This window comes from Mycolicibacterium duvalii (assembly GCF_010726645.1).
GTDB lineage: Bacteria > Actinomycetota > Actinomycetes > Mycobacteriales > Mycobacteriaceae > Mycobacterium > Mycobacterium duvalii.
Genome location: NZ_AP022563.1, coordinates 4,551,854 through 4,660,467, shown reverse-complemented (window position 1 = coordinate 4,660,467; position 108,614 = coordinate 4,551,854). Strand labels below are relative to the sequence as shown.

The following is a 108,614-nucleotide window of genomic DNA, read 5'->3' as shown; positions in this document are numbered from 1 at the left end:
CAGAGTGGGCGCTCTGCTCGTCGCCGCGCTGGCGCCGCCGGTGGCTGGTGTCACACAGCGGGTAGGTCTTCGACCGGCGGCACGCGCAGATCGCGACCATGAAGCGATCGGATTCGACGACGCCGCCGTCGGGCAGCTCGATGCACACCGGTCCCTCGACGAGCACCGGCCCGCCCGGCACGACGCGTACCAGGCGGGCGGGTTGGTCGGTCATGGCGCGTCCGCGCGGATCACGACGATCCGCTCGCACCGGGCACCAGGGGCCAGCAGCCCGGACTGCATCAGCCACTGCGCCCGGGCAGTCATCACCGGGCCGAACGGAATGACCTGCTGGGCAACGACTTCCGCGCGCATACCGTGCACGCGCAACCCGCGCAGGGTCTGCTGCACATTGGAGCACTCCGAGTGCACGATCAGCATCGTGCCGCCCTCGTCGAGAAGCAGCGGGGCTGCCGCGCACAGCGGATCGAGTACCAGGCGCCCGTCGGTGCCGGCGTTCCACGCCTGCGCAGGTCCTGCCGTCGACGGGATCACCGACGTGTCGTCCAGCGGCGGGTGCGGTACATATGGCGGATTGGCCAGCACCAGGTCGTAAGGACCGAATTCGACTGCGCGGGCCCAAGATCCCCGATGCACCGACACATCCATGCCCGCGGCCGACGCACTGGCCCTGGCGTACTGCACCGCGTTGGAGCAGATGTCGAAGGCGGTCACCTCCGCGGCACCGGCCGCGGCCGCAGCGACCGCGACGACACCGCTGCCGGTGCACAGATCGGCGACCCGCGAGCCGGGGGCCAGACCCGCCTGTTCCATCGCCTCGACAAGAAGATAGGAGTCCTGCTGCGGTGGATACACCCCGACAGGCGTCGCGACAGTGTCGAAGTCGGTGTATGCGGTCGTCACGTGGGCTCCTTGCTGCAAATCTGCGCGACGCGGATACGACGTCGCCTCTCCTTCATGCCCCATTCGCCGCTGGTCAAACCCATCGGTAGGACGTTTGCCGTGTCGGCAGGCGGGAAACCGAGGTCCAGACAGCAACCGAAAGGACTCCCTGATGGCCATCTGCGACACCTGCGGCAACGACTACGACAAGGCGTTCACCGTGAACTGGCCGGACGGCCGGTCGGCGACGTTCGACAGCGTGGAGTGCGCCGCAGTGCAACTGGCGCCGGACTGCCGGCACTGCGGGTGTCGCATCCTCGGCCACGGCATCGAGACCGACGACGGCATCTTCTGCTGCGCGCACTGCGCTCGCAAGGACACCAACGCCGATGTCAACGACCGCTACCCGGTGCCGGCGGGGGGCTGAACGCCCCACCGGCACCGAGGGCGGGTCAGAGTCGCTCGATTGCGTACCGGGCCCCGTCGTTGACCTGCCCGTTCACCGGGTACAACGCGTGCGCCAGCGACGGACCACCGCCGGGGACGCCTGAGCAGATGCCGTCGCCGGGGGCGCACAGCCGCAGCGTCTTGTCCGCGTAGAGCGGGCCGATGGTGAGTGCCGGGGCCTGGTACTTGCTGAGGAACTCACCCGAGGGCGTGCCGAACAACACGACCGCTGCGACGTGGTCGGCGACATCGGCAGGCATCGGGGCAGGTGCGACCGCGGCGGGCACACCTGCCGGCACCACGTCGGAGGTGACGAAGCCGGAAACCACCGCGCCCTGGGAGTAGCCGCCGAGGATCAACCGGGTGTCCGGGCAGTTGGCGGCCATCGTCTGCACGCGATCGGCGCCGTCGCGGACACCGTCGATGACGGTACGGGCGAACTCCTCGCGGGCCGAGAAGTTGTCGCCCGCGGGGTAATTCACCGCATACACGCCCACGCTGCGCGGGGCGGCCTGCGCGCGCACCGCGTCGACGAACGCCTGACCCACCCCGCCGACGCCGGGAGCCTCGTTGGTGCCGCGCGCGAAGATCACCTCCACGTCCGGACACGGCTGCGCGGAGGCGACCGGCGTCGCCGCCACACTGGTCAACGCTGTCCACGCTCCGAACGCCACCGCGATGGCGCACCGCGCCACCCTTCGACCTGCCATCGCCGTCTCCTTCGACCGAATACGTCACACCAGCATTACCCGGCGGAGATACCGCCAAACGAGACGTCATACTTCTGCAGCGGCGCTGCTGCCGCGCCAAGCCGTCCACTGCATGGCCTGATCACGCTGCATGCCAGCAGGATTCGACGGCGGAGGCTGCAGCAGCCCGACTCCCCGGGTTCGCCGACGTCGGATACGGTCGAACGATGTCCAACGTTTCGTCCAATGACCGTATCGAAGACGTCGCCCCCGGCGACCTCGTCGTCGTCGACCGCGGCGCCGGTGAGCGGCCGTGCAAGGTGGTCCACGTCGATCGGGGTGATGCAGGGGGGTCCGACGTCTCCGCGTTCCGCATCACCTTCGAAGACGAGAACGCCGAGACGTTCCAGCTCGAGATGGCGGCCGGCACCCGCGTGACGCGCGCCCTCGAGTCGAAGTGGGAGTCGACCCAGAGCCCCACGCCGCACACGGAACACCCGTAACGGCGCGACCGATTCGATCGGCCCGCAGCGGGTAACCGGCAGCAGAGCCGATGAGAGGATCTGACATGCCGAACGAACTGCAAGGCCGAAAGATCGCCTTTCTCGCCGCGGACGGTGTCGAGAAGGTGGAGTTCGAACAGCCCCGCGACGCCGTGCTACAGGCCGGCGGCCAGATGGAGCTTCTGTCGGTGAAATCCGGTGAGATCGACGCACGCAACAGTGATCTGGAACCTGCGGGGACCATCCCGGTCGACCGTGAGGTCGCCGGCGCCCAGGTGGACGAGTTCGACGCGCTGGTGCTGCCCGGCGGCACCGTCAACGCGGACAAGCTACGCCTCGACGAGTCGGCGGTGTCCTTCGTCCGCGACTTCATGCGCTCCGGCAAGCCGGTGGCCGCGATCTGCCACGGTCCCTGGGCGCTGGTGGAAGCCGACGTGGTCAGGGACCGCACGCTGACGTCCTACCCGAGCCTGCGCACCGATCTGCGCAACGCCGGCGCCACGGTCGTCGACCAAGAGGTCTGCATCGACGGGAACCTGATCACCAGCAGGTCACCGAAGGACCTGCCGGCGTTCTGCCAGGCCATCACCGACCAGTTCGCCAACACCCCGGCCCACACCTGAGCGCTCATTTCGTGAGTTTGCCCTGACATTTATGTGTGCTATGCATATTTGGTGCCGCCGTCCTCCTATTCCCCCTTCGATGCGCTCGACGACCTGCTGACCCGGATCCACATCGCGCGCCTGCGGCCGAACTGGCGCCGACGGCTGCTCGACCCGGCCGGCCCGGTGGGCAGCGTCTCCACGCTGCGGGTGCTGCGGGCGGTGGAACAGTGCGAGCTCACCGGGGGTGGCGCGAGTGTGCGGGATGTCGCCGACTACCTGGCCGTCGAACAGTCGACCGCCAGCCGCACGGTGGCTGCGGTCGTCGCCGCCGGCCTGCTGACCAAGACGATGTCCGCCGACGATCAACGGCGATGTGAGCTGCTGCTGACCGAGGACGGGCGCGCGGCCCTGTCGGCGGTGACCGACCGGCGCCGGGAACTGGTCGCCGAGGCGGTGGCCGACTGGCCGCGCGCCGACGTCGAGACGTTGGTGTCGTTGCTCGACCGGCTGGCCGACCGTTTCGAATCGGCGGGGAGCCGATGACCGCGCAGACCACGCCGCCCGCCGCCGAGTTGCGCAGCCGCGGCGCGCTGGGCCTGATGTTCGACCCGGTCTTCGGCGCCCTGTTCTGGGGCAAGATGTTCTCGGTCGCCGCGGTGTGGACACACGGCATCGTCGCCGCGATCGTGATGTACGACGCGACCCGCTCGGCGCTGATGGTCGGCCTGGTGGGCGTCGTCCAATTCGCACCGCAGCTGATCCTGAGCCCCACCAGCGGCAAGTGGGCCGACACCGGAAACCCCGCCCGGCAGATCCTGCTCGGCCGGGTGCTGTGTGTGGCCGGGTCGGGGTCGATCGCCGTCTGGTTCTTCGCCTCCCCCGAGAGCGCCGGAATGTCGGCCGCGGCGCCGGTGCTGCTGGGCACGACGCTGGTGGGTTTCGGATTCGTCGTGGGCGGCCCGGCGATGCAGTCGATCGTGCCGAATCTGATCCGCGGCGGGGAGCTACCCACCGCGATGGCGCTCAACAGCATGCCGATGACGGTCGGGCGGGTGGTCGGTCCGGCCACCGGCGCCTACCTGGCGGCGCACCTCGGTCCGGCCTCGGCCTTCGCGGTCAGCGCGGCGCTGCACCTGGTCTTCGCGTTGGTGCTGATCACCGTGCGGTTCCCGGCGCCGCCGCAGCGGCGCGCGGGCGCCGATTACCGGGTCCGCGTGGCGGTGCGCTACGTGTTCCGCGATCGGCCGCTGCTGCTCGCGCTGATCGCGGTGACCACGATCGGCGTGGCCTCGGACTCGTCGATCACCCTGGCTCCATCGCTGGCCGACCGGCTCGGTGGCGGCGCCACGCTGGTCGGGACGTTGTCGGCGGTGTTCGGCGTGGGGGCCGCAGTCGGGATGGGCGCGCTGGCTCTGCTGCGCGGACGCATCGTGTCGGCCACGGTCTCGTCGATCGGCCTGGTCAGCCTCGGTGTCGGGTGCGCGGTGCTGGCGTTCAACTCGACCGTCGCGGTGGCCATGGTGGGACTCGGGGTCGCCGGTTTCGGTTTCGGGTGCGCCATGACAGGACTGAGCACGCTGGTGCAGGAGCGCGCCCCGGCTGAACTGCGGGGCCGCATCATGGCGCTGTGGCTGGTCGGGTTCCTCGGCTCGCGCCCGATCGCCGCGGCCGTGCTGGGCGGTTCCGCCGACCTGCTGGGGGTCTCGGCCGGGTTCGCGCTCGCGGCCGCGCTGACGGCGGCGGTGGCACTGTGGTGCCGGCCCCACCGGCTCACCGGGCCGCTGCCGGCGGACTAACCCAGCCGTCGTCGTCCGGTCAGTTTCTGGATCGTGCGTACCTCGTCGGGCCGATACGGCTTTCCGCCGGGCTGCAGCAGGTCGTGGAACCACAGGCCCGGCGGCCCGGTCACCGGCCGCTGCCACGAGTCCCACGGCAGGTAGGTCTGCGTCTTGCCCGCGACCAACCCCCAGGTGTACGCGCCGACGCGCTGACGCTTCGTGATCGGCAGGATCGCCTGGACCGTGCTGTCCAGGGACCGCGCCATGTACTCGGTGCACATCATGGGGCGGCCCAGTGGCGCCAACTCGGCGATGCGGGCTTCGAACTCGCCGGGACCGGCATAGCTGTGGAACGTGATGACGTCGGAGTTGTCCAACTGGATCGCGTTGATCTCGCCGCGCCGGGCCGGATCCGCCCAGACACCGTCCCAGACCCCGCTGGTCAACGGTTGACTCGGGTCGGCCGACCGGGCCCAGCCGAAGACCTGCGGCAACACCTCGGCAACGAGTTCCGCCTTGTCGGGACGCTCGATGCCGGAATACGCGTCGGCGGGGTTGTCGGGCTCGTTCCACAGGTCCCAGCCGAGCACCCGGTCGTCGGTGCGGAACCGCCGCACCACACCGACCACGTAATCGCGCATCAGGGTGCGGTATCGCCGGTCTGCCAGGTGTTCGGCGCCGGGACTCTGCACCCAGCCCGAGTTGTGCACGCCCGGGCGGGGCGCGCGTTGCCGGCCCAGCCGCGGGTGCGGATCCCAGCACGAGTCGAAGAGCACGAACAGCGGTTTGACGTGATGGCGCGCGGTGATGTCGAGGAACTGGCCCAGCCGGCGAAGGAATCCGTCGGGGTCCTGCAACCACAGCTGGTCGTGCAGAAACACGCGCACCGTGTTGAACCCGAGCCACCTGGCCATGTGCAGCTCGGTGTCGATCCGTCGGGGATCGAAAGTCCCGGGCTGGAACATCTCGAGCTGGTTGACCGCGTTGGAGGTGACGAAGTTGGCGCCAACGAGCCACCCCTGGGCCTGATACCAGCGGTGCGCGCGATCCGCCGGCCACCGCTGCGCCGCGGCCGACGACGGCGCCGCCAGGGCCACCCCGGCGCCCGCGAGGATCGGGAGTTTGAGCGCGGTTCGACGCGGCATCGGCATGAAAACGAAAACCCTTTACCTGGACAGGATTGCGTGCGACGGCGCGGTGCCGACCGAGACCTGCGTCGGCCCAGCGCGACGGGCGGGCCCGTGTGCCACAGGTCTTCTGGCAGTGTATCGACGCCGGCGCGGGTCGCGTTACGCCGACGGACGGGCCGGCTTCGGACGGCAAAGCGCCACTGCCCGAATCACTTTCGCTGACAGCTGGAGCAGCTCACGTGGAGCGTCCTCTGCGACTTTGCCTGTCGGAGAGCAAGGAATTTCTGCCTGCCGGTGATTCGTTCAGTCGTCGGCGTCGGGAATGCCTTCCGGGGGCGGGGTGGAGTAGGCCGGGTTGGCCGGTGGTACGTCGGTCTGACCGTCGGCGGTTTGCTCGGCGTCGATGCGATCCTCGGGAGACATGACCGTGGCGTACCCGTTCCACGGGGGCCTATTCGCCGGCCTGGTCCGAATCGCCGTCCACTGCGACCGCGCGACTTCGTCTGCGGGGTCGGCAGCAGGCGATCCACCCGTACGCCGCGGGCGCCCGGAAGTATGACGGTTCGCGGTCGCGCAATTGTGACGTTTGCGCTGGCCGCGCACATTTCCCGGAGACGAAATGACGGGCGGCCAATAGGGTAGCCGTAGGGCGATTTCCGCTGAGCGGATCGGGCTGCGATGCTCGAGTGATGGAGCGGGTGGGTTTCTGCGCGCTGCCGCACTCGTGAGCGGCGCAGCGTCATCCGCGTGAGGAGGTGGCATGAGGGACAACGCACCCTCGGGCACCGGGCTTGAAGATCTGTGGGCTGACGTGCCCCATCCCGTCGTGGTGGTCGATTCCGCCGGAGTGATCCGGGCCGTCAGCGGCCCGGCGGTGTTGGTGTTGCCCGACGTGGCCGCTGGGCGTGCGCTTGCCGACTGTGCGCCCGCCTGGCTGGTCGAGGCGCACCGGCCCGATGCGCGCCCGGTGTCGGGGCTTATAGACGGCCTGGAGTATGCAGCGCAGCCCAGCGCCCTGGCCGACGGCGACGTCGCCTGGTGGCTGATCGAGGACACCGCGCCCGCGGTTCGCGAGATGCGGACCGCGCTGGCCCGCGAGCAGGAGCGCGCAGCGTTCCTCGACGAGGCGTCGGCCGTGCTGATGGCGTCGTTGAACGTGGACCGCTGCATGGAGGCCACGGTGCGCATGGCCGCACGCCACATCGCCGACGCCGCCGTGGTGGTCACGCCGGCCACCGGCGGCCGGCTGCCGGTGGTGTGCTGCGACGACCAGGGCACCGTCGAGCACCGGCAGGTCAGCGCCGACCCGGCGCAGGTGGCCGGGCTCGGTGAGGCGCTGCGCGGGTTCCCGCCGGTACCGTCCCGGTGGATCGATGCGGCCTCGGTGCCGGACTGGCTGGTGCCCCGCGGCTTCGCCGGGTCCATCGGTTCGGTGGTCATCACCCCGCTGCCCGGGCACGGGGTGTCTGCAGGGGCGCTGGTCCTGCTCCGACGCGAGTCGGAGACCGTGTTCACCGCCGGGGAGGAATTGTTCGCCCGGTTGTTCGCAGCACGTGCCGGGGCGGCGCTCTCGGCGGCCCGGCTCTACGCCGAACAGTCCGCGATCACCCGGACCCTGATGCGCGACCTGCTGCCCCCGCAACTGCACCGGCTCGAGGGCGTCGAACTGGCCGGCGGCTACCGCGCATCGGAGGACCACGAAGCCGTCGGCGGTGACTTCTACGACGTCCACCCCGCCGTCGGTGACGACGGCGAGACGCTGATCGTGCTCGGCGATGTCTGCGGCAAGGGCCTCGAGGCCGCGGTGATGTCGGGAAAGATCCGCAACACGCTGCAGGCCCTGGCCCCGCTGGCGGGTGATCACGCGTCGGTGCTGGGGCTGCTCAACAGTGCCCTGCTGTCCCCGGTGGACACCCGCTTCGTGACGCTGGTGCTGGCCTCGGTGTCGTGCCGGGAGGGGTTGGTCACCCTGCGGCTGACCAGCGCCGGTCATCTGGCCCCGCTGATCGTGCGCAACGACGGCACCGTGGAGGAGGCCGACACCCGCGGCACCCTGGTCGGGGTGCTGCCCCAGGTCAACGCCCGCTCGTTCGAGACATCGCTGGCGCCGGGCGAGACCTGCCTGCTCTACACCGATGGCGTGACCGAGGCGCACGGCGGACCGCTGGGCACCGACATGTTCGGCGAGGAGCGACTCGCCACCGCGCTGACCCGCTGCGCCGGCCTGCCCGCCGAGGCTGTGGTCGAGCACGTGATGATGCTGACCTCGCAGTGGGTCAGTGAGCGCAGCCACGACGACATCGCCGTGGTGGCCATCACCGCTCCGCGTCGCACCCATCTCAGCGCGGTAGACGGGCACACAGCGGGTAGATACATCGCATGACCGTCGTCGGTGACAGCCCGGACCCCCACGAGGACCTCCGCGAGGCGCTGTGGGCCGCCGCCGTCGACGGCGACGAATACACCGCCGTCGGGTTGGTGTACACCGCCCTCGACAACGGGACGCCCGCCGAGGAGGTACTGCTCGAGGTGCTCGCCCGGGTCCAGCGGCGCGTCGGCATGGAATGGGCGGCCAACCGCATCACCGTGGCCCAGGAACATGCCGCCACCGCGATCAACGACCGGGTGATCGCCGCGCTGGCCCATCACCCCAGCGTCCGACGGCCCGCCTCGGCCGGCCGCGTGACCGTCGCGTGCGTCGACGGCGAATGGCACGCGATGCCGGCCCGGCTGCTCGCCGAGGTCCTGCGACTGCACGGCTGGCAGGTCGACTTCCTCGGGGCGCAGGTGCCCACCCCTCATCTGATCTCACATATCAACCAGCACGGACCCGACGTGGTCGCGCTGTCGTGCTCGATTGCGACCCGGCTGCCCACCGCACACGCCGCGATCACCGCGTGCCACGTCGCCGGGGCGCCGGTTCTGGTCGGCGGTGCCGCGTTCGGTGCCGACGGCCGGCTCGCCGAACGCCTGGGTGCCGACGCCTGGGCTCCCGACGCGCGCTCGGCAGTGGCCCGGCTGGCGCAGGGCTTCGGGCCGGTGCGGGTCGCGCCCACCCACCAGGCCGTCGACGATCTGCCGCACCTCGCCGACCAGGAGTACACGATGGTCCGCACCTCGGCGGGCCGGCTGGTGCAGACCACGGTGAGCGACCTCGAGCAGAGCATCCCGGCGATGCGTGACTACACCGCCCAGCAACGCCAGCACACCACCGAAGACGTCGCGCACATCGTCGACTTCCTGGCCACCGCGCTCTACACCGACGACGACGAGTTGTTCACCCAGTTCATCGGTTGGACCGCCGACATCCTCGACGCCCGCGGCGTACCGGCCGCGTCGTTGCTGCCCTCGCTGGACTCGCTGGCGACCCAGCTCGCCGAGTTCCCCCGCGCCCAACGGCTGCTCGGCCATGCCCGCGCCAGCCTGCCCGTTCCCTTGTCCGCCGACCCCAAGCTTCCCGCATGAATCTCACCGTCACCGTTACCCACTCGGCCCCCGCCGCCCGCGTCCAGGTCGCCGGCGACCTGGCCTACGGCTCGACCGCGGCGCTGACCGACACCGTCACCGAACTGTGCAGGGACACCGCCGACCTCGATCGCCTGCACCTGGACTTCGCCGACCTGACCTTCTGCGACTCGGCGGGACTGTCGGCGCTGCTGCAGATCCACCGCCGGCTCTGCCTGGCCGGCATCGGATTGCAATTGGACCACCGCCCGGCGCACCTCGAGCGCATCCTCGACGTCACCGGGCTGCTCGACTACCTGACCACGACTCCGGTCCCGGTCCCGGTCACGACCCCGGACGAGACCGAGCTCGGCTGAGCAGCGCCGCCGTTTTCGGTCGCGGCAGACGGGGAACAGCACGGTTATGTCTGTGCGCGTCGCCGTCACCGGCCCCACCGGGGAAATCGGACTGTCCACCATCAGCGCACTCGAAGGCCACCCCGAGGTGTCCGAGATCGTGGGCATGGCCCGGCGCCCGTTCGACCCCGCCGAGCACGGCTGGACCAAGACCACCTACCGCCAGGGCGACATTCTCGACCGCGACGCCGTCGACGCCCTGGTCGCCGACGCCGACGTGGTGGTCCATCTGGCGTTCATCATCATGGGCTCGCGGGAGGAGAGTGCGCGGGTCAACCTCGCCGGCACCCGCAACGTGTTCGAAGCCACGGTGGCCGCCGCCCGGCCGCGCCGGCTCGTCTACACCTCGTCGGTGGCCGCCTACGGCTACCACTCCGACAATCCGGTGCCGATCACCGAGGAGGTGGCGCCGCGCGGCTCACCCGAGCACTACTACTCCGAGCAGAAGGCGGCCTGCGAGGCCACCCTGGCCGAGGTCACCGCGGGCTCGCCGCTCGAGGTCTTCATCCTGCGGCCATGCATCGTCGCCGGACCGAAGGCGACCGCGCTGGCCGACGCCATGCCGTGGAACCAGTTGCCGGGTCCGGTGCGACGAATCTCGCAGGCGCTGCCGCTGCTCAAGCCACCGTTCCCCGACCCGGGCACACCGCTGCAGCTGGTGCACCACGACGACGTCGCCGCCGCCATCGCACTGGCGGTCACCACCCGCACCGCACCGCCGGGTGCCTACAACATCGCCGGCGACGGAGTGCTGTCGATGTCCGAGGTCGGTGACGCGCTGGGGGCACGTCCGTTGAAGGTGCCGCGGGCCGCCGCGGTGGCGACGTCAGAGCTGATGACGCGGTTGCCGTTCGTCCCGTCCAGCCTCGAATGGCTGCATGCAGGCCGCACCTCGGTGGTGATGGACACCGCCAAGGCCCGCGACCTGCTCGGCTGGCAGCCGAAATTCACCGCAGCAGAGACTCTTTCCGCCCTGTCGAGCGCCGTGGGCGCGTGACGACCGAATCAGGAGGATGCGATCGATGACGTCTGTCGTGATCGTCGGCAGCGGGTTCACCGGCTTCGAGTGCGCCCGCCGGCTGGTCCGGATTCTGCGCAAACAGGACGCGCAGGCTGAGGTGACGCTGGTGTCGCCGGTCGACTACATGCTCTACACGCCGCTGTTACCCGACGTCGCCGGCGGCGTGGTCGACGGCCGCTTCGTCACCATCCCGCTGGCCAACGCGTTGCGCGGGGTCCGGTTGGTGCGGGGCCGGGCCACCGACGTCGACTTCGACGGCAAGACCCTGACCTACACCGACCCCGAGGACCGCGCCCGCGAGCTGCGCTGGGACCGGCTGGTTTTGGCTCCGGGTTCGGTGACCCGGCTCTTCGACATCCCCGGGCTGGCCACCCACGCACGTGGGCTCAAGTCCACCGCCGAGGCGCTCTATCTGCGCGACCACGTACTCGAGCAGCTCGAACTCGCCCATGTCGACGACGACCCGGACCGGATCCGGGCCCGCCGCACCATCGTGATCGTCGGCGCGTCCTATTCGGGCACCGAGCTGGCAGTGCAGTTGCGTGCGCTGGCCGATTCCGCGGCCCGGCAATTGGGTTTCGACCCCGCCGAGGTCCGATTCCTGCTGCTGGACATGGCCGAGCAAGTGATGCCCGAGGTCGGTGAGAAGCTCGGTGCCGCCGCGCTGGAGGTGTTGCGGCAGCGTGGAATCGACGTCCGACTCGGCATGACCCTCAACGCCGTCGAGGACGACCACGTCATCCTCAGCGACGACACGCGCGTCGACACCCACACCGTCGCGTGGGTCACCGGTGTCACCGGCGCCCCGCTGATCGAATCCCTGGGCCTGGACACCGAGCGCGGACGGCTCAAGGTCAACGCCGACCTGCAGGTGCCCGGTCACCCCGACGTGTTCGCCGCCGGTGACGCCGCAGCGGTCCCCGACCTCACCAAGCCGGGCAAAATCACCCCGCCCACCGCCCAGCATGCCACTCGGCAGGGAAAGGTGCTGGCGCGCAACGTCGCAGCCAGCTTGGGCTACGGGACCCGCAAGCAGTACAAGCATCGGGACATGGGTTTGGTGGTCGATCTCGGTCCGCGCTACGCGGTGGCCAATCCGCTCAACGTGCAACTGTCCGGCCGTCCGGCGAAGTTCGTCACCCGCGCCTATCACCTACTGGCGATTCCGCGGCTCGTCAACAGGTGGGCGGTGTCGCTGGCGTACCTGACCGATGCGGTGTTCGATCGGTCGGTGGTGTCGATGGGGCTGTCCACCACTGCGGACGCGAACTTCGCTGCCAGCGAGGGCATTCCGCTGCCGAAGGCGAACTGAGGCAGGCCGGGAGTGGCCGACCCGCCGCCACTGCTGCTGGCGTTGGACCTGACCGGCACATTCGCGTTCGGTCTCAATGGCGCGCTGACCGCGGTCCGCGCCACTCACCTCGATGTCGTCGGCGTGGTGACGTTGGGGATGATGACCGCGCTGGGCGGCGGGGTGATCCGCGACGTGCTGATCGGCGCGATACCGCCGGCGACGTTCGTCGACTGGCGGTACTTCAGCCTGGCGCTCGCGGGTGGTCTGATCGCGTTCCTGCTGAGCCGGCGGCTCGACCGGCTGGAGATGCCGATCACCGTGCTCGACGCGATCGGGTTGAGCGTGTTCGCCGTGATCGGCGCCGCGAAGGCCGTCGACTACGGGCTGGGTTTCGGTCCGGCGGTGCTGCTCGGCGTGGTCACCGCGGTGGGCGGCGGCACCATTCGCGACACCATGATCGGGCAGGTCCCCACCGTGCTGCGCAGTGAGCTCTACGCGATCCCCGCACTGGTCGCCGCCGTCGCCACGGTGGCCGCCATCTACCTCGACGTCTACAGCCTGCCGGTGGCGCTGGCGGCCGCGGCGGCGTGTTTCGTCATCCGGATGGTCGGGGTCCGGTTCCAGCTCAACGCCCCCCGCCCGCCCGGACACCGGTTCGACCGCTAGCCCGGCGCGGCGATGCGCGCCAGCGCGTCGCGCAGCGACTCCGGAATCGGGACGGCCCGCCGCGTGTCGCGGTCGACGAAGACATGCACGAAATGTCCATGGGCGACGGCGCGCTCCTCGGTACTGTCCGCGCGGAAGATGGCCACCCCGTAGGTGACCGAGCGGTTGCCGAGTTTGTCGACCCGCAGGCCGGCACGCAGCTCATCGGGGTAGGCGACCGGGGCGAGGTAGGTGCAGGCCGATTCCACGACCAGCCCGATGACGGGTCCGGCATGAATGTCCAGTCCCCCGACGGTGATCAGGAAATGGTTGGCGACGGAGTCGAAGTAGCTGTAGTAGGTGACGTTGTTGACGTGGCCGTAGACGTCGTTGTCCATCCAGCGGGTGGTGACGGGCACGAAGTAGCGGTAGTCCGCTGCGGAGGGCTGCGCGGTCATCACCAGTACCGCATGGCGTGGCGGAACGTGTCGGTCAGCAGCGTGTGGTCGACCTGCAGCGGAGCGTTGGACAGCAACCTCTGTTGTGGCAGGGCCCCGTCAGCCAGCGTGGCGGCGTCGGCGCTGCTGTAGCCGACCCCGGACAGTCCGTTGGGCATCGTCACCGCACGCATGATGTCGACCAGGTGGTCGGAGAGGATGTCGCCGGCATCGTCGGCGGCGACGGCGTCGAGCACGTCGGCACCGAGGATGCGCGCGGCCTCGAGGTGGCGCACCGGGTCGCTGGCGGCGGTGACGGAAAACGCGGCGGGCGCGTTGAGGATCACCGCCATACCATGCGGCACAAGGGGTTCGGTGCCGGGATAGCCGTCCGGATGGTATCGGCGGACCTGCCCGGCCACCGCGTAGGACATCGCGTGCGGAAGGTGCACCCCGGCGTTGCCGAACGCGATGCCGGCCAATGTCGCGGCCCACATCACCCGCTCGCGGGCCTCGCGGTCCGAGGCGTCGGCGACCGCCCGGGTCAGGTACTTCCCGAGCAACCGCAACGCTTCCCGGCTGCCGAGATCGCTCCACGGGTTGGCGCCCTGACTCATGGGGCGCTGGGTGGGACGCGGGGGCGCTGCGCGTCGGCGGTAGGGCCGCGCGGTGTAGGACTCCAGTGCGTGGGACAGCACGTCGAGTCCGCTGCACGCCACCACCGGCCCGGGCAGGGTGTCGGTGCTGTCGGGGTCGACCAGCGCCTCGGTGGGGCGCAACGCGGGTGCGGCGATGCCGGTCTTGGCGTGCATCTCCAGCAGGTCGAAGATCGCGATACCGGTGACCTCGCTGCCGGTGCCCGAGGTGGTGGGGCAGGCGATGTGCGGGCGCAGCGGTCCCGGCACGGCGACCCCCGCACCGATCGGCGCGTTGACGTAGTCGAGGAACCCGGCCGGGTGGGTGGCGTAGAGGTTGGCCGCCTTGGCGGTGTCGATCACCGAGCCGCCGCCGACCGACACGTACCCGTCGGCCTTGGTCCCCGTCGCGAAATCGATGGCCTGCCGGAAGGATTGATCGGTCGGCTCGACGTGGACGTCGGTGTAGGGCACCACGTCCAGACCGGCTGCGCGCAGTGCGCCCAGCGCGGTGGCGAACACTTCGAGCTGTGCGACGACGGGATCGGAGAACAGCGCCACCCGGGTGACGCCCAGCGCCGCGGCGCGATCCCCCACCTCCCGCAGGCACCCGCGGCCGAACGTCACGCGCGACGCGTCGACGGTGAATGCGGTGTCGTAGGAGTCGCCGGCGAGGTCGTGGTGGCAGGCCATCCCCCGATTCTGCCCCGTGGCGCCCGCCGGTCCGGTTCGGCACCCTGGAGCCATGGACACTGTGGAATACGCCCCCCGCCGGTTCGCCGATGTGTTCGGCGAACCGGGCGACCCCACCCTGCTGGTGTGGCACGGGACCCAGACCGACGCCCGCGGCACGGTCGGCCCGCTGTGCGAGCTGCTCGCCGAGCGTGGGTTCGCGGTGGTCGCCGCGGACTGGGACTCCCACGCCGAGGACCACGGCCGCGCCGATCTGCTGGCCTCGGCTGAGTTCGCGCAGGGCCGGTCGGGCGGGGCCTCAGGTCTGGCGGTGGTCGGCTGGTCGCTCGGGGCGGCCGCCGCCGCGGGTCTGACGCTGCGGGCGGCGAACTACAGCGTCTCGGTCAGCCACACCGTGTGTCTGGCCGGGGCGTTCATGGCACCGGACCCGATCTCCGGTGAGCCGTTGTCGGCGCTGCTGGCCACCGCACCCGTCGGTGCCGGGTTCACGCTGCTGCACGGTGTCGACGACGACGTGGTCCCGGCCGCGGCCAGCCGCGCGTTCGGCGACGATCTGCAGCAGGCCGGGTGGCCGGTCCGCGTGCTCGAGTTGCCCACCGACCACGGCGCGATCGCCGGGGCCCGGTACGACGCCGCCGTGGACCGCTATTTTCCCGCCACCGACGAGCACACCCACACCGTCGCCGCCGATGTCGCCGACCACATCGCCGCCGCGCTGTCCCCTGACGCGGCCTAGCCCTTCGCCGGGTACTTTCGGTGGAGTGGACCATCCGCCGAACAAAGTCGACGCCGGCTCGCTGACCGGTGTCTCGGAGACCGCGCTGCTGACGCTCAACGGTCGCGCGTTCCAGGCGCGGCATCCACGCGCCATCATCGACGACCCGATGGCGATCCGGCTGGTCGACTCAATCGACTTCGACTTCGACAAGTTCGGCCGCAAGGGTCAGGAGATGGCGCTGCGGTCGCTGGCCTTCGACCGGGCGGCGCGCGCCTACCTGTCCCGGTATCCGAAAGCCACCGTCGTCGCGCTCGCCGAAGGCCTGCAGACCAGTTTCTGGCGGCTCAGCGCCACCATCGCCGAGCCGCGATTCCGTTGGCTGACCGTCGACTTCGCGCCTGTCGTCAGGTTGCGCGAACAGCTGTTGCCGCCGTCGGACCGGATCACCGCCCTGGCCCAGTCGGCGCTGGACTACAGCTGGATGGACCACGTCGACACCAGTGACGGCGTGTTCATCACCGCCGAGGGACTGCTGATGTATCTCCAGCCCTACGAGGCGATGGGCCTGATCCGCGCCTGTGCCGGCCGCTTCCCGGGCGGGCAGATGGTTTTCGATCTGCCCCCGGTGCTGGTCAAGAAGGTCGCGCCCAAGGGCATGCGCTCGTCGCTGCGCTACCGGGTGCCGCCCATGCCGTTCAGCCTCAGCCCGGCGCAACTGGCCGACCTGGCGGATACGGTGCCCGGGGTCACCGCCGTGCACGACCTGCCGATGCCCCGCGGCCGCGGGATGTTCTTCGAAAAGGTCTTCCCCGCGTTCTGGCAGTTCAGACCTACCAAGCAGGTTCGGGGCGCCTACACGCTCCTCGAGTTCGGTGCCGACAGGAAGCGGGCGCGGTAGGCCGACAACCGCTCGGCCACCTCGTCGGGGTCCAGGCCGATGTCGCTCATGCGGTACTCGACACCGCCGTGCCGGCCGCGCGGATGGTCGCGGCGGAACCGCGCCATCGCGTCGCGCGTGTGCGCTCCGAAGGGTTGGCCGGCGACCTCGTAGATGTGCGCCAGCGTGGCCTGCTCGTCGGCCATGAAATCGTCGAAGCGGACGTCGACCGACTGTCCGGCCGGCAGCACCTCGCGGTCCCGGACGCAGCCGTTGAAAAGGTCTGCGACCCGATCGAGCCAGTATCGGCCCACCGCGGCCGGGTCCGGCCGCAGCGACGCCATCCGCGCCGCGTAGGCGATCATGGTGACCATGGACCGCGTCACCTCAGCCGGATCACGATGGGTGACAACGAATGTCGCATCGGGGAAGGTCTCGGCCAGTACCGGGAACTGTTCGAGATGTTGCGGTGACTTCAGGATCCACCGGGTCCCGCCGCGCAACCACTGCAACGCCTGCAGGCTGCGTTTGAGGTAGGCATAGGACGGCCGCTGGTCGTGGGTTTTGTAGTGCGCCGCGAAACTCGGTACGCGGTAGGTGGTTTCGAACAGCATGCCGGAGATGTCGTTGGCCAGCAGCTGAATCTCCTCGTGCGCGTGGTCGACGGTCATCTCGTGCATGCGCTTGAAGTGCGGCATCGTGGTGTCGATCAGGTCGAGGCCCGCTGCGCAGCGGTCACGCCGCGGCTGGTCATCGGTCTCGTCGGGCGCCGGGAACGGTTCCAGACTCTCCCAGTACGGCAGGTAACGCAGGCCGGGATCGGCGGCGATCAGATTGTGCAGATGCGTGGTTCCGGTCCGCGGCAGGCCGCAGATGATGATCGGGCGATCGACGGGCACGTCGAGGATCTCCGGTCGCGCGCTGATCAACGCTTCCAAACGCAGCCGGTTGACCAGATTGCCCACCAGCTGCTCGAACACCACCGCGGTTCCGGCGTCGGAGAGCCCGGCCTCGTCGCGCAACGCGGCGCACAGCACGTCGAGACGTTCGCGGAAGCCGTCGTCACCCCAGTCGCTGAGGCCGGTGCGCTCACCGGCAGCGGTCAGCAGGGCCGCGGGGCTGAGCTCGAGGGTCTGTCCGTAGGCTGCCAGCGCCTCGCGTATGGGTTGCGCCGCAGGCGGATACACCGGGTCAGCCAGATCCGTGAATCGGATCGCCGCCGGACGGGTCACCGCGACAACTCGCTCGCCGCGACCACCCGGCAACGGGGCCGGTCCGGTGTCCGTTCGGGGAGGAACCAGCGCAGCCAGATCAGGCCCTGCGACCGGCCGGCGGTCGAGACCCAGTTCGGGTGCCCGGGGTCTCGGTCGCTGACGACGATCTGCCAGGAACCGTCGGGCTGGTAAGTGATCTGCGCCCCGTTGATCGTGACCCGCTCGTAGGTGTAGTCGTAGGTGTGCAGGAACGGATTCCACAGGCACAGGTTCCAGAAGACGCATTCCGGTGAGGTGCCTTCGACGATCAGCGCCTGATCCGGCGCCAGCTCATAGGCGCCCATCGCGTAGGCGGCGTCGGCGGCCGACCAGCCGTAGGCGTGTTCGGGAACCGGAAAGGGCTCGTGGATCGAGTTGGGCGGGCCGATCCGGGTGGGCAGGAACGACACCTGTTCCCGCAGCCAGGTTTTCGCGAAGCGCAGCCGACGGGTCAGGTCCGCGGCACTGTCCCGGCGGCGGGCGGGCGGGTCGACGGCCTCGATCTTCCACTCCGGCCGGCGGCCGGTGACCGGCTCGGTCAGGTAGTCGCGGGTGAGGGCGAACTCCGCGTCGGCGTCGAGTTGAAGCCACGTGCCGTTCTGGGGATCGGGGCTGAGCATGAACTCGAAGTTCCCGTCGGCATCGAACTCGAGGCCGTGATCGTTCATCGTGCCGACGATTCGGTTGCTGTACTGCCCCTCGCCGGGGCCGCCATAGACGGTCATCGACAGATACACGGCGTCACCGCGGTTGCCGCGGACGCGGTAGGTGCGGGTCGGATCCAGCGGCGCGAGTTGGTAATACGCGTCGGAGTTGTCGCCTCCCCACTTCAGATACGGGCCGATCAGGTCGGTCAGGATGGGTTTGTCCCGGTCCCCCCAAACGTAGGCGTCGACGGCGACGCGCAGCAGGCTGAACGTCAGGCGGTAGCCGTCGAGCAGATCGGGCTCGCTCAGCGCCGGTTCGGTGGTGAGCATCTTGGTCTCGAAGGCGCGCAGTTCGTCGAGCAGCTCGCCGAACGCGCGGGAGAGCTCGGTTCGCTCGGTGTCGTTCACACGTCCTCCTCGACTCTGGGGGCTGCGCCCTGCAGCACCACCGAACAGATCCTGTCGACGAAATCGTCGTCGGCGCGGTGACCGAGCACCTGCACGCCGTAGAAAGTGCTGCCGATCAGCACGTCGTACAGCGCGTCACCGTCGACGTCGGGCCGGGCGGTGCCCGCCGCGATGCCGGCATCGACCAACGCGCGGAACTGCGCACGGGTGCTGTCGTCGAGCAGCTGTTGCGCCCGGATCGACAGGTCCGGGTCGCGGTGCCGCTCGGTGAGGATGCCCATCACCGCCGCCTCGACCACCGGGTCGGTCCAGAACCGGATCACCCGCTCGGTGAAACCCCGCACGTCCTGCGCGAAGTCGCCGCTGCCGACGACCTCTGCGCCGGCGGCGGCGTCGCCGAACGCGGCGTCGAACACGACGTGCACCTTCGAGGGCCAGCGCCGGTAGACGGTGGGCCGGCTGGTGTTCGCGGCCCGCGCCAGGGACTCCATCGACAGCTTGTCGTAGCCGTCGGTCACCAGCAGGCGCCGGGCCGCGGTCAGGATGGCCGCGTCGGTCCCGGGATCACGACGCCGGCCGCGCGCCGGCTCCGGGTCAGGCACCGCGGGTCCCGCTCACATCGCGTTACGCTACGTAACGTAATGCAACGCTGTCAATGTCTGTTCCGGGCCTAACCTGCTTGCGCGGCGACGCGGGCGCGTTCCCGCATCGAGGCGACCACGCCACCGTCGTTGAGGATGTCGGTCCCGGTGAGATAGCCGGCGCGGGAGCTCGCGCAGAAAGCCAGCAGCTCGGCCATCTCCTGCGGGGTCCCCCACCGCGGGACCGCCGCGTCGGTGACCATCGCAGCGGCACCGGCCTGCTCCTCGAGCCGGCCCATCTCGGTGTCGATCGAACCGGGCGACACCGACACGATCCGCTGCCCCCGGGTGTTGAAGCGTTCGGCCTGGGCGCTGCTGTACCACCGCACGAACGCCTTGCTCACCGCGTAGGCGACGCCGGAGCGCATGTCCTCGGGCACCACCTCGCACGCGGTCAGCATCTCGGTCAGGAAGGTGGACTCGTCGGTCAGGGCGAGCGCGTACTGCGCGATAGGCAACAGCTCTTCGGGCACCAGATACGCGGCCATCGACGCGACGTTGACCACGGCGCTGCCTGCACCGGCCGTGTCGTGGAAGACCTCGTCGACATAGAGCGTGCCCAGCGCGTTGGTGCGCATCACGTACTCCGCGTCACCCATGCTCGGACTCACTCCCGCGGTGTGGATCACCGCGCTCAGCGTGCCCAGACCGGCGGCGCGGTCGAACAGGTCGGCGACGGCCGCCCGGTCGGTGACGTCGCAGTGCACCGCTGTGACGTCGACGCCGAGGCCGGCGAGTTCGGCGGCGGCGGCGTCGAGCCGGTCTGTGCGGACGTCGGCGAGCACCACCTTGTGGTCGGTGCCGACGACTTTGGCTGTCGCGGTACCCATCCCGCCCGCGCCTCCGGTGATCACGATCACGTTCTGCATGATGCAGACGCTATACCGATGGCATTACCGGATGGACACTCAGGTCCGCACGTCGGCTAACCGCCCTCGACCAAGCGCTTCAGCCGCTCCAGTGTCTGTTTCATCAGGTGCGACACCTGCCGGGCGGCTACCCGGTCGGCGATCAGGCCCAGCAGACCGCCCGGGGCCTCGTAGGCCAGCCGGAAGGTGACCTTGGTCTTGCCGCCGTCGGCGTCGCGCAACCGGAATCGACCGCGCAGGGTCACCCCGGTCAGGCCGACCCAGGCCAGGTCGCGCCCGTCGTCGAACTCGACCACCTCGACGACGCCGCCGATCGGTACCGACCCCACCTTCCAGTGCACCGTGTAGCGCGAGCCGACCCCGACGACGTCCTCGGTGACGATCTCCCAGCGTTCCAGGCTGGCCATGAACTCCGGGTAGCACCCGGGATCGCTGACGTGCTTCCAGACGGCGTTCCGGTCGGCATCGACGACCACGCTGCGCGACAGCCTCATCCGAGCACCGGGAAACGACGTTCGGCGGAGAGTCGATCGACGGCGGCCTGCAGGACACCCTCGACCTTCTCGTGGACGACCTCGTCGTCGGCGGCTTCGATCTCGTCGGCCGCGATCGGGTCCTGAGCCTCGACGACGATCTTCGACGGCAGCGGGATGTGGCCGTAGAGATCACTGACCACCAGCCCCCACGGCGGAGCCAGCGCGATCGGCACGCTCTTGAGCCGGAAGAGTCTGTCCACGCCGAGGAGTCGGGCCAGCCACTGTCCTCGACTGAGGAAGAAGACGCTCTCCTGTCCGCCGACGGCGGCAATCGGAACGATCGGCACGCCGGCCTCTCGCGCCAACCGCACGTAGCCCATGCGCCCACCGAAGTCGACCTTGTTGCGCTCCCAGAACGGGCGGAACACCTCGTAGTCGCCGCCGGGGTAGACCAACAGCGCGGCGCCGGACTCCAGCGCGAGTCGGGCGTTGTCGGGGTTGGCGGCGACGGTGCCGAACTTGCGCAGCGACGCCAGCGGCGGCGCGGACACGACGAGGTTGTGGGCGAGTTGGTAGAACGGGCGCTCGACACCGAAGTAGGAGCAGAACGCCAGCGTGAACACGAACGTGTCGGGCGGGACGTTGCCGCCGCTGTGGTTGCCGACCATCAGCACCGGCCCCTCGGACGGAATGCGATCGAGGCCGCGCACGTCAGCGCGGAAGTACAGCGAGGCCAGCAGCCACAGGCCGGGCAATTGCTCACGGATGTAGTCGGCGTCGCGCTGGTCCAGGTCGGCCTTGGGCACGCGCGCGGCGACCTGCTCCTTGACCCATCCGAGTGCGTCTTCAAACCCCGCCATGGGTGGAAATATTGACCACGCTCGCTTCGGGCAAACCTGGCCGTGCCGAGCCGCCGCGACGCGGGGAACCGACGGCACCCCGGTCGACCGTTTTCTGCCGGCTCCGACGGCACCGCCTGTACCGTGAGCAAACACGCGTACGAGCCTCACGCCCGCGCGCGCAACGTCTCTTGGGGGAAGCGGCGAATGCATTGGTTAGCCCGGTGGTGGCACCAGCCCGACCACTTCGACTGGCTCAGTGGCTACCTGCAGGCTCGCGGTTTGGCCCGCCCGACGCGCCGGATGATGGTGCTGGTCGCCGCGTCGCTGGCGCTGGTGCCCTTGAACGCGGTGTGGGGCCCGGGGGCGGTCGACGACCGGATCACCATGGCGCTGGCCGTGTGCGCCGCGGTCGCCGGGCTGACGCTGGCGGTGTTGTGGTCCACGCGCTGGCCCAATCGCTGGGAGTCGATCCTGTTCGCCGCGGTGGGCAGTCTCACGATCGCCGGCGGCTGCCTGTCACAGTCCGAACCACTGATCGGGCTGATGTTCTGCACCGCCCTCGCGGTCTCCGGCGGGTACATCGCGTTCTTCCACACCGCCCGGTACATGCTGTTGAACTTCCTGCTGGCCGTGAGCGTCGGGGCCTGGCAGGCCTACCGGGTCGCCGAGGCCGGCGCGCCGATGATCGCGGTCACCGGATACTTCCTGGTGCTCGAGCTCAACATCGGGGTGCCGTTCGCGATTCAGGTGGTGGTCCGGACGCTGGGCGCCGACCTGTTGCGCACCGACCGCGATCCGCTCACCGGGCTGCTGAACCGGCGGCCGTTCACCGACTTGGTCGTCGGCCGGCTGGTCGCCCGTCGCGGCGATGCGTACCTCGCCCTGGCGCTGCTGGATCTCGACCGGTTCAAGTCGATCAACGACATCTACGGCCACGCCAGCGGGGACGAGGCCTTGGTGCAGGTCGCCCGGGCGCTGACGAAGGCCTGTCCCGGCACCGCCCTGCTCTGCCGGATGGGCGGTGAGGAGTTCCTGGTCGCCGACATCGTGGAATCTCCGGTGCCCACCGACTGGGCCCAATGCCTGTGCAGCGCTGTGGAATCGGTGTCCTACACCGTGACCGCCAGCGTCGGGACCGCGACGACGGCGTTGCATGATGTCGGCGCCGACCAGGCCGAGGCGATGTTCCACCGTCTGGTGCGCGCCGCGGACGCCGCCATGTATCGGGCCAAGCGCGAAGGCGGGAACCGGGTGCAGCACGCCGGCGCGGCATAGTCCGCCCGGCCGTCCGCCGAGTGTGCAATCAGGGCGGGATTGTCCCCCTATGCCGGAACCGACCGCCGAGGCTCTCGAGCCCGGCGAGCACCAAACCCGTCGTAGTGCATTCGTTACGAAGGTTTGTCCCATTTGCCACATGGGTAACTTTTGTCACAGGGCCGGGAAACGTCCGACCGGCTTCACACCGAGAAAAGAGTCGAATGGATCACCACGATGAACACAATCCTTTACTTCAGCACCAACGGCGCCGTTTATGAGACCCGGGCCTACAGTAAGGCCGACATCGACGCGCTGGTCTCCGACCAGGCGTTGCAGTCGCTGACCAGCAGCGATCACCAGTTCGACTTCTGGTTCAGCCCCACTACCCACCGGTGCCAGCGCCGCGTGAACCGCCGCGCCACCGAACTCCTGCTCGCGACCACCGGTTTCACCGCCAAGAACGTCCCGCTGCTGCACGGCTGCGTGGTCCTCGCCACGCATGACGAGGACGGCGACCTCGACGGGCTGAGCTGGCAGCAGCTAGACCTGCTCATCGAGCGCAGCCGGTCTCTGACCAAACGCGACGAGCGGGTGCTCAACCGCCGGATCAGCCGTGAGGACGCGCGCCGCCAGAGCACGGTGGCGGCGGTGGCCCCCGCCCCGGTCAGCTGCGCCCGACCGCGCACCCCGGTCCGCCACTGAGCTTCGCGTCACCCGCGCCGGTTCTCCCCTGCCGCGCTCCGCCGCAAGGGCACGATGGGAGCCATGCGCGATGCGGTCGCCGGACCCACCGGCTCGTCCCCCGCGAGACGACGTCCGCCCATCGTGCGGTGGTGCGCCGCAGGCATCCTCCTGATCGCCGTCGGCACCTCGTGTGGGCGGCCCCCGGCACCGGTGCCGTCGCCCACACCGACGGCAGCACTCACGACGACGCCCCCCACCACAGCGCCCGCGACGACGGCCGCCCCGCCGCCCGTACAGGCGATCCCCGGGGCGGATTTCACGGCGGTTTTCCAGCTGCTGCGCGAGGCCATCGCCGCTCACCGGCTACCCGGCGCGGTCGTCCAGATCGGGCACTCCGGCGCGGTCGTGTTCCGGGAAGCGTTCGGCGCGCGCAAACTGCCCGGTCAGCCCGGGCTGGACGGTTCGCCCGGGCCCGCAGAACCGATGACCGAGGACACGCTCTTCGATCTGGCGTCGCTCACCAAGGGCGTCGCGACCGCGACCGCCTTTCTGCAGCTCTACGAGCAGGGCCTGGTCCGGCTCGACGATCCGGTGCAGACGTATCTCCCCGGTTTCAACCCGGCGGCCGACCCGCGGCGCGCTCGGGTGACGGTCCGGATGCTGCTCACCCACACCTCGGGCCTGGCCGGTGATCTGAGCCTGGACGGCCCGTGGGGGCTGGACCGGCCGGCCAAAGCCGAAGGCCTCCAACGGGCCATGGCCGCGTGGGTGGTGTTCGAGCCGGGCGATTTCCATTACTCCGACATCAACTTCATCCTCGTGGGCGCGATCGTCGAGAAGCTCACCGGCGAGCCGTTGGACGTCTACGTCACCGACCACGTCTTCGCGCCACTCGGCATGACCGACACCCACTACCTGCCGGTGACGAAAGTCTGTGGACCCCATCGGGTCCGGGGGACGGCGGTGACCCTCGGAGACCACCTCCCCTGGCTCGCCGGCTGCCCGGCCGGGACGTGGAGCACCGGGCTGCTCCCGCGTGTCGCTCCGACGGCACGAGACGGCGACACCCCGGGCCTCAACCCCGACTTCGGGTTCCTGCTGCGCGGGACCGTGCACGATCCGACCGCGCGCCGGATGGGCGGGGTGACCGGAAGCGCCGGGGTGTTCTCCACGGCCGGTGACCTCGGACGCTTCGCCCAGGCGCTGCTCGACCGCCTTGCCGGCCGGCCGAGCACCTTTCCGCTGACCCGCTCCACCGCGCAGTTGATGACGACGCCGCAACAGCCGGGCGAGACGAACCTGCGCGGCCTCGGCTGGGACATCGACACCGCACATTCCCGACCGCGCGGCACGCGCTTTCCGGTCGGCAGCTTCGGCCATGCCGGCTTCACCGGTGTCACGCTGTGGGTCGATCCCGGGTCGGAGACCTACGTGATCGTCCTGGCGAACGTGATCCATCAACCGGGAGGTCCGCCGATCGTGAAGCTCAGCGGCGACGTGGCCACCGCGGCCGCCCATGCGCTGGGCCTCTACCCCGACTAGGTCAAGCGGCGGGCACGATGAGAGGCATGGACGTGGTGGTGGTCGGGGCCGGGCCCGCGGGGCTGGCGTTGGCAGGGGCGTGCGCGCGGCGGGGTCTGGTCACCGGGCTGCTCGATCCGGCCCCGGAACGGCCGTGGACGGCGACCTACGGCACGTGGAGCCGCGAACTGCCCGCCGACCTGCCGGCCTCGGTGATCGCTGCCCGTGCCGCCGGCCGGGTGATCGCGCGGACCGAACACCACCTCGGCTGGGAGTACGCCGTGCTCGACGTACCCGCGCTGCAGGCGCACCTGACCGACCGGCTCGCCGGGGTGCGCCGGTACACCGGTCGCGCCGTCGGGTCACCGCAGCCCGGCGTGGTCGCCCTGGCCGACGGGACGACTCTGCGCGCCCGGGTCGTCGTGGACGCCGGCGGACGGTGGCGCCCGTTGGATCGCACCGCGTCCCGGGGCAGACCGGCCGAGCAGACCGCCTACGGGCTGATCCTCGACAGCGCCGCGGCCGCGCCGTGGACGCGCCCGGGAGACGCGCTGTTCATGGACTGGCGCGCCGATCACGGCGAAACCGGGTGGCCGACCTTCCTCTACGCCGTCCCGTTGGGCGGGGATCAGGTGCTGGTCGAGGAAACCTCCCTGGCGCGGCGGCCCGGGCTGCCGCTGTCGACGTTGCGGCGGCGGTTGCACGCCCGCTTGGCACGGCACGGCATCGCGGCGCCGAAAGACGCACGCAGCGAGAAGGTCTCGTTCCGCGTCGACCATCCCCGCCACCGCGGGCCCGGGGTGCTCGGGTTCGGCGCGGCCGCGCCGCTGATGCACCCGGCCACCGGGTTCAGTGTGGCCGCTTCGCTCACGCTGGCCCCGCGGGTCGCCGGCGCACTGGCCGACCGGCTGCCGCAGGGTCCGGACCAGGCGCTGGCGGCGGCACAGGCGGTGCTGTGGCCGCCAGCGGCACAGGTGGTGCACCGCTTCCGGCGGATCGGGCTGGAGGCGCTGCTGCGGATGCCGCCGGAGGAGATCCCCGACTTCTTCGAGCAGTTCTTCACCCTGCCGGACTCGCACCGCTGGGCTTACCTGACCGGCCGCGACGATCTCCGCGGCCATGTCGCCGCCCTGGGTCGTCTCTTCCGGATGGCCAGTCCGCGGCTGCGCCGCCGCCTCGTCCTGCCCGCGGTGCTGCCTCCGGTGCGCACCAACGACGCGCGCGTCACGACGTAACGCGTCGCCGGTTCCGTACGGTCGAACCGTGGACTTCGACGAATACCGCACCTACGACGCGACCGGTCTGGCCGAGCTGGTCGCCGACAAGCAGGTGACCGCCGACGAACTGCTGGACCTCGCCCGGCAGCGGGCGGCCGCGGTCAACCCACGCCTGAACGCCATCGTCCGCGATGTCCCCACGGCGTCCCAGCCGCGGCGCGACGGGCAGTTCACCGGGGTGCCGTTCCTGATCAAGGATCTCGCGCAGGACTATGCCGGTCTGCCCACCTCGGCGGGGTCGCGGGCGCTGGCGTCGGCCCCGGCCGCCGAACACGCCACCGTGGTGTCGCGCTGGCTCGACGCCGGACTGGTGATCTTCGGCAAGACCAACACCCCCGAATTCGGCGCCAAGGGCATCACCGAGCCCGACCTGTGGGGTCCGGCCCGCAATCCGTGGGACCTCTCCCGCTCTCCGGGCGGCTCGTCGGGCGGGTCGGCCGCCGCGGTGGCGGCCGGCATCGTGCCGTGCGCCGGCGCCAACGACGGCGGCGGTTCGATCCGGATTCCCGCCGCCTGTTGCGGTCTGGTCGGCCTCAAGCCGGGACGCGGGCTGACTCCGTCGGGACCGGCCGTCGGAGAGTCGATGCACGGCGCCGCCGTCCAGGGTGTGGTCTCCCGCACCGTCCGCGACACCGCGGCGATGCTCGACGTGATCGGCGGCGGCGAGCCGTGGGGACCGTACGCGCCCGCGATGCCGACGTCGTCCTTCGCCGACTGCGTCGGCGCGCCTCCGGGGCGGTTGCGCATCGGCGTGCGGGTACCGTCGGCGATCAATCCCCAACCGCATCCCGAGGCGCGGGCCGCCGTGGAGGCGACCGTGGCCGCGCTGACCGAGCTGGGCCACGAGGTCGAGGAGCTGGCCGCCGCGCCGTTCGACGACGCGGCGCTGGCCCGGGATTTCCTGTGCACCTGGTTCGTTCACGCCGCGTGGGAGGTCGCCGAGGCCAAACGGCTGACCGGGGCCGGTGACGAAGGCTTCGAACGCGACACCCTGCTGCTGGCCTCGCTGGGCCGGGCCACCAGCAGCGTCGACTACGTCGACGCCGTGGAGCGGCGCCACGCCCACACGCGCCGGCTGACCGAGTTCTTCGAGTCCCACGATCTGTTGCTGACGCCGACGCTGGCCACTCCCCCACCCAAGATCGGCGAGTTCGACCTGCCGGTGCTGCTGCAGCGCGCCTCCGAGTTGCTGATCAGGACGCGCACCGCCCCGCTGCTTCGCTTCACCGCGATCGTCGACGACATCGTCGACAAGAACCTGAACTGGGTGCCCTACACGCAATTGGCGAATCTGACGGGCCGGCCGGCGATTTCGGTCCCGCTGCACTGGACCGCCGACAGGCTGCCGCTCGGGGTGCAGTTCGTCGCCCCGCTGGCCGGGGAGTCGCTGCTGATCCAGCTGGCCGCCCAGCTGGAGGAGGCGAGGCCGTGGGCCGACCGGACGGCTCCGGTCTGAGCGCTCTGCGTCATCGGTAGCCTGGCGGCAGCGCCCCTGACCCGGGGACGTGCGGACGAGGGAGCAGTACCCGCCCAAGCCAAGACTGCCTTTTCGGGAGGTGGTGTTGTCATGGCCTGGTTGATCCTCGTCGGAGCGGGTCTGCTGGAAGCGGTGTGGGCGGTCGCGCTCGGCGCGTCGAGGAACTTCCGGCGCCGGCGTCCCACCGTGGTCTTCGCCATCGCGATGCCGGCGAGCCTGGTGGGCCTCGCCGTGGCCATGGACTCTCTTCCCACCGGGACGGCCTACGCGGTGTGGGTCGGTATCGGCGCGTCGATGACGGTGCTGTGGGCGATGCTGACCCGCCAGGAGGCCGCGTCGGCCGCGCGCATCGCGCTGCTAATGCTGTTGGTGGCCTCGGTGATCGGCCTCAAGGTGGTGAGCTAGCGATGCCGTGGATCGTGCTGACAATCAGCGCGGTACTGGAAGCGATCTGGGCCACCGCGCTGGGGCAGAGCGAACAGTTCACCCGGCCGATGCCCACGGTCGTCTTTCTGCTCGCTCTCGCGCTCAGCATGGCCGGCCTGGGCTGGGCCGCCCGGTCGATCCCGATCGGCACCGCGTACGCGGTCTGGACCGGGCTGGGGGCGGCCCTGACGGTCGGCTACGCGATGGCGACCGGCGAGGAGCCGGTGTCGACGGCCAAGGTGCTGTTTCTGGCACTGATCATCGCCGCGGTGACCGGCCTGCGCGTGCTGCCCGCGCGATCTCCGGCGCGAGCACCCTGACCCGGGGCAGCTGAGGCGTGGTTACCGTCGGCCGCGTGCGGGTACGGGACCGACCATGACAGCTTCGAACGACAATGTAACGCCCGAGTACGCCATCAAGGACGAGGACGAGTTGGCCCCGGCCACCCCTGGCGCGGAGGGTCTGCCGCTGCCCGACGATGCGGTGGAGAAGCCTTCCGAAAGCTGATCGCGCACGGCGGCCGGTCAGAGCCGGCCCTTGAGGATCTGGTGCCAGTACAGCTGCGGTAGGACGTAGCGATCGAAGACCCATGCGGAGCGCCGGGGCTTGGTGGCGTCGAGGAATGACGGCAGCGACGACGCCGGCGCCCCGGCGCGGTCGAACTCCCCGGCGATCAGATGATGCCCGTCGGTGGTGACCGGAGCGACGGTGTAGCCGTCGTATCCGGTCAGTGTCTGCCCGTGGCGGGCGGCCAGCAGGTTGTCGGCCAGCGTGGCGACCTGGCGGCGCAGCGCACCCCCGGAGGGGTCGGTGTCGACCGCGGCGCCGTCGCCGGCCGCCCAGATGTTGGGGTGGGTGCGATGCCGCAGGGTGGTCGCGTCGATGTCGACGAGGCCGTGCGGCGCCGAACCCGTCAGCCCCGACTCCTGCAGCCACGCCGGGCCCCGGAACGGCGGCACGAGGTGCAGCAGGTCGAAGTCGAGTGTCTCTGCTGTCGCGCCTGCGACGGTGATCGTCTGCCGGTCGGGGTCGACGGCCTCGACACGGGTTTCCGACAGCACCCGCACCCCGGCGCGCTGCAGCGCGTCGGACAGCCTGCTGTCGAGGTCGGGCACCCCGAGCAGATGCGGTCGGTCCACCACCAGGGTGAGGTCCAGTCCGGCGAGCCGTCCGGTACGACGCCAGTGATCAGCGGCCAGCAGCAGCGGCTTGATCGTCGTGCCGGTGCAGCTGACCGGTGGTCGCGGAACCGTGAACACCGCACGGCCACCGGGCCGTAACGCCGTGACGAGCCGCCAGGTCTTGTCGGCCCGATCGAGATAGTTGCTCGTCACCGCCGGGGCATCGACGACGGTGTCGATGCCGGGCAGGACGTCGACGTCGGGTACCAGCCCGGTGCCGATGACCAGGTCGGTGTAGCGGTAGCGCCGTCCGGACGCACACCGCACCGTCGCCGTGCCGGCGTCCACGCCCGTGGCGCGATCCTGGATCCACGTGCACTCGGGCGGTGTCACCGAGCGCTGCGTGCGCTCGGCGGTGCGCAACTCGGCTTGCCCGCCACCGACATAGGACAACAGCGGCCGGTAGGTGTGCACATGCTGGGGTTCGACGACCGCGACATCGCCGACACCTTTGCGGATCAGCCGGGCCGCGGTGCTGATGCCGGCGTTGCCGCCGCCCAGGATGAGAACGTCGAAATGGCGGTCGGCGTGAGACATCTCTAGGCGTTACCCCGGTCCCCGACCGGGTAACCGGAGGTGGCTCTGACGATCACGTGACGGGACGGGTATGACGAACGGCGAGGAGACGGGCCGGGTGGCGGTGCTGCGCCGGTATCCGGTGAAGTCGATGCTGGGTGAGCGGTGCACGTCGCTCGACGTCGGCGCAACGGGGGTGATCGGCGACCGCCGGTACGCCTTGATCGACGACGAATCGGGGCGGGTGGTCACGGCCAAGAACCCGCGACTGTGGCGCCGGTTGCTGGAGTGCACCGCCGCCACCGCTGATGACGGCGTGGTCGTGACACTGCCCGACGGCGCCACGATGCCGGTCAGCGACGCCGGGGCAGCGCTCTCGGAGCTGGTCGGGCGCAGCGTGCATGTGGCCGACGAGCGCTCGGCCGGAGCGGTGCTCGAACGGCCGGATCCCGAGGACGTCCTCGCCCGCGGTCTCGACGCCGAAACCGAGATCGTGCTTCTCGAACTGGCGCAGGGTGCGCCCGGTGGCGCGTTCGTCGACCATTCGCCGGTGCATCTGGTCGCGACGTCGACCCTGGACGCGATCGGCTTCGACCTCGATGAGTCGGTGCGCTACCGGCCCAACCTCGTCATCGAAACCCGCGACGGCACACCACCGTTCGTGGAGAACGACTGGGTCGGCGCCACGCTGCGTCTCGGTGAGGTGGTGTTGCGGGGCACATTGCCCACCCCGCGGTGCTCGGTGCCGACGCTCGAACACGGCACGTTGCCGCGGTCGCCGCATTCGGTGCGGTATCCGCAGGAGCACAACCGCGTGGAAGCAGGGGAGTTCGGCGTCCTGCCCTGCGCCGGCCTCTACGCCGAGGTCGTCACCGGCGGTACCGTCCGCGAGGGCGACCGGATGCGCGTCGGCTGACGAGCCCGGCTCAACCGACGAATTCGCGCAGGGCCCGCGCCATCGCCTCCGGTTGATCCTCGGGGATCAGTGTCCAGGAGTCGTCGACGAGCACGGTCCGGGCGTCCGGGAACAGCGCGGCCAGGCGGTCGGCGTGCTCGACGGGCATCATTCGGTCCTCCCGCGCCCACAGGACCAGCACCGGACGGTCGAACGCGGACAATCCGCGTGACATCTCGAGCAACCGGCGGCGCGACGGGGACCCGGTGCCGAACTTCACCAGGTCGCGGCGGATCTGGGCGCTGTCGACAGCAGGCCGGAACCACTCGTCGAACAGCGCGTCGGGCAGGCCGGACTTGGCCAGGCCGCCGTAGGCCTGTCGACTGTGTCGGAAGAACCGGGTGCCGAGCATCCGGCTGAGGACCCATCCGCCACCGGGCAGGCGGCACAGTGCCATTGCCGGACGGGCCGGCTTCGGCGGGAAGTTGTCGAAGGCCTCGCACGACGCGAGCACCAGACGCGCGACGCGCTTGTCACGGCCTTCGGTGATCACGAATTGCCCGCCGCCCCAGTCATTGAGCACCAGGGTCACGTCCTGCAGGTCGAGGGCATCGAGGAAGTCGGCGACGATGTTCGCCATGCCGGTCTGGGTCAGATCGGCGTCGGCGTTCATCGGTGTGCGGTGGGCGCCCATCGGCAGAGTCGGGGTGATGCACCGGTAACCCGTCAGCAGCGGGATGACCTTGCGCCACTGCCGGCCGTCCATGAGCAGGCCGTGCCCGAAGACGAGAACCGGCCCGTCGCCGCCCGTGTCGTCGTAGGCGATCGGACCGCAGGGAAGCTCGACCGAAAGCATGGCCACACTCCTAGATAGATCGTTCTACTGAACGTGACGATACGATGTCGTCGCACGGTGCGCAAGGAGGAGATGCCATGCCAGAACCTTCCACCCGCGACCGGATCCTGGACGCGACCGCGGAGCTTTATCGGCGACAGGGCATGCCTGCCACCGGGCTCAAGCAGATCTCGCAGGCGGCGCAGGCGCCGTTCGGCTCGATCTATCACCACTTCCCCGGCGGCAAGGAAGCCATCACCGTCGAGGTCATTCGGCGCGAGGGCATCCGCTACGGCGAGTTCGTCGGCGCGCAACTCGCCGATATCCATCCGCTCACCGGCATTCCGCATCTGTTCGAGAACGCCGGCAGGAACCTCCAAGCTCAGGACTACAGCGAAGCCTGTTCGATCGAGACCATCGCCCTGGAGGTGGCCAGCACCAACGAGAAGCTACGCGTGGAGGCCGCGGAGGTGTTCGACAGCTGGCTGTCCGGGCTGGCCACGTGGTTCGCTCCGCTCGGCCTCACCGACGCCGAGTGCCGGCGGCTGGCCACCATCACGCTCACCGCGCTCGAAGGAGCCTTCGTGCTGTGTCGCACGCTGCGCTCGGTCGAGCCGATGGTGTGTGCCGGGCACGGCGTGCAGGCCGCGGTGCAGGCCGCCGTCGGCGCGGTGTGAGGTCAGGACGCGACCGCAGTGCCGCAGATGCCGCAGACCTCGAACCGGCGCCGGTTCCAGCGCGCCACCGGGATGAAGAACAGCGTGAACTGTTTGAACTCCCGGACCCGCGACCACTGGGTGGTGTTGTGGCAGCGCGGACAGGTGCGAACCTCCCCGGGCCCCAGGTGCTTCTGCTTGGCCCCGTAACCGAAGAGGAAGAACAACACCCCGCCAGCGTAGGCGGGTTACCAGCCGGCGTTGCGGGCCAGATCGATGGCGTTCTGGCTCATGAAGGTGCCGGCGCTCGGGTAGCCGCGGCAGGCGCCGTCGGATTCGCCGGGGCGCTTGACCCACAGGAACGCGTCGATGCGGGGGTTGCCCGTGTCGGTGGTGGGCCGTGCACCGAGGGCCCGGCCGCTGGGGTTGCACCAGTACAGCGGGTCGCCCTCGACCGGTCCCGCGCCGTTGCGCGAGGTGTCGATCACGAAGGGCTTCCCGCCGGTCATGTTCGAGATGGCGTCGCCGTAGCCGGTCGACTCCGCGGTGGTGAAGAAGTTCGCGGTGTTGAGGCTGAAGCCGCGCGCTTTGGCGACGCCGACCCGGTTCAGCCGGTCGGCCATCACATCGGCGGCCACCCAGCGAGAGTGCCCGGCGTCGACATACACCGCCGTACCCGGGTTGCGGGTCAGGGTGTCGACGGCGTAGCCGATCAGGTCGAGGCGTTCCTCCTGCTGGCCGGGTGACAGACAGTCGATCATGGCCAGCGCGTCCGGCTCCAGGATGACCGCGGCGCGGCCCGGGCCGATGGCGGCGGCGACGCCATCGATCCACGCCCGGTAGGAGCCGGCCGATCCGAAGCCACCGGCGGCATAGCTGCCGCAGTCCCGGTTCGGGATGCCGTAGAGCGCCAGCACCGGAATGGTGCCGGCGGCCTGCGCGGTCTGGATGTACTTCGCGTCCACCGCCGGGGTGGAGATGTGATCCATCCAGTACGCCGTGGGGGTGTTGACGACCGCCTCCAGCAGTGGGTCGGGGGCGCCGGCCAGCGCGCGCATGCCCTTGGACTGGGGGTTCACGTAGAACGGCTGGCCCAACAGCGGGTTCGCCTCGCTGGTCAGGCGGATCTGCGGGGCCGGGGCGGGCAGCGGCGCGGTCACCGCACCGGTGGCCGCGACGGCCGCGACGGTCAGGACGGGGGCGATCCAGCGGGCGACCGTGTGGGCGGCAGAGGTCATCACCCCAGGGAATGTAGCGCCGCGTGCCGGGGGGCGGCCAATCCGGGGCCGACAGTGCGGGTTGACGGTGGTACGACGATGGAAGCCATGGCGGGAGTCCAGGTGGTCACCAGCCGGGCGGTGCCGCTCGGTGGGCCGCGGGCGATGACGGTCCGGCGCACGTTGCCCCAGCGGGCCCGCTCCCTGATCGGCGCGTGGTGTTTCGTCGACCATTACGGTCCCGACGACGTGGCACGCACCGGCGGCATGGACGTGCCGCCGCATCCGCACACGGGTCTGCAGACGGTGAGCTGGCTGTTCGACGGCGAGATCGAGCACCGTGACAGCACCGGGGCGCACGCGCTGGTGCGGCCCGGCGAGCTCAACCTGATGACGGGCGGCTCCGGAGTGGCGCACTCGGAGGTGTCCACCCCGACGACCACCACGCTGCACGGGGTGCAGTTGTGGGTGGTGCTGCCCGAGCAGGCCCGCCACGGTCCCCGCCGATTCGAGCACGCGGTTCCGCCGCCGGTCCCGCTGGGCGCCGCGACGGCCCGGGTGCTGCTCGGCACGCTCGCCGGTCACCGTTCGCCGGTCACCGCGCACAGTCCGCTCGTCGGCGCAGAACTGGTTCTCGCGCCGGGCTCGCAGCTCACTCTCGACGTGGACGCGCACTTCGAACACGGCGTGCTGGTCGACACCGGGCCGGTGACGCTCGACGGCACGACCCTGGCCCGCGGCGATCTCGGCTACCGCGCTCCCGGACCCGACCGGCTGGCCTTGACCAATCCCGAATCGCGGCCGGCCCGGGTGATGCTGCTCGGGGGTGTTCCGTTCACCGAGCCCGTGGTGATGTGGTGGAACTTCATCGGTCGCACCCACGACGAGATCGCGCACTTCCGGGCGGCATGGGAAGCGCAATCGGGCCTCTTCGGAACGGTCGACGGTTACCGGGGCCGGGTGCAGCGCCTGCCCGCACCGCCGCTGCCGTCGGTGCGTCTCAAGCCCCGGATGTCCCCGCCGGAGCACGGGGATCCCAGCGCCTGGGGTTAGCCGCCGGCGATGACGGGATGCCGCGCGGTCCGAAACCCTGCGACGCGCCCGGCCCGGGGTTCAAGATCGACTCAGCGGGCATCCACGGAAGGCACGCATCCGTTGGCCGTCGACAGGAGGAACGCACATGGCAACTCCCACCGGACAGGGCGCGCCCGGTTCGCGGCCGTCGGTGCTGCTGGCGGTGGCCGTCGCGGTGGCCACAGCGGCCACCCTGGTGGTCAACTACCTGGCCAACAGCCTACCGATCAACGGGCAGACCACCGGTGATGTGACCCGGCGCATCGAGGTCTTCTTCGTCCCCGCCGGGTACGTGTTCTCGATCTGGAGCGTGATCTACCTCGGGCTGATCGCTTACAGCGGCTACCTGGTCGTGTCGGCGATCAGAGGCCGCCGGGACAGCGGGGCGGCGCGGGCCGCGGCCCCGTGGTACCTGCTGACGGCCCTCGCCAACTGCGCATGGCTGTTCGCATGGCATCACAACGCCTTTCCGGTGAGCATGCTCCTGATGCTGGTCCTGCTGGGCTCGCTGATCTTCATTTACCTCCGGTGCGACGCACGACCGGCCGCATCAGCGGTGGAATTGTGGTCGGTGCACATTCCGTTCCGGGTCTATCTGGGCTGGATCTCGGTGGCCACGATCGCCAACGCGACCGTCACACTCGACGACGCGGGCTGGGACGGCTTCGGGCTGTCCGAACCGGCCTGGGGCACCATCATGGTCATCGTGGCCGCTGCGCTGGGTCTGCTGATGGTGTTGCGCCACAGCGATATCGCCTTCGGGCTGGTGCTGGTCTGGGCGCTGGTCGGTATCGCCGTACGGCTCAGCGAAACCACGTCGGTCCTGATCGCCGCGCTGTCCGGCGCGTCGGCCCTGACCGTGGCGGTCATCGTGATCCTGTTGCGGCGCAGTTCATCCCGTGCGCCTGCCGCCGCGCCCCGGCAGCAGTGACGCCGGGACGCCGCACCCGGATCAGGAAACGATCAGGTCGTCGATCTGATTGATCGCCGTGCTGGCGCCCTCGACGACACCCATCTCCAGCACCTTCTGCAAGGCCTCCGCGGATGCGTAGGTGCTCACGTAGGTCGCGCGCGTGCCACCGTCGTGGGCGGCGAAAGTGAACACACTCCGGGCGGCCGGCAGGCTCGGATCCGGGTTGAGATCAGCGTCGGCGAACCCGTCGACGAACGAGAAACTCGTCGGCTCATCGACTGCGGTGACCTCCCAGTAACCGCCGTACTTCTCACCGTCCGGACCGGTCATGTAGTACGTCACCCGCCCACCCGGAGTCAGGTCGTGGTCCACCACGGTGGCCGGGTGTGTCGGTGGCCCCCAGATCTTTTCGAGCTGGCGCGGGTCGGCGTAGATCTGCCAGATGCGCTGCACCGGCGCGGCGAACTCGGCGGTGATGGTCAGGGTCAAGGTGTCGAGATCGTGGGAAACGTCGGTCACGGGCATGGTCGGTTCTCCTCGTCCTGTTCTGCTGAGATGAGTTCGTCGATGCGCGCCACACGCCCACGCCACACCTGTTCGAGTTCGGTGAGCATGGCCGCCACGGAGCGCACCGCGGTCACGTCGCCACTGGCCAGTTGCTCGCGGCCACTGCGCCGCTTGGTCAGCAGACCGGCTTTCTCGAGCACGGCGACGTGTTTCTGCACGGCGGCGAAGCTCACGTCGTACTTCCCCGCCAGCGCGGTGACCGAGTGCTCGCCGGCCAGCACGCGGCGCATGATGTCGCGTCGCGTGCGGTCGGCGAGTGCGTGGAACAGAGCGTCGGCCCGGTCCTCGTCGATCACGGTCACCGGCCCAATATACAACCGATTGGTTGTATGTTGTCAACAGTCGTGTGACGGCCCACCGACATCCACGTTTTGCAGCGGAAGTGCGAGTAGGGGTGTGCAAAAGGTGGATTTCGGTGAGGCACCCACGGCAGCCAGACCGGATGCCCTGAAACGCAACGGGTTTCACGCAGAAGAGAACTCGACGCGCCCGCGCCACCCGCCGTTCGGTTCGGCTCAGTATCGTGTGCGGTTATGACTGCCGATCGGTCCGACGGGAGGCCACGACGCCGGCGTGCGGTGAACTTCGCGCTGCGGGGTCGCCGCGATCCTGCGTCAGGAGCCGGACAGCGCCGCCGCGTGGCTCACGGTGCCAGTGATCAGCACACCCGCAAAGTCCTCGACCTGACCATCCGGCTGGCCGAGGTGATGCTGTCGTCGGGGTCGGGCACCGCCGACGTCGTCGCCACCGCACAGGATGTCGCGCGGGCCTACCGACTCACCGACTGCGTCGTCGACGTCTTCGTCACCACCATCTTCGTCTCCGCCCCGCCGACGACCGACAGCCCGCCGATCACCATCGTGCGGGCCGTACAGGCCCGCTCGACGGATTACACGCGCCTTGCCCACCTCGACGAGCTGGTGCAGCGCATCACGTCGGGTGGCGTGTCCGTCGACGAGGCCCACGACGCGATGGACGAGTTGAGCGAGCAACCGCACCCCTACCCGCGGTGGGTGGCGACCGCGGGGTGGGCCGGTTTCGCACTCGGTATCGCGATGCTGCTGGGCGGGTCCTGGCTGACCTGGATCCTGGCGGCGATCACGTCGGTACTGATCGACCGGACGCTGCGGTGGCTCAATCGTCTTGGCACACCGACGTTCTTCCAACAGGCCGCCGGCGCGGCGATCGCGACTCTGGTCGCCGTCGGTGCCTATCTGTTCGCGGGCGTCGGTCCGTCGGCCCTGGTGGCCACCGGCATCGTGATGTTGCTGGCCGGGATGACGCTCGTCGGCTCGGTGCAGGACGCCCTGACGGGGTACATGGTCACCGCGGTGGCCCGGTTGGGGGACGTGCTGTTCCTGACCTTGGGGATCGTGGTCGGCATCCTCGCCGGACTGCAGGTGGCCGCGCTCGCCGGCATCGAGATCCAGCTCCAGGTCAACGTCACCGAGTACTTCGTGCTGCCGTCGCAACCGCTGCAGATCGCGATGGCCGTGGGCGGCGCCGCACTGGCCGGCGGGTGCCTGACCGTGGCCAGCTACGCCCGGCCGCGCGCGGCCGTCACCGCGGGCATCGTGGCGGGCATCGCCGAGGCGATGCTGATCGGCCTCGGCACGGCGGGCCTCGGGCAGATCGTCGCCACCGGCACGGCCGCAGTCGGCGTCGGCATCCTGGCCACGCTGATCTCAATCCGGCGACAGGCGCCCGCGCTGGTCACCGCGACCGCCGGCATCACCCCGATGCTGCCGGGTCTGGCGGTCTTCCGGGCGGTGTTCTACTTCGCGGTCGAACGCGACATCGGCGCCGGCATGGGCCAGGCACTGGCGGCCGCGGCCACCGCGCTCGCCATCGGAGCGGGTGTGGTGATGGGTGAGTTGCTCGGGTCGCCGCTGCGCTACCGGGCCGGGCGCATCAGCGAATTCCTGCGGGTGGAAGGTCCGCCCGGGGTTCGCCGGGCTGTCGGACGGGTGGTCGCGTTGCGGCCGGCCGCCGACCGCGACACGGCGCGTCCGCCCTATCAGCGGTCGTGGAGCATCGCGATGGAGCCCGAATCGGTGGACATGCACGACGACGAGGCCGCGGAGTCCTCGGCAGAGAGCGCGAACGACGCCGACGAGCGGTAACGTCAGCGACGGTGTGTGCGCCCGGTGATGGTCAGCCCACTCCGGCGCGGGCGGCGTCGCCCGGCCGGGGTGTACACGGCGCGGCACAGGCAAGCCCGTTCTTCTCCGCCGCCGTGGTCGCGGCGGCGCGAGTGCCGTCTGTGAAATCCGTGGATGGGTACACACCTCTTCCGAGCACGACATCGATCGATCGAGGAGGACCCCGTGCAATCCGGAGACCCCGCCAGTTCCGACACTGAGAACGAGCCGCCGCCCGGCGTCGTGAGACGCGCAGTCGGGGCGTCGGCGATCGGCAACGCGACCGAGTGGTTCGACTACGGCATCTATGCCTACGGGGTCACCTACATCTCCGCCGCTATCTTCCCCGGCGATGCCGGCGAGGCCACGCTGTTGGCATTGATGACCTTCGCGGTCTCCTTTCTGGTTCGTCCGCTCGGCGGCTTCGTCTGGGGCCCGCTCGGTGACCGCCTGGGCCGTAAGCAGATTCTGGCGATCACCATCGTGCTGATGGCAGGCGCCACGTTCTGCGTGGCATTGATCCCCACGTACGACATGATCGGCATGTGGGCCCCGTTCCTGCTGGTGTTCCTCCGGATGGTGCAGGGTTTCTCGACGGGCGGCGAGTACGGCGGTGCCGCAACCTTCATGGCCGAGTACTCCCCGAATCGCCGGCGCGGGTTCTTCGGCAGTTTCCTCGAATTCGGCACCCTCGGCGGGTTCTCGGCCGGTGCACTGCTGATGCTGGGCTGCTCGCTGGCCCTCAGTGACGAGCAGATGGGCTCGTGGGGTTGGCGATTGCCGTTCTTGGTGGCCGCCCCACTCGGCATCGTCGGCCTCTACCTGCGGTCACGCCTGGAGGACACCCCGGTGTTCCGCGAGCTCGAGAAGGAGGGTGGCACCGAAAAGGAGGTCTCGACGGAGTTCCGCGACCTGATCACCCAGTATTGGCGCCCGATCGTGCGGCTCGGCGGCCTGGTGGTCGCCCTCAACGTCGTGAACTACACCTTGCTGAGCTACATGCCGACCTACCTGGAGACCCAGATCGGGTTGACCTCCGACCAGTCTCTGATGGTTCCGGTGATCGGCATGCTGGCGATGATGGTGTTCGTCCCGTTCGCCGGTCTGCTCAGCGACCGGGTCGGACGAAAACCGTTGTGGTGGTTCTCGTTGATCGGCCTGTTCGTCGCCGGCGTGCCGATGTTCATGCTGATGGGCACCAACATCGCCGGCGCGGTGATCGGGTTCGCCGTGCTCGGACTGCTCTATGTGCCGCAGCTGGCGACCATCTCGGCGACCTTCCCGGCGATGTTCCCCACGCAGGTGCGCTACGCCGGGTTCGCGATCGCCTACAACGTGTCGACGTCGATCTTCGGCGGGACCGCGCCGGCGGTCAACGACTGGCTCACCAACTCCACGGGCGACATGCTGTTCCCGGCGTACTACATGATGGGTGCCTGCGTCATCGGGGCGCTGGCGTTGCTCAAGCTGCCCGAGACCTCACGCTGCCCGATCGGGGGGACCGTGACGCCGGGCACCGCCGAAGCGCCGGGCCCGGTCCCCTACGACAAGGCCGCCGCGTGAGATCGGCTCAGCCGGCCTTGCGGGCGGCGATCTTGGCCCGGACGTCATCCATGTCCAGTGCTCTGACCCGGCCGATCAGGTCCTCCAGCGCAGCCGGATGCATCGCACCGGGCTGGCGGTGAACCAGCACGCCGTCCCGGAAGGCCATCACCGTGGGGATCGAGCTGATCTCCAGCGTGGCCGCCAGGTCGCGCTCACGCTCGGTGTCCACCTTGGCGTGCACGACGTCGGGGTGGGCCTGCGACGAGCGCTCGAAGATCGGGGCGAACGCGCGGCAGGGTCCGCACCACGACGCCCAGAAGTCGACCAGGACAACCGAGTTGTCGGTGATCGTGGATTCGAAGTCGTCGTAGGTCAGGTTCCTGGTGGCCATGATCAAGCCAGTCCTTTCAACATCAGGTTCCAATACATGTACGGCAGCCCGTACTTCTTGAGGTACCAGTAGCCGCGGTGCGGCTTGGTCGGGTCGAGCAACGGAAACGACGGTGTCAGGTTCAGGTCGTAGTCGAACTCCGCGAGCAACATCGCATGCGAGGACGTCACGATCGGGCATGACCCATAGCCGTTGTACGACGCGGTCAGCGGCCGACGGGTCAGTAGGGCCTCGATGTTGTCGACCACCACCGGAGCCTGCTTACGGATCGCCGCACCGGTTTTCGAGTTGGGGGACGACCCGGCGTCGCCGAGGCTGAACACGTTGGGGTAGCGCACATGCTGCATGGTGTGCTTGTCGATCTCGACGTATCCGCCTGCCGCACCGGTCGAGACGGGGCTGGCCTTGATCCAGTCCGGCGCCGATTGACGTGGTACGGCGTGCAACACGTCGTAGGGCAGCGCGATGTTCGAGCCGCCCTCCGCGGTCACGGTCACCTTGTGCGCCGCCGCGTCGACAGCGGTCACTTCGGCGTTCGTGTGCACGGTGATGCCGTAGTCCGCAGCGACCGCATCGAGGCTGTCGGCGATCGCCGGGATGCCGAACAGTCGCGGTGTGGGCACCACCAGATGTACGTCGATGTCCTTCAGAACGCCCTGCTTCCGCCAGTAGTCACTGGCCAGGTAGGCGATCTTCTGAGGCGCTCCGGCACATTTGATCGGACCGGACGGCATCGCGAACACCGCTGTCCCCGAACGGAGATCACGGATGAAGTCCCAGGTCCGGGGCGCCAGGTCGAACCGGTAGTTCGACGACACACCGTCCTTGCCGAGCGCATCGGCCAGACCTTCGGTGCGGTCCCAGTCCAGCTGGATCCCGGGACAGACCACGAGCACGTCGTACTCGTAGTCTGTCCCGTCGGCGCAGGTGACCGTGTTGTTGTCCGGGTCGACCGCGGCCACCGCGTTTCTGATCCAGGTCGCATTCCTGGGCATCACCGAGGCTTCCGGCCGCGCCGTCGTCGACGCTTCAGCCTGTCCGCCGCCGACCAGCGTCCACAGCGGTTGGTAGTAGTGCGTCTCGGACGGTTCGATGACGGCCACGTCGGAGTAGCCGCGCCGCAGCAGGCGGGCCGCCACCGAGATGCCGGCGGTACCACCGCCGACGATCACGATCTGATGTTTCGCGGTAGCCATGATCTCTCCTGCCGCTCAGGCGTTCTGCCGAGCTTCATCCCAGGCGCCGTATCCGCCCAGAATGTCGCTGACGTCGCTGAAGCCGTTCTGTCGCAACAGGCTTGCGGCCACCGATGACCGGTAGCCGCCGGCGCAGTAGACGACGGTCGGGCGGGCCGGATCCAGTTCGTCCAGCCGGCCGGGCAACTGGCCCACCGGGATGGTGACCGCGTTGGGGATGGTCCCCGCGGCAACCTCGCCGGGATTGCGGACATCGACGATCTGCAGGTCGGTCAGCTCGGCTGCGCGCTGGTCGAACGCCTTGGCGGTCAGCCGGGACGCCGTCTGAACGTCGTCCTGGTGGTTGAACATCACCTCGAACGGGCGGTCCAGATAGCCGATCACCCGGTCGAAACCGATGCGCGCCAACCGGGTCTTGGCCTCCAATTCCTGGCCGGGCTCGGTGAACAGCACGATGTCGACGTCGCTGGGCACCACGGATCCGGCGAACTCGGCGTACCGGCCCTCCAGCCCGATGTTGACCGCGCCGCGCAGGTGACCCAGCGCGAACTCCTCCGGTCCTCGTCCGTCGACCAGCATCGCGCCGGCCTTCATCGCGTCACGCACCTGCTCGTAGGTCATCGCGGTCGGCATTTTGGTCTCGTCGAGCAGCTCGCGGTCCTTGCGGTTGAGCACTGCGTCGTAGACGAAGTAGCTCGGCGCGGGCGGCTGACCTTCGGTGACCAGCGCCATGAACGTGTCCTTGTCGGGGGCGCGCAGCGCGTAGTTCGTCTCCTTCTGCTCCCCGATCGTCGACCACCGCTCGGTGGACAGGTTCTTCCCGCACGCTGAGCCTGCGCCGTGGGCCGGGTAGACCCGGGTGGCATCCGGCAGGGTCATCAGCTTGTTGTGCAGCGAGTCGTAGAGCTTCTCTGCCAGTTCCTCACGGGTGAACCCGATCGAAGCCAGCAGGTCGGGGCGGCCCACATCACCGATGAACAGCGCGTCCCCGGTCAGCACGCCGTAGGGCACCTCATCGCCGGCGTGCTCGTAGACCACGATGCTCAGCGATTCCGGGGTGTGGCCAGGGGTGTGCCGGAACTCGAGCGTCACGTCGCCCAGCGAGTAGCGCTCGCCGTCGGCCACGCCCATCGACTCGAACTCGGTCTCGGCGACCGACGAGTACACGATCTTGGCGCCGGTCGCCTTGGCGAGCTCCAAGTGGCCCGACAGGAAGTCGGCGTGGAAGTGCGTCTCGATGACGAGCTCGATGCGGTAGCCGAACTTCTCGGCATCCGACAGGTACTCCGCCACGTCGCGCTGGGGGTCGACGACCACGGCCCGGCCGGTGGTTTCGTCGGCGATCAGATACGACGCGTGGGACAGGCAGTCCAGGTAGTACTGGATGAACTTCATGGCAGCGTTCCTTTCCTTCAGTGCTCGGGTGCGGCCTTCTGACCATCAGACTGCCGATACCCCTGTGGGTATGTCAAGTACCCTAGGGGGTATAAAAATTCCTTCTTGCATTTACCCCTGGGGGTATGTGTACGATGGCCCTCAGCATACCCCCAGCGGTATACGACCATGGGGGGTCACCCTTCCGGAAAGGATCGAAAACGATGACCGCACCTGCCACCATCGACTCGCACGACCTCAGCCAGATGCTCGGGTCGGCCACTCCGCCGCGCGTGCTCGATGTCCGGACCCCCGGCGAGTTCGAGACCGCCCACATCGCCGGCGCCTACAACGTGCCGCTGGATCTGTTGCGTGAACACCGCGACGAGATCATCAAGCACCTCGACGAGGACGTCGTCCTGGTCTGCCGGTCCGGCCAGCGCGCCGCCCAGGCCGAGGAGACGTTGCGCACCGCCGGGCTGACCAACGTGCACATCCTCGACGGCGGCATCACCGCCTGGGAGGCCAAGGGCTTCGCGGTCAACCGCGGCGCCGCGCGGTGGGACCTCGAACGCCAGGTCCGCCTGGTCGCCGGCTCGATCGTGCTGACCAGCATCCTGGGCAGCATCGCCGCCCCCAAACTGAAGTGGGTGGCCGGCGTCGTCGGTGGCGGCCTGACCTTCGCGGCGCTGTCCAACACGTGCGCGATGGGCATGCTGCTGGCCAAGCTGCCCTACAACCGCGGCGCCGCCTGCGACGCTCAGAGCATCGTGTCCCAGCTCGTGGACGCCAACCCCGCGACCGCGAAGTGAGCTGACCGACCATGATTGCGCTCGCCATCGGTCTGGCCGTCTTCGTCGGCGTCGCCCTCGGGTTGCTCGGCGGCGGCGGATCCATCCTGACCGTTCCGCTGCTGGCCTACGTGGCCGGAATGGACGCCAAGCAGGCCATCGCCACCTCGCTGCTGGTCGTCGGTGTCACCAGCGCGATCGGGGCCATCTCGCACGCCCGGGCCGGCCGAGTGCAGTGGCGCACCGGGCTGATCTTCGGTGGTGCCGGCATGGCCGGTGCCTACGCGGGCGGGCTGCTGGCCCGCTTCATCCCGGGCACCGTGCTGTTGATCGGCTTCGCGGTGATGATGATCGCCACCGCGGTGGCGATGCTGCGCGGCCGCAAGACCGTCGAGACCGCCGACGGCGACCATCGGCTGCCGGTCCCGAAGATCCTCGCCGAGGGTCTCGTGGTCGGGCTGGTGACCGGCCTGGTCGGCGCCGGTGGCGGGTTCCTGGTGGTGCCTGCCCTGGCCCTGCTCGGCGGGCTGCCGATGCCGGTCGCGGTGGGCACCTCGCTGATCGTGATCGCGATGAAGTCCTTCGCCGGTCTGGGCGGCTACCTGTCCAGCGTCCAGATCAACTGGACGGTCGCCCTCGCGGTGACCGCCGCCGCGGTGGTGGGCGCTCTGCTCGGCGCGCGGCTGACCGCGCTGGTCAACCCCGACAGCCTGCGGAAGGCCTTCGGCTGGTTCGTCCTCGCGATGTCCTCGGTCATCCTGGCCCAGGAGATCCATCTGAGCGTCGGGGTCGCGGCCGCCGCGCTGACCGCGATCGCCGCGATCATGACGGTGGCCTGTGCTCGATACGCCCGATGCCCGTTGCGGCGGCTCACTCGCCAGGCGACGCCGCGCGGCGCGGCGGCGTGAACCCCCACAGGAATACCCCCGCGGGTACCATTGCTGTATTCGTCCGTGGAAAGGAGACTCACCATGGTAGGTGACGAGGACGCGATCGCTGCGGTGCTCAACAGACTGCGCCGCGCGCAGGGTCAGCTCGCCGGAGTGATCTCGATGATCGAGCAGGGCCGCGACTGCAAGGACGTGGTCACGCAGTTGGCGGCGGTGTCGCGGGCACTGGACAAAGCCGGTTTCAAGATTGTCGCCACCGGTTTGCGGGAATGCCTGACCGGAGAGGCCGCCGATGGACAGCAGCCGATGTCCGAAGCCGAGCTCGAGAAGCTGTTCCTGGCGCTGGCCTGACCGGCCGGTGCGGCCGGCCGACACCAACCGGAGCGGAGGGACCTATGAGTTACGCACTGTCCACGACGTTGCACACCTCGTTCGAGGATGCGGTGGAGCGCACTCGTAAGGCGCTGTCGGACCAGGGTTTCGGCGTGCTGACCGAGATCGACATGAAGGCCACGCTGAAGGCGAAACTCGGCGAGGACATGGAGGATTACCTGATCCTCGGCGCCTGCAATCCACCGCTTGCCCATCGCGCGGTCAACGCCGATCGCCAGATCGGGCTGCTGCTGCCGTGCAACGTCGCGGTCCGTGCCGACGCATCGGCCGGCGGCGACACCGTGATCGTCGACGCGATGGACCCGCAGATCATGGTTCAGGTCTCCGACCAACCGGGTCTGCGCGAGGTTGCCGACGAGGCGGCCGCCAAACTGCGCGCCGCGATCGAGGCGCTGGAATCCGCCGACTCGGCCTAGGTGGTCCGGGGCCGCCTCGATCGGTCAGTCCACCGAGTACAGCAGCGCGCCGACGACCGCCGCGGCGAACAACACCGTCGCGCCGCCGATCGCCATCACCTCCGCGCGTGGTGCCAACGTGACGACTCGTCCGGCAACGACCGGACTGGCCCTGATCGCGCGGGACCGTCGGTAACCCAGCGCGAGCACCAGCAGGGCCAGCAGCGCTGCAATGGTGGCCAGGAGTGCCCGGCCCGGGCCCAGCGGCCCGTGTTCACGCAGCAGCACCAGCGCACCGCCCACCAGGAAGCCGAATGAGCTCCTCTCCCACGACAGCAGGGTGCGTTCCGCGGGCAGCCCGGGTTTGCTCGGTTCGCGCCGGGGCATCTCAGTTGCCGGCAGGCGGCCAGATGATCAGCACCACGAGCACCGCGACCGTGACGACGAAGATCGCGCCGCCGAGGAGCACCGGAACGTGGGTGGGGGGTAGGTCCTCGTCACGGCGCATCGCTGCCTGAACGTGCCACCAGCGCCGGACCGCCAGCGCCGCGAGCAGCCCGCCGCCGGCGGTCAACGCCACGCTCAGCGCGTGCCGTACGCCGGGGATCCCGAAGGACGGCACGAACTGGACGACGGCGATGCCACCGGCGATCAGCGCCAGCGCGGTCCGGATCCAGGCCAGGAATGTGCGCTCGTTGGCCAGGGTGAACCGGTAGTCCGGCTCCTGCTCGCCGGCATCCGCCGGATCTTCTGCTGCGCACATCGTCGGTCAGCCGGGGACGTTGGCCTTCAACGACGTCAGCGCCGCGGTGCTGAGCCGGGCCAGTTCGGTGACCTCGGCAGGCTCCAGCGCGGCGGTCAGGATCTCAGTCATCCGCCGGTTGGTCGCCTGCTCCACCTCGTCGTAGCGGTCCCTCTTGTCCGCGCCGTCCGGATAGGGTTCGGGCCAGCCGAACATCGCCGCGTATCGCGGGCCCTTGTTGAGCATGTGCGCTTCGATCGGGGCGATCCCGGCCAGTGCCAGTCCGCCGAAGTGCACCCCGGCGCGCAGCTCGCGCAGGACGAACATCACCTGCAGCGCCCGCGCGGGTGCATCGTCGGCCAGCGCCATCTCGCGCCAGCCCGCGAACAGTGGCAGCCCCGCGATGGGCGTCGCGGCGATGACCTTCTCCCCCAGTGCGGCAAGGCGATCCACCCCGTCGGCGTCGCCGAGGTACTTGCGGCCGAACTCCGCGGTCTGTTCCCAGTACACCTGCGCCGCACCGGCGGCGCCGCGCACCGCGACGCCTTCGTCCCACATCGCGGCGAGCCCGGTCGGTTCGAACACGGCGAAGACCGCGGCGACGGTGGTACCGCTGGCCTCGCCGAGGACCCCGCCCCGGCCCGCGACGTAGCCGGCGAGCGGATTCTCAAAGCCGGCAGCGACGCTGCCGCCGTACGTTTCCGGATGCAGCATGAACACGGCCACGGCCTGTTCGATGGCCGATCCGGCCGCGATGACCGCGTCCTGCAGGTCCGAATCGCTCATGTTGGGCCTCCTCTCGGGGTCAGGGCTTCGCGCCGGCGGCGTCCCGTCCCGAACAGTAGCCCCCTTCCGAAATCCGCCGCGCCGAGCGTGCGCTCATGGTGGCGGAGAGCCCGAGAGGCCGCCCTCCTCGCACATTCGACGTGCCCTATTCCATCGCCTGGTTGGGCTCACCGGCCAGTCGCAGCGGTTCGTGCTCGACGACGCGATCGGTTCCGGGCGGGTCGTCATAACGCCGCATGTAGGTGTCGATGTCGGTGACGATGTCCGGGCCGGGCACGCCCCAGCCGTCGCGGTAGCCGTACACCTCCGCGAGCGGCCGGTGCCCGCGGTCGCCGTCGAGAATCTCGACGGCGTTCGGGTGCAACATCGCCGGGTGGCGCACGCCGGCGGCTTCGGAGACCTTCAACAGATCGCGGCGCAGGGTCAACACGTAGTTGGCCAGACGATGCGACTTCTGCTGCGGGTCGAGGCCACGCGCCAGCCAGTGGTTCTGCGTGGCCACTCCGGTCGGGCAGCGGTCGGTGTGGCACTTCTGCGCCTGGATGCAGCCGATCGCCAGCATCGCCTCGCGCGCGACGTTGACCAGGTCGACGCCCATCGCGAACGCGACGATCGCGTTGGCGGGCAGACCGAGCTTGCCCGACCCGATCCAGGTGACCGTGTCGGCCAGACCCCGTTCGGCGAAAAGCTTGTAGACCGAGGTGAATCCGACCCGGAACGGGAAGGACACGTGGTCGGCGAAGACCAGCGGGGCGGCGCCGGTGCCACCCTCGCCGCCGTCGATCGCGATGAAGTCCACGCCGCGCTGGCCGTCGGCCATCCGGTCGGCCAGCTGGTGCCAGAAGCCCATCTCGCCGACCGCCGACTTGATGCCGACGGGCAGGCCGGTGGCCGCCGCGATGTCCTCGACGACATCGAGCATCTCGTCGACGTTGCGAAAGGCGGTGTGCCGGGACGGACTCACGACGTCCTTGCCCGGCTCCACGCCCCGAACCCCGGCGATCTCCGCATTCACCTTCGCGCCGGGAAGATGGCCTCCCAGGCCCGGTTTGGCACCCTGGCTGAGCTTGATCTCGATGGCCCGCACCGGCGCCGAGCCGACGACCTCGACCAGGCGGTCGAGGTCGAAGTTGCCGTGCGCGTCGCGGCAACCGAAGTAGCCGGTGCCGATCTGGAAAACCAGGTCGCCACCGTGACGGTGGTGATCGGACAGACCGCCTTCCCCGACGTTATGCAGAAAACCGGCGATCTTGGCGCCCCGGTTGATGGCCTCGATCGCCTGCGGGCTGAGCGACCCGAACGACATGGCCGACACGTTGACCACCGAGGCCGGGCGGAATGCGTGCCTGCGTCCGCGCGGACCGCCGAGCACCTTCGCGCCCGGCACCTCGATGTCGCGCAGGTGGATCGGCGAGGCCGGCACCACATCGGCGAACGTCGCCTGTTTGATGATCGGGTACGCCGCGTTCTCGATGTTGTTGTCGGTTCCGAACGAGAAGTAGTTGTTCTCCTTCTTGGCCGAGGTGTACACCCAGCGCCGCTGGTCCCGGCTGAACGGGCGTTCGGCGTCGTTGCTGGTGATGATGTACTGCCGCAGCTCCGGACCGACCGATTCGAGCAGGTAGCGCGCGCGGGCGATCACGGGGAAGTTGCGGCGCAGCGTCTGCTCTTTCTGCAGCAGGTCCTGCACCGCCAGGCCGGCCAGAGCGGCGGCGGGCGCGAGCGCGGCGATGGTCCGCTTCTTCATGTCGGCCACCCTGCCACAATCGTCCCCGGCCGGTGCCCGGAGATTTGCGCACCCCGGACCGCGGGCGGCGGAATGAGGGATCATCGGTCGGGTGGGGGCATCCGCCGATATCTCCCTGGATCCGTCGCTACGGGAACTCACAGAGGTCGCCCGCTGCGTCGCGGTCGATCCTGCGGTGGGATTGTCGACGGTCGAGGCCGGCCGCCGTCTGCGCCGCGACGGCCCAAACGAACTGCGTGCGAAACCGCCGGTGCCGGTGTGGCGAAAGGTCCTGTCCCAGTTTCAGGATCCGCTGGTTTACCTGCTCGTGGTCGCGGTCGCGATCTCCGTCGCGGCCTGGCTGGCCGAGGGCGCCGCCGGAGCACCGATCGACGCCATCGTCATCACCGCGATCATCGTCGTCAACGGCGTTCTCGGGTACGTCGAACAGGACAAGGCCGAGACCGCCGTCGCGGCGCTGCAGTCGATGACGGAGGCGACGTCGCTGGTGTTGCGCGACAGTGAGCTGCGCACGGTGGCCTCGCGGGCGCTGGTGCGCGGTGACGTGCTCGTGCTCAGCGAGGGCGACGCCGTCGGCGCCGACGCCCGGCTCATGACGGCGACCGCGCTACGCGTGTCCGAGGCGTCCCTGACCGGTGAGAGCGAGTCGGTGACCAAGAACACCGCCACGCTGGCACACCCGGTACCGCTGGGCGAACGCAGCAACATGGTGTTCCGCGGGACCACGGTGACCCAGGGGGTGGGCCGGGCGGTCGTCACCGCGACCGGCATGAGCACCGAAGTGGGTGCGATCGCCGAGATGCTCGAAACCACCACCGAGGACCTGAGCCCGCTGCAGAAGGAGATCGCGGGCGTCAGCAGGATGCTCGGCGTCACGGTCATCGTCATCGCGGCCGTCGTCATGATCGTCACCGCGGTCACCAACGACGTCTCCACATCCGCCGATCTGGTGACCGTGCTGCTGCTGGGGGTGTCGCTCGCGGTGGCCGCGGTACCGGAGGGGCTGCCCGCCATCCTGTCGGTGGTGCTGGCCCTCGGTGTGCAGCGCCTGGCCCGGCGCAACGCGATCGTCAAAACGCTGCCCTCGGTGGAGACGCTCGGTTCGGCCACCGTGATCGCGTCGGACAAGACCGGCACGCTGACCAGGAACGAGATGACGATTCAGCGCATCCGCACCGCCTCGGGCGAGGTGGAACTGACCGGCGTGGGCTACCGCCCCGACGGCCGGGCGCTGAGCGGCGGCCAGGAGCTCTGCGATCCGGTGCTGTCCGAAGCGCGCATGGTGCTCACCGGTGGCTCGCTGGCCAACAACGCGCAGCTGACCTGCCGCGAAGGCGAGTGGGAGATCCAGGGCGACCCCACCGAGGCGGCGTTCCTGGTGGCCGCCCACAAGCTCGACGGCGTCGTCGATCGTGCGCAGCAGTTCCGGCGCTGCGGCGAAGTGCCGTTCACCTCGGACCGAAAGATGATGTCCGCGTTGGTCACCGGCCTCCAGCCGGGTACCGCTGTGGTGGCCAAGGGTGCACCCGACGTGCTTCTGCGCCGCTGCGTGGCTGTGCAGGTCGGTGCGGAGGTGGTGCCGCTGGACCCCGACCGGCGCGCAGCCGCGGTGGCCGACGTCGACGAACTGTCCGCGCAGGCGTACCGCACCCTCGGGGTCGCCTACCGCCGGGCCGACGATGCGGACACCCTCGACGGGTTCGACGAGGACGACGAGCGGGACCTCGTCTATGTCGGTGTCGTCGGGATCATCGACCCGCCCCGTTCGGAGGCGGCCGCGGCCGTCGCCGAAGCCCGCCGGGCGGGTGTGCGCGTCATGATGATCACCGGTGACCACCCCGTCACCGCGGCCCGCATCGCCGAGCATCTCGGCATCCCCGCGCCGGGCGCCACCGCGATCACCGGCGCCGAGATCGACGCGCTGTCCCCGGAGCAACTGCGCGACGTGACGGCCACGACCGCGGTCTACGCCCGGGTCGCCCCGCAGAACAAGCTGCAGATCGTCGACGCACTGCAGGCCCGGCATGAGGTCGTGGCGATGACCGGCGACGGAGTCAACGACGCCCCTGCCTTGAAGTCCGCCGACATCGGGGTGGCGATGGGAATCACGGGCACACCGGTGACGAAGCAGGCGGCGAAAATGATCCTCGCCGACGACAACTTCGCCACCATCGTGGCCGCGGTGCGTCAGGGCCGGGTCATCTTCGACAACATCAAGAAGTTCCTGCGCTACCTGCTGTCGTCGAACATGGGCGAGGTCTTCACCGTCTTCTTCGGCGTCTTGTTCGCCGGGTACATCGGAATCACCGGCGGCGCGGACGAGACCATCGTGGTGCCGTTGCTGGTGACCCAGATCCTGTGGATCAACTTGATCACCGACTCGGGTCCCGCGCTCGCGATGGGGGTGGACCCCGAGATCGACGACGTGATGGCCCGGCCGCCACGGCGCTCGACCGACCGTCTCATCGACCCGCAGATGTGGCGGGGCATCGTCTCCGTCGGTCTGGTCATGGGCGCCGCCACGCTGCTGACGATGGACATCTGCCTGCCGGGCGGCCTGGTGGAGGGATCGGACTCATTGGACGTGGCGCGCACCGCGGGATTCACCACGCTGGTGTTCGCCCAGCTGTTCAACGCGTTCAACTCCCGTTCGGCGACCACCAGCGCATTCCGGCACCTGTTCAGCAACCGCTGGCTGTGGACGTCGGTGGCCCTGGCCGTCGTGCTGCAGATCCTCGTCGTCCAATTGCCCTTCCTGCAAACCGCTTTCGGCACGACGTCACTGGATCTGGCGCACTGGGCCCTGGCTGCGGCCATGGCGTCGGCGGTGCTCGGCTACGGCGAGCTGCGCAAGCTGGTGCTGCGCGGACTCGCGGCGCGCTAACGCCACCCCCGTAGGCTGGAGGTTTCCGACGCCGGTGCCTGAACAGGGAGGTCTGCGATGAGCAGCAAGGTGAGCGACCTGCCGTCGGTGCTCGCGGACGGTTCCGTCGAGCGCCGGCTGGCGGGGCGCAGGCCCGCGGTGTTCCTCGACTACGACGGAGTGCTGACACCGATCGTGGACCGCCCGGAGGACGCGGTGATGTCCGGTGACATGCGAACGACGCTGCGCGAACTCGCCGCACGCTGCCCGGTGTGCATCATCACCGGCCGGGACCGCACCGTGGCGCAGCAGTTGATGGGCCTCGACGATCTGGTCGTCGCCGGCAGCCACGGCTTCGACATCTGGACCCCGCAGCAGGGTTCGATCACCGACGACCGGGTCTCCGGCTATCTCGATCTGATCGCGACGGTGGCCGACCGGCTCCGCGACGAGGTCGGCGCGATTCCGGGCGTGCAGATCGAACCCAAGCGGGCCTCGGTGGCGGTGCACTATCGGCTCGTCGCCGCGGAGCATCGCGACCGCATCGCCGAGAGCGTGCAGCGCCTGCTCGCCGAGCACCCCGACGATGTCGCGCTCACCCCCGGGAAGATGGTCTACGAGCTCAAGCCGAACGTCGACTGGGACAAGGGCAGGGCGGTCCTGCATCTGATCGACGTGCTCGACCTCGGCAGCGACGACGTGGTGCCGCTGTATCTGGGCGATGACATCACCGACGAGGACGCCTTCCGGGCGTTGCGCGACAAGGGAATCGGAATCTTCGTCGGTTGTGCCGACGACCCCGAGGTCGGCGACCGCGAGACCGCTGCGCAGTTCGTGCTCGGCTCGGTCGATGAGGTCCGGCAGTTCCTGACCGCGCTGGGACGCTGAGCGCGCCGGCGCCCTACGTGTCGCGCAGTTCGGTGACCTGGTAGGCGTCGTCGGCGTAGCGCGCCCGGATCACCTTCTTGTCGTATTTGCCCACGCTGGTGCGGGGGATCTCGTCGACGAAGGTCCAGCGTTCCGGCAGCCACCAACGAGCAACCTTGTCGCTGAGGAACTTTCGCAGCTCAGCGGCGTCGGCCTGGGCACCGTCCTGGACGACGACAGCCGCGAGCGGACGTTCCTGCCAGCGGTCATCGGGTACGCCGACCACGGCGGCTTCGCGCACCGCCGGGTGCGCGATGAGGTGGTTCTCCAGTTCGACCGAGGAGATCCATTCGCCGCCGGATTTGATGACGTCCTTGGCGCGGTCGGTCAGCGTGATGTAGCCCTGGGCGTCGACGCGGCCCACGTCGCCGGTGCGCAGCCACCCGGACTGGAACTTCGACTCGTCGGTGTTGCGGTAGTAGGAGCCGGTGATCCAGGGGCCGCGGACCTCCAGTTCGCCGACGGCCTCGCCGTCGTGGGGCAGTGCGGCACCCTCGTCGTCGACGATGCGGGCCTCCACCCCGCAGATGGGTCGGCCCTGGGTTCCGCGGATCTGCCAGTGCCGGTCCTCCGGGGTGCCCGGCGGCGGCCAGGCCAGTGTCGCGACCGGGGAGGTCTCGGTCATGCCCCACAGCTGGCGGATCTGCACGCCGAGCTTCTCCTCGAACACCTGCATCAGCGACACCGGGACCGCCGATCCGCCGCAGCCGACCAGCCGCAGCGACGAGATGTCATGGCCGGGATTGCGTTCGAGGTGGTGCATGACGTCGTTCCAGATCGTGGGTACCGCGCCGGCGACGGTGGGCCGCTGCGTCTCGATCAGGTCGACGAGGCGCTCGGCGGTCATGAACCGGTCCGGCAGCACCAGGTCCGCGCCGGCCATCAGCGCGGCATACGGCAGACCCCAGGCGTTGGCGTGGAACATCGGCACGATCGGCAACGCCTTGTCGGAGAAGCTCAGGCCCAGACCGTTGCCCGCGCACACCGCCATCGAGTGCAGGTAGCTCGAGCGGTGCCCGTAGACCACCCCCTTGGGGTGGCCGGTGGTGCCGCTGGTGTAACACATTGCTGCAGCCGACTTCTCGTCGATGTCCGGCCAGTCGAACTCGGCGGACTCGGCCGCGAGGACGTCGTCGTAGCGCACCACCTTTTTGCCCGACGCCTCCAGCGGGGCCAGATCACCCTCGCCGACGGCGATCACGGTGTGCACGGTCTCCATCGACCCCAGCACCGGCGCCAGCACGGGTGTCAGCGACAGGTCGGCGATGACCACGCGATCTTCGGCTTCGTAGGCAACGAACTCGAGCTGTTCGGGGAACAGCCGGATGTTGAGGGTGTGCAGTACCGCGCCCATCGAGGGCACCGCGACGTAGGCCTCGAGGTGTTCCTGGTTGTTCCACATGAACGTGGCCACCCGGTCGTCACCGTCGATCCCGAGCCGGCGCAGCGCGTTGGCCAGGCGGGCCGCGCGCTCGCCGAGTTCGCGGTAGGTGGCGTGCCGGTAACCGTCGCCGGTTGCGGTGGTCACCGTGCGGTCCCCGTGCACCGTGGCCGCGTAGCGCAGAATCGCCGCGACGGTCAGAGGAACATCCTGCATCGTGCTGTACATCGTGAAAGCCTTCGCCCGTGCGGTCAGTTGGCCGCGATGCTAGCGCCCGGGCTCGCCGAGTTTCACCGTTTCACCCGGTCCCGTAAAGCTAAGGTCGGTAGCGCAGAGGAGGGGCTCATGCGGGTGCACGTGGACCGCGATCGCTGTGAAGGCAACGCCTTCTGCGTCAAGATCGCGCCGCAGGTTTTCGAACTCGACGACGACGAATACGCGATCGTGGTCGCCGATCCGGTGCCGGTCGACCAGGAGCCGGCCGCGGAGCAGGCGGTCGCCGACTGCCCTCGCGCGGCGATCACCCGCAGCGATTAGCCCGTCGTGAGCGGCCGGCGCAGCCGCGTCGGCGCGATGTCCGCCGACGAACCGAGGGCCTCGATGAGGTCTGTCGCCCAGCCGACCAAACCGTCGACGTCCACGGAGTGCGGCGCCGGCCGGGCGACCTCACCGAGCCGCTCGCACCCGCGCCGCAGCAGCGCCGACGCCCCGGCCGGGTTGCCGCGCTGGATGTGGGTGACCCCGACGGCGAGTTGCGCCAGCCCCTGCCACAGCGGCCGCTCCTCGGATGGCCGATCCTTCCACGCGGCCTCGAGCACCTCGTGGGCATGGAACGCGAAGCCGTTGTCCAGGAGATCCTGGGCGGATGCGAGGAACCCCGAGGGTGACAGGTGCAGATCGTCGGGGATCCTGGGCACACCGTCGCTGCCCGGCGGAAGCGGCCGCCCCAGCGCATCGCGGGGGCGCGCGTTACGCGGCCGGCCGGTCTCGTCGCGGGCACGTTCGACCATGTCCCCATCTTGCCGCGCCGGAGTAGGGTCGGGCCCATGGTGCCGGCCACCACGAGAACCTCGTCGGAGACCCGGTCCTCGGTCCGGGTCGTTGCGGCCGTCTGTGCAGCGCTGCTGGCGGCAGCACTGGTCGGCTGCTCCGGTGGCGGACGCGAGACCGCGACTACGCCGGTCGGCCCGGAACCCGCTCCGCAGGTGTCGGGGTCGGTGTGGGTGGCCGATGAGACCGGCAACAGCCTGACGGTGCTCGATACCGCAACTAACACGGTCGCGACCACGCTGACCGGAATCCAAGCGCCACACAACGTCCAGGTCGGCACCGACCCGGGCACGGTGTACGCGACCAGCGCCGACTCGTCGCTGGTCGCCGCCATCGACGCCGAGTCCTACAAGGTCATCGCGACCGCGCGGACCGGGCCGCACCCCGCCCATGTCATCGACGCGCCCAACGGCAAGGTCTACGTCGCCAACTCCGAGGACGGCACCGTCTCGGTCTTCCGACGCCAGAACCTGGAGCCGATGGGACGGATCGAGGTCGGCGGCATGCCGCACGGATTACGCGCCGCTGCCGACGGCTCGGTGATCGTGGTGGCCAATCACAGCGCAGGCGCGCTCGATGTGATCGACGCCGGGTCCGATTCGGTGCGGTTCTCGGTGCCGGTGGGCGACGGGCCCGCACAGGTCGCCGTCAGCGCCGACGGACGATTCGCCTACACCGGCACCACAGAGCCGGCCGCGGTGGTCAAGGTCGATCTCACCGCGCGGAAGATCGTCGGCAGCGCCCCGGTCTCCGCGCCTCCGGTACAGGTGTTCCTCACCCCCGACGACGCCACCGTCGTCTCGGCCGACCAAGGCACCCCGCAAGCCGCCGGGCAGAACGCCTCGGTGATCGACACGGCCACGATGACCGTCGAGGCCACCGTGCCGACCGGGGCGGGACCGCACGGCGTCGTGATCGATCCGACGGGCCGCCTCGCCTGGGTCACCGACAGCTACGCCGACACCGTGTCGGTCATCGATCTGCGCAGCCGCACGGTAACGGCCACGGTTGGGGTCGGCGCCGGCCCTAATGGGATCAGTTACTCGCCGCGGCCACCCTCGGCCGGCGCCCCGACCGTCGCACTCGACGTCCCCATTCCCGCGGAACCGGCGCCCGCAGCGGGCGAGAACGAGCAAGTACCGGGCCACCACAGCGAAGTTCCGCACCAATCGGGACATGGCTGAGCGGTCGGATCGGGTACCCGGCCCCCACGCGAAGGAGGTTCAGATGAGCGAGACCTGGGAGGTCGTGGTGGCCGACCTGTACGACCGCGGCGACCCGGCCAACGGAGCACAGGAGACGTCGGTGGTCCAGGGACCTGAAGCCGAGGCTCGCCGGGTGTTCGCCGACACGGTCGCCCAAGCCTCCGACCGTGGCCACGAGTACGTGCGGTTGCGGTGCAACGGTCGCAACGTGGAGTCGTGGCCGCAGGAGACGGGGTGGACGGTCTGACCCGCTGGGCCGAGTCCGGGGCGTTTCTCGCTCGGGCTCGGCGGGCAATCTAGCCGGGAATACCGGCGGTCTGCCGATCATTGGAGACAACGTGAGCGAACAAGCAGAGTTGAGTCCCACCGACTGGGTCCGCGAGCAGACCCAGCGCATCCTCGAGCAGGGCACCACCGACGGCGTCGAGGTCTACGACCGCCCCATCGTGTTGTTCACCACCACCGGCGCGCAGTCCGGCAAGAAGCGCTACGTGCCGTTGATGCGCGTCGAGGAGAACGGGCGCTACCTGATGGTGGCCTCCAAAGGCGGCGATCCCAAGCATCCGGCCTGGTACTTCAACGTGAAGGCCAACCCGGCGGTGACGGTCCAAGACGGCGAGCGGATCTTCGAGGGCACCGCCCGCGAACTCGACGGCGACGAGCGGCAGCACTGGTGGGAGCTGGCCGTCGCGGCGTTCCCTCCCTACGCCGAGTACCAGGCCAACACCTCCCGGCAGATCCCGATCTTCGTCGTCGAATAGGCCCGTCGAGCCGCTGGTCGGTAGCGCGAGAGTGCGCCGACGGTAGCGTCTGCGGTCCGGCGACGACGCTGCGTGCACTTTCGCCGACCGGGCGCGCGTTAGTGTCACCGTATGACTGCACCCGCAGAGACGTCGCCGCTCGAAGCCCGGGTCGGGCACCACTACCAGATGGCGGGCACCTATCTCGTCGGCCGTGAGAAGCTGCGCGAGTACGCCCGCGCGGTGCAGGACTACCACCCCGCGCACTGGGACGTCACCGCGGCCCGTGAACTGGGGTATTCCGACGTCATCGCGCCGCTGACGTTCACCTCGGCCCCCGGCATGCAGTGCAACCGGCGCATGTTCGAAGAGATCGTCGTCGGCTACGACACCTACCTGCAGACCGAGGAGGTGTTCGAGCAGCACCGCCCGATCGTGGCGGGCGACGAGCTGATCATCGACGTCGAGCTGTCCTCGGTGCGCCGCACGGCCGGCCGCGACTTCATCACCGTCACCAACACCTACACCGATCTGCACGGGGAGCGGGTGCACACGCTGCACACCACCGTCGTGGGGGTGACCGCCGAGGACATCGACGCCGGGGTCAAGACGGCCGTGCAAAACGCGATGATGCACGACATGAACATTCTCGACATCGGCGGCAACGACGCCGACTACGAGAAGACGATTCGCCCCGACGGCGAGATCAGGATCTCGCAGGGCACGCTGACCCGCACGCCGGGCACCGCGAACTTCGACGACGTGCAGGTCGGCGACGAGCTGCCGATCCACCACACCCGGCTCTCGCGCGGCGATCTGGTCAACTACGCCGGCGTCGCCGGTGACGCCAACCCGATCCACTGGGACGAGGACATCGCCAAGCTGGCCGGGCTGCCCGACGTGATCGCGCACGGCATGCTCACGATGGGGCTGGGCGCCGGCTTCGTATCGCGCTGGTCGGGCGACCCCGGCGCGGTCACCCGCTACGCGGTGCGGCTGTCCCAGCCGGCGGTGGTGTCGGCCAGGGAGGGTGCGGACATCGAGTTCAGCGGCAAGGTCAAATCCCTCGACCCACAGACCCGCAGCGGCGTCGTGCTGGTCGGCGCCAAAGCCGGCGGCAAGAAGATCTTCGGCCTGGCAACGCTGCACGTCCGCTTCCGCTGACCGTGGAATCCCCGCAGCACGCCGTCATCCTCTGGGGCCTGGGCGCCGTGGGCCGGGAGCTGGCCACCGCGATCATCGACCACCGACCCGACCTGCGCATCGTGGCCGCGCGGGTCTACTCCGGGGACAAGAACGGCGTCGACGTCGGGACGCTCGTCGGCCGTGACCCGGTGGGGGTCGCCGCGACCACCGACGTCGAGCAGATCCTCGCGCTGGACGCCGACTGTGTCCTCTACACGCCGCGCCGGACCGAGATCGCCGACGTCTGCGCCCTGCTCGCCAGCGGGAAAAACGTTGCGACGACGGCATTTCTGTTCCATCCCGAACGCAGCGACCGCACCGACCGCGACCGGCTGCTCGACGCCTGCCGCCGCGGCGGATCCAGCGTGCACGGCAGCGGACTGAACCCCGGGAACCTGTCCGGTGTACTGCCGTTGGCCCTGTCGGGCATGAGCCGCACCATCGACAAGATCACCCTGCAGGAGCGTGCCGACTGGTCGGTCTACGACAGCACGTCGATCACCTTCGACAACATGGCATTCGGGCGTCCTGTCGACGAGATCAGCCCGACGGCCAACGAGTTCCTGGCCTTCAACAGCGCCTTGTTCTCCGAGCAGGTGTGGTTTCTCGCCGACGCGCTGCACGCCGACATCGACGAGGTGACCGCGTCAGTCGATGCGGTGCCCGCCAAGGACGACCACCAGATCTTCGACCATGTGCTGCGGGCCGGCACCACCGCCGGGCAGCGTTGGCAGTGGCGCGGACAGCGTTCCGGGGAGACGCTGATCGAGATCGAGACTCTGTGGACGGTCGGCAACGAATATCCCGACCACTGGCCCACGCCGCAACACGGCTGGACGCTGACCATCGAGGGCGACCCGTCGATGCGGACCCACTTCTTCTCGCTGGCCAGTTTCCGCCGCGCGGCCGGCATGGAAGAGCACGTCCGCTCGGCCAATGTGGCCACGGCCATGCAGATCCTCAACGCCGTGCCGGCGGTGTGTGCGGCGCCGCCGGGGTTCGCGACCATGGCGAATCTGCCGCTGATCCGCAGCCATACCGGCTTCGGTCACGTCTGATTCAGGGACACCAGTTCGAACGTCCGGACCGGTCCGGCCACCGTCGCACTGCACTGCGAGAACAGCGACTCGGACATCTTGTCCCGCAACGTCACCTCGATCGGACCGGCGTGGTGCTCGAGCACCACCCGTCGCAGCCCCTCCCCCGCGTGCACGTCGAGGGGCGCGAGCGCGTCGATGCGGTCCTCACCGAGGTGCAACCGCGCGTAGTGCTGTGCCGCCTGCACCGCGTGCGGCAGCGAGGTACGGCCGCGCAGGAAGCTGGTGTCCAGCCGTCCGTCGAGATACCGGGCAACCAGAGCGGCCCCGTCGGCGGAGTCGACCCGGCCGTAACACAGGCCTTCGGGCAGGATCAGCATCGTCGCGGCGAACCGATCGCCGCCCAGATGTGAACACTCCCAGGTGATCTCCGGATAGGCGGCCGCGATCGCGGAGACGGCGGCGCGGCCCCGCACCGCGCAGCACTGGTCATGCTTGCCGTGCGCGCACACCGCGACCACCGGCTCGTCGACACGTCGGCCGTCGGAGCCGTCGAGAGCCAGCTCCAGATAATCCCGCGGGTCGCCGACCTCACCGTGATGCAGTGCCTCCGAACCCGGTTCGGCATCGGCGATATACCAGCGCCAGCGCGGTGCTGCGGAGCGTCGGCCGTGCCGGCGGATCGCAGCGATGCGCATCTTGGCGGATTCGGCACGTCGCACCACCGCCCGCCCCAGCTGTGGGTCGATGATGTTGGGAGATTGCAGGAAAGCCGAAGGGCCCCAACCACCCTCGAGTTCAAGAAGCAACCAGCGATTTCCGGCGGAGGCGGTGCCGTGCATGGGGTCCTGGCGCGCCAGCGAGGCGTCGCTGCACGGAGTGCGCTTCGGCGCGCCGGTCATGACCGATCCACCGGGACGAGAACCGCTTCGCGCAGCAGGCGGCGGATCACCACGGCGCCGTCGGCGGCATCCAGACCGGGCAGGTCGCCGGCGTCGGCGACGGTCCCGCGCTGCAGCGCAGCCAGCGCATCGGCGCACGCGTCGGGAAAGTCGATAGTGCGGTCCGGCAGGCGCATCCGCACCCGCCCGTCACCGCGTTCGAGAGTTGCGACCAGACCGCGGCGCCACCGGACCACCACGGTGTCGGCGTGTTCGGCGGCGACGAGTGACGCCAGCGGCCGCACCGCCACCGGACGGGTCCGCTCGGCGTACTGCTGTGCCAGGCGGGTGGCCACGGCATCGCTCAGGTCCGGCGCCCCGTCCCGCAAGGTCTCGGTCAGTTCGGCGATGATTTTCGTTGCGGTGGCGGCCATCTCGTCTCGGTCGGTCGGGTCGGTGGCCATCGGCAGCGACGCGCGGAACTGCTGGTGCGCGGACAACCCGTCGACGAGGGCGCGGATGACGTCGAGCCGGGTGGTCGCCGACACCCCGACGGTCAAGTGCACAGACACCGTGTCCAGCGCCCGGGCGGAATGGATCCAGCCCCGCGGCAGGTACAGCGCATCGCCCGGCGCGAGTACGGTGTCGATGACCGGGTCGTCGTCGGCGACCCGGTGCGCGACCGCGTCCCGGTGGTCGGTCCACGGCTGCGTCGGCAGCGGATCGACGTGCACGGGCGCGTGCACCGACCAGTGTTTGTGTCCGGCGGTCTGCAGCACGAACACGTCGTGTACGTCGTAGTGCGGTTCGAAGCCCCGGTTCGACGGAGGCGTGATGTAAGCGTTGGCCTGCACGGGATGGCCGAGGTCGTCGACCAGTGCGCGCACGAAGTCGATCACCGGAGGCCATAACCGGTGCAGACCCTGCAGCACGATCGACGCACCGGCCGCGAACTGCGCAAGCACCTTGGCCGGGTCCACCTGGTCGGTGACCTCGGCACCGAAGCCCGCCGGCCCGAGATAACAGTCGCGCGCCAGCACGCTGCCGTCCTTGGCAAGCCGGATGAACGGCGCGCGGACCCCGCGCTCGGCGAGCAACTCGTCGACCGCGTCGGCCGACAACAGATCCGAGAAGTCGCGCGGCAGCGAGGCGGCCGGGCTGAACAGCGGCCGCCTCCCCCAGTAGCTCTGCGCGAACTCCTGGGGGTCGGCGCCGATGCAGCGACTCAGCATGGAGTCTCGTTACGCGGTGCCGTCGGCCCCGCCGTCGTGGCCCTCGGGATTCGAGCCGCCGTCGGCGGTGCCCTCGCCGCCGGCGGTTCCGTCGGCGCCGCCGTCGTGACCCTCGGGGTTCGAGCCGCCGTCCGCGGTGCCTTCGCCGCCGCCCGGCGTCGTGGTGATGTCGTCGTCGTTGATGGCCATGGGATCCTCCTTCGTCAGCCCGCGCCTGCCGGCGCGGTCTGGCGAGAGTTTCCCGGGCTGTCGCTGCGTAAACAGCCGCCGGTAGATAATCGGCCGAATGACCGCCGCGCTGTGGATCGTCGTCGCTGTCAGACCGCCGGACTGATCGCGCTGGCGATCCTGTTGCTCGTGTCGCGGCGACAGCTGACCAGCGCGCGCCGCGCACTCAACCGCCGGCAGCGCGCCGACGACGGAGCGCCCCGACGGCGCAAGCCGGTCGGGGTCGCACCGCTGGCCGTGCGTGCGGTGACCAATACCGTGCAGACCGCCGACGCCATCGTTCGCAAGGGAATCGGCGGCCAGGTGCGCAGCTCGATCGAGGACATCGCCGGCTGGGCCCGCGTCGAGCGGCCGGACCTGGCGAAGATCACCGCGTCGGGATCGGTGGTGCTGGTCTTCTCCGACATCGAGGGCTCGACGCAGCGCAATGAGGCGATGGGTGACCGCGCCTGGGTGCAGCTGCTCGAAAGGCACAACCGGCTCATCGTGCGGCTCGTCGGCGAACACCACGGCTTCGTCGTCAAGAATCAGGGTGACGGCTTCATGATCGCGTTCGCCCGGCCGCTCGACGCGCTGCGGTGTTGCGTGGCGGTTCAGCGTGCACTGGCATCCGACGGGCCGCGGTGGGACGACATCCGGGTGCGGATGGGTGCACACGTCGGCACGTCGGTCCGGCGCGGGGAGGACCTCTTCGGCCTCGACGTGGCGCTGGCCGCGCGCATCGCCGACCTCGCCGACGGCGGGCAGATCCTGGTCAGCGCCGCACTGCGGGAGTCGCTCGACTGCCCGGACGACATGTCGTTCGGAGAGCCCCGACGGGCGGAATTCAAGGGCATTCAGGGGGCGCAGACTGTCTACGCGGTGAACGCGTGAGGTGATCGCCACGTCGATCTCCCCGGCGGGGATACTGCTCGGATGGCCGACTTTGGTTCCGAACCCTTCGAAGCGCTGGTGTCTCTGTTGGACTATCCGATGTTCGTGGTCACCACCCGCGCGGGCGACGATCGGTCCGGGTGCCTGGTCGGGTTCGCCAGCCAGACCAGCATCAACCCGTCGAGGTTCCTGATCGGCCTTTCCAAGAAGAATCGGACGTTCCGGATCGCCCGGGACGCCACCCATCTCGCGGTGCACGTCTTCGCCCGCGACCACCTCGACGTGCCTCGGTTGTTCGGCGGCGAAACCGGCGACGAGACAGACAAATTCACGCGTTGCGCATGGCACGACGGACCCGAGGGCGTCCCGGTCCTCGACGACGCCGGCGCTTGGTTCGTCGGTACGATCCGGGACCGTTTCGATGTCGGCGACCACGTCGCGCACGTCCTGCAGCCGGTGGCGGGCCGGGCCCCCGGCGAGTTCTCCGACTGGGTCACCTTCGCCGACGTCCGCGACCTGACCCCCGGCCACGAGGCGTGACCGTGCCGCAACTGCGCGTCGTCGCCGACCTCGCCGAACTGACCGGTTTCTACGCGACGCCGCCCTCCGGGGTGCGCGCCAACATGATCTTCTCGGCCGACGGCGCCGCGGCCTTCGCCGGCCGAGCCGGACCGCTGTCCGACCCACTCGACCAGGCACTGCTGCGCGAACTACGTCGCTTCGCCGATGTCGTGCTCGTCGGTGCGGGTACCGCCCGCGCCGAGCAGTACGGACCGGTGCGCCTGCGCGAACCCGGCGCCCGCGGCATCCCGCCGATCGCGGTGGTCAGCGGCACGGGAGCGCTTCCCGATTCGCTGTTCGCCGATCCGGCCCAGCGCCACATCCTCGTCACCACCGAACGCGCGGTCGAACAGTACCGTCTTGCTCCCGATGAGCGGCGCGACGTGCTGGTCGCCGGCTCGGACACCGTCGACGTCGGCGCCGCGGTCACCGAACTCCGCCGTCGCGGCCTGAATCACATTCTCTGCGAGGGTGGTCCGACGCTGCTGGACGAGATCACCGCGGCCGACCTACTCGACGAGCTGTGCGTGACCATCTCTCCGACATTGGCCGGCATCCAAGCGGTCGGCCACGGTGGTGCCGCGCTGCAGACCCCGCGGTCGATGGTGCTCGACCATGTGCTCACCCACGCCGACTACCTCTATGTGAAGTACTCGCGCCCGCCGGTCATTGCGTCGCCGCCGACGGTGCGCTGAGGGCGCAGATCGACGAAAAAATCCGCCACAGAAGCACGTTCGGCGCCGCGATACAGGACGTCAGTCCTCCGGCAGGAGCAGCCGCAGCATCATCTCGACGTGTTCGATCATCTGCCGGTAGCCCAGCAAGCCGGCACCCACTTGCAGCAGCGCCCCGCAGATCACGGTTTCGACGGTGTTGTTGATCTCGGGCCACGCACCGGATCCCAGTGCGGCGGCGATCCGTCGGCGGATCTCGGTCGACACCGCCTCGCGTACCGGCACGATGCCCGGGTCGTCGTTGCGCATCAGCGCGATGTTGCAGGCCAGGCCGAGATGCGGATGGTCGGCGAAGAGGTTGGCCACCAAGTGCACCTGGGCGGTAAGCCGGTCCACGACATCGCCGGTGGTGTCGACCTCGAGCGGCAGCGTTTGCAGCCGACGCAGGTAGATGCTGGCGATCAGCACGTCTTTGGTGGGGTACTGCCTCAGCAGCGCAGCGACCGAGGTGCCGCAGCGGGCGGCGACCGCGGGCAGGGTGACGCCCGGGTAGGAGGCTTCCGCGAGCAGCCCACTGGCGACGTCGAGGATCGACGCCGTCAGGTCTCGCCCCTCGCGGCGCGCCCGGCGCACCTCCAGCGACGACACCGCTGCCATCGCGTTCTCGGTGCGGGCCACCTCTGCAGGGTAGCCGCGGATGACGGCACAGTCTCGGTCCGGTGGCGATGTGATGTCACACCGAGGCGGATCGACGGCCTGCTGCCATCATCGGACGAATGTCACCCCGGACAGCGGCGAAGACGGACAGCAGGCTGGCAGCTCGTCTCGCGGCTCTCGCCTCGCTCGGCGCCGCGGTCATCCACTTCGCCGTGGTACCGGCGCACTGGCACGAGTGGATGCCGGCGGGACTGTTCTTCGTCGCGCTCGCGCTCGGCCAGCTGCTCTGGGCCCTGGTGGTGCTGGCCCGGACCACCCCGTCCGTGCTGGCCTTCGGCATCATGCTCAACGTCGGCGCCATCGCGCTGTGGACGGTGTCCCGCACCACCGGGGCGCCGTTCGGTCCGCACGCCGGCACCGCCGAGGTGGTGCAGGGCGCCGACCTGTGCGCGCTGCTGCTGCAGATCTACGTGGTGATGGGGGCCGGCTGGGTGGTGTACCGCGGCCTGCGTGGCGCGGCGATCCCGGCGTTCGCGAACGCCATGGTGCTGCTGGGCGCGGTCGGTGTGGTGACGCTCGCGTCCACCGTCGGTGTCGCGTCGGGGCTCCGGCACGACCACGGCCACGCGGAGTCACCTGGCGGCCACCACGGGTCCGGCGTCGAGCACACCGATGCTCAGCATGCTCACGTCGGTGAGCCGGCCGCCCCGGCACCCGTCGTCACGCCCCTCCGCGACCCCGCCGGACCGCCCCCGGGCCCCCAGTACACGCCGCAACCGGCGCCGCACTCCCATCACGACCACGAGCACTGAGGCGTCGCCGCACGTCCTACCGGTCGAGCACGGCGCGGGTGCTGGCGTCCGGGCTCAGGTCGAGCCGGCGGAGCAGCTGGGCGTTGAGCGCCACCACGATCGTCGACAGCGACATCAGGATCGCGCCCACCGACATGGGCAGCACGAACCCGATCGGGGCCAGCACCCCGGCGGCCAGTGGCACCGCGATCAGGTTGTACCCCGCGCCCCACCACAGGTTCTGCTTCATCTTGCGGTAGCTCGCGCGGGAGAGTTCGATCACCGCGAGCACCGAGCGCGGGTCCGAGCTCGCCAGGATGACGCCGGCAGACGCGATCGCGACGTCGGTGCCGGCGCCGATGGCGATACCGACATCGGCCTGCGCCAGCGCCGGCGCGTCGTTGACGCCGTCGCCGACCATCGCGACCTTCTTGCCCTCCTGCTGCAACGCGGCGACTTTGGATGCCTTGTCTTCCGGGCGGACGCCGGCGAACACCCGGTCAATACCGAGCTCGGCGCCGACGGCGTGTGCGACGGCCTCGGCGTCGCCGGTGATCATCACGACCTCGATGCCGAGTTTGTGCAGCGCGTCGATCGCCTCGCGGGATTCGCCACGCACCTCGTCGGCCAGTCGAAGGCCACCGATCACCGTGCCGTCCCGCAGGACGTGCAGGATGATGGCGCCCTCGTCACGCCATCCCCCTGCTGCTGTGACTTCCTGTGCGCCAACCTCTTCCAGCAGGCGCGGCCCCCCGACCCGGATTTCGTGTCCGTCGACGGTCGCGGTCACCCCCACCGCCGGCGATGAGGAGAAGCCCGCGGCGCGGGGCACGGTCAGCCCCTTGTCCTCGGCGGCCTTGACGATGGCCCGGGCCAGCGGATGCTCGCTGTCGGTCTCGGCCGCCGCGGCCAACGTCAGGACGGTGTCGGCCTCGACACCGCCAACCGGCTCGACCGCGGTCACGGTGGGTTCGCCTTTGGTCAGCGTGCCGGTCTTGTCGAACAGCACGGCGTCGACCGTGCGCATGCTCTCCATCGCGAGGCGGTCCTTGATCAGCACACCACCCCGGGCCGAACGTTCGGTCGCGATCGAGACGACCAGCGGGATCGCCAGGCCCAGTGCATGCGGGCAGGCGATGACCAGCACGGTGATGGCCCGGACGACCGACGCGTCGGGGTTGCCGACGATTGTCCACACCACCGCGGTGACCGCCGCGGTGACCAGGGCGAACCAGAACAACCAGCCTGCTGCCCTGTCGGCGAGGCGCTGCGCGCGCGACGACGAGTTCTGCGCCTCGGACACCAGCCGTTGGATACCGGCCAACGCGGTGTCGTCGCCGGTCGCGGTGATCTCCACGCGCAATCCGGAGTCGGTGGCGACGGTTCCGGCCGTCACGGTATCGCCGACGCCGCGGGCAACCGGCCGGGATTCGCCGGTGACCATCGATTCGTCCATGTCCGCGCCGCCGTCGACGATGCGGCCGTCGGCGGGCACACTCCCGCCGGGCCGGACCACCACGATGTCACCGAGCTGCAGGTCCGCCGGCGACACGGTGACGGTGTGGTCGCCCTCCACCTTCTCGGCTTCGTCGGGCAGCAGCGCGGCCAACGAGTCCAGCGCAGAAGTGGTCTGGGCCAGGGAGCGCATCTCGACCCAGTGGCCGAGCAGCATGATCACGATGAGCAGCGCCAGTTCCCACCAGAACTCGAGTTCGTGATGGAGCAGGCCCAGGCTCGCGCCCCACGAGGCCAGGAAGGCGACGGTGATGGCCAACCCGATCAACAGCATCATCCCGGGTTTGCGCGAACGGATCTCGCTGACGGCGCCCGTCAGGAACGGCCGGCCGCCGACGGCGTACATCACCGTCCCCAGAACCGGTGCGATCCAACGTAGTCCCGCGACGTCGGGGAGCTGATAGCCGATCAGCATCGCGAACATCGGCGAGAAACCAATGACCGGCACCGCGAGAATCAGACTGGTCCAGAACAGTTTCCGGAACTGTGCAACGTGATCGCCATGCCCGCCGTGGCCCGCATGGCCGCTGTGGCCCGCATGGCCGCTGTGGCCGCTGTGACCCTCGTGCGCCGTCGCTGTGGCCACTGCGCTGGTGTTGTCGTGCCCGTGTGCCATGTCGCTCCTTTGGGAAACAGCGGACCACGAATCACCGATCCGCCGCGGATAACGGCCACGTTATACCCCCATGGGGTATACCGCAATGGCCTTTCCGGTTACACCGACCCCGCCAAGGGCTGCGTCGGACGGAGCCGACCCCGACGGTCGAGTCGGTAGAGGGCGAGCGCCGACAGCAACCCGATTGCGCTCAGGAGCATCCATAACAGTTCTGGTGCGCCGAGGTCGCGTGCCGTCTGCATCAGAGCACCCGTGGCGAGATTGCCGCCCAGAATGCCGACGCCGACGACGGTGTTGTAGAAGCCGTAATGTGTTCCCACCAGTCGGTTTTCGGCCAGCGAGACCACGGTGTCCATTTCGAAGGGGAAGACCGCGACCGTACCGACCGCCAGGATCGCGGTGGCCAGCAGCAGCGCTGCCGCCGCGGCGACCCGCCCGGCCCGCGAGTCGTCCGGCAGCGCGATCAGTGGCGCGAACGACACCGCGAGGATCAGCATGCCGATCACCAGCGATCTCCCGGAGCCCCACCGCTGGGCGAACCATCGCGTGATGCGCAGCTGACCGACCACCGCCACCACCCCGGACACCACGAAGATCATCGCGGTGACGATCGTGTCGCTGCCGGGGAAGAGCTGGCGGGCCTGTAGCGGTAGCGCCAGGTAGACCTGGAAGGACAGCACGTAGGAGCCGATCATCGCCGCGGCGAACAGCAGGAACGATCTGTTGGTGACGACAACGCGCCAATCCTGCAGGACCGACGTCTTCTCTGCCGGGGGTTCCCCCACACGTTGGGGCAGGGCGAACAGCTGCGCGACGGTCAGGGCGGCGAACACCACCGCTGCGGCAGCGGCCGTCGTCCGGAAGTCGGCGAACATCAGCGCGAGTCCGACCAGCGGCCCGGCGAGGATGCCCCCCTGATAGAACACGTTGAACAGCGCGAACGCTTCGACCCGCCGCGGACCGGAGTCGGCTGCGAGATAGGCGCGCACGGCCGGGTTGAACAGAGCGCCCGCGAAACCCGTTGCTGCAGAGGCAATGAGCAACGCCGGCAGTGAGTCGGCGAGAACCAGCAGCGCGAACCCCACGGTGCGAAGGCCGCACCCGGCGACGATCAGCGGCTTGTAGCCCAACCGGTCGGCCAAGGTGCCACCGACGATGAACATGCCCTGTTGAGAGAAGTTCCGGACGCCGAGCACCAGGCCGATGGCCCACGCGGCCAATCCCAACGGCCCTGCTAGGTAGGCGGCCAGATAGGGCATCAGCATGTAGAAGCCGAGGTTGATGCCGAACTGGTTGATCATCAGCAGGCGACTAGGCCAGCCGAAGCTGCGGAAACTGGAGGCCAGATTCACCGGCGCGTCACCTCCTTGGGATTGACGACGGTGGTGCACCGACTCCAGCTGGCAACGGTCTGGCCGAGTGAATCGTCGATGGTGATGGGATGTTGCGGCGGCGGCTCCTCGAGCAGGCCGTGGTGACGGCAGTACTCGTCGTTGTACACGGTGTCGAAGTAGCGCTGCGGCCCGTCCGGGAAGATCGCCGCGACAGTTGTGTCGGGTGTGCTGTGCTGAGCGGCCCAGCCCGCCACCAGCGCAACCGCGCCGACACTCCAGCCGCCGCTGGCGTAATGGGTCGCCGCCAACGTGCGGCACGCCCACACCGCTTCTGCCGGCGCCACCCAATGGACTTCATCGAATGCCTTGTAGTCGACGTTGCCCGGATAGATGCTCGAGCCGAGTCCGCGCATCAGCCGGGTGCCTGCGGGTTGACCGAAGATGGTCGAACCCACTGTATCGACGCCGATCAGCCGGAGGTCGGGGTTGGTTTCCCGAAGCACCCGCGCGACGCCCGCAGAGTGACCGCCGGTCCCTACCGAACAGACCAGGACGTCGATGCGGCCCAGCTGCTCATTCAATTCCAGGGCCAATCCGCGATAGGCCTCGACGTTATCCGGGTTGTTGTACTGATCCGGATGCCACGCGTGAGCGTCGGCGGCGAGGATCTGGTTGACGCGGTCCCGGCGGGCTTGTTGCCAGCCACCCTCCGGATGTGGATCGGTGACCAGTTCCACCCGGGCGCCGAACGCGGTGAGCATGCGCTGGATCAAGGGCTCCAGTCCGGGATCGGTCACGAGGGTGACCGGGTGACCGTAAACCGTTCCGGCTAGCGCCAGCCCTAATCCCAGAGTCCCGCTAGTCGATTCGACGATCCGGGCGCCCGGCTGCAGGGTTCCGGCGGCACGGGCCTTTTCGACCATGTGCAACGCCGGCCGGTCTTTCATTCCACCGGGGTTGAACCCTTCGAGTTTGGCCCAGAAGCTGCGACCGGTATCGGTGAACGGCGCCGAGATCCGCACCACCGGTGTGTGACCGACCATGGTCGCCGGCCGACCGTGACTCCCGTGCCGGCACTGCGGGCTTGGTCGGTGGTATTGGGCAGAGTGAATGGACAGGACATGATTCATCGCTGTGTGTCGCTTCTGTTCACGCCGCGACCTGGCGCGGCTACTGATGGCGGGATGCGGTCGCCGGCCTCATCTACAGAGACGAGACCTGACGCTGGCCGGTCAGCGGCGCGCTATGCACAGCAGGCAGAGCAGAGCTCGGCCGCCGGATGATGCGGGTGTGCGACGAGGTGGTCCGCGTTCCGTGGCTACCGCGGCCTGCCGCCAGAGCAGAGGCACAGCCAGGACGGCGACGAGCGCGAACGCGATGAGTGCGAGTCCGGCACGCGGTACCACTGCTTCGGCCATAGCGTCGGCCGCGAAGTACCGATCGTCCGGGGAGACGTGCGGATGGTCGACCGACAACGAAGTCGCCGCGCCGGCCGGAGCCGGCGCCACGGCGTGATGGCCGTGCTCGGTCGCCGGGGCAGTCGCCTGCGGCGCCCAGCCCCCGGCGACCAGGACGGTCCAGAATGCGAACACCACCACCGCGACGACTCCGCGTCGGCGTTGTGAGGAGTTCGTACCAATCCAGATCACGATGTTGCCGACTGTAGCAGCGGACCGACGAATTACGATCCCGCGCCGGAGTTGCCGTCAAGTTGTGACGCGCCCGCGACTTTCTGCAGGTGGACGCGGCCGGTAACCGATGAGCGCTGAACTCAGTGTGACTAAATAGTTTTCGCGGAGAGCCGGCAGAGCCGGACGTTGCGAGCGACGGACACAACCCACGTTATCGGTCTTCATCAGTGGTACAGAGGGCGCGCGGCGATCCGGCGGAGCCGCGGCTCGGCACGTTTGCTGACCGGCTGTGGTCGGAGCAGCGGTGTCTCGTGCGCCGTCTATATCGAATCTTTAGAAAACGACTAGAGCCACGCTAAGGAGTCCGGGGAGGCTTGATGGGGTCGAAACCGTTGGCGAGAGGATGTTCGGTGAACAGGTCCAGAGTGGTGTCAGCAACAGTGGCCGCAGCAGCGATGGTTGCGGCGCTCACCGCGTGCGGCAATTCGGCGGACAATGAGGGAAGCCCGCCCGCTCCCGAAACTGTGCAGACTTCGAGCGATGACGCCGCCGTGGCGCACAATCAGGCCGATATGATGTTCGCGCGCCACATGATTCCTCACCACGAGCAGGCCATTCAGATCAGCGACATCGTCCTCGCCAAGCAGGGCATCGACCCGCGGGTGATCGACCTGGCGAATCAGATCAAGGCAGCGCAAGGCCCCGAGATCGCGCAGATGCAGGGCTGGCTGGATCAGTGGGGCCCCCACGACATGGAGGGCATGCCCGGCGACACGCCACACCACGGTGGCATGGACCACGGCGGGATGGATGACGGCGGGCCGATGATGCCGGGGATGGCCGGTATGGCGGGAATGCTGTCGCCGGAGGACATCCAGGCCTTGGAGGCCGCACAGGGCGTCGAGGCCAGCAGGCTGTTCCTCACACAGATGATCGCGCATCACGAGGGCGCAATCACGATGGCACAGGACGAGATCGACAACGGCGAGTTCCCCGAGGCGGTGACACTCGCCGAGTCGATCATCGCCAGCCAACAGCAGGAGATCGACACCATGAACCAGGTTCTCAGCTCGTTGTAGCCGCCGGCTCGCGCCCGTCCGGCCGGCCGGAGTTCCGCGATTCGGACACCGGCTGGCTCGGGATGGTCACCGTGAAAGTGGTCCCGCTACCCGGACCACCGCTACGCACACTGATGCGTCCGCCGTGAGCTTCGGTCAGCGCCTTGGCGATGGCCAGCCCGATGCCCGCTCCGCCTTGGTCGCGACTGCGTGCCGCGTCCGCCCGGTAGAAGCGCTCGAACAGATGCGGGAGGTGCTCCCCGGCGACACCTTCACCGTCATCGGCGACAACGAAGACCGCGTCGTCGTCGGTCACCGCGGCGGTCACGGTGACGTGCCCGCCGGCAGGTGTGTGCCGCAGCGCATTGTCGAGCAGGTTCGCCAGTATCTGAGCCAACCGCTGCTTGTCACCCCAGAAGTGCGGCCCAGAGCTGTGTGAGGCCAGTGCCACCCCTTTGGCAGCGTACCGATCGGTCACCGCGGCCCTCACCGCGTCCACGAGCCTGTCGGGGTCGACCCACCCCGGGGCGATGGTGGCGTGCGCCTCTTCGGCTTGCGCCAAGGCCGCGGCATCCGCCGACAGCCGCACCAGCCTGTCCGCCTGTTCTCGCAACATCGCAATAGTCTGGGAATCAAGGGTTTTGACATGATCCTCGACTGCTTCCAGGTAGGCTTCGAGCACCGCCACCGGGGTACGGATCTCATGAGCCAGATCACCGAAGAGACGGCGCCTAGTCGACTCCACTGCCTGGAGCCGCTGTGCCATCTGGTTGAAAGCACCTGCCAGCTCGTCGAATTCATCGCCGAGTCGCGGCGGTGTCACACGCGCGTCGTAGTGCCCTTCGGCCACGTCCGACGCGGCCCGCGACACTTCGGCCACCGAACGCCGGACCCGCCGACTCAGATACAGAGTCACCACGAATGCCGTCAACGCCGCGACCGTGATGGCCACCACGATGGCGATCGCCGTGGCGTGCCGGTAGGCCTGCTCGGCATGGAACTGTTCGTACGAGTTGTGCGGCACACCGGCTTGATGCAAGTGGTCACGAAACAGCGGTGGCCCGACGATCATCGCGACGAGCCACGTGGTGGCTCCGCTGGCCAGCAACACCACGCCTTGAGCGACGACGAGTCGACGCAGCAGGCCCCAACCGCCCGGTCCCCTCATCGACCGGTCCCCATGCGGTATCCCACCCCGCGCACCGTGACGACGAAGCGGGGCGCGGATGGATCGTCACCGAGTTTGCGCCGCACATGACCGATGTGGACATCCACGAGGTGGTCGTTGCCCACCCACGGCTCACCCCAGACCGCATCGATGAGCTGCCTGCGGGTCCAGACCACTGCGGGCCGTGACGACAACGCAGCGAGTATGTCGAACTCGGTGCGCGTCAACATGATCGGCTCGTCGTCGAGGTCGACCTGTCGGCCCGCGACATCGATCGTGAGCGCGCCGAACACCCGTGGCGCCGGGACCTCGGCCGGCGCCGGTGCCGACGTCGCCACCGCTCGGGGACGGCGTAGCATCGCGCGGATCCGGGCCACCAGCTCCCGCGGACTGAACGGCTTCGTCACGTAATCGTCGGCGCCGACCGACAAGCCGACGACGGTGTCCATCTCGGTGTCACGTGCGGTCAGCATCACCACATAGGCGTCGGAGAACGTGCGCAACTGGCGGCAGACCTCGACGCCGTCGAGACCGGGAAGCCCGAGGTCGAGCACCACGACATCAGGATCGACGTCGCGCGCCACCGCAAGCGCCTCGACCCCGGTGTGGCAGACGGTGACCTCGAAGTGTTCCCGATCCAGGTAACTGGCGATGACGTCGGCCAACGGTGCCTCGTCGTCCACGACGAGCGCACGATAACCCCGGTGCGCGTCATCTCGAGGGGCAAGCGCAACGCCGTCCATCACTCCATCGTGCCGCCGAATCGCCGCCATATCGACCGTTGAGGGAACCTTCACAGAACCGACACTCGCGCCGAGCCCTCCATGAGAGCTCTCTCATGGAGCTGTCATCTCCTTCTCCCGCGCGCCGTCCAGCCTGGACCCAATGATCGCCGCCGCCCTCGACCTGCTGCTGGGCCCGCCGGCACCCGGCGTACTGGGCGCGGCGGTCGCCGAGTACGGCGGCGAGCTGCGCTCGCTGGATCCGGTGACCGTCACGGTCAGGCCGGACGGTGCGGTGCTGGTCCGCTATCGCGCATCGGTGCGACGAACCGACGGCAGCCGCGGCCGCGAGGTGCTGGTCGCCGCCACCGGCTCGGCCCTGCCCGCCGGTGCCGCCGTCGTCGCCGGCGAATATCGCGGTCTGGATCTGCACGTCGGTGTGTGGCGCTGGCCGCAGGACCCCGCGCTGCCCGGCTTGGCCCTGCTCGATGACCCGGTCACCGGACTGCGGGAACTCGGAGTGTGCCCCACGGGTCCGGTACGCGCCGTCGTGCGGGCGTACCGCCCGGGACGGCGTGCCGTCGTCGAGATCAGCGATGGTACGCAGACATGGTTCGCGAAGGTCGTTCGTCCCGACGCGGTAGCAGCACTGCGCGCGCGGCATGACCTGCTGGCACCGTCGGTGCCCGTGCCCTCGGTGCTGGGGTGCTCCGATGACGGCGTGGTCGTGCTGCCACGCGCGCCCGGGACTCCGCTGCGCGACCTCCTCACCCGCGACGAGATGCCACTGCCCGGTCCAGCGCACCTGGAGGCGCTGTTGACCGCGCTGCCCGACCGGGTGATGACGCTGCCGGGCCGCCGCACGGTCCTCGACCGCGTCGACGACGCCGCGGCCGTGCTGCGCCTCACCGCGTGCGGCACTCCTGGTCTGCTGGGCACGCTGCGCAGGCTTCACGACGAATTGCGTTCAGCGGCGACTCCGCTGCATGCCGTTGTGCCGACCCACGGTGACTTCTACGAGGGCCAGTTGCTGGCCGTCGACGGGCGGGTGACGGGGCTGCTCGATGTCGACACCGTCGGGCCAGGGGAACGCGCCGACGACTGGGCCACCCTGATCGGCCACCTGTCGGTTGCCGGCCCGGCCGTGCCGCGGGCTCGGCACTATATGGATCAGATGCTTCGATTCGCCTGTCGCAGAGTGGAGCCCGCGGCTCTTCGACATCGGGTGGCGGCGGTGGTGTTCGGACTGGCCACCGGGCCGTTCCGCACCTGTCACCCGCGGTGGCCGCAACTCACCGCGCGGCGGCTCGAATTGGCGAGGACATGGCTCCACAGATGAGAGGTCACTCATGTCCGCCTCCTGGGCCCCTCATCTGATCAGGACACAGTTGCAGTGTCGGGAAACGATTGCGAGATAAGGAGACACACATCATGAGTCACATGCCCACCTGGAAGGTCGTCACCGTTGGTGCCGCACTCACCGGCCTCGGTGTCGTCGGCGCGGGTGCGGCGTCGGCCGCGTCCGAGCCGGTACCCGCGGCCCACGCAGCGATCGGCTCGTCGGCGCTGGACTGGGTCTTCGCCGATGACCGGTCGGTGGTGTCGTTCGCGGCGATGGACGATTCCTGGGATGACTCCTGGGACGACAGCCCCTGGGACGACAGCCCTTACGACGACTGACCCGGTCGCCGTTGCGCTGCCCGTTCCGGCCGACACCGGGACGGGCAGCTGTGTTCTCAGGGCAGCTCTTCGAGTCGATACCCCATACCGCGCAACGTGACGAAGCGGTCGGCGCCCAGCTTGCGTCGGAGGTAGCGGACGTAGACGTCGACCACGTTGGAGGCCGGGTCGAAGTCGTAACCCCAGACGTGGCTGAGCAACTGTTCACGGGTCAGCACCTGGCCGGGGTGCCGGAGGAACGTCTCGGCCAGTGCGAACTCCCGTGCCGACAGGTCGACGGTGCAGCCCCCGACGGTGGCGCGCCGGGTGCGCAGGTCGAGTGACAGCCCGCCACAGGACAACACCGTGAGTTCGGTGGGACGCTCGGCGGTCAGACGCAACCGCGTGCGCGCGAGCAGCTCCTCGAATCGGAAAGGCTTGGGCATGTAGTCGTCAGCGCCGCCTTCAAGACCGGCCACCGTGTCCTGCACGCTGTCGCGGGCCGTCAGCACGATGACCGGGATCCGGTTGCCTTCGGCACGCAGCTTGCGCAGCACGGTGAATCCGTCCATCTCCGGCAGCCCGATGTCGAGCACCATCAGGTCGAATCCACCGGTCATCGCGTAGTCGAACGCCGACGCGCCGTCGGCGACGGTGCTCGTGACGAAACCCGCTGAAGTCAGGCCCTTTTCGATGAAGGATGCGATTCTCGGCTCGTCTTCGGCGATCAGGATGCGGGCCATGGCTGCTCCAGGTAGGCGGGGATGGTGACGGCGAACGTCGCGCCGCGCCCGGGGATGCTGTCGAGATGGACCCGCCCGCCGTGCGCCACCGCGATCGCCGCCACGATCGACAGCCCCAGGCCCGCGCCGTCGGAACGCTGCCCGCCGGCGCTGCCGCGGGCGAAGCGTTCGAAGATCCGGCTGCGGTCCGCTTCGGAGACGCCCGGCCCGGAGTCCGAAACCCAGAAGCGCAGCCACCCCTCGTGCAGACTGGAACCGACGCCGATCCAGGCGCCGGTGGTGGTGTAGCGGCAGGCGTTGTCGGCCAGGGCGACCATGGCTTGGGTGATGCGCTGCGGGTCCAGCACCGACGACACCTCGGCCACCGACTGCAGGTCGTACCGGCGGTCGCCGAGCCGGGTCACCTTGTCGAAGATCTCGCGGGTCAGTATGCCGACATCGGTCATTTCGGGCTGCAGGAAGGACGGCTGTTCGGCACGGGCGAGCAGCAGCAGGTCCGAGACCATCCGGTTCATCCGCATCAGCTCGTCGTCGACGAGCGCGACCGTGGCCGCGACGTCGGCAGGGTCGCCGGCATCGAGCACCTCGAGATGGCCCCGGATGATCGTGATCGGGGTACGCAATTCGTGGCCCGCGTCGTCGATGAACCGCCGCTGCGCCGACACCGCGGCCTCGACGCGGTCCAGCATGCCGTTGACGGTGGTCACCAGGGCGTCGAGTTCGTCACCTTCGCCGCGCGACGGGATCCGCCGGGACAGATCCGTCTCGGTGATCTGGTTCGCCGTCTCCGTGACATCACGCAACGGAGCGAGGATCCGTCCGGCGATCAACCACGCTGCCGCAGTCGCCCCCAATACGGTGGCCGCGCCCACGATCAGCATCAGACGGGCGGCTTCATCGGCTGCGGCCCGCTCCGCGTCGCCGAGGTAGGCCGCGACGATGACCCCGTTCGCGGGATCGCCGGCAAGCCGCACGGGGATCGCCAGATAGCGCACCTCGCCCACCTCGGGGTGCTCGTAGCTGGACTGAACGGGGTCGGTCACCGAACCGACCAGTGCGGTGAAATCGGGGTCACCGGCCAGCACCTCGGGGATGCCGGGCTCCTGGCGGCTCTGCGTGTGGTAGCCGCCGTCGACGTAGCCGAGAAATTTCTCATTCGGGCGGGCGAGGTTGTAGGCGATGGCCTCCCGGATGACCTCGTCGACGCCGACGAACGGCTCGCCGGTACGCGGGTTGATGCCGGGGGCGGTCAACTCCGTGAACTCCTCGACCTCGTAGCGCAACGCCTCATCCATCCGGCCGTTGACCGTGGACACCATCAGACGCCAGGTGACGAATGTGACGATCAGCAGCGCGGCGAGCACCAGCAGCAACACCCACGCCATGATGCGGGTGCGGGCAGCCGAGGGCAGCAGCCGCCGCCACAACGGTCGCTGCTGGTCGGTGGAGGTCATGACGCCCTCCGGGATACCCGCCGCAGACGTGGACTCAGTCGTCGTCCCCTTCGTCCCCGTCATCATCCCAGTCGTCGTCATCATTCCCGTCGTCGTCGGAGTCCCGGTCGTCGTCCCCGTCGTCGTCCCTGTCGTTGATGCCGCGTTGCAGCGCCGGCGGCGGGGCCGGGACGTCGGCCTCGCGCGTGACGTGCGGTGGTGCCGGCACGGCGTCGCTCTGACCTGACTCGACTGTCGAGGCGGTCGCCGGGTCCGGCCCGGGTGGCGGAGGCGAAGGCGGGGCCTGTACGACGATCGGGCCGAGGGGCTCGTGGACCGAGGTCGAGCTGAACGACACCGCGGTGGCCACGACGAGACCGACCGCGGCTACGCCGGCGGCCACGGCCAACACCACGGGTCCTCGCATGTCCTGGAGTCTGCCGACAGGCAATGGCCGGGACATGAGACGGAGATGAGAGCACTCTCATCTCCGCCGATACCGTCCACGCTTGACGCGGTTGTCACTTAGTGACACAGTGGAGGCTGTCACTAAGTGACAAGGAGGTGAAGCCGATCGGTACCACTGAGCGGCAGGCGCAGGCACGCCTTGAGGTATCCCGGCACGCCTGCGAGTTGTTCTGGGAACGCGGCGTCAACGCCACCAGCGGGGATGACATCGCCGCTGCCGCGGGGCTTTCCACCCGCACAGTGTGGCGGTACTTCCGCAGCAAGGAAAGCTGTGTGGAGCCGGTGCTGGCGTTGTCGGCGCAGCGGTTCATCGCGTTGGCGGGGCAGTGGCCGGCGGAACTGTCGTTGGCCGAGCACATGGCCTCCTACACCAAGCAGCATCCGCTGTCTGACCAGGAGATCGCCGATGTCCGCCACGCACTGCGCATCACCACGATGTCGGTACACGAACCGGCTATCCGGACGTCGTACCTGATGGTGCACGATCAGATGGAGCGCGACTTCATCCCCGTTGTGGCCGAACGACTTCGGCTGCCACAGCAGGATCTCACGGTGCGCCTCTGCGCGGCTGCCGTTACGGGGGCGTTCCGCGTCATCGACGAGGACGTCGGGCGCCGCGTCATCGTCGACGGCGAGAAGGTCAGCCAGGAGGAGGCTCTCGACTTGATAGACCGCGCCGTGCGGGACGCCACCAACGGCAGATTCGGCGGACCCAGCACCTGACCGAAATCCACCGCACGACAACTTCACGTAGCACGCCGGCCGGGACCGCAGGACCTCGGTGGCTGATCGGACCCTGCCCTGCTCATCACTCGAAAGGCTTCTTCATGGCACTGCCCGAGTCCATCTCGGTCGAGGACTTCTTCAACCCACCCACCCGCGCCGGAGCGATGATCTCGCCCGACGGAACCCGGATCGCGTTCCTCGCGCCCTGGCGCAATCGACTCAATGTCTGGGTTCAGGACATCGAGTCCGACGAACCACGCTGTGTCACGAGCGACGACGTGCGCAGCGTGCACCACTTCGACTGGACCGACGACCCGCGCTGGATGATCTATCTGCAGGACACGAACGGCGACGAGAACTGGCACATCTACCGGATCGATCTGGAAGATCCGGCTGGGGCGCCAGTCAACCTGACACCGTACCCCGGCGTAATCGCCTCCCCGATCACCGATTTCGAGAACGGCAAGGCCGTCATTCTCATGAACAGGCGCGATCCGCAGTTGTTCGACGTGTACGAACTGCAGATCGCTACCGGCGAGACCTCCTTGCTCGCCCAGAATCCCGGACGAGCGTTCAACTGGCTGAGCACCGACGACGGCCAGCTGTTTGCCACGGCGCTGACCGACGACGGCCATCTCGATCTGTCCCGGTGGGACGACCGCACCGGGAGCTTGCAGAAGATCACAACCTTCGACGGATCCGACCACCCGGTGGGCATCCACCCGCTCGTCTTGACCCCGGACGGCACGGGCGTCTGGGTCGGATCCAGCCGCGGCAGCGACCACACGCGACTGGTCCGCGTCGACCTCGCCACCGGCGACGAGGTCGAAGTCGACAGCCATCCGGAGTTCGACCTCGACCACCGAGGCGCGGTCAGTCCGTTGATGCCGCAGCCTCTGATCCAGCACCGGCGCACCGGTGAACTGCTCGGCGTGCGATATCTACGGGAACGGCAGGTGATTCACGCGCTCGATCCCTACTTCGCCGATGTGCTGGCCGAGTTGGGAAAGCTCTCCGACGGGGACATCGGACGCATCACCTCCGACGAGGACGGCCGGCGGTGGGTGGTCAACTTCGTCCACGACCGCGATCCGCACGCCACCTACCTCTACGACCACGAGACCGGGGAGAGCCGCCTGCTGTACCGGCCCTTTCCGCACCTGGATCCCGGTCAGCTCGCTCCGATGCAGTCGGTGGCGATCACGTCACGCGACGGACTGACGCTGCACTCGTATCTGACCCTGCCCCTCGGCGTGGAACCGACGGGTCTGCCGCTGGTCCTTCTGGTTCACGGCGGCCCGTGGTTTCGAGACTCCTGGGAGTACCACCCCGGGGTGCAGCTGCTGGCCAATCGCGGTTATGCGGTGCTACAGGTCAATTTCCGCGGGTCACTGGGCTTCGGCTCATCCTTTCTCAAGGCAGCGATCGGCGAGTTCGCCGGCAGGATGCACGACGACCTGATCGACGGCGTGAACTGGGCGGTCGAGCAGGGGTACGCCGACCCCCACCGGGTCGCGATCATGGGCGGGTCCTACGGCGGCTACGCCGCGCTGGTCGGCGTCACGTTCACCCCGGATGTGTTCGCCGCGGCAGTCGACTATGTCGGCGTCTCGGATCTGGCGAACTTCATGCGCACGCTGCCGCCGGTGGCGCGTCCGCACCTGGCCAACAACTGGCACCGCTACGTCGGCGATCCCGACGACCCAGAGCAGTTGGCCGACATGCGAGCCCGCTCCCCGATCACCCGGGTCGACCAGATCCGCACTCCGTTGCTGGTCATTCAGGGCGCCAACGACGTCCGGGTGGTGCAGGCCGAGTCCGACAACCTCGTCAACGCGCTCCGAGCCCGCGATGTCGAGGTCGAGTATCTGGTCCAATCGGACGAAGGCCACGGAGCGGTCAACCCGGAGAACGTGATTCAGATGTACCGTGCCATCGAGGCCTTCCTCGCGCGTCACCTCGGCGCCCGCGAATGAACCCGGGCTACCTCACTTCTTCTGCCGCGGAATCCCGGTGGCCCACAACGCCCACGCGATCAGCACCGGCTGGAAGAGAAGCCGGATGAAGCGGCTGGTGTCACTGTTCAGACCGAAACCATCGGCTCCGTTGACGTACTGCGCGATGTTGCCGGGGAAGATCAGGATGAAGAACGCCGCCAACAGCCGACCCACCAGAACCCGGTCGCGATTGAGCACGGCCAGTCCGACGCCCAGGGTGATCTCGACCCCGCCAGAAGCCATGACGACGCCGTCGGCGTCCATCGGCACCCAGCCCGGCACCTGCGCCTGGAACTCTTCGCGGGCCCAGAACAGGTGGCTGAATCCGGCGAAGATCATCGCCGCGGCCAGGGTGTAGCGGGCCACGGTGCGAGCGGGCGTCGTCGGAGGCGGCGGCGGGAGTTCAGACACAGGGTCGACCTTTCTCTGGCGGGGTGTGACGATCAGGTGGTGTTGCGGGCGTGCAGTTCCGCGGTGATCAGGTTGAGCGCCTCACGCAGCGCCATCAGATCGGCCGCCGGGACGTCGGTCGAGCCGAGGAGTCGCTCGGGAACGCAGGCCGCGCGCTGCTCGAGTGCACGGCCCGCCGCGGTGAGAGTGACACCGACGCGCCGTTCGTCGTCGGCACTGCGCTCCCGACGCACCAGACCGGCCCCCTCGAGCCGCTTCAGCAGCGGCGACAACGTTCCCGAGTCCAGGTGCAGCCGCCGGCCCAGATGACCGACGGTGCACGGCTCCTCCTCCCACAACACGAGCAGCACCAGATACTGCGGATAGGTCAGGTTCAGCTCGTCGAGGATCGGACGGTAGGCAGCGGTCACGGCTCGAGACGCCGAGTACAGCGCGAAGCACAGCTGCTCGTCGAGACGGGGCGCGGACATACCGCAACACTACAGTGCGCAATTGAATTGTGCGCAACTGACCGCTGCGCGTAAGCCGTGGGAAGATGCCAGAGATGGGCGGACGGAAAGGGCGGCGATGACCAGCAGCACACCCGTCACCGGGCCGTTGGACGGGCAGGTGGTGATCGTCACCGGCGCCGCCCGCGGGGTCGGCAAGGGCATCGCCTCGGCGCTGCTGGCCCGCGGTGCGTCGGTGCTGCTCACCGACATTCTGGAAGACGTGCTTGCCTCCACCGCAACGGAATTCAAGCGGGCGGGCTACCGAGTCACCTCGGTGGTGGCCGACCTGCGCGACCCCGGCAGTCCCCAACGGATCGTGCAGGCCGCCCTCGACGCGTTCGCCACGGTGGACGCGCTGGTCAACAACGCCGTCGCCAGCTGCGGACCCAAACCGTTCGTCGACCTCACCGCCGAGGATTACGACCTGGTCTTCGACACCGGGCCGCGGGCGACGTTTTCCCTCATGCAGGCCGTCACCCGGTGATGGCCGGCAAGGGCGGGGGCGCGATCGTGAACATCGGCAGTGCCGCGGGCACCAATGGTGAACCGTTCTTCGGCGCCTACGCCGGGGCCAAAGAGGCCATCCGGGGGATGTCCAAGGCCGCTGCGCTGGAATGGGGCCGCGAGGGGATCCGCGTCAACGTGGTGTGTCCGCTGGCCGAGACCGACGGCTTGCGGGTGCTGCGCGACGCCGCTCCGAAGCACTACGACAGGGTCGTCAAGAGTACGGCGCTCAGGCGTATCGGCGACCCCGCCACCGACATCGGGGGTGTGGTCGCGTTTCTCGTCGGTCCCGACGCCGCGTACCTGACGGGTCAGACGTTGCTGGCCGATGGCGGGGCGGGCGCATTCCGCTGACCTTCTGCTATTGACCTCAAGTTTGGTTGAGGTTTTACCGTTGGCGCATGCTCGCACATAGGTCGGTCGGGTTCGTCGTCGAAATCTCCTCCGATGGAACGTATCTGGACGATGCCGTGACAATGGAACGGCTTGGCTACAATGCGCTGTGGATCAATGGCGGGCAGCTCGACCGCCTGGACCGGCTCACCGAGGTGCTCGCTGCGACGAGATCGGTCACCGTGGCACCGGCGGTCATCCCACCCGATGTGTTCGGCCCGCCGGCGGTCGAGCGGTTGTTCACCCGGGCCGAGGCCGCGGCCCCGGGCCGACTGCTGATCGGGCTCGGTTCCGCCCAGACCCCGGGGGCCATCGGCCGGCTCTACAGTGACGTCGACCAACTCGACGCCGGCATTCCACGGGAGCGCAGAATCCTCGCCGCGTTCGGGCCGCACAAGCTCGGCATTGCGCGGCGGCATTTCCTGGGCGCCGTCCCGATGCTGTTCACCCCGGCGTACACGCGCATCGCGCGCGAGCAGCTCGGTGCGGGCCCGGTGCTGGCCGTGGGCCAGTACGTCGTCGTCGACACCGATCCGGCCACGGCCCGCGAATCCGCCCGGATCCCGTTGCGGATGCTGTTCACCCTGCCTGCTTACGTCAACTCCGCGCTGCGCCAGGGTTTTTCACGGGCCGACATCGCCGCGCTGACCGACTCGGTCGTCGACGGGTTCGTCGCCTGGGGCGACCCGCAGCAGATCGGTGAACGCATTCGCCGCCATCACGACGCCGGTGCGGATCACGTGTACCTCAGCGTCGTGCACCGCGCCGGCCAACCCGACGCCGGCCAGGCCGCCCGACTGCTGGCGCCCTGGGTGTTGCCGCGGCGCTCGGCCCTTCATTCGATAGGCACGTGAAGTTCGTCGAGCAGGCTGCGGACTCGGGTGTCGATCATGTCCCGGATGGGCCGCACTGCCTCGAGGCCCTGTCCGGCGGGGTCCGGGAGATCCCAGTTCTCGTAACGCTTGCCGGGGAAGATCGGGCAGGCGTCCCCACACCCCATGGTGATGACAACGTCGGCAGCTTGGACGATCTCGTCGGTCCAGGGCTTCGGATACTCGGTGGTGATGTCGATGCCGACCTCGGCCATCGCGGCGATCGCGGCGGGGTTGATCTCGGTTCCCGGCTCCGATCCGCCCGACCAGGCCACGGCGGCCTCGCCGGCGAGATGGGTGAAGAAGCCGAGCGCCATCTGGGAGCGTCCGGCGTTGTGGGTGCACAGAAACAGCACGGTCGGTTTGCCGTCGCTGATCTTGCCTTCCACCCGCGCGAGCGCGTGGAGCCGTTGGCGGGCGAAGCGTTCGGCGAGCAGGGGAAGGAACTTGAGGATGGTGGCCCGCCCGGCGAATTGGTCGTAGGACGAGTGCAGAAAGCGTTCGATGGTCTCGGTACCGAAAGCGGTGCCGAACTCCGCCTGCAACCGCGTCGCCGCGGTGCGCAGCGCCAACTGTTGATCGATCGAGAGGTCGCGGGCGACCTGGCTGTCCGTCATCGTGGGGAATCCGTTCGTAGCGTCGAATCGTCGGGCAGATGCTGATTGGTGTGCTGGGTGAAGCGGCGTCGCAGCGCCAGGGACACGTAGACCAGGCCGACCAGCACGGGTACCTCGATCAGCGGGCCGACTACCCCCGCCAGTGCCTGTCCGGAGGTGGCGCCATAGGTGGCGATCGCCACCGCGATGGCCAATTCGAAGTTGTTGCCCGCAGCGGTGAAGGCCAGGGTGGTGGTGCGTTCGTATCCCAGACCCAGCAGCGCGCCCAGCAGATAACCGCCGCCCCACATCACCGCGAAGTAGACCAACAGCGGCAGTGCGATCCGGGCGACGTCCCACGGGTTGTTGGTGATCTGGTCCCCCTGCAGCGCAAAGAGAATCACGATGGTGAACAGCAAACCGTAGAGGGCCCAGGGGCCGATGCGCGGCAAAAACCGCGTCTCGTACCAGTCTCTGCCTTTCCGGCGTTCGCCGATCCGGCGGGAGAGGTAGCCGGCGAGCAGCGGGATACCGAGGAAGATCAGCACCGACTTGGCGATCTGCCACGGCGAGGCCGCGATGGTGGTCTGTTCCAGCCCGAGCCACCCGGGCAGCACCGACAGGTAGAACCAGCCCAGCACCGCGAACATCACGACCTGGAAGAGCGAGTTGAGGGCCACGAGAACCGCGGCCGCTTCCCGGTCACCGCAAGCCAGGTCGTTCCAGATGATGACCATCGCGATGCAGCGCGCGAGGCCGACGATGATCAGTCCGGTGCGGTACTCGGGCAGGTCGGGCAGCATCAGCCAGGCCAGGGCGAACATCAAAGCCGGTCCGAGGACCCAGTTCAGCAGCAGCGAGGACAGCAGCAACCGACGGTCACCGGTGACGGTGTCGAGGCGGTCGTAGCGGACCTTGGCCAGCACCGGGTACATCATGATCAGCAGGCCCAGCGCGATCGGCAGCGAAATGCCGTCGAGCTGAACACTTTCCAGCGCGGAGTCCAGACCAGGGATCCAGCGGCCGAGCAGCAGCCCGGCGACCATCGCGGCGCCGATCCACAGCGGCAGGAACCGGTCCAGGGTGGACAGTCTGGCGGCCACTGCCGGGGCCGCGGTGTCGGTCATCGTCGCGCTCCGACGGCGGCGTCGGAACCGATCAGTGCCGACAAGCTCTCCAGCGCACCGGGCGCCACCTTGTAGTAGACCCACGACGCTCGCCGTTCGGAGGTCAGCAACCCGGCGTCACGCAGCACCTTGAGGTGGTGACTGATCGTCGACTGCGCGACGTCGACGCCGACCGAGATGTCGCAGACACACGCCTCGCCGCCGGCGTGGCTGGCGATCGCCGAGTACAGCTGCAGCCGCACCGGGTCGGCCAGCGCTTTGAGCGTGACGACCATGTCGGCGGCGGCGGCCGGCGAGATCGGCTCGCGCAGTAGCGCTCCGGGGGGACAACAGTCATCCGGCATGATCGTCGGCGGCCGCGAATTCGACATGCATCGATATTGACAGGAATCGAATCAGCAGGCAAACGAACGTCCGGTGAACGATCGGGCCCCGGGCGGCGCCGGGACCCGACCGTCGGTCCTTCAGCAGCAGGTCGCAGCGGGCTCGTTGGCTGCTGCGCTGCCACAACACGGCGTCGCGTCGGCGTCCGGCTCGCGGTGCTGCGGGCTGGTTCCGAAGGTTTCCGAGTCGGCGAGCACGGTGTAGACCTCCCACTTCTCACCACCCGGCCCGGTCACCCACACCTTGTCCTGGGTGGCGAAGCAACACGTGGTGCCGATCTCCTCGTCCGTGAAGAGCCCTTCCCCGGTCAGCCGCGCGATCTCGGCATGCACCCGCTCACTGGATTCGACCTCGACGCCGAGGTGATTGAGGCTGCCGCCGGAGCCCGGGTTCTCCAGCAGGACCAGCTTGAGTGGCGGGTCGCTGACGACGAAGTTCGCGTAGGCCGGCTTGACCTTGGCCGGCTCGATGCCGAACAGCTTGGTGTAGAAGGCGATCGCTTCATCGAGATCCTCGACGTTGAGCGCGAGTTGTACTCGGGACATGACATCCTCCATGGTTGATTAGACATATATCGAACTGACGCGTCCAGCCCAGGATGTCACCTTTTCGATATATGTCAATAGCTGTGGCAGGATGGTGCCATGCCCAAAGCTCTGCCCGTGATCGACATGTCGGCCCCGGTGTGTTGTGCCCCGGTGGCCGCGGGCCCGATCAGCGACGACGACGCACTGGCGGTGGCGCTGCGACTGAAAGCCATCGCCGACCCGGTGCGGGTGAAGATCATGTCGTACCTGTTCAGCGCGGAGCGGCGCGAGGCTACCGGCGGAGGCCTGGCCGCCGTGCTCGGGCTGCGGGAATCCACCGTCAGCCACCACCTTGCACAGCTGCGCAATGCCGGGCTGGTCGAGGCCGATCGCCGCGGGATGAACGTGTTCTACCGGGTCAGACCTGAAGCGCTGCAGGCGCTGTGCGGCGTGCTCGACCCCACCTGCTGCACGTAGCGGGAACGCGACGAATCAGGACGGAGTGACGCGCATTTCGGCGCCCGGGTGTGAGCTCAGCGTGACGACGACGGTGCCGGGTCCGGTGGTGAACAGGGTGCTCGCGTAGCCGATGAACCCGTAGTGCCCGTCGATCGTCGACACCGCGGTGATGTCGCCGCTGCCCGACGCGCCGCTGTCGAGGTTTCGCCACGCCGCTGTCACGGTCAGCGCGCACGAGCCGTCGTAGCGGCCGGCGTCATAGTTGATCGCGACCCGCACACCGTTCTCGAAGCCGCCATTCACCTCGGTCGGCGCCACCTGGGCTTCCGCACTGACGCTGCCCGCGCACGTCGCCGACGCCGCCACTGGGACGGGGTCGAGCTGGGCCAGCGCCTCCGCCTGGACCGGTGCAGACCCCACCCAGGACGCAGCCACCGCGACGGATATTGCACCGGCGGCACGCAGCAGGGTCATGTCTCGATTATCGGCGCCGACCATGCCCGCGTTAGCGGGCTGCTGCTGCGACGCTCACCGCCGCACCCGGTAGCTCGACCCGCAACGCCGCATGCTGATCGAGGATGCGCCGCAGAACGGCATCCATCGGGCGGGCGGCGGTGAGGTCGCGTCCGAGACGGCGGTCGACGACGACCGCGGTGTTCTGACGCCGTTCGCCTGACTCCACCTGGTCGACGATCGGATCGAACAGCGTGGGCGGGGTAGCGACGAAGTACAGCGCGCGCCGCGCCGTACTCATCTCAGCCGAGTAGATCAGCCCGTGTTGGGTGATGACGAAGAACTCCATGGCGATCGGGGCGTTGGGGGCTTCGGTTCGTCCCCAGGCGATCGCGGCGCGCCGGCTCTGCTCCAGCGGGTCCTGGACCGCATCGGTCAGGGAGAACATCCGCTGCACGGGGCCCTCACCCCACGGCGGGTCGGTGTCGACTGCAGCACGGAAGTACCGCGCAAACAGTTCACCGACATAGTCATAGTGGAGCTCGTCCATCGGCGCCCCCTTGGGTTCGGCGACACCTTCAGTGTGCGCGCCGATCCGTCGACTGACCAGAGCCGGTCGCGATTTCCTAACCCCCGGCCGCGAGTGCCTGGTCGAGCCAGGTTCGTAGAGTCGCGACCGGTGCCGCGCCGGACCGACGGACCAGCACCGTGCCGCCGGACATCACGAGCAGGGTGGGAACCGCCTGGACCGAGAAGCGCTGCGCGGTCCGAGGCGCAGCGTCCACGTCGACCTTCACCAGCTTCAACCGCCCCGCGCGCTCGGCGGCGAGCTGCTCGAGCACGGGGCTGACCATCCGGCACGGACCGCACCAGGTCGCCCACAAGTCCACCAGGACGGGCATTTTCGCGCGTTCGGCAACCTCGGCGAAGTCGTCGTCACCGGCCACGGCAATCCACGGCAACGACTCGTGGCACTTGGCGCACCGGGGTGTGCCGTTGGCTGCCGCGGGGACCCGGTTGACCGTTCCGCAGTTCGGGCACTTCACGTTCGTCGGTGTCATGGCGCTCCTCGGTCGGACGGTGCTCGGGCGTCCTCCTCGATGGCCGAGGCCGCCTCGGCGATGATCGCGCGCATGGCCCGCTCGGCCGATTCCTCCTCACCCATCCGGATCGCACGAGCCACCTCATCGTGCAACGCGATGGCCGCGATGTTGGGCTTTTCCGGCATCATGCCGTGGTGGGTGCGACCCGCCAGCAGTTCGGCGACCACGCCGGTCAACGCCCGGAACATCTCGTTGCCGCTGGCTTCCAGCAGCGTCTGATGGAACAGCTCGTCCGCCGACAGGTATGCCTCGAGGTCACCGGTCCGTCCGTGCACGACCATGTCCGACACCGCGGTCGCCATGACCCGGCACTGGTCCGGGGTGGCACGGCGCGCTGCCAGGGCCGCCGCCGCGGGCTCGAACCCCAGGCGTAGCTCCGACAGCGAGACCAGTTGAGCCGCACGGTCGCCGACGTCAAGTCGCCAGCGGATCACGAGGGGGTCGAAGACATTCCACTGCCGCACCGGCTGGACGGTGATCCCGACCCGGCGCCGGGAGCTGACGAGGCCCATCGCTTCGAGGACGCGGACAGCCTCCCGGACGACGCTGCGCGAGACGCCGTGTTCGGCGCTCATCGCCTCCAGTGTGAGGACCCGCCCGGCCGGGTACTTTCCCGACACGACACCGGTTCCCAGCGCAGTCAGCAGACTGTCGTGGAGAGCGTCGGGCCGATCGTGCACGGATTGATCCTGCCAGACCGGCCTTCAGCGCGGAAACGAATGACTTAATTCATCTACCCCTTGCAATAGTCAGACTTTTGGTGAATGCTCTGTGATGTAACACACATAGATGGGGCTTAGGTATGGCAGTACCGATCGTCGTCATGGGCGTGTCCGGGTCGGGCAAGTCGACCGTGGGCGCCGCGCTGGCGCAGCGGTTGCGCGTTCCGTTCGCCGACGCTGACGACTTTCACCCGCCGGCCAACATCGAGAAGATGTCGGCGGGCGAACCCCTCGACGACGGCGACCGCTACCCCTGGCTGGAATCGATCGGCCAGTGGTTGGCCCAGCACCGCCAGGGCGGAGTGATGAGTTGTTCCGCCCTGAAACGCAAGTACCGGGACCAACTGCGCCGGCATTGCCCCGACGTCGAGTTCCTGCACCTGGAGGGCGCGGTGGAGGTCATCAGCCGACGCCAGGCCAGCCGGCCGGGACACTTCATGCCGGCCAAGTTGTTGGAGTCCCAGTTCCGCACCCTCGAGCCCCTCGAACCCGATGAGCACGGGGTCGCCATCAACGTCGACCAGAGCATCGACGACATCATCGAAAACTACGTCAGCGCAACCGATTCGAATGCAGCCGAGGAGCACCCGTGATTCAGGTCGTGGGTGTCGTCGCAGGGAGGGTACCTCGTGGAAGCCATTGATCCGGCATACGGAACCACCACGCTCCTGCTCATCGCCGCAGGCGCAGTCGCGCTGCTGCTGTTCCTGATCATCAGGGTCAAGCTGCACGCGTTCATCGCGCTGGTACTGGTCAGCGTGTTGACCGCGCTGGTGGCCGGCATCCCCGTCACCGATGTTCCCGACGCGCTGTCGTTCGGCTTCTCCAACACGTTGGGCTCGGTGGCGCTGTTGGTCGGCTTCGGGGTCATGATCGGCCGGCTCCTCGAGATCACCGGCGGTGCCCAGGTTCTCGCGGACACGCTGATCGGCCGCTTCGGTGAGAAGCGCGCCCCGCTGGCGCTCGGCGTCGCAGCGCTGTTGTTCGGTTTCCCGATCTTCTTCGACGCCGGGCTGGTGGTGTTCCTGCCGATCATCATGACGGTGGCGCGCCGATTCGGCGGATCGCTGCTGTTGTACGCGTTCCCGGCTGCCGGTGCCTTCGCGGCCATGCACGCTCTGGTACCGCCCCACCCGGGGCCGGTGGCGGCCGCCGAACTGCTCGGCGCGAACATCGGTCTGACATTGCTCGTCGGCGCACCGGTGGCCGTGCTGGCCTGGTACGTCGGCGCGTTCCTGGTGTCCCAGGCGATCGGCCGACGCGTCCACGTCGACGTTCCCACCACGTTGTTCGGTGAGATGAACGGCGGCCGCGAGGCCGACGACGACACCGGCTCCGGTGCGTCCGGCTCCGCCGGCACCGCGACCCGGACGGCCGCCCCTTCATTCGCGACGGTGCTCGGCGTGCTGCTGCTGCCGTTCGTGTTGATCTCGTTCAACACCGTGCTCACCACCTTGCAGACCGCCGGCGTGATCGAAGAGGGCGCCACCTGGGCGGAGTACCTCAAGCTGATCGGCAATACCTCGGTGGCGCTGTTGATCACGGTCATCGTGGCGACGCTTGTCCTGGGTCTGCGGGGCCGGTCGATGGTCACGGTGAGCGATATCCTGGACAAGGCCCTCGGACCCATCTGCGCGATCATTCTCATCACCGGCGCCGGCGGCATGTTCGGCGGCGTGCTGCGGCTCAGTGGCATCGGCGGCGCACTGAGCGGCTCCCTGTCGAACCTCGGGATCTCGCTGATTCTGCAGGCATTCATCATCTCCACCCTGCTTCGCGTCGCGCAGGGCTCGGCGACCGTGGCGTTGACGACGACAGCCGGCCTGCTCAGTGCCGCCGTCGGCGCATCGGATCTGGGCAGCCTTCAACTCACCGCACTGGTGCTGGCGATCGCGGCCGGCGCGACGGTGCTGTCGCACGTCAACGACTCCGGCTTCTGGTTGGTCAGCCGGTTCTTCGAGATGGATGTCAAGACCACGCTCAAGACCTGGACGGTGATGGAAACGACGCTGGGTCTCAGCGTCTTCGTCCTGAGCCTGGGATTGTGGGCTGTGGGCTGACTTTCCTGGCTGCGCCCCGTCCCACTCTCACTATATGGCCCGGGTGGGGGCTTGCGGCAAGACCCCGGTCGGCGGGCACAATCGCACCTCCATCAAACGGACGGGGGTTGTGACAGCGATGACGGATGCGTCTGAGTTCTTCGTGGTTCATGAATCGGGGGCGTACCTGCATGGCACGAGAGCCGATCTCGAGATCGGTGGACTGCTGGTGCCGGGGCGCCCGTCCAACTTCGAAGAGGGCCGGATCTCCAACCACGTCTACATGACACGGGTTCTCGCCGGGGCGGTGCTGGCGGCGCAGTTGGCGGCCGGTCCGGGGCGCGAGCGGGTGTATGTCGTCGAACCCCAGGGGTCGGTCGAGGACGACCCGAACGTGACCGACAAGAAGTTTCCCGGCAACCCGACCCACTCCTACCGCAGCCGGGAACCGGTGCGGATCGTCGGAGAAATCACCGATTGGGTCGGGCACTCACCCGAGTACCTGCAGGCGTTCCGAGACCGGCTGGAAGAGCTGCGGCGCAACGGACTTGCGGTCATCTACGACTGACGCCCCACCGCCTCGGCCGATTCCGCTGCAACAGTCGCCGGTATCGGCCGGGTCCGCGCGGCGCGGATGGCATTGAGGATCACCAGCACCTCCGCGAGTTCGTGGATGAAGACGACGGCGGCCAGGCCGAGTGCGCCCACCGCGGCCAACGGGATCAGCACGGCGATGATCGTGATCGACAGCCCGATGTTCTGCACCATGATCCGGTGCGCGCGCCTCGCGTGGGCGAACGTCTGGGGCAGATGGCGAAGGTCTTCGCCCATCAGAGCGACATCAGCGGTCTCGATGGCGACATCGGTGCCCATGGCTCCCATGGCAACACCGATGTCTGCTGTGGCCAGCGCCGGCGCGTCGTTGATGCCGTCGCCGACCATCGCGATCGGCCGCCCGGCGGCCAGCTCGGGCAGCAGCTTGGCCTTGTCCTCGGGGAGCAGCCCGGAGTGCACCGCGCTGATTCCGGCTTGCGTGGCGAGGGCCTCCGCGGCACGTGCATTGTCTCCGGTGAGCATCGCCACCCGAATTCCCTGTCGGCGCAACGCCGCTACCGCGTCGGCGGCTTCGGGCCGCAGTTCGTCACGAACCGCGATCGCGGCCATCGGCGCCTGGTCGCGTTCGAGCAGCACCACGGTGGCGCCGGTTCGTTCCAGCTCTTCCACGTGGTCACGCAGCGGTCCGGGAGCGACCCAGCCGGGTTTACCCAGGCGCAGCGTGGCCGAGGCGAGGCGGCCCACCAATCCGTGGCCGGCGACCGCGGTGACATCGACGGCCGCGGGAAGATTCGGCCCGGCGGCAGCCAGGATGGCCTGCGCCAGCGGGTGTTCGCTGCGCGCCTCGAGCGCGGCCGCGGCACGGAGGGCCTCGGCCTCGGAGACCCCACCGACGGTGACTGTGGCGATCACCTGGGGACGGTTGCTGGTGAGGGTGCCGGTCTTGTCGAGCGCCACGGTGTGAATCCGGCCCAGCGTTTCCATCGCGGCGCCGCCCTTGATGAGTGCGCCGTGGCGGCTCGCGGCGCCGACCGCGGCGACGACGGTCAGTGGGATCGCGATCGCCAACGCGCACGGCGACGCGGCCACCAGCACGACCAGCGCGCGCTCGAACCAGACTCTCGGATCACCCAGAAGTACTCCGAGCGTGGCGATGGCGGCGGACAGGATCATGATCGCGGGCACCAGCGGTCGCGCGATGCGGTCGGCCAACCGCTGTCCGGTGCCCTTGCGCTGCTGCGCCTGCTCGACGATCTGCACGATGCGCGCCAGCGAGCTCTCCGCAGCACGGGCGGTGACCTCGACCTCGATCGCGCCGCTGCCGTTGATGGCGCCCGCGTGCACCGGAGATCCGGGCCCGGCCTCGATCGGTACGGACTCTCCGGTGATCGCAGACACATCCAGGCTGGTGCGTCCGGCGGTGATCCGGCCGTCGGTGGCGGCCCGCTCCCCGGGCCGCAGCACCATCACGTCGCCGATGACGAGATCGTCTGGGGACATCGATGTTTCGGCACCGCCGCGCAGCACCGTGACGTCGGTCGGGATGAGCGTCAGCAGGGCACGCAGGCCGGCACGGGTCCGAGACACCGCATGGTGTTCGAGTCCTTCTGCGATGGAGAACAGAATGCCCAGCAGTGCGGCTTCGGCGACTTCGCCCAGCACCACGGCCCCGATGGCCGCGATGGTCATCAACGTCGCGACACCGATACGGCCGTGACGCAGACCCCGGACAGCGCCCGGCGCGAACGACGCCGCGCCGACCAGCACCGCCGCGTATTCGAGCAGGACTCCCGCGGTCGGCTGCCCCAGCCCCGCCACCCACCACCCGACGAGCAGCAGCACCGCCGCCGCTGCGGCGCACTGCAGCTGCCGCACGCGCCACCACGTCTCGACTCCGATCCTCGGCGGGGCGACGGTCTGCTCGTCACCGCAGCATGCGTCAGACACCGCGGGGTTCCTCGAGCCGGGGACCGAGCACCGCCGATGTCAGGTCCCGACCGCGGTCGGTGAGGCGGTACATGACCAACCGGCCGTCCCGGCGCGAGGCGACCAGTCCGGCCACCTTGAGTTGTCGCAGATGGTGTGACACCAGGTTCTGGGCCTGGCCGACCACCCACGCCATGTCGCAGACACAAAGCTCGTCCCCGGCCATCAGGGCCGTGGCGATGGTCAGCCGCGTCGGGTCCCCCAGCGCGCGTGCGCCGGCCGCGGCCTTCTCCGTCGTCTCCAGGGCAGGGAGGGCGGCCCGGATCGATTCGGCGTGCGGAAGGTCGAGGCAGAGCAGATCGCAGGCATCCGGCTGGGTCATTCTTATATGCTAATGAATGTTGATATGTATTCGAAAGGCCTACGACGCGGTGCGGGTGCTCGCCGAGAGTGGCCGCCGCGCCATCCGCCTCAACGACGGCATGCTGGAATGGCGCCTGGCCGGCCGCGCCGTGGTTGCCGGCTCAGACGAACAGAGGACATCGCATGACCAAGGCTGACTCGGCAGTGGACACCGGCTGGTTGTTCACCAGTCCCCGCCCCGCACCCGCCCGGTGCCGGCCGGACTTCTATCCGCTGACGGCGCCGGTCGAGGCGCGCTATTCCGACATGGACGTCAACGGTCACCTCAACAACCTGGCCCTCGAATCGCTGCACGAGAACATCCGGGCGACGTTGAACGCGCGGGTGAATCCCGGCATCTACGATCGGGCCCGCCGGGCTGTCCGGCTGGTGACCTCGCAGAACGTGGTGCACTTTCTGGCGGAGGCGCACTGGCCGGCGACGATTCACGCCGGGGCGGGGGTGGCGCGGCTGGGGACCACCTCGTTCGTGGTGTCGTCGGCGTTGTTCATCGACCAGACCTGCATCAGCGTGTGCGACACCGTTCTGGTCGCCGTCGACGTCGACGGCCGACCGGTGGCCATCCCGCCGGAGGCCCGCACCGCCATGGCCCAACTGATGGTCAGGTCGCCGGCGTAACGCGCTCAGTCGACAGCGGTGAACTCGATGTTGATCTCCGTAAGGCCCCGCAGGATGAACGTGGGTTCATAGACGTACCGGCGGTCGTCGGCGGGCCCGTGCTTGTCCTCGGCGACGGTGATGTCGGCCAGCCGGTCAAGGAGCCGTTCGACCGAGACCCGGCCCTCCACGCGCGCCAGCGGGGCGCCGGGGCAGGAATGGATGCCCCGGCTGAAGGCGAGATGCTCACGGACATTCTTGCGCTGCAACGAGAATTCGTGCGGGTTGTCGAACCGCTCGGGATCGCGGTTGGCCGCTCCGGGGCTGACCATCACGGTGCTGCCGGCGGGCACCGGGGTGTCGCCGAGGGTGGTGCTCTTGCGCGCCATCCGGAAGACGCTCTTGACCGGGCTCTCCATCCGCAGACATTCCTCGATGAAGACCGGGATGAGGCTGCGGTCGTCGCGGAGTTGCTGCTGGATATCGGGCCGGTCGCTGAGGATTCGCATCGCCGCCCCCAACAGTTTGGCGGTGGTCTCCTGGCCCGCGGCGAACAGGAAGGTCGCGGTGCGGACGACGTCGACGACCTCGGGCGTCGAACCGTCCGGGTACTTCGCGGTCGCGATGGAGGTCAGCACGTCGTCGCGCGGGTTCTCTCGGCGCTCCTCGATGTAGCGGGTGAACTTCTCGTCGGCCCATTCGAGCGGGTTGCTGGCGATCACCTCGTGATCGAGGCCGCCGATGTTGGAGCCGGGACGCTCGGCACCGAACGCCTCGCGGAAATCCTCGTGGTCTTCCTCGGGCACACCGAGCAGATCGGCCACCACGAGCAGCGAGAACGGCTTGGCGTAGGCGGCCAGAAACTCACACTTGCCGTCGGCGATGAACTCGTCGATGTGGCGGTCGGCGAGCCGCCACATGAAGTCCTCGTTCTCCTTGAGCCGCTTCGGGGTCAGCAGGCGAGACAGGATCGATCGCGCGTCGGTGTGCTGCGGCGGATCCATCGTGACCATGTGCTCGAACAGCGGGATCTCGGTGCGGTGCTGCTCGATCTCCGCGCAGATGTCGTCACCCTCGGGAGTGAACGGCAGCGGAGTGAACGGGCCCATCACCGCCACGCACGAGGAGTAGTGCTCTGAGTCCTTGTAGACGGTGTTGGCCGCCTGCCAGCCGGTGACGGCCAGGACGCCGTTGCTGATCGGACAGCACACAGGGTCCTTGGACCGGACGTGGTCGTAATACGGGTGCGGGTCGGGTATCAGCGAACTGTCGGTGAAGTAGTCGACGCCGTCGAAGTCGGTCATGAAAAGCCATCCTCTAGCGGGTGCTCACGTGGCCGGTGCCACCACCGCGTTGCGTATCACTTTAACAAGAATGTGTAACGCTATCGACTGTTCGGCAGGTGCCGAGTCGCCCACCGTGACGGCCTGGCCACGCCGCCGTGCGTATCCGGGGTCGCCGGTCACCTCGGCTTCAGGTACCGGCCGGTGCCCACCGTTTCGCCATAGCCTTCGACGAATTCCCCGTCTCGGAACACCACCGTGCCTGCGACGGCCGTGGCCACCACGGCGCAGTCGTTGCGGTTGACCATGCGCGACACGCCGCCGAAGAAGGGTGCGCGTTCTTCGTGGTACTCGTCGACAGCGTCATCGAGCCCGCCCGGGTCGATGATGACGAAATCGGCTCGGTCGCCCTGGCGCAGATACCCGGCGTCGAGCCCGAACCACGATGCGAGCTCGCCGGTGAGTCGATGGACTGCCGCGCCGAGCGGGAGAATGGGGCTCCCGTCGTTCAGTGCATCACGCATCCGCTTCAGGAACCGCAGTGGCATGTTGTAGAAAGCCATGTTGCGAAGGTGGGCCCCCGCGTCGGAAAACCCCAGCTGCACGGTGGAATAGCGGGCCATTCTGTCCAGCACGTGCTTTCGGTCGTTGTGCAACGTGGTGGTCCACCGGACGTTGCGTTCACCGTTTGCGACGAGCACGTCCAGGAACGCGTCGACCGGGTCGGCCGCCCGTTCATCGGCGACTTCGCCGAAGCTCTTCCCGATCAGTGAGGCGTCGGGGCACTCGACGATCGTGGCCTCGTAGAAGTCCCTGTTCCAGGAGCTGGGCCGCAGCCTGCTGGCGGTCAGATCCCGACGGAACCGGCGACGATACGTTTCGTCGGCGAGCAGGGTGTTGCGCTCGATCTGGTCACGCAGATGCAAAGCGGCGGTTCCCGCCCCGAACTCTTCGAAGACCGGGAGATCGATGCCGTCGGAGTACAGAGTGAACGGCACCGGCAGATGTTGGAATCTGACATTCGATCCGAAGCATGCATTTCCCAGCCGGGTTGCCACGCGCAGTATCTGATGGGCGCCCCGGGCGGTTTTGGTGTCAAAAGACACCAGCAGACTGACCGGTACCTCGTGGGGGCGAACCGAGAATCGGGTGCCGGATGCCAGGAAGAACAGGACTGCCGAGAGCGGGTTGTCGATGTTGGGAGCGCTCTGCAAAACGCCACCGTGGGCCCGCAGCACGTCGATCAGCCGCCACCGCTCGCGCCATCGCGCGTACGTGGAAGGAAGCGCCCGCGAGCGGTACCGGTCGCCATCGAGTTTGTCCAGCGCGGTGTCCATTCCCGACATGCCCAGCATTCCGGCTTCGATTGCCCGCGTGAGCAACTCGGCCATGGCGTCCAGTTCGCCAGGCGTCGGCCGGATCCGGTGATCTGTTGCGCGGCCGAGCCCCATCACCGCCGCGCGGAGATCCGAATGACCCAGGAAGGAGGCGACATTGGGCCCGAGAGGCAACCCGTCGAGCGTGGCGATGTAGCCCTCGGGGTCTTCCCAGTCGCGATGCGCCTGCAGCGCGGCAAGGACGTGTACGCGAGGCACCGCTTCGACCCGGCTGAACAGATCCGCGGCATCCTCGGACTCGGAGTACACCGTGGACAGCGAACAACAACCCAGCACCACGGTCGTGACGCCGTGGCGTACCGACTCACCAAGGCCGGGATTCATCAGCACCTCGGCGTCGTAATGGGTGTGGATGTCGAGGAAGCCGGGCAGCACCCACTTGCCCCCGGCGTCGATGACCTCCGCGCTGTCCGCCCCATTCAGCGGGTGCGGCGACACGACCGTGACCCGTCCGTTGGTAATGCCGAGATCGGCGCAGCGGGGCTCGTCGCCGGTGCCGTCGAACCACAGCCCGCGGCGCACGATCAGATCGAACATGACTGATCCTCCGCGCCGTGGTCGTCCGCACCGGCGTCCGTCCCGCCGTTCTCGGTGATGTGTGCGACGAGCATCGCTGCCACGTGGTCCGGTCGTTCATGGGGTATCCAGTGCGAGACCCCGTCGAGGACCACGAACCGGTAGGGGCCCTTGACATGGCGCTCGGTCAGTTGTGCCGCGGAGCGCCCGAGAAAGGGGTCGCCGGTGCTCCACACGTAGAGCGTCGGCACTCGGATACGGCCGGTCCGCGACGTTCGATGAAGCATCGCGCGGTACCAGTTCAGCGCTGCGGTGGCCGCGCCCGGTTCGCGCCAGAACTCGACGACACCGTCGATCGGCACGGCCGATCGCCTGCGCAGCAGCAGTCCCAGAATCCTCTCCGGTAGCCAGGGCAGCTGGACGGCGATCATGTACCACGACCTGAAGATCTGGCCGCGCACCAATGCGGCGATGAAAGCACGGGGGTGTCCAACCGACAGCGCCGTGATCGTGGCGATGCGGTCAGGGTACGAAGCAGCGAGCTCCCACGCGACCACCGCACCCCAGTCATGGCCCACTACATGGAACTCGGTCACTTCCGCCTGGTCGGCGAGGGCGATGATGTCTGCGGTGAGACGACCGATCGCATACGCTCGCACACCCTTGGGCCGGGCACCCGGCGAGTAGCCGCGCTGATCGGGTGCCAGCACTCGGAAGCCCTGGGCGGTCAGCGCGGAGATCAACGGACCGAAATTGCGCGCCCGATCGGGGAATCCATGCAGAACGATGATCACCGGGCCGTCGAGCGGGCCCTCATCGATCACGTCGAAGGTCAGCCCGTCATGGGCGTAGGAATGCACTCGGCGCGAGATCGCCCGAGCGGTCGCGCCTGAGGGTTCCACTTCGCTCCCACCTGTCGCAGCTACGTCGTCTTTACAGTCCAATTTGGACTATTGCAGACAGCTATCTCAGTGGCAAGGGTTTTGGGGTGCCGTGGCCCTAGACTCTTCGACGTGAGGTTGACGCCGACGTCGTATGTGCTTCTCGGGCTGGTGCGGTGGGCGCCGCGGTCCACCGCCTACGAGCTGGAGCGCACCATCGCCGCGACCGTCTCCCAGATGTGGACTATTCAGCGCTCGCAGATCTATCGCGAACCACCCCGCCTCGTCGACGCCGGCCTGCTCCGCGCCGAGGTCGACGACGACGGTCGTCAGAAGACCCGTTTCTCCATCACTCAGGCCGGGGAGCATGCGCTCGACACGTGGCTCGCTCAGGCCACCGACGAGATGCCCCAACTGCGCGACCTGGCAATCTTGAAGGTGTTCTTCGGCGCCGAGCCCGAGCACATCGCCCGCGTGAGGCTGCTGGCCCATCAGGCGCGACTCAAGAATTACGAATTGCTGCGAGAGGCCGGCGGCGTCAGTCAGCCGGGGCCGCGCCGGGCGATCGAAGCAGCGATCGCCCACGAGCGGACGTCGATCCGGTACTGGAGCGGACTCGCCCGAGCAGAAGGCACCGCTCAAGAGGAGTAGAACGTCGGCCGAGCGAGGTCAGTTGCGCACCGACGTGTCGACCTGCGGCACCTTCACCGACGGAAACAGCTGATCTAGCCACGGGTTGTTGCGGTCATCGCGGTTGTAGCCGTAGCCGTAGCCCCATGACCATCCGTCGCCGCGGTCCCCACCGAAGCGATAGCCGTCGTCGTCCGCTTGCGCCGGACCGGCGAAGCCGAGCACGGCTGCATACAGCGCGGCCGCGACAACGCCCGCGATCCCGAATCTCTTCATCGCAATCACTTCTTCCCTGCCGACTCATCAGAGCGGAGTACCGCCCATATGGGGTGGAACAGGCTGGACGGCAGAATGATTCCGGCGGTGCTAGTCCTGAACGGCTTTGGCGAGGACGATCAGCTTCGTCACCTCGTCCGCGTCGTCGAGCACCCCGGTGGCCCGGTGCACGATGCGCACGATGGTCCAGGCGCGGGCCCGGTCCTCGTCGTGGCCGGCCGCGTCGACGAGCGCGTAGAAGCGGCGTTGCACGCCGGCACGCACGCTGCCGGCGATGTCGCCCCAGCGGTGCCACAGCATCGGGGCGATGTCATAGGCCGGGTCGCCGTTGACCGGATCGGGAGAGATGGTGAGCCAAGGTTCGCGGTCGGCCGCGAGGACGTTGCCGTAGTGCAGGTTTCCGTGCAGCACGCTCTCGGCGGGCTCGGCGGCGAGGTCACGGCACAGCGCAGCGGCCTGCTCGACGAGCCTGCGCGGCAGCGGCGCACTGTTGGGCAGGGAGGCCAGCATGCCGGCCCAGTCTCCGAGAACCGTTGGCAGGGAGCATAGTTGCGGCAGGGCGGGAATGTGCAGGCTGCGGAAGAGGCCGGCGACCACCTCGCACGCGGCGGCGTCGGGCAGCGACTCGAGCGAGGTTCGATGCAGACGCTCGAGGAGGAGGGCACCGCGGTGCGGGTCGGCGCGCAGCAGCCGCGCGGCCCCGTCGCCGTTCCAACGGCGCAGGACCAGGTGCGCCTGCTCGGCGCCACCGAGCTTGAGGACCGCCGGGGTGCCGTCGCTGCGCACGGGCAGCACGGTGGCCCGGCCGGCACGGTGGACGTCGCCGTCGGGCCGCAGCTGCCAGTCGGCGACGACGTCGTCGAGAGCGGTCACCCCGCCAGGATGCCAGCGCACAGGCCGCCGCACGCTTCCCGACGGCACCGAGCGGGTACCAACCTCAGGTGATGCCCGTCACGACCGGACCGCACAGGGAGATACGGGCCGGCGAACTCTCGGAGGGAGAGACCGATGGCCGGGGAGCAGGCGGCGCGAGAGGACCTCGAGCGCAGCGAACAGGACCCGCACTTCGACACGGAGGTCGACGAGCAGTCCTCCGGTGAGCGTGCGCCCGCCGAGAGCACGTCGACATTCCGCAGGCGCTGGACCGGATTCGCCGCCGGCCTCGTGCTGGCAGCACTCGTGTATCTGGCGCTCCCGGCCGACCTGGCCCATCCGGCCAAGGTGACTGCGGCGATCGCCGTACTGATGGGTCTGTGGTGGATGACCGAGGCGATTCCCATCCCCGCCACGGCCCTGTTGCCCCTGGTCGTGTTCCCCCTTCTCGTCGACGACGTGAGCGTGTCCGACGTCGGCGCCTACTACGGCAGCGACATCATCTTCCTGTTCATGGGCGGGTTCCTCATTGCGTTGGCGATGCAGCGCTGGAATCTGCACCGGCGCATCGCGCTGCTGACGGTACGGGCGATGGGCACCGGTACCACCCGCGTGATCGCCGGATTCATGCTCGCCACGGCCTTTCTGAGCATGTGGGTGTCCAACACGGCGACCGCGGTGATGATGGTGCCGATCGGTGTCTCGGTCCTGATGCTCGCCGGAACGGTGTCGCGCCCCGCCGATACGGAGGAATCCGAGGAACCGGGCGCGGACGCAGAAGAGGTCAAAGAGCAAGTCAAGCAATCGAATTTCGGCACGGCCCTGATGCTGGGTATCGCCTACGCAGCCTCGGTGGGTTCGCTGGCCACGATCATCGGCACACCGCCGAACACCTTGCTCGTCGGCTACCTGCAGGACGAGCACGACATCACCATCAGTTTCGGACGGTGGATGCTGCTGGGCCTTCCGCTCGCCGCCGTGCTGCTGGTGATCACCTGGGTGCTGTTGGCCAAGGTCATCTTCAAGCCCGAGGTCGACGAACTCGCCGGGGGCAAGAAGCTGTTCAACACCGAACTGGCCAAACTCGGGAAGCCGTCCAGCGGGGAGCGGCGGGTGGCGGTGATCTTCGCGCTGGCCGCGATCAGCTGGATATCGTTCCCGCTGATCTGGGACAGTCCCCCGATCTCCGACGCGGGTATCGCGATCGCCGCCGGGCTGCTGCTGTTCATCCTGCCGGCCGGCGCGAAACTCGGTGTGCGGCTGCTGGACTGGTCCACCGCTGTGCAACTCCCGTGGGGCGTGCTGCTGTTGTTCGGCGGCGGGCTCGCGCTGTCGTCCCAGTTCAGCTCGTCGGGGCTGACCGAGTGGATCGGGATCCAGGCACAGAGCCTGCAGGGGATGGCCGTCCTGCTGCTGGTCGGCCTGATCACGGCCGGGGTGATCTTCCTGACCGAGTTGACCAGCAACACCGCCACGGCGGCGACGTTCCTGCCGGTGATCGGCGGGGTCGCGGTGGGCATCGGCCAGGACCCGCTGCTGCTGACCATCCCGGTCGCGCTCGCCGCGACATCGGCCTTCATGCTCCCGGTGGCCACCCCGCCCAACGCGATCGTCTTCGGCACCGGCTACGTCAACATCGGCAGCATGGTCAAGGGCGGAATCTGGCTGAACCTGATCGCAATCCTGTTGATCAGCGTCGCCACCACCACACTGGCGGTGTGGGTGTTCGACATCGCGACCTGACCTAGGTCAGCCGCTTCTGCTGCAGGACAGGGTTTTTCAGGACACGTAGATCGACTTGGTCTGCTGATAGGCGGCCAGGCCCTCGGGACCGAGTTCGCGACCCAGACCGCTGGCCTTGACACCGCCGAACGGTGCGCTCAGATCCAGGTTGTAGGCATTGATCCCGATGCTGCCGGTCTGCACCCGGCGGGCGACGGCGATGCCGCGGTCCTGATCGGCGGTCCACACGCTGCCGCCCAGGCCGTAGTCGGAGTCGTTGGCGATCGCGACCGCGTCGTCAACGTCGGTGTAGGGGATCACGGCCAGCACGGGCCCGAAGATCTCTTCGCGGGCGATGGTGTGGGTGTTGTCCACATTGTCGAAGATGGTGGGTTCGACGAACCAGCCCCGCTCCAGGCCGGCGGGCTGCCCGCCGCCGGTGGTCACCCGCCCGCCGTCGGCAAGGCCGCGTTCGATGTAGTTTTGCACGCGCCGTTGCTGATCCGCCGTGGCCAACGGCCCGATCTGCGTGCTCGGATCGAGTGCGTCACCGACGTTGAGCGCGCGGGCGAAGTCGGTCAGGATGTCCACGGTTTCGCGATAGCGCTCCTTCGGCGCGAGGACCCTCGTACCCAGGTAACAGGTTTGGCCGTTGTTCATCAGGGTCGCGGTGAAGAACTTCGACAGCAGCGACGGCAGGTCGGCGTCATCGAGGATGATCGACGCGGACTTGCCGCCTAATTCCAGGGTGACCGGCCGGATGAGCCGCCCGCACGCCTCGCCGATGGCCCGGCCGGCGGCGGTCGAGCCGGTGAACGCGACCTTGTCCACGCCGGGGTGCTCGACGAGGTAGGCGCCGACCTCGCGCCCGCCGGGCACGATGTTGACCACCCCGGCGGGGATGTCGGATTCCTCGAGCGCCTCGGCGAGGACGTAGGCGTCCAGCACGGTCTCGGGGGACGGCTTGATCACCGCCGTGCAACCCGCGGCCAGCAGCGGCGCCAGCTTGAAGAAGGTCAGGCTCTGCGGGTAGTTCCACGGCACGATCGCCGCGACGACGCCGATCGGCTCGCGGCGCACCAGCGTGGTGCCGCCGCCGAACGACGGTCGCTCCTCCTCGGTCGGCTGGTCGGCCGCCAGCTGCGCGTAGTAGTTCAACAGCGTCGCAGGGACGACGCCCTCGGTCGCCGACGAGATCGCGATCGGCATGCCGTTCTGCGTGCTGACCGCCTCGGCCGTGGCGTTCGAGCGCGCTAGTAGCGCGTCGGCCAACGAGGAGATCGCCGCGATCCGCTCGCCCGCGCTGCGCGTGGACCAGTCCGACCGGTCGAAGGCCCGCCGGGCAGCGCCGACCGCTGCGTCGACGTCGGCGTGCCCGGCCTCCGGGACGGTCGTGACCGGCTCTCCGGTGCTGGCGTTCCTGATCTCGATGCGGTTCGCGGTTGCCGGCGTCGCCCACGCACCGTCGATCCAGAAGGCCTTGGGTTCGGTGAAGGTCATGTCTCTCCTGTGCGGGTCCGGGTGCTCGGTGACATTCTCGCTGCTCCGCGCGCGGCCGGGCCGGCGGCCCTCCTGGTTTGGCGCGACGAGGACCTCCACAGCCCGCGGTGCGGCTCAGCCCAGTTCAGCCAGCTTCGGCACCGCCGGCGCCATCCCGTCGATCCAGGCCGCCGGGGATCCGGTGGTCGGCATGACGATCGCCGTGTGCACGCCCAGTTGCGCGTAATCGGCCATGCCGCGCACGAATTCGTCGATCGTGTCGGGCCCCGGCATCGGGTCGTTGGCCAGGATCGTCACCCGGATGTCGTCGAAGTCGCGGCCGACGTCGTCGCAATGGCGGCGCAGCACATCGAGTTTGTGGGCGACGTCGCCGGGCGAGGAGCCGAACAGGTTGCACGCGTCGCCGTACTGCGCGACCAACCGCAGTGTCTTGCGCTCACCACCGCCGCCGATGAGCACCTTGGGCCGGTTGATCGGCTGCGGCGAACACAGCGTCTCGGCGAGCTGGTAGTGCTTGCCCTGGTAGGGGCCGTTGTTCTGCGGGTCCCACATCTGGGCACAGATCTGCAACGCCTCCTCGAGGCGCTCGAAACGTTCCGACAGCGCGGGATAAGGCACCCCCAGACCGTGGTGTTCGCGATCGAACCACGCGGCGCCGATGCCCAGCGCGGCCCGACCGCCCGACAACACGTCGACGGTGGTGACGATCTTGGCCAACAGGCCGGGGTGGCGGTAGGTCACACCGGTCACCAGCAGCCCCAGCTCGATCGTCGTGGTGTGCGCGGCGAGGTAGCCCAGGCTGGTGTAGCCCTCGAGCATGTTGGCCTCGGCGGGCAGGCCGGTGGGCTCGATCTGGAAGAAGTGGTCCATGAACGACAGCCAGGTGGCGCCGGAGGCTTCGGCGGCCTCGCCGACGCGCGCCAGTTCCGCGGCGATCGCGCTGGTGCCGCCGTCGATGTCGAAGACAGGTACGTGGTATCCGAGTTCCATGTCGGAGTCCAAGTCGACGGCTGCGAGGCTCATTCCGGGGTTCTGCGGACTTGGCGTGATGTCAGCGCAGGTGCCGAATGCTGCCAGCCCGCGCTATTCCTCCGACCGACCGACGGAAGGTGCCCCGGTTCGTCGCTGCACGAGCGCGTGGCGCAGACGTTCTTCGGCGTCGTGGCCCGGCTCGACCCCGGTAGGGATGCGCAGCAGGAAGAAGGCGCCCAGCAGCCACCAGGCACCGAACAGCAGCCACGGCTGCGGGTCGAGGAACGCCGGCATGCCCGGCAGGTAGAGGCTCAACAGCCCGACGCAGAGGACGACGGCGGCCACGCCGATCGCTATGCCGGCATTGCCGGAACCGCCGACCCGCAGCGGACGGTCCATCTGCGGCTCCCGCCGGCGCAGGATCACGAAGACGATGGACACGAGCAGGTAGGCGATCACGATGCTCGGCGAGCCGGAGTCGACGAGCCAGCCGAGCATCGCCTCACCGAGGAACGGCGCCAGGAACGACAGCGCGCCGATGAACAGCAGCGCGTTGACCGGAGTGCGGAACCTCGGGTGCAGCGTGGCGAACCACGCGGGCAACATGCCCGAGCGCGCCAGCGAGTACATCAGCCGGGAAGCGCCCAGCAGCAGCGAGTTCCACGAGGTGAGGATTCCGGCGATGCCGCCGGCGATGAGCACCTTGGCCATCAGGTCGCTGTTGAACAACGCGCCGAACGCGTCGGCGGTGGCGATGTCGGCCGCGGCCAGCTCACCGACGGGCATCGCCGACGATGTGGTCACGATGGTGACGACGTAGAAGATGGTCGCGAGGATCACCGCGATGACGACCAGCCGACCGATCTGACGGGCGGGCACGTTCACCTCCTCGGCGGACTGCGGGATCACGTCGAATCCGACGAACAGGAACGGCACCACCACCAGCACGGCGACGAAACCCGCTGCGCCGCCGGTGAAGAACGGCTCCATGTTGTCCGTCGAGCCGCCGGTGAAGGAGCCGACGACGAGCATCAGGGCGATGACCAGCAGTAGCACCACGACGAACGTCTGCGCGACGCTGGCGAACTTGACCCCGAGGATATTGATGGTGGTGATGACGACCGCGGCGATCGCGCCGACCAACGCCCAGGTCAGATAGACCTCGCTGCCCGCCACCTCCCACAACCGGATCTGGTTGAGGTCGGGAAACAGATAGAGCGCGGTTCTGGGGAGGGCGACGGCCTCGAACGCGACGATGGTCACGTAGCCGCCGATGATCCCCCATGACCCGACGAACGACCATCGCGGCCCCATGCCGCGGAGCAGGAAATGGTGCTCGCCTCCGGCTCTGGGCATCGCGGCCGTGAGCTCGGCGTACGTCAGGCCGACGACCGCCATGATGGCGCCGCCGACGATCATCGCCAGCGCGGCTCCGAAGGTCCCCGCGGAGTCGATCCAGCCCCCGGTCAGCACCACCCACCCGAAGCCGATCATCGCGCCGAAGCCCAGCGCCAGGACGTCCCAGTTGCCGAGCACCTTCAGCAGCGAGGCCTCTTCGGTCCGATCGACCTTGCTGTCGCCCATGCAGACCACACCTCTCCGGTGCTCACGCTGCTGCCGCCTCGGGGCCGCAGTCACCCCTATTGATGCCCACGGCCACCGGTCCGCCAAACCGCCGACACGCAGCGCGTCCCTCGATACGGTCTCGTGGTGGATGCGACATCAGCAGGCCTGACGCCGGCCGACAAGGCGGCACTGACGAGTGGAGCGTCCTTCTGGCGGACCGAAGCCGCCGTCGGACTGCCCGCCGTGACCCTCACCGACGGGCCCCACGGCGTCCGGATGCAGCCGGGCTCGGCCGACCATCTCGGGCTCGGCCAGAGCGCGCCGGCAACCTGCTTTCCGCCCGCCGCGGGTTTGGCGCAGAGTTGGGACCACCGGATGGTCGAGCGCGTCGGCGCCGCGCTCGGCGACGAGGCCCGCGCGCTCGGTGTCGGCGTTCTGCTCGGACCCGGCATCAACATCAAGCGGGATCCACGGTGCGGCCGCAACTTCGAGTACTACTCGGAGGACCCCCTCGTCAGCGGTGTGCTCGGTGCCGCGTGGGTCCGGGGAGTGCAGGGCCGCGGTGTCGGAGCGTCGGTCAAGCACTTCGCCGCGAACAACGCCGAACACGACCGGATGCGATCCGACTCGCGCGTCGAAGCACGGCCGCTCCACGAGATCTACCTTCAGGGATTCCGGCGGGTCATCGCCGAATCTCACCCCTGGACCGTGATGTGCTCCTACAACAAGATCAACGGGGTCTACGCATCGGAGAACCGTTGGCTGCTCACTGATCTGCTGCGTACCCGGTGGGGTTTCACCGGGGTCGTCGTCAGCGACTGGGGAGCGGTCAGCGACCGTGTCCGCGCACTGGCCGCCGGGCTCGACCTGGCCATGCCCGGCGGTGATTCCGGGCTCGATGCCGAGGTCGTCACCGCCGTCGAGGACGGCAGACTCGACCCGGCTGCCGTCGACGCGTCCGCGGCGCGTGTGCTGGGCTTACTCGCGCGCGCGGCCCGCGCGCCGCATCCCGCGCCGGTCGACCTCGACGCACATCATCGGCTGGCCCGCGAAGCGGCGGCCCGCTGCATCGTGCTGCTGAAGAATTCCGGCGATACCCTGCCGTTGCGCCGGGACGCCGCGCTGGCTGTGCTGGGTCCGTTTGCTGCACACCCCCGTTTCCAGGGCGGCGGGAGCTCACATGTCAACGCCTCGCGCGTCGACATCGCGCTCGACGAGATCCGCTCCCGCTCCTCCGGCGACGTCACCTACGGCGCCGGATACGGCTCGGCCGCCGACCAGGAGCGGCTGCTCGAGGAGGCTCGGGCGGCTGCGCGCGCGGCCGACGCCGTGGTGCTGTTCCTCGGGCTGTCCGACCGCGACGAGTCCGAGGGCTACGACCGCGAACACATCGACCTGCCGGCCGAGCAACTCGATCTGTTACGGGCTGTCACGGAGGCTCAGCCCTGCACGATCGTCGTGCTGGCGCACGGCGGTGTGGTGCGCTTGGCGGAGGTGGACCGGTTGGCGGCCGCCGTCCTCGACGGAGCGCTGCTGGGCCAGGGCGGCGGAGCAGCACTCGCCGACGTGCTGTTCGGCGTGGTCAACCCGTCGGGCCGACTGGCCGAGACCGTGCCGGTGCGCCTCGAGGACGCGCCGTCGTTCCTCAACTTTCCGGGCGAGCATTCCCGCGTCGTATACGGCGAAGGGCTCTTCGTCGGCTACCGGGGTTACGACGCCCGCGGTACCGCGGTCACGTACCCGTTCGGACATGGGTTGTCCTACACCACGTTCGAGTACGGCGACGCCGCCGTTGTCACCGACGGAGAGGATCTCGCCGTCACCGTCGCGGTGACCAACACCGGTCCCCGCGCGGGCCGCGAAGTCGTACAGGTGTACGTCGCCAAGGCCGACTCCGCGGTGCTGCGGGCACCGCAGGCACTCGTCGCGTTCGAGGTCGTCGACCTCCCGCGGGGCGCGACGGAACCGGTGACCCTGCGGGTCCCGCGCAGCGACTTGGCGTATTGGGATGACCGCGTCGGGGACTGGGTCGTCGAGGGCGGCGTCTACACCCTGCGCGTCGGCCGGTCGAGTCGGGACATCCGGAGCTGCACGTCGATCGAGGTACCCGGTGACGCCGTGCACCTCCCGCTCACCGCGAACTCGACCATCACGGAGGTCTTGGCCGACCCCGAGGCCGGACCCCGGCTGATGTCGATGTTCGCCGAGACCATGCCGGCGGGCGCTGATGTGGCCGGCTTGGGCATGGACGTGTTCGCGATGGTCGCGTCCATCCCACTCAACCGGTTGACGGCATTCGTCGGCCGCGACGCGTCGGCGGCGCTGGAACAGATCCTCGGGCGACCCGAATCGACCATTGATTGAGCGGTCGCTCAGCAGATACCGTGAGCCGACCGACTGTCGGGGGATCACACATCTGGCACCGAAGAGTCGTGATGGGACCTCAACGGGGAGGCGGGCCACGGTGGTTGATCGGAACACGCTGGCGACGGCGCGGATCGCGGGACTGACCCTGGCTGTCGCAGCGTGCGCGGTGATCGCGGGCAGCGCGGCCGCCCCGGCGGCGGCTGACGACACCACCGCAGGCCGCGACTCGCGGGCCTCCACGTCGGAGGCGTCCGGTTCGCGGTCATCGGAGGCGCGCGCCAGACGATCCCACGCCGGACCGGGACCGCGCGCGTCCACCAGCCGACGCGATGACCGCACGCTGGTCGACGCCACGACGTCGGTCGATGACACCGACGCCGCACCGGACCTCGACATGGTCGAGGATGTCGCCGGTGCCACTGCGGTGCAACCGGTCGACCTCGCGGTGCCGCCGATCGATGACGCGCCGGCGGCGGCGAACGACGAGGAGACCGCCCCGCCCCCGGCTCCCCACGTGTCGCCGGCGGCGTGGACGCTGCTGGGCTCGGCAGCCCGCCGGCACACCGAGGAGTCGGTGACGCCGGCGCGGCCGGACACCACGGGCGAACCGGTCGACACCGAACGCGATGCGCAGGCAGCTCCCGACACCGGCGCCGCGGCGGTGACCGACCCCCTGGAGGACGTGGAGTCGCTGTACACGGGACGGCCGTCGTTCGTGCACAACGTGGTCTCGTTCGGGTTGTACGTCCTCAAGGCCGTGTTGAAGCCGTTCGGCGGTCTGCTGACGTTCACCAGTTTGAAGGTTCCGTTCTTCACCGACGGGGTCCCGCCGTTCTTCCTCACCCCGGGACTGGACGTCGAACGCTCCGAGTTCGAGGGCATGAAAGTCTGGACGCTGACGCCCCGCGCCAATCCGACCGACAAAGCCGTCGTGGCGCTGCACGGCGGCGCCTACATGGCCACGGCGAGCATCTTCCACTGGTGGACCTACGCCGACATGGCCCGCGACACCGGGGCGACGGTCATCGTGCCGCTGCAGACCCTGGTCCCGGCCGGCGGCACGGCCGCCGGCGAGGTGCCGCGGACCGCCGATTTCCTCACGACCGTGATCGATGCCCGGGGTGCCGAGAACGTCAGTGTCTTCGGCGATTCCGCCGGCGGCGGCCTGGCGCTGGCCGCGGTTCAGGAGCTGGTGCGCCGCAACACCCGCATCCCGGCACGGCTGGTGCTGCTGGCGCCGTGGCTCGACGTGTCGATGAGCGACCCCCGCAGCGCCGAGATTCGCGATCCGCTGCTCGACCGCCCCAACCTGGTCCGGTCCGGCGCGAGATGGGCCGGGGCAGCCGGGGCGGATGATCCGCTGGCGAGTCCGCTGTTCGGGTCGCTGGACGGACTGCCGCCCACCTACGTCTACAGCTCGTCGCTGGACATGCTCACCGTCGACACGCTGCGGCTAC

Annotated in this window: 117 protein-coding genes, 2 pseudogenes and 1 riboswitch (2 of these 120 running past the window's edge); of the genes and pseudogenes, 59 read left to right on the top strand and 60 right to left on the bottom strand. The window is 69.0% G+C overall.

The window, feature by feature from the left end:
* Positions 1-214, bottom strand: the 5' portion of a protein-coding gene (locus G6N31_RS22045; RefSeq protein WP_098004244.1) for a CDGSH iron-sulfur domain-containing protein. It extends 17 nt beyond the left edge of the window; the window shows 214 of its 231 coding nt (coding positions 1-214); it begins with the start codon at positions 212-214; the stop codon falls past the left edge of the window.
* Entirely contained in the window at positions 211-903 is a 693-nt protein-coding gene (locus tag G6N31_RS22040; protein WP_098004243.1) for a class I SAM-dependent methyltransferase, read from the bottom strand. The genes G6N31_RS22045 and G6N31_RS22040 overlap by 4 nt, the downstream gene beginning before the upstream one ends.
* Positions 904-1,054: 151 nt before the next feature.
* Between G6N31_RS22040 and G6N31_RS22035 the strand changes: the two genes are divergently transcribed.
* Complete coding sequence (locus G6N31_RS22035) at positions 1,055-1,309, top strand: metallothionein (protein ID WP_098004242.1); 255 nt, start codon at positions 1,055-1,057, stop codon at positions 1,307-1,309.
* 25 nt (positions 1,310-1,334) lie between these two features.
* Here the strand turns inward: G6N31_RS22035 and G6N31_RS22030 are convergent, their stop codons facing one another.
* Entirely contained in the window at positions 1,335-2,039 is a 705-nt protein-coding gene (locus G6N31_RS22030; protein ID WP_098004241.1) for a cutinase family protein, read from the bottom strand.
* A 206-nt stretch (positions 2,040-2,245) separates the two neighbouring features.
* Between G6N31_RS22030 and G6N31_RS22025 the strand changes: the two genes are divergently transcribed.
* The 4 genes from G6N31_RS22025 to G6N31_RS22010 all read left to right on the top strand — a co-directional run bounded on the left by G6N31_RS22025 (position 2,246) and on the right by G6N31_RS22010 (position 4,922).
* Positions 2,246-2,521 (top strand): hypothetical protein, encoded by a 276-nt coding sequence (locus G6N31_RS22025; RefSeq protein WP_098004240.1) that lies wholly within the window; start codon positions 2,246-2,248, stop codon positions 2,519-2,521.
* A 65-nt stretch (positions 2,522-2,586) separates the two neighbouring features.
* Positions 2,587-3,144 (top strand): type 1 glutamine amidotransferase domain-containing protein, encoded by a 558-nt coding sequence (locus G6N31_RS22020; RefSeq protein WP_098004239.1) that lies wholly within the window; start codon positions 2,587-2,589, stop codon positions 3,142-3,144.
* A gap of 33 nt (positions 3,145-3,177) precedes the next feature.
* On the top strand, positions 3,178-3,669 hold the full coding sequence (locus G6N31_RS22015; RefSeq protein WP_109790841.1) for a MarR family winged helix-turn-helix transcriptional regulator: 492 nt from the start codon (positions 3,178-3,180) through the stop codon (positions 3,667-3,669).
* Positions 3,666-4,922 carry an MFS transporter gene (locus G6N31_RS22010; protein ID WP_098004237.1) on the top strand — a complete coding sequence of 419 codons (1,257 nt, stop codon included), beginning with the start codon at positions 3,666-3,668 and terminating at the stop codon, positions 4,920-4,922. Before G6N31_RS22015 ends, G6N31_RS22010 begins: the two co-directional genes overlap by 4 nt.
* Here the strand turns inward: G6N31_RS22010 and G6N31_RS22005 are convergent.
* Entirely contained in the window at positions 4,919-6,049 is a 1,131-nt protein-coding gene (locus tag G6N31_RS22005) for a glycoside hydrolase 5 family protein (RefSeq protein WP_098004302.1), read from the bottom strand. The genes G6N31_RS22010 and G6N31_RS22005 overlap by 4 nt on opposite strands.
* A gap of 745 nt (positions 6,050-6,794) precedes the next feature.
* Between G6N31_RS22005 and G6N31_RS22000 the strand changes: the two genes are divergently transcribed.
* The 6 genes from G6N31_RS22000 to G6N31_RS21975 are packed head-to-tail and all read left to right on the top strand — an operon-like array spanning position 6,795 to position 12,875.
* Positions 6,795-8,417: a PP2C family protein-serine/threonine phosphatase gene (locus G6N31_RS22000; RefSeq protein WP_098004236.1), complete on the top strand. Its 1,623-nt coding sequence runs from the start codon at positions 6,795-6,797 to the stop codon at positions 8,415-8,417.
* Positions 8,414-9,499 carry a cobalamin B12-binding domain-containing protein gene (locus G6N31_RS21995; protein WP_098004235.1) on the top strand — a complete coding sequence of 362 codons (1,086 nt, stop codon included), beginning with the start codon at positions 8,414-8,416 and terminating at the stop codon, positions 9,497-9,499. Before G6N31_RS22000 ends, G6N31_RS21995 begins: the two co-directional genes overlap by 4 nt.
* Positions 9,496-9,855 (top strand): STAS domain-containing protein, encoded by a 360-nt coding sequence (locus tag G6N31_RS21990; protein WP_098004234.1) that lies wholly within the window; start codon positions 9,496-9,498, stop codon positions 9,853-9,855. The genes G6N31_RS21995 and G6N31_RS21990 overlap by 4 nt, the downstream gene beginning before the upstream one ends.
* Before the next feature lie 46 nt (positions 9,856-9,901).
* Positions 9,902-10,891, top strand: a complete 990-nt coding sequence (locus G6N31_RS21985; RefSeq protein WP_098004233.1) for an NAD-dependent epimerase/dehydratase family protein — start codon at positions 9,902-9,904, stop codon at positions 10,889-10,891.
* A 25-nt stretch (positions 10,892-10,916) separates the two neighbouring features.
* Positions 10,917-12,227 (top strand): NAD(P)/FAD-dependent oxidoreductase, encoded by a 1,311-nt coding sequence (locus tag G6N31_RS21980; RefSeq protein ID WP_098004232.1) that lies wholly within the window; start codon positions 10,917-10,919, stop codon positions 12,225-12,227.
* 12 nt (positions 12,228-12,239) lie between these two features.
* A complete protein-coding gene (locus G6N31_RS21975; RefSeq protein WP_098004231.1) occupies positions 12,240-12,875 on the top strand; it encodes a trimeric intracellular cation channel family protein in 636 nt (211 codons plus the stop codon).
* Here G6N31_RS21975 and G6N31_RS21970 read toward each other — a convergent pair.
* Both G6N31_RS21970 and G6N31_RS21965 read right to left on the bottom strand, forming a co-directional pair.
* Positions 12,872-13,312 (bottom strand): acyl-CoA thioesterase, encoded by a 441-nt coding sequence (locus G6N31_RS21970; RefSeq protein WP_098004230.1) that lies wholly within the window; start codon positions 13,310-13,312, stop codon positions 12,872-12,874. The two genes, G6N31_RS21975 and G6N31_RS21970, sit on opposite strands and share 4 nt — an antisense overlap.
* Positions 13,312-14,619 (bottom strand): hydroxyacid-oxoacid transhydrogenase, encoded by a 1,308-nt coding sequence (locus tag G6N31_RS21965; protein ID WP_098004229.1) that lies wholly within the window; start codon positions 14,617-14,619, stop codon positions 13,312-13,314. The genes G6N31_RS21970 and G6N31_RS21965 overlap by 1 nt, the downstream gene beginning before the upstream one ends.
* A gap of 52 nt (positions 14,620-14,671) precedes the next feature.
* On the opposite strand from G6N31_RS21965, the gene G6N31_RS21960 reads away from it, so the two are divergent.
* The gene (locus tag G6N31_RS21960) at positions 14,672-15,355 is read left to right on the top strand and encodes an alpha/beta hydrolase family protein (protein ID WP_098004228.1); all 684 of its coding nucleotides are present in this window, start codon (positions 14,672-14,674) and stop codon (positions 15,353-15,355) included.
* A 25-nt stretch (positions 15,356-15,380) separates the two neighbouring features.
* Positions 15,381-16,235 carry a class I SAM-dependent methyltransferase gene (locus G6N31_RS21955; protein WP_234815372.1) on the top strand — a complete coding sequence of 285 codons (855 nt, stop codon included), beginning with the start codon at positions 15,381-15,383 and terminating at the stop codon, positions 16,233-16,235.
* On the opposite strand, the gene G6N31_RS21950 is transcribed toward G6N31_RS21955, so the two are convergent.
* The 6 genes from G6N31_RS21950 to G6N31_RS21925 all read right to left on the bottom strand — a co-directional run bounded on the left by G6N31_RS21950 (position 16,190) and on the right by G6N31_RS21925 (position 21,368).
* The gene (locus G6N31_RS21950; RefSeq protein ID WP_098004226.1) at positions 16,190-17,446 is read right to left on the bottom strand and encodes a sulfotransferase family protein; all 1,257 of its coding nucleotides are present in this window, start codon (positions 17,444-17,446) and stop codon (positions 16,190-16,192) included. The genes G6N31_RS21955 and G6N31_RS21950 overlap by 46 nt on opposite strands.
* Complete coding sequence (locus tag G6N31_RS21945) at positions 17,443-18,522, bottom strand: DUF1214 domain-containing protein (RefSeq protein ID WP_244962246.1); 1,080 nt, start codon at positions 18,520-18,522, stop codon at positions 17,443-17,445. The genes G6N31_RS21950 and G6N31_RS21945 overlap by 4 nt, the downstream gene beginning before the upstream one ends.
* A complete protein-coding gene (locus G6N31_RS21940; RefSeq protein ID WP_179964221.1) occupies positions 18,519-19,124 on the bottom strand; it encodes a TetR/AcrR family transcriptional regulator in 606 nt (201 codons plus the stop codon). The genes G6N31_RS21945 and G6N31_RS21940 overlap by 4 nt, the downstream gene beginning before the upstream one ends.
* A 68-nt stretch (positions 19,125-19,192) precedes the next feature.
* Positions 19,193-20,032 (bottom strand): SDR family oxidoreductase, encoded by an 840-nt coding sequence (locus G6N31_RS21935; protein WP_098003636.1) that lies wholly within the window; start codon positions 20,030-20,032, stop codon positions 19,193-19,195.
* A 56-nt stretch (positions 20,033-20,088) separates the two neighbouring features.
* Positions 20,089-20,526, bottom strand: coding sequence for an SRPBCC family protein (locus G6N31_RS21930; protein WP_098003637.1), 438 nt, complete (start codon positions 20,524-20,526; stop codon positions 20,089-20,091).
* Complete coding sequence (locus tag G6N31_RS21925) at positions 20,523-21,368, bottom strand: lysophospholipid acyltransferase family protein (RefSeq protein WP_098003638.1); 846 nt, start codon at positions 21,366-21,368, stop codon at positions 20,523-20,525. Before G6N31_RS21925 ends, G6N31_RS21930 begins: the two co-directional genes overlap by 4 nt.
* Before the next feature lie 186 nt (positions 21,369-21,554).
* Here G6N31_RS21925 and G6N31_RS21920 point away from each other — a divergent pair, with 186 nt between their 5' ends.
* The 8 genes from G6N31_RS21920 (at position 21,555) to G6N31_RS27685 (ending at position 28,499) form a co-directional block, all read left to right on the top strand.
* Positions 21,555-22,625, top strand: a complete 1,071-nt coding sequence (locus G6N31_RS21920; RefSeq protein ID WP_098003639.1) for a GGDEF domain-containing protein — start codon at positions 21,555-21,557, stop codon at positions 22,623-22,625.
* 216 nt (positions 22,626-22,841) lie between these two features.
* The gene (locus tag G6N31_RS21915) at positions 22,842-23,309 is read left to right on the top strand and encodes a hypothetical protein (RefSeq protein ID WP_098003640.1); all 468 of its coding nucleotides are present in this window, start codon (positions 22,842-22,844) and stop codon (positions 23,307-23,309) included.
* Between the two features lie 63 nt (positions 23,310-23,372).
* Positions 23,373-24,833, top strand: coding sequence for a serine hydrolase domain-containing protein (locus G6N31_RS21910; RefSeq protein ID WP_098003745.1), 1,461 nt, complete (start codon positions 23,373-23,375; stop codon positions 24,831-24,833).
* 17 nt (positions 24,834-24,850) lie between these two features.
* A complete protein-coding gene (locus tag G6N31_RS21905; RefSeq protein ID WP_098003641.1) occupies positions 24,851-26,047 on the top strand; it encodes a lycopene cyclase family protein in 1,197 nt (398 codons plus the stop codon).
* A 28-nt stretch (positions 26,048-26,075) separates the two neighbouring features.
* The gene (locus G6N31_RS21900) at positions 26,076-27,545 is read left to right on the top strand and encodes an amidase (RefSeq protein ID WP_098003642.1); all 1,470 of its coding nucleotides are present in this window, start codon (positions 26,076-26,078) and stop codon (positions 27,543-27,545) included.
* Positions 27,546-27,572: 27 nt separating this feature from the next.
* A riboswitch (guanidine-III (ykkC-III) riboswitch) is annotated at positions 27,573-27,639 on the top strand.
* 17 nt (positions 27,640-27,656) lie between these two features.
* A complete protein-coding gene (locus G6N31_RS21895; RefSeq protein WP_098003643.1) occupies positions 27,657-27,971 on the top strand; it encodes a DMT family transporter in 315 nt (104 codons plus the stop codon).
* A 2-nt stretch (positions 27,972-27,973) separates the two neighbouring features.
* Positions 27,974-28,312, top strand: a complete 339-nt coding sequence (locus G6N31_RS21890; protein WP_098003644.1) for a DMT family transporter — start codon at positions 27,974-27,976, stop codon at positions 28,310-28,312.
* Positions 28,313-28,367: 55 nt separating this feature from the next.
* The gene (locus tag G6N31_RS27685; protein WP_264033333.1) at positions 28,368-28,499 is read left to right on the top strand and encodes a hypothetical protein; all 132 of its coding nucleotides are present in this window, start codon (positions 28,368-28,370) and stop codon (positions 28,497-28,499) included.
* A gap of 17 nt (positions 28,500-28,516) precedes the next feature.
* Here the strand turns inward: G6N31_RS27685 and G6N31_RS21885 are convergent, their stop codons facing one another.
* Positions 28,517-29,710, bottom strand: coding sequence for an NAD(P)/FAD-dependent oxidoreductase (locus tag G6N31_RS21885; RefSeq protein ID WP_098003645.1), 1,194 nt, complete (start codon positions 29,708-29,710; stop codon positions 28,517-28,519).
* A gap of 70 nt (positions 29,711-29,780) precedes the next feature.
* Between G6N31_RS21885 and G6N31_RS21880 the strand changes: the two genes are divergently transcribed.
* A complete protein-coding gene (locus tag G6N31_RS21880) occupies positions 29,781-30,605 on the top strand; it encodes an MOSC domain-containing protein (protein ID WP_098003646.1) in 825 nt (274 codons plus the stop codon).
* Positions 30,606-30,615: 10 nt separating this feature from the next.
* Here the strand turns inward: G6N31_RS21880 and G6N31_RS21875 are convergent, their stop codons facing one another.
* Positions 30,616-31,440, bottom strand: coding sequence for an alpha/beta fold hydrolase (locus tag G6N31_RS21875; RefSeq protein WP_098003746.1), 825 nt, complete (start codon positions 31,438-31,440; stop codon positions 30,616-30,618).
* 77 nt (positions 31,441-31,517) lie between these two features.
* Here G6N31_RS21875 and G6N31_RS21870 point away from each other — a divergent pair, with 77 nt between their 5' ends.
* The gene (locus tag G6N31_RS21870; RefSeq protein ID WP_098003647.1) at positions 31,518-32,096 is read left to right on the top strand and encodes a TetR/AcrR family transcriptional regulator; all 579 of its coding nucleotides are present in this window, start codon (positions 31,518-31,520) and stop codon (positions 32,094-32,096) included.
* Between the two features lie 2 nt (positions 32,097-32,098).
* On the opposite strand, the gene G6N31_RS21865 is transcribed toward G6N31_RS21870, so the two are convergent.
* Together G6N31_RS21865 and G6N31_RS21860 are read right to left on the bottom strand one after the other, a co-directional pair.
* Entirely contained in the window at positions 32,099-32,302 is a 204-nt protein-coding gene (locus G6N31_RS21865) for a zinc-ribbon domain-containing protein (protein ID WP_163722486.1), read from the bottom strand.
* Between the two features lie 21 nt (positions 32,303-32,323).
* Complete coding sequence (locus G6N31_RS21860) at positions 32,324-33,313, bottom strand: glycoside hydrolase family 6 protein (RefSeq protein WP_098003747.1); 990 nt, start codon at positions 33,311-33,313, stop codon at positions 32,324-32,326.
* Between the two features lie 78 nt (positions 33,314-33,391).
* Between G6N31_RS21860 and G6N31_RS21855 the strand changes: the two genes are divergently transcribed.
* The gene (locus G6N31_RS21855; RefSeq protein ID WP_098003649.1) at positions 33,392-34,345 is read left to right on the top strand and encodes a pirin family protein; all 954 of its coding nucleotides are present in this window, start codon (positions 33,392-33,394) and stop codon (positions 34,343-34,345) included.
* 127 nt (positions 34,346-34,472) lie between these two features.
* Positions 34,473-35,297, top strand: coding sequence for a TspO-related membrane protein (locus tag G6N31_RS21850; RefSeq protein WP_098003650.1), 825 nt, complete (start codon positions 34,473-34,475; stop codon positions 35,295-35,297).
* A gap of 21 nt (positions 35,298-35,318) precedes the next feature.
* Here G6N31_RS21850 and G6N31_RS21845 read toward each other — a convergent pair whose 3' ends face one another.
* The gene (locus tag G6N31_RS21845; RefSeq protein ID WP_098003651.1) at positions 35,319-35,804 is read right to left on the bottom strand and encodes an SRPBCC family protein; all 486 of its coding nucleotides are present in this window, start codon (positions 35,802-35,804) and stop codon (positions 35,319-35,321) included.
* Positions 35,795-36,148: an ArsR/SmtB family transcription factor gene (locus tag G6N31_RS21840; protein ID WP_098003652.1), complete on the bottom strand. Its 354-nt coding sequence runs from the start codon at positions 36,146-36,148 to the stop codon at positions 35,795-35,797. The genes G6N31_RS21845 and G6N31_RS21840 overlap by 10 nt, the downstream gene beginning before the upstream one ends.
* A 231-nt stretch (positions 36,149-36,379) precedes the next feature.
* Here G6N31_RS21840 and G6N31_RS21835 point away from each other — a divergent pair, with 231 nt between their 5' ends.
* Both G6N31_RS21835 and G6N31_RS21830 read left to right on the top strand, forming a co-directional pair.
* Complete coding sequence (locus tag G6N31_RS21835; RefSeq protein WP_098003653.1) at positions 36,380-37,969, top strand: threonine/serine exporter family protein; 1,590 nt, start codon at positions 36,380-36,382, stop codon at positions 37,967-37,969.
* A gap of 204 nt (positions 37,970-38,173) precedes the next feature.
* Positions 38,174-39,550: an MFS transporter gene (locus G6N31_RS21830; RefSeq protein ID WP_234815301.1), complete on the top strand. Its 1,377-nt coding sequence runs from the start codon at positions 38,174-38,176 to the stop codon at positions 39,548-39,550.
* Positions 39,551-39,557: 7 nt separating this feature from the next.
* On the opposite strand, the gene trxA (G6N31_RS21825) is transcribed toward G6N31_RS21830, so the two are convergent.
* From trxA (G6N31_RS21825) to G6N31_RS21815, 3 genes are read right to left on the bottom strand one after another with little or no spacing between them, the layout of a single operon-like run.
* Complete coding sequence (gene trxA / locus G6N31_RS21825) at positions 39,558-39,923, bottom strand: thioredoxin (protein WP_098003655.1); 366 nt, start codon at positions 39,921-39,923, stop codon at positions 39,558-39,560.
* Positions 39,924-39,925: 2 nt separating this feature from the next.
* Entirely contained in the window at positions 39,926-41,119 is a 1,194-nt protein-coding gene (locus G6N31_RS21820) for an NAD(P)/FAD-dependent oxidoreductase (RefSeq protein WP_098003656.1), read from the bottom strand.
* A 15-nt stretch (positions 41,120-41,134) separates the two neighbouring features.
* Complete coding sequence (locus tag G6N31_RS21815; RefSeq protein WP_098003657.1) at positions 41,135-42,514, bottom strand: MBL fold metallo-hydrolase; 1,380 nt, start codon at positions 42,512-42,514, stop codon at positions 41,135-41,137.
* Between the two features lie 203 nt (positions 42,515-42,717).
* On the opposite strand from G6N31_RS21815, the gene G6N31_RS21810 reads away from it, so the two are divergent.
* The 4 genes from G6N31_RS21810 (at position 42,718) to G6N31_RS21795 (ending at position 44,983) form a co-directional block, all read left to right on the top strand.
* The gene (locus tag G6N31_RS21810; RefSeq protein ID WP_098003658.1) at positions 42,718-43,305 is read left to right on the top strand and encodes a rhodanese-like domain-containing protein; all 588 of its coding nucleotides are present in this window, start codon (positions 42,718-42,720) and stop codon (positions 43,303-43,305) included.
* A gap of 11 nt (positions 43,306-43,316) precedes the next feature.
* Positions 43,317-44,192, top strand: coding sequence for a sulfite exporter TauE/SafE family protein (locus G6N31_RS21805; protein ID WP_098003659.1), 876 nt, complete (start codon positions 43,317-43,319; stop codon positions 44,190-44,192).
* 63 nt (positions 44,193-44,255) lie between these two features.
* On the top strand, positions 44,256-44,525 hold the full coding sequence (locus tag G6N31_RS21800) for a metal-sensitive transcriptional regulator (RefSeq protein ID WP_013473194.1): 270 nt from the start codon (positions 44,256-44,258) through the stop codon (positions 44,523-44,525).
* 44 nt (positions 44,526-44,569) lie between these two features.
* Complete coding sequence (locus G6N31_RS21795; protein ID WP_098003660.1) at positions 44,570-44,983, top strand: DUF302 domain-containing protein; 414 nt, start codon at positions 44,570-44,572, stop codon at positions 44,981-44,983.
* A gap of 24 nt (positions 44,984-45,007) precedes the next feature.
* Here the strand turns inward: G6N31_RS21795 and G6N31_RS21790 are convergent, their stop codons facing one another.
* From G6N31_RS21790 to G6N31_RS21775, 4 genes are all read right to left on the bottom strand, one after another.
* Positions 45,008-45,349 (bottom strand): DUF202 domain-containing protein, encoded by a 342-nt coding sequence (locus G6N31_RS21790; RefSeq protein ID WP_098003661.1) that lies wholly within the window; start codon positions 45,347-45,349, stop codon positions 45,008-45,010.
* A gap of 1 nt (position 45,350) precedes the next feature.
* Positions 45,351-45,725, bottom strand: a complete 375-nt coding sequence (locus G6N31_RS21785) for a YidH family protein (RefSeq protein WP_098003662.1) — start codon at positions 45,723-45,725, stop codon at positions 45,351-45,353.
* 6 nt (positions 45,726-45,731) lie between these two features.
* A complete protein-coding gene (locus G6N31_RS21780) occupies positions 45,732-46,490 on the bottom strand; it encodes an SCO6745 family protein (protein WP_098003663.1) in 759 nt (252 codons plus the stop codon).
* A 145-nt stretch (positions 46,491-46,635) separates the two neighbouring features.
* Positions 46,636-48,237, bottom strand: a complete 1,602-nt coding sequence (locus G6N31_RS21775; RefSeq protein WP_098003748.1) for an FMN-binding glutamate synthase family protein — start codon at positions 48,235-48,237, stop codon at positions 46,636-46,638.
* A gap of 91 nt (positions 48,238-48,328) precedes the next feature.
* Between G6N31_RS21775 and G6N31_RS21770 the strand changes: the two genes are divergently transcribed.
* Both G6N31_RS21770 and otsB read left to right on the top strand, forming a co-directional pair.
* A complete protein-coding gene (locus G6N31_RS21770; protein ID WP_098003664.1) occupies positions 48,329-51,121 on the top strand; it encodes a cation-translocating P-type ATPase in 2,793 nt (930 codons plus the stop codon).
* A 57-nt stretch (positions 51,122-51,178) separates the two neighbouring features.
* Complete coding sequence (gene otsB / locus G6N31_RS21765; RefSeq protein ID WP_098003665.1) at positions 51,179-51,988, top strand: trehalose-phosphatase; 810 nt, start codon at positions 51,179-51,181, stop codon at positions 51,986-51,988.
* 13 nt (positions 51,989-52,001) lie between these two features.
* Here the strand turns inward: otsB and G6N31_RS21760 are convergent, their stop codons facing one another.
* Positions 52,002-53,636 carry a fatty acid--CoA ligase gene (locus G6N31_RS21760; RefSeq protein ID WP_098003666.1) on the bottom strand — a complete coding sequence of 545 codons (1,635 nt, stop codon included), beginning with the start codon at positions 53,634-53,636 and terminating at the stop codon, positions 52,002-52,004.
* 117 nt (positions 53,637-53,753) lie between these two features.
* On the opposite strand from G6N31_RS21760, the gene G6N31_RS21755 reads away from it, so the two are divergent.
* Positions 53,754-53,945 (top strand): ferredoxin, encoded by a 192-nt coding sequence (locus G6N31_RS21755; protein ID WP_098003667.1) that lies wholly within the window; start codon positions 53,754-53,756, stop codon positions 53,943-53,945.
* On the opposite strand, the gene G6N31_RS21750 is transcribed toward G6N31_RS21755, so the two are convergent.
* Positions 53,942-54,418, bottom strand: coding sequence for a DUF309 domain-containing protein (locus G6N31_RS21750; protein ID WP_098003668.1), 477 nt, complete (start codon positions 54,416-54,418; stop codon positions 53,942-53,944). The genes G6N31_RS21755 and G6N31_RS21750 overlap by 4 nt on opposite strands.
* 36 nt (positions 54,419-54,454) lie before the next feature.
* On the opposite strand from G6N31_RS21750, the gene G6N31_RS21745 reads away from it, so the two are divergent.
* From G6N31_RS21745 to G6N31_RS21725, 5 genes are all read left to right on the top strand, one after another.
* Positions 54,455-55,642 carry a YVTN family beta-propeller repeat protein gene (locus G6N31_RS21745; protein ID WP_098003669.1) on the top strand — a complete coding sequence of 396 codons (1,188 nt, stop codon included), beginning with the start codon at positions 54,455-54,457 and terminating at the stop codon, positions 55,640-55,642.
* Between the two features lie 43 nt (positions 55,643-55,685).
* Complete coding sequence (locus G6N31_RS21740; RefSeq protein ID WP_098003670.1) at positions 55,686-55,910, top strand: hypothetical protein; 225 nt, start codon at positions 55,686-55,688, stop codon at positions 55,908-55,910.
* Between the two features lie 91 nt (positions 55,911-56,001).
* Positions 56,002-56,424: a nitroreductase family deazaflavin-dependent oxidoreductase gene (locus G6N31_RS21735; RefSeq protein ID WP_098003671.1), complete on the top strand. Its 423-nt coding sequence runs from the start codon at positions 56,002-56,004 to the stop codon at positions 56,422-56,424.
* Between the two features lie 111 nt (positions 56,425-56,535).
* Positions 56,536-57,567, top strand: a complete 1,032-nt coding sequence (locus G6N31_RS21730; RefSeq protein WP_098003672.1) for a fused (3R)-hydroxyacyl-ACP dehydratase subunits HadA/HadB — start codon at positions 56,536-56,538, stop codon at positions 57,565-57,567.
* A gap of 2 nt (positions 57,568-57,569) precedes the next feature.
* Positions 57,570-58,646, top strand: coding sequence for an NAD(P)H-dependent amine dehydrogenase family protein (locus G6N31_RS21725; RefSeq protein WP_098003673.1), 1,077 nt, complete (start codon positions 57,570-57,572; stop codon positions 58,644-58,646).
* Here the strand turns inward: G6N31_RS21725 and G6N31_RS21720 are convergent.
* Genes G6N31_RS21720 through G6N31_RS21710 form a run of 3 tightly spaced genes read right to left on the bottom strand, consistent with a single transcriptional unit; the run spans position 58,637 to position 60,927 of the window.
* Positions 58,637-59,527, bottom strand: a complete 891-nt coding sequence (locus G6N31_RS21720; protein WP_098003674.1) for a ferredoxin family protein — start codon at positions 59,525-59,527, stop codon at positions 58,637-58,639. The genes G6N31_RS21725 and G6N31_RS21720 overlap by 10 nt on opposite strands.
* Positions 59,524-60,738: a cupin domain-containing protein gene (locus tag G6N31_RS21715; protein ID WP_098003675.1), complete on the bottom strand. Its 1,215-nt coding sequence runs from the start codon at positions 60,736-60,738 to the stop codon at positions 59,524-59,526. Before G6N31_RS21715 ends, G6N31_RS21720 begins: the two co-directional genes overlap by 4 nt.
* Positions 60,739-60,747: 9 nt before the next feature.
* Entirely contained in the window at positions 60,748-60,927 is a 180-nt protein-coding gene (locus G6N31_RS21710) for a hypothetical protein (protein ID WP_098003676.1), read from the bottom strand.
* A 111-nt stretch (positions 60,928-61,038) separates the two neighbouring features.
* On the opposite strand from G6N31_RS21710, the gene G6N31_RS21705 reads away from it, so the two are divergent.
* The 3 genes from G6N31_RS21705 to G6N31_RS21695 are packed head-to-tail and all read left to right on the top strand — an operon-like array spanning position 61,039 to position 63,095.
* Positions 61,039-61,839: an adenylate/guanylate cyclase domain-containing protein gene (locus G6N31_RS21705; RefSeq protein ID WP_234815302.1), complete on the top strand. Its 801-nt coding sequence runs from the start codon at positions 61,039-61,041 to the stop codon at positions 61,837-61,839.
* Between the two features lie 42 nt (positions 61,840-61,881).
* Positions 61,882-62,379 (top strand): flavin reductase family protein, encoded by a 498-nt coding sequence (locus tag G6N31_RS21700; RefSeq protein WP_098003677.1) that lies wholly within the window; start codon positions 61,882-61,884, stop codon positions 62,377-62,379.
* 2 nt (positions 62,380-62,381) lie between these two features.
* A complete protein-coding gene (locus G6N31_RS21695) occupies positions 62,382-63,095 on the top strand; it encodes a pyrimidine reductase family protein (RefSeq protein ID WP_264033346.1) in 714 nt (237 codons plus the stop codon).
* Between the two features lie 60 nt (positions 63,096-63,155).
* Here G6N31_RS21695 and G6N31_RS21690 read toward each other — a convergent pair whose 3' ends face one another.
* Positions 63,156-63,752, bottom strand: coding sequence for a TetR/AcrR family transcriptional regulator (locus tag G6N31_RS21690; RefSeq protein WP_098003679.1), 597 nt, complete (start codon positions 63,750-63,752; stop codon positions 63,156-63,158).
* Between the two features lie 98 nt (positions 63,753-63,850).
* Here G6N31_RS21690 and G6N31_RS21685 point away from each other — a divergent pair, with 98 nt between their 5' ends.
* Entirely contained in the window at positions 63,851-64,543 is a 693-nt protein-coding gene (locus G6N31_RS21685) for a hypothetical protein (RefSeq protein WP_098003680.1), read from the top strand.
* A 16-nt stretch (positions 64,544-64,559) separates the two neighbouring features.
* On the opposite strand, the gene G6N31_RS21680 is transcribed toward G6N31_RS21685, so the two are convergent.
* From G6N31_RS21680 to lpqS, 4 genes are all read right to left on the bottom strand, one after another.
* The gene (locus G6N31_RS21680) at positions 64,560-66,653 is read right to left on the bottom strand and encodes a heavy metal translocating P-type ATPase (RefSeq protein WP_098003681.1); all 2,094 of its coding nucleotides are present in this window, start codon (positions 66,651-66,653) and stop codon (positions 64,560-64,562) included.
* Between the two features lie 98 nt (positions 66,654-66,751).
* The gene (locus tag G6N31_RS21675) at positions 66,752-68,005 is read right to left on the bottom strand and encodes an MFS transporter (protein ID WP_098003682.1); all 1,254 of its coding nucleotides are present in this window, start codon (positions 68,003-68,005) and stop codon (positions 66,752-66,754) included.
* Positions 68,002-69,117 carry a PLP-dependent cysteine synthase family protein gene (locus G6N31_RS21670; RefSeq protein WP_098003683.1) on the bottom strand — a complete coding sequence of 372 codons (1,116 nt, stop codon included), beginning with the start codon at positions 69,115-69,117 and terminating at the stop codon, positions 68,002-68,004. Before G6N31_RS21670 ends, G6N31_RS21675 begins: the two co-directional genes overlap by 4 nt.
* A 102-nt stretch (positions 69,118-69,219) precedes the next feature.
* Positions 69,220-69,636 (bottom strand): putative copper homeostasis (lipo)protein LpqS, encoded by a 417-nt coding sequence (gene lpqS, locus G6N31_RS21665; RefSeq protein WP_133117685.1) that lies wholly within the window; start codon positions 69,634-69,636, stop codon positions 69,220-69,222.
* Between the two features lie 437 nt (positions 69,637-70,073).
* Between lpqS and G6N31_RS21660 the strand changes: the two genes are divergently transcribed.
* Entirely contained in the window at positions 70,074-70,697 is a 624-nt protein-coding gene (locus G6N31_RS21660; protein WP_234815309.1) for a DUF305 domain-containing protein, read from the top strand.
* Here the strand turns inward: G6N31_RS21660 and G6N31_RS21655 are convergent.
* On the bottom strand, positions 70,684-71,844 hold the full coding sequence (locus tag G6N31_RS21655; RefSeq protein WP_098003686.1) for a sensor histidine kinase: 1,161 nt from the start codon (positions 71,842-71,844) through the stop codon (positions 70,684-70,686). The two genes, G6N31_RS21660 and G6N31_RS21655, sit on opposite strands and share 14 nt — an antisense overlap.
* Entirely contained in the window at positions 71,841-72,587 is a 747-nt protein-coding gene (locus tag G6N31_RS21650) for a response regulator (protein ID WP_098003687.1), read from the bottom strand. The genes G6N31_RS21655 and G6N31_RS21650 overlap by 4 nt, the downstream gene beginning before the upstream one ends.
* Before the next feature lie 142 nt (positions 72,588-72,729).
* On the opposite strand from G6N31_RS21650, the gene G6N31_RS21645 reads away from it, so the two are divergent.
* Positions 72,730-73,905, top strand: a complete 1,176-nt coding sequence (locus tag G6N31_RS21645) for a phosphotransferase (RefSeq protein ID WP_098003688.1) — start codon at positions 72,730-72,732, stop codon at positions 73,903-73,905.
* Between the two features lie 92 nt (positions 73,906-73,997).
* Complete coding sequence (locus G6N31_RS21640) at positions 73,998-74,246, top strand: hypothetical protein (RefSeq protein WP_133117686.1); 249 nt, start codon at positions 73,998-74,000, stop codon at positions 74,244-74,246.
* A gap of 56 nt (positions 74,247-74,302) precedes the next feature.
* Here the strand turns inward: G6N31_RS21640 and G6N31_RS21635 are convergent, their stop codons facing one another.
* The 3 genes from G6N31_RS21635 to G6N31_RS21625 are packed head-to-tail and all read right to left on the bottom strand — an operon-like array spanning position 74,303 to position 76,828.
* Entirely contained in the window at positions 74,303-74,968 is a 666-nt protein-coding gene (locus G6N31_RS21635; protein ID WP_098003690.1) for a response regulator transcription factor, read from the bottom strand.
* Positions 74,953-76,422 (bottom strand): sensor histidine kinase, encoded by a 1,470-nt coding sequence (locus G6N31_RS21630; protein ID WP_098003691.1) that lies wholly within the window; start codon positions 76,420-76,422, stop codon positions 74,953-74,955. Before G6N31_RS21630 ends, G6N31_RS21635 begins: the two co-directional genes overlap by 16 nt.
* A 34-nt stretch (positions 76,423-76,456) precedes the next feature.
* On the bottom strand, positions 76,457-76,828 hold the full coding sequence (locus tag G6N31_RS21625) for a hypothetical protein (RefSeq protein WP_133117687.1): 372 nt from the start codon (positions 76,826-76,828) through the stop codon (positions 76,457-76,459).
* 137 nt (positions 76,829-76,965) lie between these two features.
* On the opposite strand from G6N31_RS21625, the gene G6N31_RS21620 reads away from it, so the two are divergent.
* On the top strand, positions 76,966-77,592 hold the full coding sequence (locus tag G6N31_RS21620) for a TetR/AcrR family transcriptional regulator (RefSeq protein ID WP_420090685.1): 627 nt from the start codon (positions 76,966-76,968) through the stop codon (positions 77,590-77,592).
* Positions 77,593-77,696: 104 nt separating this feature from the next.
* On the top strand, positions 77,697-79,571 hold the full coding sequence (locus tag G6N31_RS21615) for a S9 family peptidase (RefSeq protein ID WP_098003693.1): 1,875 nt from the start codon (positions 77,697-77,699) through the stop codon (positions 79,569-79,571).
* Positions 79,572-79,583: 12 nt separating this feature from the next.
* Here the strand turns inward: G6N31_RS21615 and G6N31_RS21610 are convergent, their stop codons facing one another.
* Together G6N31_RS21610 and G6N31_RS21605 are read right to left on the bottom strand one after the other, a co-directional pair.
* Positions 79,584-79,931: a DoxX family protein gene (locus G6N31_RS21610; RefSeq protein WP_234815310.1), complete on the bottom strand. Its 348-nt coding sequence runs from the start codon at positions 79,929-79,931 to the stop codon at positions 79,584-79,586.
* A 104-nt stretch (positions 79,932-80,035) separates the two neighbouring features.
* Positions 80,036-80,473, bottom strand: a complete 438-nt coding sequence (locus tag G6N31_RS21605; protein ID WP_098003695.1) for a MarR family winged helix-turn-helix transcriptional regulator — start codon at positions 80,471-80,473, stop codon at positions 80,036-80,038.
* A gap of 97 nt (positions 80,474-80,570) precedes the next feature.
* On the opposite strand from G6N31_RS21605, the pseudogene G6N31_RS21600 reads away from it, so the two are divergent.
* Both G6N31_RS21600 and G6N31_RS21595 read left to right on the top strand, forming a co-directional pair.
* Positions 80,571-81,352 (top strand): annotated as a pseudogene (locus G6N31_RS21600) (SDR family NAD(P)-dependent oxidoreductase).
* 47 nt (positions 81,353-81,399) lie between these two features.
* Positions 81,400-82,245, top strand: coding sequence for a TIGR03620 family F420-dependent LLM class oxidoreductase (locus G6N31_RS21595; protein ID WP_098003696.1), 846 nt, complete (start codon positions 81,400-81,402; stop codon positions 82,243-82,245).
* Here G6N31_RS21595 and G6N31_RS21590 read toward each other — a convergent pair.
* The 4 genes and pseudogenes from G6N31_RS21590 to G6N31_RS21575 form a co-directional block, all read right to left on the bottom strand.
* Positions 82,227-82,880: an arsenate reductase ArsC gene (locus G6N31_RS21590; protein ID WP_098003697.1), complete on the bottom strand. Its 654-nt coding sequence runs from the start codon at positions 82,878-82,880 to the stop codon at positions 82,227-82,229. The two genes, G6N31_RS21595 and G6N31_RS21590, sit on opposite strands and share 19 nt — an antisense overlap.
* A gap of 29 nt (positions 82,881-82,909) precedes the next feature.
* Positions 82,910-83,986, bottom strand: a pseudogene (arsB, locus tag G6N31_RS21585) (ACR3 family arsenite efflux transporter); the annotation flags it as partial.
* A complete protein-coding gene (locus tag G6N31_RS21580) occupies positions 83,983-84,357 on the bottom strand; it encodes an ArsR/SmtB family transcription factor (protein ID WP_163722309.1) in 375 nt (124 codons plus the stop codon). The pseudogene arsB and the gene G6N31_RS21580, both read right to left, overlap by 4 nt.
* Positions 84,358-84,450: 93 nt before the next feature.
* Positions 84,451-84,915 carry an ArsI/CadI family heavy metal resistance metalloenzyme gene (locus G6N31_RS21575; protein WP_098003751.1) on the bottom strand — a complete coding sequence of 155 codons (465 nt, stop codon included), beginning with the start codon at positions 84,913-84,915 and terminating at the stop codon, positions 84,451-84,453.
* Between the two features lie 99 nt (positions 84,916-85,014).
* On the opposite strand from G6N31_RS21575, the gene G6N31_RS21570 reads away from it, so the two are divergent.
* Positions 85,015-85,374: an Rv2640c family ArsR-like transcriptional regulator gene (locus G6N31_RS21570; RefSeq protein WP_098003699.1), complete on the top strand. Its 360-nt coding sequence runs from the start codon at positions 85,015-85,017 to the stop codon at positions 85,372-85,374.
* Positions 85,375-85,389: 15 nt separating this feature from the next.
* On the opposite strand, the gene G6N31_RS21565 is transcribed toward G6N31_RS21570, so the two are convergent.
* The 4 genes from G6N31_RS21565 to G6N31_RS21550 all read right to left on the bottom strand — a co-directional run bounded on the left by G6N31_RS21565 (position 85,390) and on the right by G6N31_RS21550 (position 87,592).
* On the bottom strand, positions 85,390-85,830 hold the full coding sequence (locus tag G6N31_RS21565) for a hypothetical protein (protein ID WP_098003700.1): 441 nt from the start codon (positions 85,828-85,830) through the stop codon (positions 85,390-85,392).
* A 31-nt stretch (positions 85,831-85,861) separates the two neighbouring features.
* Positions 85,862-86,359 carry a glucose-6-phosphate dehydrogenase gene (locus G6N31_RS21560; RefSeq protein WP_098003701.1) on the bottom strand — a complete coding sequence of 166 codons (498 nt, stop codon included), beginning with the start codon at positions 86,357-86,359 and terminating at the stop codon, positions 85,862-85,864.
* Between the two features lie 76 nt (positions 86,360-86,435).
* Positions 86,436-86,870, bottom strand: a complete 435-nt coding sequence (trxA, locus tag G6N31_RS21555; protein ID WP_098003702.1) for a thioredoxin — start codon at positions 86,868-86,870, stop codon at positions 86,436-86,438.
* Complete coding sequence (locus G6N31_RS21550) at positions 86,867-87,592, bottom strand: FadR/GntR family transcriptional regulator (RefSeq protein WP_098003703.1); 726 nt, start codon at positions 87,590-87,592, stop codon at positions 86,867-86,869. Before G6N31_RS21550 ends, trxA (G6N31_RS21555) begins: the two co-directional genes overlap by 4 nt.
* A gap of 122 nt (positions 87,593-87,714) precedes the next feature.
* Between G6N31_RS21550 and G6N31_RS21545 the strand changes: the two genes are divergently transcribed.
* From G6N31_RS21545 to arr, 3 genes are all read left to right on the top strand, one after another.
* Entirely contained in the window at positions 87,715-88,227 is a 513-nt protein-coding gene (locus tag G6N31_RS21545) for a gluconokinase (RefSeq protein WP_098003704.1), read from the top strand.
* A gap of 36 nt (positions 88,228-88,263) precedes the next feature.
* Positions 88,264-89,694: a GntP family permease gene (locus tag G6N31_RS21540; protein ID WP_098003705.1), complete on the top strand. Its 1,431-nt coding sequence runs from the start codon at positions 88,264-88,266 to the stop codon at positions 89,692-89,694.
* Between the two features lie 118 nt (positions 89,695-89,812).
* Complete coding sequence (arr, locus tag G6N31_RS21535; protein WP_098003752.1) at positions 89,813-90,241, top strand: NAD(+)--rifampin ADP-ribosyltransferase; 429 nt, start codon at positions 89,813-89,815, stop codon at positions 90,239-90,241.
* Here the strand turns inward: arr and G6N31_RS21530 are convergent.
* Together G6N31_RS21530 and G6N31_RS21525 are read right to left on the bottom strand one after the other, a co-directional pair.
* Positions 90,232-92,175 carry a heavy metal translocating P-type ATPase gene (locus G6N31_RS21530; RefSeq protein ID WP_098003706.1) on the bottom strand — a complete coding sequence of 648 codons (1,944 nt, stop codon included), beginning with the start codon at positions 92,173-92,175 and terminating at the stop codon, positions 90,232-90,234. The genes arr and G6N31_RS21530 overlap by 10 nt on opposite strands.
* On the bottom strand, positions 92,168-92,536 hold the full coding sequence (locus tag G6N31_RS21525) for an ArsR/SmtB family transcription factor (RefSeq protein ID WP_098003707.1): 369 nt from the start codon (positions 92,534-92,536) through the stop codon (positions 92,168-92,170). The genes G6N31_RS21530 and G6N31_RS21525 overlap by 8 nt, the downstream gene beginning before the upstream one ends.
* Positions 92,537-92,700: 164 nt before the next feature.
* Between G6N31_RS21525 and G6N31_RS21520 the strand changes: the two genes are divergently transcribed.
* Positions 92,701-93,195 carry an acyl-CoA thioesterase gene (locus G6N31_RS21520; RefSeq protein ID WP_109790835.1) on the top strand — a complete coding sequence of 165 codons (495 nt, stop codon included), beginning with the start codon at positions 92,701-92,703 and terminating at the stop codon, positions 93,193-93,195.
* A 5-nt stretch (positions 93,196-93,200) separates the two neighbouring features.
* Here G6N31_RS21520 and G6N31_RS21515 read toward each other — a convergent pair whose 3' ends face one another.
* From G6N31_RS21515 to G6N31_RS21505, 3 genes are all read right to left on the bottom strand, one after another.
* Positions 93,201-94,478 (bottom strand): cytochrome P450, encoded by a 1,278-nt coding sequence (locus G6N31_RS21515; RefSeq protein ID WP_098003709.1) that lies wholly within the window; start codon positions 94,476-94,478, stop codon positions 93,201-93,203.
* 158 nt (positions 94,479-94,636) lie between these two features.
* Entirely contained in the window at positions 94,637-96,391 is a 1,755-nt protein-coding gene (locus G6N31_RS21510) for an N-acyl-D-amino-acid deacylase family protein (RefSeq protein WP_098003710.1), read from the bottom strand.
* Positions 96,379-97,272 (bottom strand): alpha/beta fold hydrolase, encoded by an 894-nt coding sequence (locus G6N31_RS21505; RefSeq protein ID WP_234815303.1) that lies wholly within the window; start codon positions 97,270-97,272, stop codon positions 96,379-96,381. Before G6N31_RS21505 ends, G6N31_RS21510 begins: the two co-directional genes overlap by 13 nt.
* A gap of 111 nt (positions 97,273-97,383) precedes the next feature.
* Here G6N31_RS21505 and G6N31_RS21500 point away from each other — a divergent pair, with 111 nt between their 5' ends.
* Positions 97,384-97,902 carry a PadR family transcriptional regulator gene (locus tag G6N31_RS21500; protein ID WP_163722307.1) on the top strand — a complete coding sequence of 173 codons (519 nt, stop codon included), beginning with the start codon at positions 97,384-97,386 and terminating at the stop codon, positions 97,900-97,902.
* An 18-nt stretch (positions 97,903-97,920) separates the two neighbouring features.
* Here the strand turns inward: G6N31_RS21500 and G6N31_RS21495 are convergent, their stop codons facing one another.
* Complete coding sequence (locus G6N31_RS21495) at positions 97,921-98,157, bottom strand: hypothetical protein (RefSeq protein WP_098003712.1); 237 nt, start codon at positions 98,155-98,157, stop codon at positions 97,921-97,923.
* Between the two features lie 90 nt (positions 98,158-98,247).
* Entirely contained in the window at positions 98,248-99,030 is a 783-nt protein-coding gene (locus tag G6N31_RS21490; protein WP_098003713.1) for an aminoglycoside phosphotransferase family protein, read from the bottom strand.
* 135 nt (positions 99,031-99,165) lie between these two features.
* On the opposite strand from G6N31_RS21490, the gene G6N31_RS21485 reads away from it, so the two are divergent.
* Complete coding sequence (locus G6N31_RS21485) at positions 99,166-100,773, top strand: SLC13 family permease (RefSeq protein WP_098003714.1); 1,608 nt, start codon at positions 99,166-99,168, stop codon at positions 100,771-100,773.
* A 36-nt stretch (positions 100,774-100,809) separates the two neighbouring features.
* Here the strand turns inward: G6N31_RS21485 and G6N31_RS21480 are convergent, their stop codons facing one another.
* From G6N31_RS21480 to G6N31_RS21470, 3 genes are all read right to left on the bottom strand, one after another.
* Positions 100,810-102,252, bottom strand: a complete 1,443-nt coding sequence (locus tag G6N31_RS21480; RefSeq protein WP_098003715.1) for an aldehyde dehydrogenase — start codon at positions 102,250-102,252, stop codon at positions 100,810-100,812.
* A 114-nt stretch (positions 102,253-102,366) separates the two neighbouring features.
* A complete protein-coding gene (locus G6N31_RS21475) occupies positions 102,367-103,242 on the bottom strand; it encodes an LLM class F420-dependent oxidoreductase (protein WP_098003754.1) in 876 nt (291 codons plus the stop codon).
* A gap of 93 nt (positions 103,243-103,335) precedes the next feature.
* A complete protein-coding gene (locus G6N31_RS21470) occupies positions 103,336-104,808 on the bottom strand; it encodes an APC family permease (RefSeq protein ID WP_098003716.1) in 1,473 nt (490 codons plus the stop codon).
* A 123-nt stretch (positions 104,809-104,931) separates the two neighbouring features.
* On the opposite strand from G6N31_RS21470, the gene G6N31_RS21465 reads away from it, so the two are divergent.
* Both G6N31_RS21465 and G6N31_RS21460 read left to right on the top strand, forming a co-directional pair.
* The gene (locus G6N31_RS21465; protein ID WP_098003717.1) at positions 104,932-107,154 is read left to right on the top strand and encodes a glycoside hydrolase family 3 C-terminal domain-containing protein; all 2,223 of its coding nucleotides are present in this window, start codon (positions 104,932-104,934) and stop codon (positions 107,152-107,154) included.
* A gap of 100 nt (positions 107,155-107,254) precedes the next feature.
* Positions 107,255-108,614, top strand: partial view of an alpha/beta hydrolase gene (locus G6N31_RS21460; RefSeq protein ID WP_098003718.1) — the 5' portion only. 152 nt of this gene lie beyond the right edge of the window; only the first 1,360 of its 1,512 coding nucleotides appear in the window; its start codon is at positions 107,255-107,257; its stop codon lies off the right edge, out of view.

What these genes read in the sequence shown, in the direction of transcription:
- G6N31_RS21820 (WP_098003656.1), bottom strand. Translation starts at nt 41,119, where the DNA reads ATGGCTACCGCGAAACATCAGATCGTGATCGTCGGCGGTGGTACCGCC.
- G6N31_RS21785 (WP_098003662.1), bottom strand. Translation starts at nt 45,725, where the DNA reads ATGTGCGCAGCAGAAGATCCGGCGGATGCCGGCGAGCAGGAGCCGGAC.
- G6N31_RS22025 (WP_098004240.1), top strand. Translation starts at nt 2,246, where the DNA reads ATGTCCAACGTTTCGTCCAATGACCGTATCGAAGACGTCGCCCCCGGC.
- G6N31_RS21750 (WP_098003668.1), bottom strand. Translation starts at nt 54,418, where the DNA reads ATGGTCGAACGTGCCCGCGACGAGACCGGCCGGCCGCGTAACGCGCGC.
- G6N31_RS21810 (WP_098003658.1), top strand. Translation starts at nt 42,718, where the DNA reads ATGACCGCACCTGCCACCATCGACTCGCACGACCTCAGCCAGATGCTC.
- G6N31_RS21855 (WP_098003649.1), top strand. Translation starts at nt 33,392, where the DNA reads ATGGAAGCCATGGCGGGAGTCCAGGTGGTCACCAGCCGGGCGGTGCCG.
- G6N31_RS22005 (WP_098004302.1), bottom strand. Translation starts at nt 6,049, where the DNA reads ATGCCGCGTCGAACCGCGCTCAAACTCCCGATCCTCGCGGGCGCCGGG.
- G6N31_RS21965 (WP_098004229.1), bottom strand. Translation starts at nt 14,619, where the DNA reads ATGGCCTGCCACCACGACCTCGCCGGCGACTCCTACGACACCGCATTC.
- G6N31_RS21790 (WP_098003661.1), bottom strand. Translation starts at nt 45,349, where the DNA reads ATGCCCCGGCGCGAACCGAGCAAACCCGGGCTGCCCGCGGAACGCACC.
- G6N31_RS21885 (WP_098003645.1), bottom strand. Translation starts at nt 29,710, where the DNA reads ATGTCTCACGCCGACCGCCATTTCGACGTTCTCATCCTGGGCGGCGGC.
- G6N31_RS21890 (WP_098003644.1), top strand. Translation starts at nt 27,974, where the DNA reads ATGCCGTGGATCGTGCTGACAATCAGCGCGGTACTGGAAGCGATCTGG.
- G6N31_RS21755 (WP_098003667.1), top strand. Translation starts at nt 53,754, where the DNA reads ATGCGGGTGCACGTGGACCGCGATCGCTGTGAAGGCAACGCCTTCTGC.
- G6N31_RS21875 (WP_098003746.1), bottom strand. Translation starts at nt 31,440, where the DNA reads ATGCTTTCGGTCGAGCTTCCCTGCGGTCCGATCGCCTACGACGACACG.
- G6N31_RS21710 (WP_098003676.1), bottom strand. Translation starts at nt 60,927, where the DNA reads ATGGCCATCAACGACGACGACATCACCACGACGCCGGGCGGCGGCGAA.
- G6N31_RS21545 (WP_098003704.1), top strand. Translation starts at nt 87,715, where the DNA reads ATGGCAGTACCGATCGTCGTCATGGGCGTGTCCGGGTCGGGCAAGTCG.
- G6N31_RS21805 (WP_098003659.1), top strand. Translation starts at nt 43,317, where the DNA reads ATGATTGCGCTCGCCATCGGTCTGGCCGTCTTCGTCGGCGTCGCCCTC.
- G6N31_RS21660 (WP_234815309.1), top strand. Translation starts at nt 70,074, where the DNA reads ATGGTTGCGGCGCTCACCGCGTGCGGCAATTCGGCGGACAATGAGGGA.
- G6N31_RS22010 (WP_098004237.1), top strand. Translation starts at nt 3,666, where the DNA reads ATGACCGCGCAGACCACGCCGCCCGCCGCCGAGTTGCGCAGCCGCGGC.
- G6N31_RS21650 (WP_098003687.1), bottom strand. Translation starts at nt 72,587, where the DNA reads ATGGACGGCGTTGCGCTTGCCCCTCGAGATGACGCGCACCGGGGTTAT.
- G6N31_RS21605 (WP_098003695.1), bottom strand. Translation starts at nt 80,473, where the DNA reads ATGTCCGCGCCCCGTCTCGACGAGCAGCTGTGCTTCGCGCTGTACTCG.
- G6N31_RS21925 (WP_098003638.1), bottom strand. Translation starts at nt 21,368, where the DNA reads ATGGCGGGGTTTGAAGACGCACTCGGATGGGTCAAGGAGCAGGTCGCC.
- G6N31_RS21525 (WP_098003707.1), bottom strand. Translation starts at nt 92,536, where the DNA reads ATGACCCAGCCGGATGCCTGCGATCTGCTCTGCCTCGACCTTCCGCAC.
- G6N31_RS21970 (WP_098004230.1), bottom strand. Translation starts at nt 13,312, where the DNA reads ATGACCGCGCAGCCCTCCGCAGCGGACTACCGCTACTTCGTGCCCGTC.
- G6N31_RS21485 (WP_098003714.1), top strand. Translation starts at nt 99,166, where the DNA reads ATGGCCGGGGAGCAGGCGGCGCGAGAGGACCTCGAGCGCAGCGAACAG.
- G6N31_RS21740 (WP_098003670.1), top strand. Translation starts at nt 55,686, where the DNA reads ATGAGCGAGACCTGGGAGGTCGTGGTGGCCGACCTGTACGACCGCGGC.
- G6N31_RS21915 (WP_098003640.1), top strand. Translation starts at nt 22,842, where the DNA reads ATGAACACAATCCTTTACTTCAGCACCAACGGCGCCGTTTATGAGACC.
- G6N31_RS21520 (WP_109790835.1), top strand. Translation starts at nt 92,701, where the DNA reads ATGACCAAGGCTGACTCGGCAGTGGACACCGGCTGGTTGTTCACCAGT.
- G6N31_RS21775 (WP_098003748.1), bottom strand. Translation starts at nt 48,237, where the DNA reads ATGAAGAAGCGGACCATCGCCGCGCTCGCGCCCGCCGCCGCTCTGGCC.
- G6N31_RS21670 (WP_098003683.1), bottom strand. Translation starts at nt 69,117, where the DNA reads ATGAATCATGTCCTGTCCATTCACTCTGCCCAATACCACCGACCAAGC.
- G6N31_RS21850 (WP_098003650.1), top strand. Translation starts at nt 34,473, where the DNA reads ATGGCAACTCCCACCGGACAGGGCGCGCCCGGTTCGCGGCCGTCGGTG.
- G6N31_RS21795 (WP_098003660.1), top strand. Translation starts at nt 44,570, where the DNA reads ATGAGTTACGCACTGTCCACGACGTTGCACACCTCGTTCGAGGATGCG.
- G6N31_RS22020 (WP_098004239.1), top strand. Translation starts at nt 2,587, where the DNA reads ATGCCGAACGAACTGCAAGGCCGAAAGATCGCCTTTCTCGCCGCGGAC.
- G6N31_RS21920 (WP_098003639.1), top strand. Translation starts at nt 21,555, where the DNA reads ATGCATTGGTTAGCCCGGTGGTGGCACCAGCCCGACCACTTCGACTGG.
- trxA (WP_098003655.1), bottom strand. Translation starts at nt 39,923, where the DNA reads ATGGCCACCAGGAACCTGACCTACGACGACTTCGAATCCACGATCACC.
- G6N31_RS21860 (WP_098003747.1), bottom strand. Translation starts at nt 33,313, where the DNA reads ATGACCTCTGCCGCCCACACGGTCGCCCGCTGGATCGCCCCCGTCCTG.
- G6N31_RS21560 (WP_098003701.1), bottom strand. Translation starts at nt 86,359, where the DNA reads ATGGACGAGCTCCACTATGACTATGTCGGTGAACTGTTTGCGCGGTAC.
- G6N31_RS21980 (WP_098004232.1), top strand. Translation starts at nt 10,917, where the DNA reads ATGACGTCTGTCGTGATCGTCGGCAGCGGGTTCACCGGCTTCGAGTGC.
- G6N31_RS21990 (WP_098004234.1), top strand. Translation starts at nt 9,496, where the DNA reads ATGAATCTCACCGTCACCGTTACCCACTCGGCCCCCGCCGCCCGCGTC.
- G6N31_RS21475 (WP_098003754.1), bottom strand. Translation starts at nt 103,242, where the DNA reads ATGGAACTCGGATACCACGTACCTGTCTTCGACATCGACGGCGGCACC.
- G6N31_RS21570 (WP_098003699.1), top strand. Translation starts at nt 85,015, where the DNA reads ATGCCCAAAGCTCTGCCCGTGATCGACATGTCGGCCCCGGTGTGTTGT.
- G6N31_RS21515 (WP_098003709.1), bottom strand. Translation starts at nt 94,478, where the DNA reads ATGACCGACTTCGACGGCGTCGACTACTTCACCGACAGTTCGCTGATA.
- G6N31_RS21935 (WP_098003636.1), bottom strand. Translation starts at nt 20,032, where the DNA reads ATGCAGAACGTGATCGTGATCACCGGAGGCGCGGGCGGGATGGGTACC.
- G6N31_RS21930 (WP_098003637.1), bottom strand. Translation starts at nt 20,526, where the DNA reads ATGAGGCTGTCGCGCAGCGTGGTCGTCGATGCCGACCGGAACGCCGTC.
- G6N31_RS21995 (WP_098004235.1), top strand. Translation starts at nt 8,414, where the DNA reads ATGACCGTCGTCGGTGACAGCCCGGACCCCCACGAGGACCTCCGCGAG.
- G6N31_RS21895 (WP_098003643.1), top strand. Translation starts at nt 27,657, where the DNA reads ATGGCCTGGTTGATCCTCGTCGGAGCGGGTCTGCTGGAAGCGGTGTGG.
- G6N31_RS22035 (WP_098004242.1), top strand. Translation starts at nt 1,055, where the DNA reads ATGGCCATCTGCGACACCTGCGGCAACGACTACGACAAGGCGTTCACC.
- G6N31_RS21960 (WP_098004228.1), top strand. Translation starts at nt 14,672, where the DNA reads ATGGACACTGTGGAATACGCCCCCCGCCGGTTCGCCGATGTGTTCGGC.
- G6N31_RS21745 (WP_098003669.1), top strand. Translation starts at nt 54,455, where the DNA reads ATGGTGCCGGCCACCACGAGAACCTCGTCGGAGACCCGGTCCTCGGTC.
- G6N31_RS21870 (WP_098003647.1), top strand. Translation starts at nt 31,518, where the DNA reads ATGCCAGAACCTTCCACCCGCGACCGGATCCTGGACGCGACCGCGGAG.
- G6N31_RS21575 (WP_098003751.1), bottom strand. Translation starts at nt 84,915, where the DNA reads ATGTCCCGAGTACAACTCGCGCTCAACGTCGAGGATCTCGATGAAGCG.
- G6N31_RS21815 (WP_098003657.1), bottom strand. Translation starts at nt 42,514, where the DNA reads ATGAAGTTCATCCAGTACTACCTGGACTGCCTGTCCCACGCGTCGTAT.
- G6N31_RS21720 (WP_098003674.1), bottom strand. Translation starts at nt 59,527, where the DNA reads ATGACCGGCGCGCCGAAGCGCACTCCGTGCAGCGACGCCTCGCTGGCG.
- G6N31_RS22000 (WP_098004236.1), top strand. Translation starts at nt 6,795, where the DNA reads ATGAGGGACAACGCACCCTCGGGCACCGGGCTTGAAGATCTGTGGGCT.
- G6N31_RS21715 (WP_098003675.1), bottom strand. Translation starts at nt 60,738, where the DNA reads ATGCTGAGTCGCTGCATCGGCGCCGACCCCCAGGAGTTCGCGCAGAGC.
- arr (WP_098003752.1), top strand. Translation starts at nt 89,813, where the DNA reads ATGACGGATGCGTCTGAGTTCTTCGTGGTTCATGAATCGGGGGCGTAC.
- G6N31_RS21630 (WP_098003691.1), bottom strand. Translation starts at nt 76,422, where the DNA reads ATGACCTCCACCGACCAGCAGCGACCGTTGTGGCGGCGGCTGCTGCCC.
- otsB (WP_098003665.1), top strand. Translation starts at nt 51,179, where the DNA reads ATGAGCAGCAAGGTGAGCGACCTGCCGTCGGTGCTCGCGGACGGTTCC.
- G6N31_RS21845 (WP_098003651.1), bottom strand. Translation starts at nt 35,804, where the DNA reads ATGCCCGTGACCGACGTTTCCCACGATCTCGACACCTTGACCCTGACC.
- G6N31_RS21510 (WP_098003710.1), bottom strand. Translation starts at nt 96,391, where the DNA reads ATGTTCGATCTGATCGTGCGCCGCGGGCTGTGGTTCGACGGCACCGGC.
- G6N31_RS21835 (WP_098003653.1), top strand. Translation starts at nt 36,380, where the DNA reads ATGACTGCCGATCGGTCCGACGGGAGGCCACGACGCCGGCGTGCGGTG.
- trxA (WP_098003702.1), bottom strand. Translation starts at nt 86,870, where the DNA reads ATGACACCGACGAACGTGAAGTGCCCGAACTGCGGAACGGTCAACCGG.
- G6N31_RS21780 (WP_098003663.1), bottom strand. Translation starts at nt 46,490, where the DNA reads ATGAGCGATTCGGACCTGCAGGACGCGGTCATCGCGGCCGGATCGGCC.
- G6N31_RS27685 (WP_264033333.1), top strand. Translation starts at nt 28,368, where the DNA reads ATGACAGCTTCGAACGACAATGTAACGCCCGAGTACGCCATCAAGGAC.
- G6N31_RS21685 (WP_098003680.1), top strand. Translation starts at nt 63,851, where the DNA reads ATGTCACCCCGGACAGCGGCGAAGACGGACAGCAGGCTGGCAGCTCGT.
- G6N31_RS21910 (WP_098003745.1), top strand. Translation starts at nt 23,373, where the DNA reads ATGCGCGATGCGGTCGCCGGACCCACCGGCTCGTCCCCCGCGAGACGA.
- G6N31_RS21565 (WP_098003700.1), bottom strand. Translation starts at nt 85,830, where the DNA reads ATGACCCTGCTGCGTGCCGCCGGTGCAATATCCGTCGCGGTGGCTGCG.
- G6N31_RS21655 (WP_098003686.1), bottom strand. Translation starts at nt 71,844, where the DNA reads ATGAGGGGACCGGGCGGTTGGGGCCTGCTGCGTCGACTCGTCGTCGCT.
- G6N31_RS21610 (WP_234815310.1), bottom strand. Translation starts at nt 79,931, where the DNA reads ATGATCTTCGCCGGATTCAGCCACCTGTTCTGGGCCCGCGAAGAGTTC.
- G6N31_RS21470 (WP_098003716.1), bottom strand. Translation starts at nt 104,808, where the DNA reads ATGGGCGACAGCAAGGTCGATCGGACCGAAGAGGCCTCGCTGCTGAAG.
- G6N31_RS21595 (WP_098003696.1), top strand. Translation starts at nt 81,400, where the DNA reads ATGCTCGCACATAGGTCGGTCGGGTTCGTCGTCGAAATCTCCTCCGAT.
- G6N31_RS21625 (WP_133117687.1), bottom strand. Translation starts at nt 76,828, where the DNA reads ATGCGAGGACCCGTGGTGTTGGCCGTGGCCGCCGGCGTAGCCGCGGTC.
- G6N31_RS21635 (WP_098003690.1), bottom strand. Translation starts at nt 74,968, where the DNA reads ATGGCCCGCATCCTGATCGCCGAAGACGAGCCGAGAATCGCATCCTTC.
- G6N31_RS21905 (WP_098003641.1), top strand. Translation starts at nt 24,851, where the DNA reads ATGAGAGGCATGGACGTGGTGGTGGTCGGGGCCGGGCCCGCGGGGCTG.
- G6N31_RS22030 (WP_098004241.1), bottom strand. Translation starts at nt 2,039, where the DNA reads ATGGCAGGTCGAAGGGTGGCGCGGTGCGCCATCGCGGTGGCGTTCGGA.
- G6N31_RS21615 (WP_098003693.1), top strand. Translation starts at nt 77,697, where the DNA reads ATGGCACTGCCCGAGTCCATCTCGGTCGAGGACTTCTTCAACCCACCC.
- G6N31_RS21730 (WP_098003672.1), top strand. Translation starts at nt 56,536, where the DNA reads ATGACTGCACCCGCAGAGACGTCGCCGCTCGAAGCCCGGGTCGGGCAC.
- G6N31_RS21800 (WP_013473194.1), top strand. Translation starts at nt 44,256, where the DNA reads ATGGTAGGTGACGAGGACGCGATCGCTGCGGTGCTCAACAGACTGCGC.
- G6N31_RS21985 (WP_098004233.1), top strand. Translation starts at nt 9,902, where the DNA reads ATGTCTGTGCGCGTCGCCGTCACCGGCCCCACCGGGGAAATCGGACTG.
- G6N31_RS21590 (WP_098003697.1), bottom strand. Translation starts at nt 82,880, where the DNA reads ATGACGGACAGCCAGGTCGCCCGCGACCTCTCGATCGATCAACAGTTG.
- G6N31_RS21640 (WP_133117686.1), top strand. Translation starts at nt 73,998, where the DNA reads ATGAGTCACATGCCCACCTGGAAGGTCGTCACCGTTGGTGCCGCACTC.
- G6N31_RS21760 (WP_098003666.1), bottom strand. Translation starts at nt 53,636, where the DNA reads ATGTACAGCACGATGCAGGATGTTCCTCTGACCGTCGCGGCGATTCTG.
- G6N31_RS21480 (WP_098003715.1), bottom strand. Translation starts at nt 102,252, where the DNA reads ATGACCTTCACCGAACCCAAGGCCTTCTGGATCGACGGTGCGTGGGCG.
- G6N31_RS21700 (WP_098003677.1), top strand. Translation starts at nt 61,882, where the DNA reads ATGGCCGACTTTGGTTCCGAACCCTTCGAAGCGCTGGTGTCTCTGTTG.
- G6N31_RS21645 (WP_098003688.1), top strand. Translation starts at nt 72,730, where the DNA reads ATGATCGCCGCCGCCCTCGACCTGCTGCTGGGCCCGCCGGCACCCGGC.
- G6N31_RS21580 (WP_163722309.1), bottom strand. Translation starts at nt 84,357, where the DNA reads ATGTCGAATTCGCGGCCGCCGACGATCATGCCGGATGACTGTTGTCCC.
- G6N31_RS21880 (WP_098003646.1), top strand. Translation starts at nt 29,781, where the DNA reads ATGACGAACGGCGAGGAGACGGGCCGGGTGGCGGTGCTGCGCCGGTAT.
- G6N31_RS21495 (WP_098003712.1), bottom strand. Translation starts at nt 98,157, where the DNA reads ATGAAGAGATTCGGGATCGCGGGCGTTGTCGCGGCCGCGCTGTATGCA.
- G6N31_RS21680 (WP_098003681.1), bottom strand. Translation starts at nt 66,653, where the DNA reads ATGGCACACGGGCACGACAACACCAGCGCAGTGGCCACAGCGACGGCG.